The sequence below is a fragment of the Halomonas sp. GFAJ-1 genome, from assembly GCA_002966495.1.
Taxonomy (GTDB): Bacteria; Pseudomonadota; Gammaproteobacteria; order Pseudomonadales; family Halomonadaceae; genus Vreelandella.
On the sequence record CP016490.1, the window covers coordinates 1,150,699 to 1,266,041 of the forward strand.

Annotated in this window: 97 protein-coding genes, 1 pseudogene and 2 other annotated features (2 of these 100 only partly in view); of the genes and pseudogenes, 44 read left to right on the forward strand and 54 right to left on the reverse strand. The window is 54.5% G+C overall.

All coding sequences use genetic code 11. From position 1 onward, the window contains the following. The 8 genes from BB497_05290 to BB497_05325 form a co-directional block, all read right to left on the reverse strand. Window positions 1-38, reverse strand: partial view of a 1,2-phenylacetyl-CoA epoxidase subunit B gene (locus BB497_05290; GenBank protein ID AVI62163.1) — the start only. The gene continues 244 nt to the left of window position 1, outside the view; only the first 38 of its 282 coding nucleotides appear in the window; the start codon lies at window positions 36-38; the stop codon falls past the left edge of the window. Window positions 39-126: 88 nt separating this feature from the next. Then, window positions 127-1,113 (reverse strand): 1,2-phenylacetyl-CoA epoxidase subunit A, encoded by a 987-nt coding sequence (locus BB497_05295; protein ID AVI62164.1) that lies wholly within the window; start codon window positions 1,111-1,113, stop codon window positions 127-129. Between the two features lie 303 nt (window positions 1,114-1,416). Further along, the gene (locus tag BB497_05300; protein AVI62165.1) at window positions 1,417-2,730 is read right to left on the reverse strand and encodes a phenylacetate-CoA ligase; all 1,314 of its coding nucleotides are present in this window, start codon (window positions 2,728-2,730) and stop codon (window positions 1,417-1,419) included. 95 nt (window positions 2,731-2,825) lie between these two features. After that, a complete protein-coding gene (locus BB497_05305) occupies window positions 2,826-4,031 on the reverse strand; it encodes a 3-oxoadipyl-CoA thiolase (GenBank protein AVI62166.1) in 1,206 nt (401 codons plus the stop codon). Continuing rightward, on the reverse strand, window positions 4,028-4,510 hold the full coding sequence (locus tag BB497_05310; protein AVI62167.1) for a phenylacetic acid degradation protein PaaD: 483 nt from the start codon (window positions 4,508-4,510) through the stop codon (window positions 4,028-4,030). The genes BB497_05305 and BB497_05310 overlap by 4 nt, the downstream gene beginning before the upstream one ends. Continuing rightward, a complete protein-coding gene (locus BB497_05315) occupies window positions 4,503-6,038 on the reverse strand; it encodes a 3-hydroxyacyl-CoA dehydrogenase PaaC (GenBank protein AVI62168.1) in 1,536 nt (511 codons plus the stop codon). Before BB497_05315 ends, BB497_05310 begins: the two co-directional genes overlap by 8 nt. A 1-nt stretch (window position 6,039) precedes the next feature. After that, window positions 6,040-6,831: a 2-(1,2-epoxy-1,2-dihydrophenyl)acetyl-CoA isomerase gene (locus BB497_05320; GenBank protein AVI62169.1), complete on the reverse strand. Its 792-nt coding sequence runs from the start codon at window positions 6,829-6,831 to the stop codon at window positions 6,040-6,042. A 16-nt stretch (window positions 6,832-6,847) separates the two neighbouring features. Further along, entirely contained in the window at window positions 6,848-7,621 is a 774-nt protein-coding gene (locus BB497_05325) for a 2,3-dehydroadipyl-CoA hydratase (protein ID AVI62170.1), read from the reverse strand. Between the two features lie 367 nt (window positions 7,622-7,988). Between BB497_05325 and BB497_05330 the strand changes: the two genes are divergently transcribed. Next, a complete protein-coding gene (locus BB497_05330; protein AVI62171.1) occupies window positions 7,989-9,665 on the forward strand; it encodes a phenylacetic acid degradation protein PaaN in 1,677 nt (558 codons plus the stop codon). A gap of 11 nt (window positions 9,666-9,676) precedes the next feature. Further along, window positions 9,677-10,291, forward strand: a complete 615-nt coding sequence (locus BB497_05335; protein ID AVI62172.1) for a phenylacetic acid degradation protein PaaY — start codon at window positions 9,677-9,679, stop codon at window positions 10,289-10,291. 1 nt (window position 10,292) lies between these two features. Here the strand turns inward: BB497_05335 and BB497_05340 are convergent, their stop codons facing one another. From BB497_05340 to znuC, 7 genes are all read right to left on the reverse strand, one after another. Then, on the reverse strand, window positions 10,293-11,219 hold the full coding sequence (locus BB497_05340; protein AVI62173.1) for a phenylacetic acid degradation operon negative regulatory protein PaaX: 927 nt from the start codon (window positions 11,217-11,219) through the stop codon (window positions 10,293-10,295). An 86-nt stretch (window positions 11,220-11,305) separates the two neighbouring features. Further along, entirely contained in the window at window positions 11,306-11,527 is a 222-nt protein-coding gene (locus BB497_05345; GenBank protein AVI62174.1) for a hypothetical protein, read from the reverse strand. A 35-nt stretch (window positions 11,528-11,562) separates the two neighbouring features. Continuing rightward, entirely contained in the window at window positions 11,563-13,188 is a 1,626-nt protein-coding gene (locus BB497_05350; protein ID AVI64265.1) for a multidrug DMT transporter permease, read from the reverse strand. Between the two features lie 117 nt (window positions 13,189-13,305). After that, on the reverse strand, window positions 13,306-14,208 hold the full coding sequence (locus BB497_05355; protein ID AVI62175.1) for an esterase: 903 nt from the start codon (window positions 14,206-14,208) through the stop codon (window positions 13,306-13,308). Window positions 14,209-14,795: 587 nt separating this feature from the next. Further along, the gene (locus BB497_05360) at window positions 14,796-15,158 is read right to left on the reverse strand and encodes a hypothetical protein (protein AVI62176.1); all 363 of its coding nucleotides are present in this window, start codon (window positions 15,156-15,158) and stop codon (window positions 14,796-14,798) included. Window positions 15,159-15,226: 68 nt separating this feature from the next. Continuing rightward, window positions 15,227-16,030, reverse strand: a complete 804-nt coding sequence (locus tag BB497_05365) for a hypothetical protein (protein AVI62177.1) — start codon at window positions 16,028-16,030, stop codon at window positions 15,227-15,229. Beyond that, window positions 16,020-16,742 (reverse strand): zinc ABC transporter ATP-binding protein ZnuC, encoded by a 723-nt coding sequence (znuC, locus tag BB497_05370; protein AVI62178.1) that lies wholly within the window; start codon window positions 16,740-16,742, stop codon window positions 16,020-16,022. The genes BB497_05365 and znuC overlap by 11 nt, the downstream gene beginning before the upstream one ends. A gap of 154 nt (window positions 16,743-16,896) precedes the next feature. Between znuC and BB497_05375 the strand changes: the two genes are divergently transcribed. Then, window positions 16,897-17,856 carry a zinc transporter gene (locus BB497_05375; protein ID AVI62179.1) on the forward strand — a complete coding sequence of 320 codons (960 nt, stop codon included), beginning with the start codon at window positions 16,897-16,899 and terminating at the stop codon, window positions 17,854-17,856. Window positions 17,857-17,989: 133 nt separating this feature from the next. Here BB497_05375 and BB497_05380 read toward each other — a convergent pair whose 3' ends face one another. Together BB497_05380 and BB497_05385 are read right to left on the reverse strand one after the other, a co-directional pair. Then, entirely contained in the window at window positions 17,990-19,297 is a 1,308-nt protein-coding gene (locus BB497_05380; GenBank protein AVI62180.1) for a carboxylate--amine ligase, read from the reverse strand. Window positions 19,298-19,593: 296 nt separating this feature from the next. Then, window positions 19,594-20,070 (reverse strand): nuclease, encoded by a 477-nt coding sequence (locus BB497_05385; protein AVI62181.1) that lies wholly within the window; start codon window positions 20,068-20,070, stop codon window positions 19,594-19,596. Window positions 20,071-20,378: 308 nt separating this feature from the next. Here BB497_05385 and BB497_05390 point away from each other — a divergent pair, with 308 nt between their 5' ends. Continuing rightward, window positions 20,379-22,526 (forward strand): SAM-dependent methyltransferase, encoded by a 2,148-nt coding sequence (locus BB497_05390; GenBank protein ID AVI62182.1) that lies wholly within the window; start codon window positions 20,379-20,381, stop codon window positions 22,524-22,526. 16 nt (window positions 22,527-22,542) lie between these two features. Here the strand turns inward: BB497_05390 and BB497_05395 are convergent, their stop codons facing one another. Together BB497_05395 and BB497_05400 are read right to left on the reverse strand one after the other, a co-directional pair. Beyond that, window positions 22,543-23,622: a hypothetical protein gene (locus tag BB497_05395; protein ID AVI64266.1), complete on the reverse strand. Its 1,080-nt coding sequence runs from the start codon at window positions 23,620-23,622 to the stop codon at window positions 22,543-22,545. A gap of 11 nt (window positions 23,623-23,633) precedes the next feature. After that, a complete protein-coding gene (locus BB497_05400) occupies window positions 23,634-25,571 on the reverse strand; it encodes a hypothetical protein (GenBank protein ID AVI64267.1) in 1,938 nt (645 codons plus the stop codon). Window positions 25,572-25,803: 232 nt separating this feature from the next. Here BB497_05400 and BB497_05405 point away from each other — a divergent pair, with 232 nt between their 5' ends. After that, entirely contained in the window at window positions 25,804-26,163 is a 360-nt protein-coding gene (locus BB497_05405) for a glucose-inhibited division protein B (GenBank protein ID AVI62183.1), read from the forward strand. On the opposite strand, the gene BB497_05410 is transcribed toward BB497_05405, so the two are convergent. The 3 genes from BB497_05410 to BB497_05420 form a co-directional block, all read right to left on the reverse strand. After that, window positions 26,153-26,671, reverse strand: a complete 519-nt coding sequence (locus tag BB497_05410) for a transporter (GenBank protein ID AVI62184.1) — start codon at window positions 26,669-26,671, stop codon at window positions 26,153-26,155. The two genes, BB497_05405 and BB497_05410, sit on opposite strands and share 11 nt — an antisense overlap. A 103-nt stretch (window positions 26,672-26,774) precedes the next feature. Beyond that, the gene (locus BB497_05415; GenBank protein AVI62185.1) at window positions 26,775-28,385 is read right to left on the reverse strand and encodes a chemotaxis protein; all 1,611 of its coding nucleotides are present in this window, start codon (window positions 28,383-28,385) and stop codon (window positions 26,775-26,777) included. A gap of 166 nt (window positions 28,386-28,551) precedes the next feature. After that, complete coding sequence (locus tag BB497_05420; GenBank protein ID AVI62186.1) at window positions 28,552-30,021, reverse strand: uracil permease; 1,470 nt, start codon at window positions 30,019-30,021, stop codon at window positions 28,552-28,554. Window positions 30,022-30,482: 461 nt separating this feature from the next. On the opposite strand from BB497_05420, the gene BB497_05425 reads away from it, so the two are divergent. The 14 genes from BB497_05425 (at window position 30,483) to BB497_05490 (ending at window position 45,562) form a co-directional block, all read left to right on the forward strand. Then, window positions 30,483-30,836 (forward strand): hydroxyisourate hydrolase, encoded by a 354-nt coding sequence (locus tag BB497_05425; protein ID AVI62187.1) that lies wholly within the window; start codon window positions 30,483-30,485, stop codon window positions 30,834-30,836. A gap of 78 nt (window positions 30,837-30,914) precedes the next feature. Next, complete coding sequence (locus BB497_05430; protein ID AVI62188.1) at window positions 30,915-32,123, forward strand: hypothetical protein; 1,209 nt, start codon at window positions 30,915-30,917, stop codon at window positions 32,121-32,123. A gap of 203 nt (window positions 32,124-32,326) precedes the next feature. Next, window positions 32,327-33,043 (forward strand): GntR family transcriptional regulator, encoded by a 717-nt coding sequence (locus tag BB497_05435; protein AVI64268.1) that lies wholly within the window; start codon window positions 32,327-32,329, stop codon window positions 33,041-33,043. Window positions 33,044-33,204: 161 nt separating this feature from the next. After that, window positions 33,205-34,155 (forward strand): allantoinase, encoded by a 951-nt coding sequence (locus BB497_05440; GenBank protein ID AVI62189.1) that lies wholly within the window; start codon window positions 33,205-33,207, stop codon window positions 34,153-34,155. Window positions 34,156-34,158: 3 nt separating this feature from the next. Next, on the forward strand, window positions 34,159-34,935 hold the full coding sequence (locus tag BB497_05445) for an IclR family transcriptional regulator (GenBank protein AVI62190.1): 777 nt from the start codon (window positions 34,159-34,161) through the stop codon (window positions 34,933-34,935). A gap of 50 nt (window positions 34,936-34,985) precedes the next feature. Beyond that, entirely contained in the window at window positions 34,986-35,822 is an 837-nt protein-coding gene (locus BB497_05450; protein ID AVI62191.1) for a (S)-ureidoglycine aminohydrolase, read from the forward strand. Window positions 35,823-35,866: 44 nt separating this feature from the next. Continuing rightward, a complete protein-coding gene (locus tag BB497_05455; GenBank protein ID AVI62192.1) occupies window positions 35,867-36,355 on the forward strand; it encodes an ureidoglycolate hydrolase in 489 nt (162 codons plus the stop codon). Between the two features lie 343 nt (window positions 36,356-36,698). Beyond that, complete coding sequence (locus BB497_05460) at window positions 36,699-38,486, forward strand: glyoxylate carboligase (protein ID AVI62193.1); 1,788 nt, start codon at window positions 36,699-36,701, stop codon at window positions 38,484-38,486. Window positions 38,487-38,572: 86 nt separating this feature from the next. After that, window positions 38,573-39,349 (forward strand): hydroxypyruvate isomerase, encoded by a 777-nt coding sequence (locus tag BB497_05465; GenBank protein ID AVI62194.1) that lies wholly within the window; start codon window positions 38,573-38,575, stop codon window positions 39,347-39,349. A 106-nt stretch (window positions 39,350-39,455) separates the two neighbouring features. After that, window positions 39,456-40,340, forward strand: a complete 885-nt coding sequence (locus BB497_05470; GenBank protein AVI62195.1) for a 2-hydroxy-3-oxopropionate reductase — start codon at window positions 39,456-39,458, stop codon at window positions 40,338-40,340. Between the two features lie 177 nt (window positions 40,341-40,517). After that, window positions 40,518-41,846, forward strand: coding sequence for a hydroxypyruvate reductase (locus BB497_05475; GenBank protein AVI62196.1), 1,329 nt, complete (start codon window positions 40,518-40,520; stop codon window positions 41,844-41,846). Beyond that, window positions 41,843-43,318, forward strand: coding sequence for a pyruvate kinase (locus BB497_05480; protein ID AVI62197.1), 1,476 nt, complete (start codon window positions 41,843-41,845; stop codon window positions 43,316-43,318). Before BB497_05475 ends, BB497_05480 begins: the two co-directional genes overlap by 4 nt. Window positions 43,319-43,412: 94 nt before the next feature. Next, on the forward strand, window positions 43,413-44,141 hold the full coding sequence (locus tag BB497_05485) for a GntR family transcriptional regulator (GenBank protein AVI62198.1): 729 nt from the start codon (window positions 43,413-43,415) through the stop codon (window positions 44,139-44,141). 128 nt (window positions 44,142-44,269) lie between these two features. Continuing rightward, complete coding sequence (locus BB497_05490) at window positions 44,270-45,562, forward strand: phosphopyruvate hydratase (protein ID AVI62199.1); 1,293 nt, start codon at window positions 44,270-44,272, stop codon at window positions 45,560-45,562. A gap of 137 nt (window positions 45,563-45,699) precedes the next feature. Here the strand turns inward: BB497_05490 and BB497_05495 are convergent, their stop codons facing one another. From BB497_05495 to BB497_05505, 3 genes are all read right to left on the reverse strand, one after another. Then, window positions 45,700-47,403 (reverse strand): dihydrolipoyllysine-residue acetyltransferase, encoded by a 1,704-nt coding sequence (locus tag BB497_05495; GenBank protein AVI62200.1) that lies wholly within the window; start codon window positions 47,401-47,403, stop codon window positions 45,700-45,702. 57 nt (window positions 47,404-47,460) lie between these two features. Next, window positions 47,461-50,133 carry a pyruvate dehydrogenase (acetyl-transferring), homodimeric type gene (locus BB497_05500; protein ID AVI62201.1) on the reverse strand — a complete coding sequence of 891 codons (2,673 nt, stop codon included), beginning with the start codon at window positions 50,131-50,133 and terminating at the stop codon, window positions 47,461-47,463. 131 nt (window positions 50,134-50,264) lie between these two features. Next, window positions 50,265-50,798 (reverse strand): OHCU decarboxylase, encoded by a 534-nt coding sequence (locus tag BB497_05505; protein ID AVI62202.1) that lies wholly within the window; start codon window positions 50,796-50,798, stop codon window positions 50,265-50,267. 232 nt (window positions 50,799-51,030) lie between these two features. On the opposite strand from BB497_05505, the gene BB497_05510 reads away from it, so the two are divergent. Beyond that, window positions 51,031-51,837, forward strand: a complete 807-nt coding sequence (locus BB497_05510; protein ID AVI64269.1) for a hypothetical protein — start codon at window positions 51,031-51,033, stop codon at window positions 51,835-51,837. 75 nt (window positions 51,838-51,912) lie between these two features. Here the strand turns inward: BB497_05510 and BB497_05515 are convergent, their stop codons facing one another. Next, window positions 51,913-52,797 (reverse strand): LysR family transcriptional regulator, encoded by an 885-nt coding sequence (locus BB497_05515; GenBank protein ID AVI62203.1) that lies wholly within the window; start codon window positions 52,795-52,797, stop codon window positions 51,913-51,915. A 201-nt stretch (window positions 52,798-52,998) separates the two neighbouring features. On the opposite strand from BB497_05515, the gene BB497_05520 reads away from it, so the two are divergent. Together BB497_05520 and BB497_05525 are read left to right on the forward strand one after the other, a co-directional pair. After that, window positions 52,999-54,366 carry a DUF1338 domain-containing protein gene (locus BB497_05520; protein ID AVI62204.1) on the forward strand — a complete coding sequence of 456 codons (1,368 nt, stop codon included), beginning with the start codon at window positions 52,999-53,001 and terminating at the stop codon, window positions 54,364-54,366. 284 nt (window positions 54,367-54,650) lie between these two features. Next, entirely contained in the window at window positions 54,651-54,857 is a 207-nt protein-coding gene (locus BB497_05525) for a cold-shock protein (protein AVI62205.1), read from the forward strand. Window positions 54,858-55,042: 185 nt separating this feature from the next. Here the strand turns inward: BB497_05525 and BB497_05530 are convergent, their stop codons facing one another. Further along, a complete protein-coding gene (locus BB497_05530) occupies window positions 55,043-55,660 on the reverse strand; it encodes a chemotaxis protein (GenBank protein ID AVI62206.1) in 618 nt (205 codons plus the stop codon). Between the two features lie 265 nt (window positions 55,661-55,925). On the opposite strand from BB497_05530, the gene BB497_05535 reads away from it, so the two are divergent. Both BB497_05535 and BB497_05540 read left to right on the forward strand, forming a co-directional pair. Further along, window positions 55,926-57,248 (forward strand): MFS transporter, encoded by a 1,323-nt coding sequence (locus tag BB497_05535; GenBank protein AVI62207.1) that lies wholly within the window; start codon window positions 55,926-55,928, stop codon window positions 57,246-57,248. Between the two features lie 419 nt (window positions 57,249-57,667). Next, window positions 57,668-59,464, forward strand: coding sequence for an ABC transporter (locus BB497_05540; GenBank protein ID AVI62208.1), 1,797 nt, complete (start codon window positions 57,668-57,670; stop codon window positions 59,462-59,464). A gap of 71 nt (window positions 59,465-59,535) precedes the next feature. Here the strand turns inward: BB497_05540 and BB497_05545 are convergent, their stop codons facing one another. Further along, window positions 59,536-60,387 (reverse strand): diguanylate cyclase, encoded by an 852-nt coding sequence (locus BB497_05545; protein AVI62209.1) that lies wholly within the window; start codon window positions 60,385-60,387, stop codon window positions 59,536-59,538. A gap of 248 nt (window positions 60,388-60,635) precedes the next feature. Continuing rightward, the gene (locus tag BB497_05550; protein ID AVI62210.1) at window positions 60,636-62,045 is read right to left on the reverse strand and encodes a GntR family transcriptional regulator; all 1,410 of its coding nucleotides are present in this window, start codon (window positions 62,043-62,045) and stop codon (window positions 60,636-60,638) included. 283 nt (window positions 62,046-62,328) lie between these two features. Here BB497_05550 and BB497_05555 point away from each other — a divergent pair, with 283 nt between their 5' ends. The 5 genes from BB497_05555 (at window position 62,329) to BB497_05575 (ending at window position 68,543) form a co-directional block, all read left to right on the forward strand. Next, entirely contained in the window at window positions 62,329-63,792 is a 1,464-nt protein-coding gene (locus tag BB497_05555) for a cytochrome c oxidase accessory protein CcoG (protein AVI62211.1), read from the forward strand. A gap of 292 nt (window positions 63,793-64,084) precedes the next feature. Beyond that, window positions 64,085-65,827, forward strand: a complete 1,743-nt coding sequence (locus BB497_05560) for a diguanylate cyclase (GenBank protein AVI62212.1) — start codon at window positions 64,085-64,087, stop codon at window positions 65,825-65,827. Window positions 65,828-65,868: 41 nt separating this feature from the next. Next, window positions 65,869-66,657 carry a sigma factor SigB regulation protein RsbQ gene (locus BB497_05565; GenBank protein AVI62213.1) on the forward strand — a complete coding sequence of 263 codons (789 nt, stop codon included), beginning with the start codon at window positions 65,869-65,871 and terminating at the stop codon, window positions 66,655-66,657. A gap of 179 nt (window positions 66,658-66,836) precedes the next feature. Then, complete coding sequence (locus tag BB497_05570) at window positions 66,837-67,061, forward strand: hypothetical protein (GenBank protein ID AVI62214.1); 225 nt, start codon at window positions 66,837-66,839, stop codon at window positions 67,059-67,061. A 207-nt stretch (window positions 67,062-67,268) separates the two neighbouring features. Continuing rightward, window positions 67,269-68,543, forward strand: a complete 1,275-nt coding sequence (locus BB497_05575) for an O-acetylhomoserine aminocarboxypropyltransferase (GenBank protein AVI62215.1) — start codon at window positions 67,269-67,271, stop codon at window positions 68,541-68,543. 86 nt (window positions 68,544-68,629) lie between these two features. On the opposite strand, the gene BB497_05580 is transcribed toward BB497_05575, so the two are convergent. Beyond that, window positions 68,630-69,532, reverse strand: a complete 903-nt coding sequence (locus BB497_05580; protein ID AVI64270.1) for an agmatinase — start codon at window positions 69,530-69,532, stop codon at window positions 68,630-68,632. 183 nt (window positions 69,533-69,715) lie between these two features. On the opposite strand from BB497_05580, the gene BB497_05585 reads away from it, so the two are divergent. Further along, window positions 69,716-70,639 (forward strand): LysR family transcriptional regulator, encoded by a 924-nt coding sequence (locus BB497_05585; protein ID AVI62216.1) that lies wholly within the window; start codon window positions 69,716-69,718, stop codon window positions 70,637-70,639. Window positions 70,640-70,650: 11 nt separating this feature from the next. Here BB497_05585 and BB497_05590 read toward each other — a convergent pair whose 3' ends face one another. From BB497_05590 to BB497_05610, 5 genes are read right to left on the reverse strand one after another with little or no spacing between them, the layout of a single operon-like run. After that, on the reverse strand, window positions 70,651-74,130 hold the full coding sequence (locus tag BB497_05590) for a pilus assembly protein PilC (protein AVI62217.1): 3,480 nt from the start codon (window positions 74,128-74,130) through the stop codon (window positions 70,651-70,653). A gap of 7 nt (window positions 74,131-74,137) precedes the next feature. Continuing rightward, window positions 74,138-74,563, reverse strand: a complete 426-nt coding sequence (locus BB497_05595; GenBank protein AVI62218.1) for a hypothetical protein — start codon at window positions 74,561-74,563, stop codon at window positions 74,138-74,140. A 1-nt stretch (window position 74,564) separates the two neighbouring features. Then, window positions 74,565-75,599, reverse strand: a complete 1,035-nt coding sequence (locus BB497_05600) for a pilus assembly protein PilW (protein ID AVI62219.1) — start codon at window positions 75,597-75,599, stop codon at window positions 74,565-74,567. A gap of 1 nt (window position 75,600) precedes the next feature. After that, window positions 75,601-76,008 (reverse strand): type IV pilus modification protein PilV, encoded by a 408-nt coding sequence (locus tag BB497_05605; protein ID AVI62220.1) that lies wholly within the window; start codon window positions 76,006-76,008, stop codon window positions 75,601-75,603. A gap of 19 nt (window positions 76,009-76,027) precedes the next feature. Continuing rightward, on the reverse strand, window positions 76,028-76,498 hold the full coding sequence (locus BB497_05610; protein ID AVI62221.1) for a pilus assembly protein: 471 nt from the start codon (window positions 76,496-76,498) through the stop codon (window positions 76,028-76,030). 361 nt (window positions 76,499-76,859) lie between these two features. Here BB497_05610 and BB497_05615 point away from each other — a divergent pair, with 361 nt between their 5' ends. After that, window positions 76,860-79,013, forward strand: coding sequence for a catalase/peroxidase HPI (locus BB497_05615; protein AVI62222.1), 2,154 nt, complete (start codon window positions 76,860-76,862; stop codon window positions 79,011-79,013). 91 nt (window positions 79,014-79,104) lie between these two features. Here BB497_05615 and BB497_05620 read toward each other — a convergent pair whose 3' ends face one another. The 3 genes from BB497_05620 to BB497_05630 are packed head-to-tail and all read right to left on the reverse strand — an operon-like array spanning window position 79,105 to window position 81,484. Beyond that, window positions 79,105-80,034 carry an allophanate hydrolase gene (locus BB497_05620; protein ID AVI62223.1) on the reverse strand — a complete coding sequence of 310 codons (930 nt, stop codon included), beginning with the start codon at window positions 80,032-80,034 and terminating at the stop codon, window positions 79,105-79,107. Continuing rightward, window positions 80,031-80,735, reverse strand: coding sequence for an allophanate hydrolase (locus BB497_05625; GenBank protein AVI62224.1), 705 nt, complete (start codon window positions 80,733-80,735; stop codon window positions 80,031-80,033). Before BB497_05625 ends, BB497_05620 begins: the two co-directional genes overlap by 4 nt. Continuing rightward, window positions 80,732-81,484 carry a hypothetical protein gene (locus BB497_05630; protein AVI62225.1) on the reverse strand — a complete coding sequence of 251 codons (753 nt, stop codon included), beginning with the start codon at window positions 81,482-81,484 and terminating at the stop codon, window positions 80,732-80,734. Before BB497_05630 ends, BB497_05625 begins: the two co-directional genes overlap by 4 nt. 433 nt (window positions 81,485-81,917) lie before the next feature. Here BB497_05630 and BB497_05635 point away from each other — a divergent pair, with 433 nt between their 5' ends. From BB497_05635 to BB497_05650, 4 genes are all read left to right on the forward strand, one after another. Beyond that, complete coding sequence (locus tag BB497_05635; GenBank protein AVI62226.1) at window positions 81,918-82,907, forward strand: LysR family transcriptional regulator; 990 nt, start codon at window positions 81,918-81,920, stop codon at window positions 82,905-82,907. Window positions 82,908-82,924: 17 nt separating this feature from the next. Beyond that, the gene (locus BB497_05640; protein ID AVI62227.1) at window positions 82,925-83,908 is read left to right on the forward strand and encodes a C4-dicarboxylate ABC transporter substrate-binding protein; all 984 of its coding nucleotides are present in this window, start codon (window positions 82,925-82,927) and stop codon (window positions 83,906-83,908) included. A gap of 70 nt (window positions 83,909-83,978) precedes the next feature. Next, on the forward strand, window positions 83,979-84,542 hold the full coding sequence (locus BB497_05645) for a C4-dicarboxylate ABC transporter permease (GenBank protein AVI62228.1): 564 nt from the start codon (window positions 83,979-83,981) through the stop codon (window positions 84,540-84,542). Window positions 84,543-84,572: 30 nt separating this feature from the next. Further along, window positions 84,573-85,877, forward strand: a complete 1,305-nt coding sequence (locus tag BB497_05650; GenBank protein ID AVI62229.1) for a C4-dicarboxylate ABC transporter permease — start codon at window positions 84,573-84,575, stop codon at window positions 85,875-85,877. A 13-nt stretch (window positions 85,878-85,890) separates the two neighbouring features. Here BB497_05650 and BB497_05655 read toward each other — a convergent pair whose 3' ends face one another. Beyond that, a complete protein-coding gene (locus BB497_05655; protein ID AVI64271.1) occupies window positions 85,891-87,426 on the reverse strand; it encodes a diguanylate cyclase in 1,536 nt (511 codons plus the stop codon). 204 nt (window positions 87,427-87,630) lie between these two features. On the opposite strand from BB497_05655, the gene BB497_05660 reads away from it, so the two are divergent. Further along, window positions 87,631-90,330, forward strand: a complete 2,700-nt coding sequence (locus tag BB497_05660) for a diguanylate cyclase (protein ID AVI62230.1) — start codon at window positions 87,631-87,633, stop codon at window positions 90,328-90,330. Between the two features lie 353 nt (window positions 90,331-90,683). Here the strand turns inward: BB497_05660 and BB497_05665 are convergent, their stop codons facing one another. Continuing rightward, window positions 90,684-91,040, reverse strand: coding sequence for a hypothetical protein (locus BB497_05665; GenBank protein AVI62231.1), 357 nt, complete (start codon window positions 91,038-91,040; stop codon window positions 90,684-90,686). A 377-nt stretch (window positions 91,041-91,417) separates the two neighbouring features. On the opposite strand from BB497_05665, the gene BB497_05670 reads away from it, so the two are divergent. After that, complete coding sequence (locus BB497_05670) at window positions 91,418-92,320, forward strand: diguanylate cyclase (GenBank protein AVI64272.1); 903 nt, start codon at window positions 91,418-91,420, stop codon at window positions 92,318-92,320. 55 nt (window positions 92,321-92,375) lie between these two features. Here BB497_05670 and BB497_05675 read toward each other — a convergent pair whose 3' ends face one another. Continuing rightward, entirely contained in the window at window positions 92,376-93,614 is a 1,239-nt protein-coding gene (locus BB497_05675) for a D-amino acid dehydrogenase (protein AVI62232.1), read from the reverse strand. A 59-nt stretch (window positions 93,615-93,673) separates the two neighbouring features. Then, window positions 93,674-93,781: a binding site (glycine riboswitch), on the reverse strand. An 8-nt stretch (window positions 93,782-93,789) separates the two neighbouring features. Next, window positions 93,790-93,880 (reverse strand) — a binding site (glycine riboswitch). Between the two features lie 131 nt (window positions 93,881-94,011). On the opposite strand from BB497_05675, the gene BB497_05680 reads away from it, so the two are divergent. Further along, the gene (locus BB497_05680; protein AVI62233.1) at window positions 94,012-94,305 is read left to right on the forward strand and encodes a hypothetical protein; all 294 of its coding nucleotides are present in this window, start codon (window positions 94,012-94,014) and stop codon (window positions 94,303-94,305) included. On the opposite strand, the gene BB497_05685 is transcribed toward BB497_05680, so the two are convergent. Continuing rightward, complete coding sequence (locus tag BB497_05685; GenBank protein AVI62234.1) at window positions 94,280-95,203, reverse strand: multidrug DMT transporter permease; 924 nt, start codon at window positions 95,201-95,203, stop codon at window positions 94,280-94,282. The two genes, BB497_05680 and BB497_05685, sit on opposite strands and share 26 nt — an antisense overlap. Then, window positions 95,200-95,784 (reverse strand): gamma-glutamylcyclotransferase, encoded by a 585-nt coding sequence (locus tag BB497_05690; protein AVI62235.1) that lies wholly within the window; start codon window positions 95,782-95,784, stop codon window positions 95,200-95,202. The genes BB497_05685 and BB497_05690 overlap by 4 nt, the downstream gene beginning before the upstream one ends. A 38-nt stretch (window positions 95,785-95,822) precedes the next feature. On the opposite strand from BB497_05690, the gene BB497_05695 reads away from it, so the two are divergent. The 3 genes from BB497_05695 (at window position 95,823) to BB497_05705 (ending at window position 99,300) form a co-directional block, all read left to right on the forward strand. Next, window positions 95,823-96,737: a histone deacetylase gene (locus BB497_05695; protein AVI62236.1), complete on the forward strand. Its 915-nt coding sequence runs from the start codon at window positions 95,823-95,825 to the stop codon at window positions 96,735-96,737. 23 nt (window positions 96,738-96,760) lie between these two features. Further along, window positions 96,761-97,627 (forward strand): cobalamin biosynthesis protein CbiX, encoded by an 867-nt coding sequence (locus BB497_05700; GenBank protein AVI62237.1) that lies wholly within the window; start codon window positions 96,761-96,763, stop codon window positions 97,625-97,627. A gap of 83 nt (window positions 97,628-97,710) precedes the next feature. Next, on the forward strand, window positions 97,711-99,300 hold the full coding sequence (locus tag BB497_05705) for an ABC-F family ATPase (protein AVI62238.1): 1,590 nt from the start codon (window positions 97,711-97,713) through the stop codon (window positions 99,298-99,300). 4 nt (window positions 99,301-99,304) lie between these two features. Here BB497_05705 and BB497_05710 read toward each other — a convergent pair whose 3' ends face one another. Then, a complete protein-coding gene (locus BB497_05710) occupies window positions 99,305-99,901 on the reverse strand; it encodes a hypothetical protein (GenBank protein ID AVI62239.1) in 597 nt (198 codons plus the stop codon). Between the two features lie 26 nt (window positions 99,902-99,927). Then, the gene (locus tag BB497_05715) at window positions 99,928-100,395 is read right to left on the reverse strand and encodes a sensory protein TspO (GenBank protein ID AVI62240.1); all 468 of its coding nucleotides are present in this window, start codon (window positions 100,393-100,395) and stop codon (window positions 99,928-99,930) included. A 338-nt stretch (window positions 100,396-100,733) separates the two neighbouring features. Here BB497_05715 and BB497_05720 point away from each other — a divergent pair. Beyond that, window positions 100,734-101,489: pseudogene (locus BB497_05720) on the forward strand (chemotaxis protein). Between the two features lie 157 nt (window positions 101,490-101,646). On the opposite strand, the gene BB497_05725 reads toward BB497_05720, so the two are convergent. The 4 genes from BB497_05725 to BB497_05740 form a co-directional block, all read right to left on the reverse strand. Further along, a complete protein-coding gene (locus tag BB497_05725) occupies window positions 101,647-102,018 on the reverse strand; it encodes a hypothetical protein (GenBank protein AVI62241.1) in 372 nt (123 codons plus the stop codon). A gap of 119 nt (window positions 102,019-102,137) precedes the next feature. Further along, window positions 102,138-104,126, reverse strand: coding sequence for a chemotaxis protein (locus BB497_05730; GenBank protein ID AVI62242.1), 1,989 nt, complete (start codon window positions 104,124-104,126; stop codon window positions 102,138-102,140). 133 nt (window positions 104,127-104,259) lie between these two features. Further along, window positions 104,260-104,898 carry a lysozyme-like domain containing protein gene (locus BB497_05735; GenBank protein AVI64273.1) on the reverse strand — a complete coding sequence of 213 codons (639 nt, stop codon included), beginning with the start codon at window positions 104,896-104,898 and terminating at the stop codon, window positions 104,260-104,262. A 236-nt stretch (window positions 104,899-105,134) separates the two neighbouring features. Beyond that, window positions 105,135-106,553, reverse strand: coding sequence for a GntR family transcriptional regulator (locus tag BB497_05740; GenBank protein ID AVI62243.1), 1,419 nt, complete (start codon window positions 106,551-106,553; stop codon window positions 105,135-105,137). A 140-nt stretch (window positions 106,554-106,693) separates the two neighbouring features. On the opposite strand from BB497_05740, the gene gabD reads away from it, so the two are divergent. Beyond that, the gene (gene gabD, locus BB497_05745; GenBank protein ID AVI62244.1) at window positions 106,694-108,145 is read left to right on the forward strand and encodes a succinate-semialdehyde dehydrogenase (NADP(+)); all 1,452 of its coding nucleotides are present in this window, start codon (window positions 106,694-106,696) and stop codon (window positions 108,143-108,145) included. An 11-nt stretch (window positions 108,146-108,156) separates the two neighbouring features. Further along, window positions 108,157-109,428 carry a 4-aminobutyrate transaminase gene (locus BB497_05750; GenBank protein AVI62245.1) on the forward strand — a complete coding sequence of 424 codons (1,272 nt, stop codon included), beginning with the start codon at window positions 108,157-108,159 and terminating at the stop codon, window positions 109,426-109,428. Between the two features lie 67 nt (window positions 109,429-109,495). Here the strand turns inward: BB497_05750 and BB497_05755 are convergent, their stop codons facing one another. From BB497_05755 to BB497_05775, 5 genes are all read right to left on the reverse strand, one after another. Beyond that, entirely contained in the window at window positions 109,496-110,386 is an 891-nt protein-coding gene (locus BB497_05755) for a hypothetical protein (GenBank protein AVI62246.1), read from the reverse strand. A 364-nt stretch (window positions 110,387-110,750) separates the two neighbouring features. Further along, a complete protein-coding gene (locus BB497_05760; protein ID AVI62247.1) occupies window positions 110,751-111,239 on the reverse strand; it encodes a hypothetical protein in 489 nt (162 codons plus the stop codon). Beyond that, entirely contained in the window at window positions 111,236-112,750 is a 1,515-nt protein-coding gene (locus BB497_05765) for a hypothetical protein (GenBank protein ID AVI62248.1), read from the reverse strand. Before BB497_05765 ends, BB497_05760 begins: the two co-directional genes overlap by 4 nt. 75 nt (window positions 112,751-112,825) lie before the next feature. Continuing rightward, a complete protein-coding gene (locus BB497_05770; GenBank protein AVI62249.1) occupies window positions 112,826-113,800 on the reverse strand; it encodes a hypothetical protein in 975 nt (324 codons plus the stop codon). Between the two features lie 371 nt (window positions 113,801-114,171). Further along, on the reverse strand, window positions 114,172-115,343 hold the 3' portion of the coding sequence (locus tag BB497_05775; protein AVI62250.1) for a deoxyribodipyrimidine photolyase. It continues 409 nt past the right edge of the window; the window shows 1,172 of its 1,581 coding nt (coding positions 410-1,581); its start codon lies off the right edge, out of view; its stop codon occupies window positions 114,172-114,174.

Here is a 115,343-nt window from a genome sequence, read left to right on the forward strand (position 1 = left end):
CTGCGTATAAAAACTTCGAAGAGGGGCCAGTCAGCCATGAGAGAAGCCTCAGTGGTCAGAGGAGCCTCGGCTCGCGAGACTCCCTATTGTTGTAAGGATCACGTGTTTTAAGAGCAGGTTTTAAAATCAGGCCGCTCGTCGTTGACGTTTGGCGGCATAGGCCACGGCGGCTTCACGTACCCAGGCACCGTTATCGATGGCGCTGCGACGTGCCTCGACACGCTCGCGGTTGCAGGGGCCGTTGCCTTTCACTACGTCAAAAAACTCCTGCCAGTCGATTTCACCGAACTCATAGTGACCGGTCTCTTCGTTATATTTGAGATCCGGATCAGGGGCGGTGCAGCCCAGCAGCTCTAGCTGCGGTACGGTTTGGTCGAGGAAGCGCTGACGCAACTCATCGTTGCTGTGGCGTTTGATCTTCCAGGCCATCGATTGAGCGCTGTTGGGTGAGTTCTCATCGGATGGCCCGAACATCATTAGCGATGGCCACCAGAAACGGTTGATGGAGTCCTGCACCATGGCTTTCTGGTCGTCAGTGCCCTCCTGCATCATGGTCAACAGAATTTGATAACCCTGGCGCTGATGGAAGCTCTCTTCCTTGCACACGCGAATCATGGCGCGCGCGTAGGGGCCGTAAGAGGTGCGCTGTAGCGGTACCTGATTGACGATGGCAGCGCCGTCGACCAGCCAGCCGATCGTGCCCATGTCAGCCCAGTTGAGCGTGGGGTAGTTGAAGATGCTGGAGTACTTGGCGCGGCCATCGTGAAGCTTGTCGATCTCTTCGTCGCGGTCGGCACCTAGCGTTTCCATGGCGCTATAAAGGTACAGGCCGTGACCCGCCTCGTCCTGAATCTTGGCCATTAGCTGCAGTTTGCGCTTAAGGGTCGGTGCACGTGTCAGCCAGTTACCTTCCGGCAGCATACCGACGATCTCGGAGTGCGCGTGTTGAGAAATCTGACGGATCAACGTCTTACGGTAGGCATCCGGCATCCAATTCTTGGGTTCTATTTTAATTTCATCATTGATGCGCTCCTGGAACTGGCGTTCTTCAGGGCTCATCTCATCAAGCGTTTTAAGTTTGTTAGAACCGGTTTCAACGAGCTGCGCGTACATAGAGACCTCCGCGGCGTCGGACTATCAGGGAGTGTGGCTTATCTTGTTTAAAGTATAGTGACACAAAATATTTTATCAACAAGTATTTTTATGTATCGCTTTAAGACTTTGTGATTACGAATAAAGGAAAGATGTCTGTTTTATATAGTAAAAATGACCAAGGATAAGTGATTCTGAATGTGATATTTTTTCTGACGTTTACTGACTATTTGGGTGTAAAAAAGCCCCTGTAGGGGAGTTCCTAAAGGGGCTGTGTTGGCGCGGCGTTGCTTATCAGAGGCCGCTAAGCGTTAAGGAGCTGAATCAGCGAAGGTCCTTGACGCGTCTGGCCTTGCCCAGCGAACGCATAACGCTCTCTACCGGACACACTTCAACCTGGGTGCTAATACCGATATACGTCTTGATGGCATGCTGAAGCTGTTTCGCGGCGTCTTCACAAGCTACGGGGTCGCGGGCGATGTCATGATGATTCGCTTCTACACGAACAAGCACCATGTCCATATTGCCTTGGCGGCTGACTTCGATCTCGTAGTGGGGAGAAAGTGACGCGATCTTAAGTAGCTGCTCTTCGATCTGGGTGGGGAACACATTAACCCCGCGAATGATCAGCATGTCGTCGCTGCGGCCAGTGATCTTGTCGATGCGCCGCATAGGGCGCGCAGTGCCTGGCAGTAGGCGGGTCAGGTCGCGGGTGCGGTAACGAATCACCGGCAGGCCTTCTTTGGTTAGGGTGGTGAATACCAGCTCGCCGTACTCACCGTCTGGCAGGACGTCACCGCTGACTGGGTCGATGATTTCGGGATAGAAGTGATCTTCCCAGATGGTGGGGCCATCTTTGGTTTCGAGGCACTCCATGCCCACGCCCGGCCCCATTACCTCGGAGAGCCCGTAAATATCGAGGGCATCGATGCCCAGACGCTGCTCTAGGGCAGTGCGCATGCTGTCGGTCCAGGGTTCGGCACCGAAAATGCCGGTGCGCAGCGGCAGTGTATGTGGATCGATGCCTTGGCGCTCCATCTCGTCAGCAATGTTGAGCATGTACGAGGGCGTGACCATGATGATGTCCGGCTGGAAATCACGGATCAGCTGAACCTGTTTCTCCGTCTGGCCCCCCGACATGGGTATGACTGCGCAGCCCAGGCGCTCGGCACCGTAATGCGCGCCCAGCCCGCCGGTGAACAGGCCGTAGCCATACGCCACATGCACTTTGTCGCTGCGGCTGCCGCCAGCGGCGCGGATTGAGCGCGCCACCACATCGGACCACACATCAATATCTTTCTGGGTGTAGCCCACCACCGTGGGCTGCCCAGTAGTGCCGCTGGACGCGTGAATGCGCACGATCTCGCTCATTGGCGTGGCCAACATGCCAAACGGGTAGTTGTCGCGCAGATCGGCCTTGGTGGTGAACGGTAGTTTGGCGAGATCCGCTAGCGTCTGGATATCGTCGGGATGCACTCCTGCTCTGTCGAAAGACTGGCGATAGAACGGCACATTGTCGTAAGCGTGCTTCAGGCTCCACTTCAGGCGCTTGACCTGAGTGGCGCGCAGCTCGTCGATGCTGGCGGTTTCCAAGGGGTCGAGAGTCGCAGTGTCGATACGCGTAGCGGGCTGATTCATCAGGAGTCTCCGGTCAAGCAAGTTGTTATTGGGTCAACGTTTCATGAGCCATGGGCTGGGTAGTGATCCATGAAGTCGTGGCCTATGAAATCGTCTTATAAGCGCTCGATGATTAGAGCAATGCCCTGTCCGACACCAATACACATGGTGCATAGCGCAAAGCGTCCTTGCCGACGTTCGAGTTCATGCAAGGCAGTGGTCACAAGCCGAGCGCCGCTCATGCCCAGCGGGTGGCCGAGTGCAATAGCGCCCCCATTGGGATTGACGTGTTCGGCATCATCGCTCAGGCCCAGGTCGCGCATGACTGCCAACGCTTGAGCAGCAAAGGCTTCATTGAGTTCGATCACGTCCATCTGTTCGAGGGTAAGCCCGGTCTGGGCAAGTACCTTACGGGTGGCGGGAGAGGGGCCGAACCCCATGATGCGCGGCTCCACCCCAGCGGTGGCCATGCCTACCACGCGGGCGCGGGCTTTTAAGCCAAAACGCTCTGCTTGCTCGGGGGATGCCAGCAGCAGCGCACAGGCGCCATCGTTAACCCCAGAGGCATTACCCGCTGTCACACTGCCGCCTTCGCGGAAGGGAGTGGGTAGCTTGGCGAGCTGCTCGGCGGTCGTGGCGGCGCGCGGGTGCTCGTCGGTATCCACCACTAACGGGTCTTGTTTGCGGCGGGGGATTTCGACCGGAACGATCTCTTCAGCAAGGCGGCCAGCCTCCATAGCGGCGGCGGTACGCTGCTGGCTGCGCAGTGCAAAAGCGTCCTGGTCTTCTCGGGAAATGCCAAACTGCTCAGCCACGTTTTCAGCGGTTTCGGGCATGGAGTCCACGCCGAACTGAGCTTTCATTGCACGATTGATAAAGCGCCAGCCAATGGTCGTATCGAAAATATCGGCTTGGCGTGAGAAAGCTTGCTCCGCCTTGCCCATCACGAAGGGCGCCCGGGACATCGACTCCACCCCGCCAGCAATCATTAGCCCCGCTTCGCCGGTCTTGATGGTGCGGGCGGCATTGCCGATGGCGTCCATGCCAGAGCCGCAAAGGCGGTTGATGGTGGAGCCAGGCACCTCGACCGGAAGCCCGGCCAGCAGCGCGGACATGCGCGCCACGTTGCGGTTATCTTCCCCTGCTTGGTTGGCGCAGCCGTAAAAGATATCGTCAATCAGCGACCAGTCGACGTTCGGGTTGCGTTCCATCAGGGTGCGCATGGGTATGGCCCCCAGGTCATCGGCACGCATGCTCGAAAGTGCGCCGCCGTAGCGTCCTATTGGGGTACGAATGGCATCAATGATCAGCGCGTCTTTCATTGGTTATCTCCAGCGGCAGTATTTTCTGCGTCAGTGTCTTCCAAGCGGCGTACGCTGCCGCGAATTTTGTAGGAACGCCCGCGGAACAGGGCAACGGTATCGCCGTGCTGATTGCGCAGCGTGATGTCATAAATGCCGGTGCGTCCGCGTCGGCTGCGCTCTTCGGCAGTGGCGGTCAGTTCATCGCCTAGTTGGCCAGGGCCGAGGTAGTCGATGCTGCAGCCTGAGGCCACCGTGGCCTCATCGTAACTATTGCAGGCAAACGCAAAGGCGGAATCAGCCAGGGCAAACAGAAACCCGCCATGGCAGTTGCCGTGACCCTGCACCATATCCTGGCGTACGGTCATGGTCAGTTCTGCAAAGCCAGGGGCTACGCGGATAATCCGCATGCCCAGCCCTTGGCTGGCATGGTCACGGGCAAACATTGCCTCGGCACAGGCTTCCGCCAGCTGTTGTGGGGTCAGTTGGGCATCACTCATGGAAGCTTCCCCCGCCCAAGGCGTTGCGACGCAGCAGGAACGAGCTGCGATAGCGCTCTTCGCCGTAGCTCTGCTGCAGGTGTGTAAGGGTGCGGTGAACGAAGGGCAGGCCCAGTGAGTCTGCCCAGGCCAGAGGGCCTTGTGGGTAGTTAACGCCCGCCTGCATCGCTAGGTCGCCATCCTTAGCGCTGCACACGCCTTGCAGCACGGCATCGGCAGCTTCATTAGCGAGCATGGTCACGGTACGTAGCACTACCAGCCCCGGCGTGTCGGTTAGCCAGGCTACGTCCATACCCAGGCGCTGGAAGAAAGCGGTGGCCAGTTGGAGGGCCTCGGGTGATGTTGTGTGGCTAGCAGCAAGCGCAATGGCGCTGGCGCTGCGGTAGTCCAGGCATAAGTCGAACAGTACCAGAGTATCGAGCCCTTCATTGGCCGCACGTTCGGCGGCGCAGCGTCCGTCGCTAAGCGCCAGTACCAGATCGCCTAGGTATAGGCGAGGGGAGCCATCTTGCTGTAGCGATTCGCGATACACCACGTTGAGACCAGCTTCTTGAGCGCGTTCCAGCAGTGGCGCGAGAGTGCTGTTGGCACCCTGTACGACAAGTGCTGGTAGCTCCGTATTTGCTGGTTCGGCAAACGTAGGCTGCGGCTTCGCAGCGCCTTCAGCGTAGTCGAAGAAACCTTGACCGGACTTACGCCCCAGGCGTCCGGCTTCAACCAACGCTTGCTGTACTAAGGAAGGCTCGAAACGGGTGTCGCCGTAGTAAGCGTCAAACACCGAGCGGGTCACCGCGTAGTTCACGTCATGACCGATCAGGTCCATCAGTTCGAAAGGCCCCATGCGGAACCCGCCGGCTTGACGCAGCAAGGCATCGATAGTGGCGGCATCGCTGGCACCTTCCTGCAGCAGGCGTAGCCCTTCGGCATAAAATGGCCGCGCCACGCGGTTAACAATAAACCCAGGGGTAGAGCTTGCGTGTACCGCCACCTTGCCCCAGGCGCTAGCGGTATCGAAAAGGGTGTTCGCAACATCTGCGGTGGTCGCCAGACCTGACACCACTTCTACTAGCTTCATCACTGGGGCGGGGTTAAAGAAGTGAAGCCCCGCCATGCGTTCAGGGCGTTCAAGGTTCGCTGCAATGGAGGTGATCGATAGTGACGAGGTATTACTGGCGAGCAATGTATCCGGCGAGCATAGCGCTTCGAGCTGGGCGAACACCTGCCGTTTAACCTCAAGGTTTTCAACAATGGCTTCAATAATTAGGCGGCTGTCGGCCAGGGCGTCGATTGTGTCGGCGGGCTGTAGGCGAGCCATGATGTTATCCACATCGGCTTGGCTCACCTTGCCCTTGGCAACGCGCTTTTCCAGCTGGCGGCGAATGTTGTTGATACCTGCTTTGGCGGCACCCGGCTGATTGTCGTGCAAGATTACCGAGTGGCCAGCCTGGGCGGCTACCTGAGCGATACCGGCACCCATGGCGCCTGCGCCGATCACGCCAATAACGGCGGACGTGGGTAGGGCTGCCATATCACTCTCCCTTGAAGGTGGGGCGACGTTTTTCCATAAAGGCGCTGACACCTTCGCGGTAGTCGTCGGAGCGCCCGGCAAGGCGTTGCAGATCGCGCTCCAGATCGAGCTGTTCGTTGAAGCTGTTATCGCTGCTGGCATGCAGGGCGCGTTTGATAAGCGCCAAGCCGCGCGTCGGCTGTGTGGCCAAGTGGCGAGCCATGTTCATGGCTTCTTCCTGAAGCGCCTCATCGTCGACGCAGCGCCAAATCATGCCCCACTGTTCGGCAGTCTCGGCGGGCAGCTTGTCACCAAGCATCGCCAGGCCCTTGGCACGCGCCATGCCCACTAAGTGAGGCAGGGTCCAGGTGCCGCCGGAGTCGGGAATCAAGCCGATTTTACAGAAAGCCTGAATAAAGCTCGCCGAGCGTGCGGCCAATACGATGTCGCAGGCCAGGGCGATGTTGGCACCGGCACCTGCGGCCACGCCGTTCACCGCACAAATGGTCGGGAACGGCATATCTTTAAGAGCGCGCAGCATGGGGTTGTAGCGTTTCTCAAGTGACTCGCCGAGATCGGGGGCTTGCTCACCGGGGGCAACGCTGCGGTCGGAAAGATCTTGGCCAGCGCAGAAGCCGCGTCCGTTGCCGGTCAGCAACAAAGCGCGAACGCTTGGGTCCTGGCACACGTCCTTAAGCGCCTTGCGCATCTCGGCATGCATCTCAGTATTGAAGCTGTTCAAGCTGTCGGGGCGGTTTAGCGTAATGCAGGCAACGCCGTCTTCCACGGTGTAAAGCAGGGGCGCTTGGCTCATGGGGTATATCCTTGTGTCAGTGCCCTTGAAAAGTGGCAGGTCGTTTTTCTTGGAAGGCGCGAATGCCCTCTTCGCGGTCGGCGGTACCCGCCAGTAAGGTGAATGCATGGCGTTCAAAGCGCAGGCCGGTGGCTAGGTCGGTATCCATCGCCTTGTGCAGCGATTCCCGCGCTAAACGCACCGCCAGCGGTGCCTTGGCGGCGATGCGTGTTGCAATGGCCATGGCGTGTTCAAGGGTGAGTTCGGGTTGGGTAATCTCGCTAATCAGGCCAGCTTCGAGGGCACGGCGAGCAGAAATTGGCTCGCCGGTCAGCACCATTTGGGTAGCCAGAGATTTGCCTACCGCTCTAAGCAATCGTTGGGTGCCGCCAGCGCCGGGCATGATGCCCAGGTTGATTTCCGGCTGGCCAAACAGGGCGTTTTCACCGGCAATGATGATGTCGGCATGCATGGCCAGTTCGCAGCCACCGCCCAAGGCATAGCCATTGACGGCGGCAATGATCGGTTTGCGAAAGCGCGTAATGGTGGCCCAGTGGTGCTGGCGAGGATCTTCCAGCATGCCCACCAGATCGCGTTCGGCCATTTCGTTAATATCCGCACCGGCGGCGAACGCTTTCGCACTGCCGGTAATCACCACGGCGCGAACGTTGTCGTCACTATCAGCCTTGCTCAAGGTGTCGGCGAGCTCGCCGAGAAGCTGCGTATTAAGCGCATTCAGTGCGTCTGGGCGATTCAGCGTGATGCATAAAACGCCTTCCTGGGGTGGGGTTGTTTTTAGAGTAGTGGGCATTTTTACCTCAGTTCGGCCTGTGGCGCACAGGATGAATATCTGCCGAGTATAGGTTTATTTTGATACGCATCAATATTGTTTATATGTTTTTAGTGTGTCGCTTAACGTTATTTTTGATCATTTGTTTTTTATTAACAATGGCTTTAGTGCATTTTGGCGAACGAAATATGGTTGTTAGACCATGGTATGAAGCCTGGGTGCGTGGCTAAAAAAGCGACTTTTAACCCCTATATTTCGAGTTTTTAGATATCAGTTCACCCGTTCTTTAGTAAGTGGTGACAAGGAAAGCGTTTGATGTTTTGTTACGGGAAAGATAGTCTTAAAAAATATAGCGTATCAAAAAAATAAGTGAGTGCAGGAGCGCCCCATGACGCAATCAGCGCAGCAGATGTTCGACCTTCATCGTGAGATTCTTGACCAAGCTGTCGACGCCATTTCCAGCCGTAATTTCTGGACGCCCTATCCAGAAAGCATGCGGAAATACCCTGAGGATGCCGTTAAAGCGGCGCCGTCGACGTTCGAGTCACTACTCAATCAGCCATTTGCACTTAATGGTGTTGGCAGCACCCAGCAAGTGGGTGGCGAAGTGTCACCTTATGGCTTTGAACTCGGCATTACGTATGACCAGCCAAACCTCGACGAGCTGGTAGCGGCCATGCAAGTAGCAATGCGCGACTGGCGGGATGCCGGGGCGCAAGCGCGTGTTGGGGTGTGTCTGGAAGTCCTGTCACGCCTTAATGTCATGAGCCCAGAGATCGCCCAGGCGGTGATGCATACTAGCGGCCAGGGGCCGTTGATGGCGTTTCAAGCGGGTGGGCCGCATGCCCAGGATCGCGGCCTTGAAGCCGTGGCCTATGCTTGGCAGGCAATGGCTCAGATTCCCGCTACCGCGAAATGGGTCAAGGCCCAGGGCAAGCATGATCCCATTGTCATGGATAAGCGTTTTCACATCGTTCCGCGCGGTATCTCGTTGGTAGTGGCCTGTTCCACGTTTCCCACCTGGAATACGTATCCTGGCTTGTTTGCCAGTCTGGCGACGGGCAATCCGGTCATCCTTAAGCCACACCCTGGCGCTATTTTGCCTGTGGCAATGACTGCACGTGTTGTTCAGCAAGTATTGGAGGAAGCAGGCTTTGATCCTTGTCTGGTTAGCCTGGTACCCGACACTGTCGATGCGCCGCTTACCAAGACGCTGGCGCTTGACCCTGCGGTCAAACTAATCGATTTCACCGGCTCCAACGCGTTCGGAGACTGGCTAATACAGAACGCCACCCAAGCTCAGGTGTTTGCCGAGAAAGCCGGCATCAACACGGTTATTATCGACAGTGTGGATAACCTTAAAGCGGTCACGGCGAACCTGGCCTTCTCGCTGAGCCTCTATTCTGGGCAGATGTGCACGACCCCTCAGGCCATTTATGTACCGAAAAGCGGGATCGAAACAGCGGATGGCCATTTAAGCTTTGATGACGTGGCGGCCGCGCTTGCGAAAGCTGTCCAGGCGTTTCTGAGTGACAATGACCGCGCCTGCACGGTGTTAGGTGCCCTGCAGTCAGTAGACACGCGAGCACGAATTGATGAATGTCGTGGGCTGGGCGATATAGCGCTGGATAGCGAGTTACGCAAACACGCCCAATTCCCTGACGCCCGCATCCACACGCCGCTTATCCTCAAGGTAGATGCAGCGCAGAAAGCTGCCTACAGTGAGGAGCGCTTCGGCCCGATAAGCTTTGTCATCGCGACTGAGAACACCGCGCATAGCATTGAGCTGGCGCGGGAGGTGATTCGGGAAAAGGGCGCGATAACACTCGGTGCCTACACCACCGATGAGGCCGTGGCCGCACAGTTCGAGCAGCTGGCGATGGATGTGGCCGTTCCGCTGTCTCTGAACCTGGATGGGGGGATATTCGTCAACCAGTCGGCTGCTTTTAGTGACTTTCACGCCACGGGCGGTAATCCGGCAGCCAATGCTTCCTTATGTAACCAAGCCTTTGTCGCCAGCCGTTTCGTGGTGGTGCAAAGCCGTCGCCACAGCCCATCAAACTAACGGAGAACGTTATGCCTTACTATCGACTTGAAGGGGTGACGCCGGTGGTGCACCCGACGGCTTATGTTCACCCAACCGCAGTATTGATCGGGGATGTGATTGTTGGCCCCGGCTGTTATGTAGGTCCCGGCGCGGTGATGCGTGGCGATTTCGGCCGCCTGGTGCTGGAAGAGGGCGCGAACCTTCAGGATACCTGCGTGATGCACGGCTTTCCAGGTTGCGTCACTAAGGTCGAGAAGGATGGCCATATCGGCCATGGCGCGGTATTGCATGGCTGCGTGATTGGGCGTGATGCCATGGTCGGTATGAACGCCGTGGTGATGGACGGCGCTAACATTGCTGAGCGGTCTATCGTTGCCGCGGCGGCATTCGTCAAGGCAGGCTTCGAGTGTGAGCCGCAGTCGCTGGTGATGGGGGCGCCTGCAAAGGTTAAGCGGGCGCTGAGTGATGAGGAGTTTGCCTGGAAGCAGCAGGGTACCCAAGAGTATCAGCGCTTAGTAACCCGTTGCCGTGACAGCTTGGAGTCCTGTGAGCCGCTGGCAGAGCTCGATGCTGATCGGCCAACCTTACTGGCCGGTGATACACAACCTAAGCAGCAGACGCTGGATAAGTCGCCACAACCATGAACTATTCCAGCCCGCCGAAGCGCTGGTAGAAGCTGGGGCCGGGGGCTGGTAATGGGCCCTCGGCGGTTTCCAGATGTCGGTCTAGCCAGCGTTCTGCGCGTTCGTAGAGCAAGCGATAGAGGTTGCGGCAGAGCTGATGGGCGTAGCGACCTTCCCATGCCGTGGGGAGTAGTTCGTCAGGCAGGAGGGGGTCACGTAATTGAACCTTGCGATACTCGTGAATCAGCAAGGTGCGAGCAATGAAGCACTCTTCCTGCCCTAAATGGTTCTCTGCGCTGAGCGCATTCCAGAGTGGGCGAAACTTAACGAGAAAACGCTGGTAAAGTTCGGCGAGTTCATCGAGGTTCCAGCTATCTCTGACCTGCAGGCGCAGTGGCTTGCTGGTCATGGGCTCCATGGTCTGGGTTTGCATCACGATCGTGTCGTCTACCGCATCCAACTCTTGCAAAGTTACCATGGTCTCTGCGCATGACAGCGTAGGGTGAGCCAGCACGCCCTGAGCAAAACTACCAAAGCCGAGCCATTCAAGCTCATCACGAATTTGTTGGCGTCGGTCTGGGGGAAGCTGTGTCAGCAGCACCAATGTCCACTGGCCCGACCAGGGCGGCTGGGCGCCGTGATAGACGCGCTTGAAAGCTTGTTCAAAACGCCGCCGCCCTGGGCCACTCAATCGGTAATAGCTGCGACGGCCCACCTTCTCGCCCCGCAGCCAAGTTTCAGTGGTCAGCCTGTAAACAGAGGTGCGCACCAACCGCTCATTGATCCCGATGGACTCCACCAGTTTCGACAGACTGCCCAACCACACAGTACCGCCCCGCGGAACGATAGAGTCACCATAGACGGTAATAATCAGTGAACCAGCGCGAATTGGCCGACGCTTCTGGAAGCCATCAATAAGCGTAGCGACGCAGTCTTTAGCTGACGACATGGTGGATGTTGATTCCCTTTAAAATAAAGTGGCCGCAAAACGACATAAAATCTAAATAATATAAGCGATTATCGTATCACGTTTTTTTAGAGTTTGGCCTGAGTCGTTGCTTGCGCCCCTTGGTTGTTCGCGGGGGCTTGCTCCTCCTCCGTGCGACACATCACTATTCGGTCTCGGCCATCGCGTTTGCCGACGTATAGCATTTGATCTGCCTGATTGATCAGCGACTCAAGAGAGATTTCTTCGTTGTGCGCTACCGCGACACCGGTGGTTTTTTTTAACGACACGCAACGTGACCCATCTCGCATACGTGTCGTGTTCTTGAGAGAGTCACAAGCGCTATCTACTCATCTGGCCTTAGCGCCTCCCGCTTGGGTGGGCTGCCAACGCGTACTTCGCTGAGATCCTCATGAGCTAGGCCGCGGAACAATGAAAACATCATGGCAAACACCAGAATAAACATCGGTAGACCAACCACGGTAATCACTTCCTGCAATGCACTAAGCCCGGCATCGCCGGCAAGAACGATAAGCATAGCCGCCAGCATGCCTTCAGAAACGCCCCAGAATACTCGTTGGTGCCAGGGGCCAGGATCCGCGCTGCCTGTACACAGCATATCGACGACCAGAGAGGCGGAGTCTGATGACGTGGCAAAAAAGATGGCAACGATAACCACCGCTAAGCCCTGGATTAAGGTAGCAGCGGGGAAGTTCTCGAAAAATGCGAACATAGCGAGCGGGATACTTTCGCCCACGGCAGCGGATAATGCACCGGCCTGATCTCCCATAGCTGCCCTAGCCTCGGCGCCTATTCCATCGATCTCCATTGCCGACCAGCCAAAGATCGCAAACCAAACCAGCGTAAAGATGGAGGGGGCGAATAACACGCCCAGGACAAACTCTCGGATGGTTCGCCCGCGGGAGATACGCGCCACAAAAATCCCGATGAAGGGTGACCAAGTGACTGTCCAGGCCCAATAAAACACTGTCCAGCTGCCTTGCCACCCCCAGCCGCTGCCGTCGTTGCTGGTATAGCTTGCTAACGTATCATTCCAAAACGCCATGGGTAGCAGGTTGGTGATGTAAAGGCCAAAGGTCTCGACGATGGCACGCAACAGGAAAACGGTTGATCCGGTGAACAGCACAAACACCAATAGGCCGACGGCCATCCCGATATTGATATTGGAAAGCCGTTTAACGCCTGCATCCAGCCCCGCGACGATCGACCCCACGGCAACGGCTGTTAGTACCGTGATGATAATTACCTTTGTCATCACGGCGTCCGGAACACCAAACAGTTCCGTTAGCCCCGCATTGATTTGCTGGGTGCCCAGGCCAATAGAAACCGCCACACCAAAGAGAGTACCGAGAATGGCAAAGATATCGAGGGTTTTGCCGACAGGGCCGTAAATGCGTTCGCCGATCAGTGGATAGAATACTGAGCTAAAACGCATGGGGAGGTTGTAACGATAAATAAAGTACGCAAAAGCCAGCCCCGGCATAGCGAAGATCGCCCAGGTATGTAGGCCCAGATGATAGATCGAAAAGCTCATAGCGTCGTCGGCGGCTGCCACAGAGAAGGGCTCGACACCCGGTCTTGGGGGGGTTGTAAAGTGAGAAATAGGCTCGGCCACGCCCCAGAACATCAATACCGTGCCGATACCGCCAGCGAATAGCATGGTAAACCAGGAGATATTGCTATAGGCCGGCTTGGCATCGTTCCCTCCCAGCCGGATTGCCCCGAAACGGCTGAGCGCGACCCATAACAGGAACGCCACCCAACTCGTCACCCCTAAAATAAAGAACCAGCCAAGGTTAGTAACGATCCACTGGCGCCCCGCGCCAAAGGCTGCCCCTATAGGTTCAGGTGCAATGAGAAGCGCCACTAAAAAAAGGATCATGATCCCCGCAGACGTGAAAAAAATGGTGGGATCAGTCTTGAGGCCCAGCTTTCTCGCAAGAGCTTCCATCATTTTTTCTCCGTTGTCTTTTCAATAACGTAGGAGCTATTTGCCTATCACGCCAAGTTGTTAGCAAACTTTAATGGTTATCCAGCACACCTCCTCTGTTAAGTAAGCCCCCACAAATCAAGAAAGTCCCCAGAAATATGCTATGTGACGGATTGAGGAAATGCCGACTTCCAGCATGTACTTGTCTTCTTCCCCAAGCCCCTTCTCGCCACTGGCCATGATAGGCGTGCCGTGACCCATACCTCCGATGATGTACTCTTCGATGCCCTCCTGCCCCGCCTCGTTGCACCAGACCAGCCGAGGGAAGCCGACGACGTCTTCGACCCGTGTCGGTGGGCCTTCAACCTGGTGAATAGCCTGCCACTGCCGGACGATGGCGTCGGCATTAGCGTTGTCGACAGTTGAATCACTGCCGCCATGCCAAACCGAAATCGTTGGCCAGGGGCCTTCGAAGGTCGAGGCGCCGCGCACAAGGGAGTTGAGCCTACTGTCTGACGGACCACCAACCCCTTTCATGCGCACCATCGCTTCCATCAGGTTGTCCGCGCTTCGGTAGGGTAACCCGGCGATGATCGCGCCTCCCGCAAACACCTCTGGGTAGGTTGCCAGCATGACAGATGCCATGGCGCCTCCTGAGGACATCCCCGTGATAAATACGCGCAGCGGGTCGATGGCGTGATCCTCAACGACCTGCTCAATCATATGAAAGATAGAGAGTGGTTCGCCGCTGCCACGGCGGGTGTCGCCAGACTTGAACCAGTTGAAGCTACTAAGGGGGTTATTGGTTTTTCTTTGTCCGGGATACAGGAGCGCTATCCCGCATTCGTCGGCGAGTTCTGACCAGCCTGAACCGCGGTCATAGCCCTCTGCCGACTGAGTGCTGCCGTGTAGCACGACAACGAGCGGTCCGTTCTTGGAAAAGTTCTTGGGGATATAGATATCCGCGTGCAACGACCCGGGGTTATTGCCGAATTCATTCAAGTTGGTTAGACGGCTGTAGCTAACTGAAGATGACGCCATATGGTCTCCTTTGCCATGCAAAACCTTAGGATGCGCCTTAATGCACGCACGTACTGTGCGCTTGCGAACGTAATGGGGGTCTTTCAGAAGTTATTTTTAGTGGGTGTATGAGTAGTTAAATCTGCTAAATTTGCCTGTGCAATAGCTGTGCACAGTCATGGCCGGACGTTATGAAGTCTCTTATAATGGTTGGGCACAGATTGAAGCCCTTCTTTTTCACTTTCGCCTGAAGTTACCTGAAGAGGGCCTAATGGAGTTTGATTGGTGGGCGATTGCGCAAACATAGTCGCTTTATGGTGGCTTAGAAAGAATATGGCAGTGATGAATAGCGCAGCAAAATCCAAGTAATAGCCCTATTACCCTATATAAACCCTAGGTTAGTGCCGTCCCCCATGCGTTTCATTTGTGATTTTTACAGCTATTTAGCTATTTGCGTCGTTGATTAGCGCGCTTTAGGGCCGTCACTTTTTCAGGACGTTTCATGGATTTCCACTGACGTATCTCTTCAACGCTACGGCCACAGCTGGTGCATAGCCCGCCCTTGAGCTGACAGGTGGACAAACAGGGGCTTTCGATTTTCTTAGCCATCAATGCCTCGTCGTTGTGAGACGTAGCCGGCGTTTCCAATCACCGTTATGTGTGCGAAGGCACGCTTGCTCGCTGTCAAAATCGACGTGCTGAGCAATGTCGTCGATGACGATGTCCGACTCGTATAACACCGTAGCCGTTAGTTCCAGCATTAGCTGCTTGGCATTGCTATTGAGCGCTTTTGAAAGGTTTGCACTGGTGTCGAAGACCCAGGTTACTACTAAACTTTGAGGGAAATGTTGGTAGTCGACGCGATGGGTCAGCCATTCAAATCCGGGCAGTTGATACTTCGCTTTTTCACAGGCGTGTGTCAGGGTTGCAACAAGTTTTCGTTCTATCTTGCCGTGTTCTTTGGCAGTCATAACCGTTTCTCCATGTTAAGCACGGCTCGAGGAGATATCGGCAGTACGTCGATGTTCATCCCGGGTGGCTAACGCTGTCTTATGTATTGCCAACCTTGGTTGGCAATTGTTGATAATAGAAACAAGGCAGCGGCTAAGGTGACAATCGTTGGCCCGGTCGGGGTGTCAAAAAAATAAGCGGCCTTGAGGCCCGATGTTACCGACAGCGTTGCGATAGCGGCCGCCACCAGGGCCATTATTTCCGGCGTGCGGCAAAAAGGTCTGGCGGTAGCCGCTGGGATGATTAACAACGCAGCAATTAGCAGTGCGCCCACTACCTTGAGTGCCACGGCGACCACCACCGCGAGAGAGAGTGTAAGTGCCAACTGCTCTCTGCGTGGCTGAATGCCGCTAGCATGTGCCAATTCATCGCTGAGCGTGGCGGTTAATAGGGCTGACCAACGCCAAAATAGCAACCCTAGCACCAGTAAGGTGCCGCCCCCGATGATCCATAAATCATCTTTGCCCACGGCCAGTATATCGCCGAACAAATACGCATTGAGGTCCACGCGGATGCCTGAGATAAACGAAACGGCGACTAATCCAACTGCTAGGGCTGAGTGTGCCATCACGCCTAGCAGGGTATCCATCGCATAGCCGCGTCCGCTGAGCATCGTTACGCTGGCTGCCATGGTAAGGGAAACGATTAAAACGCCTGCAAAAATGGATAGATTAAACATTAATGCCATTGCAACGCCCAGAATAGCAGCGTGCGCTGTGGCATCGCCGAAATACGCCATGCGCCGCCACACCACAAAGCAGCCGAGCGGAGCTGCCGCAAGCCCCACAAACACACCGGCGAGCGCCGCGCGCCACATGAAATCATCCAGCATGAGCCGCTTCCTTATGTTGGTAGACGGCTAACGTCTGGGCTGTCTGGTCACCGAATAAGGCTTGATAGTCCGGGGAGGAGGCAACACGCTCGGGTTTGCCTTCACAACAAATGCGGCGGTTCAAACAGAGCACATGATCAGCGGTGCGCATGACCACATGCAAGTCATGGCTCACCATCAATACGGCACAACGATAAGTCTGGCGCACTTCTTCAATTTTTTTGTAGAAGTCAGCAGTGCCCCGATGATCCAAGCCTTGCGTTGCCTCGTCGAGTATCAAGATGTCGGGTTTTGAGATCAGTGCTCGGGCCAGTAGCACCCGTTGAAATTGCCCTCCAGATAACTGGCTCATAGCGGCTTTGCCCAGTGTTTCAACCCCAGCATTAGCTAATGCTTGCTGCACATCGATCCGTTGATGGTGGTGTGGGAGATTCATAAAACGAGACACAGTCATGGGCAACGTCGGATCCAGGTGGAGCCGTTGAGGTACATAGCCTATACGTCGTTTAGCATCGATGGAAACGCTGCCTGCCGTCGGCTTAATAGCGCCGATTAATGTTTTCACCAGTGTCGATTTGCCAGACCCATTAGGGCCAATAAGCGTCACGATTTCTTCACGGTGCAGCGCCAAATTGATGTCTTCAAGAATTTGCTGACCACCTATCTGGACGCTTAGCTGATTAGCGCGCAAGAGGGGAGTGCTAAGTTTCATCGATGGAGACATCGGGTTGGAACTCTCGCTTGATCGCAAATTGTTATGTTATAACATAATATAAAGTGCAAGGCATAGCATCTCCAGCGGCGATGTAAATGATCAGAAAAGCAGTAATTTTTTACTTAATTAATTGATAATTAGGAGATAATAGATGAAATATGGTTTGGTACTTTGCTCGTTGCCACTCTTAACAACTGTTTCCCTGGCCGCTTTAGCGGAGGCTCCAAGAGTGGCGGTGGATATACCCCCCGTGCATTCACTGGTGACTAAAGTAATGGGAGACCGTGGCACCGCTGAACTTTTTATCCAGCCCGGCGCATCACCGCACGGTTACTCGCTGCGGCCTTCAGAAGCCGCCGTGTTGGACGAGGCTGATTTAGTGGTGTGGGTGAGCAATGATTTAACCCCTTGGCTGTCGACGCCGATTACCAACTTAGCGGATGACGCCAAGCACCTAGAATTAATGCGTGTGCCTGGGATTAATCGGTTTGAATATCGTGAAGGTGCCACGTTTGATGTGGCTGACCACGACCACGACCACGACCACGACCACGACCACGACCACGACCACGACCACGACCATGCTCATGATGGTGAAGATCCCCATGGCTGGCTAGACCCTGCTAATGCACGTGTTTGGCTGGATGCCATCGCGCAGCAGCTGGGAGAACTGGACCCTGATAATGCAGATTACTACCTTGCAAATGCAGACCAAAGTAAACAGGAACTCGATACACTTGCACACGATATAAAACAACGCCTAGCGGACAGTGGAGATACGCGTTTCATTGTCTTTCATGACGCTTATCAGTACTTTGAAAATGCCTTTGATGTGAGAGCGGCCGTTGCTATTTCGATCGGCGATGCCTCCTCACCCAGCCCGGCACGCATTGAGGCGCTGCAGAAACTCGTCAGCCAACAGGGCATTCACTGTGTATTCAGTGAACCGCAATTCAATCCGCAAATCGTTAATAATATTTTTGGCGATACCGATGCCTATATTGGCGTAATGGACCCTATAGGCGCTGGTTTGACGACCGGTGCTGGGCTCTACGATGCATTGCTTAGCCAGATGGCGGATGAAATCCAGGTATGCACAGACGCCATGTAAAGGCCTTCGCTTACCCGTTGAAAATAGTGTGCTGACTGGCACAAGTAAGGGCGCGTCTACCAGTATCAAAAGCTAAAATGCCCCTGATAAAGATAGACGCGCCCAACGTGCAGCGTATTACGTAAGCGAATTGCTAAACGTAGAAGTCCAAGTCCTCTTGGGCTTTGAGCAGATCCCGCATGACGATGGGATCGTCGCCAAAAAAGAAGACTAAGCCCCAATGTGTGCCGAAGGCTGAGCGGTCAGGCACCGTCTCCTCGGTTGGTGCGACCAGTTCGTGCGACTCGAAATAGGGGTGATCTACACACTCTGGGGGCATTACCAGTTGGCTGACGACGCGACGGCGTGGGTACACACCAAAGCAACCGGCGTAGCCTTTCGCATCCACCACTTCTTTGGGGAAGAAGGCAGCGACTTCTTCTTTGGTACTTTTCGGGTCGAATACCAGCATGGATGCCTGGTAAGCGTTGAAACCATAGGCTTTCTCAATCAGTTCGAAGGCTTTGAAACCGGGTGGGCGGTAGGCGACCTCGCCAAAGTACATCTCACCGTCAGCGGTCACGAAGTACTCGGGGTGAATCAGGCCAAACTGAATGTCGAACGTTTTGATCAGTAGCTCGATCTGCTTGGTAATTGCGTTACGCCAGCTTTCGAGTTCCGCAGTAGCAGGTACGAATACTGAATAGCCCAGCGTTACGTATTCCGAAATGTTCAGGAACTGGATTTTGCCATCGTGTATCCAGGCTTCAACGGCAAATTCCCAGCCGCTTAGATGACTTTCCATCAACAGCGGATACTCTTCGTCCGGAATGTTGTCGATTTCTTCCAGCGTGCGGATCATTCGGTGGCCAAGGCAACCAGCTTTATCGAAGGCTTTGACGTGAATCGGGTCGTCTGGATCACCGTCTAGCTTGAGCAGAGTCTGGTTGACGCGCTTCATAAAACGGACGATATCTTCTTTCTCGTGCGCTTCTTCAAAGATCCCAACGCGGATGCCGCCAAGCTGAGCACGGCGTTTCATCAACGCCTTATCGCGGAACAGAATAGACTGCCCGTACATGCGAGGACTATCCATAAGGACAGAGTTGATCGCGCCAGACCATTCCACGGTTTCTTCAAATAGCGGGATGGCAACGTCAACGCCTTCGGCTTTCAGCCGCTCGGCGATCTCCATGGAACGATCATTCAGTCGCACAAAATTCCAGGAAATATAGGGAATATTGTTAGCGGTACAGAAATCTTCGGCCCACTCTGGGGCTACAACGACATAGCGGCGGTCAAATTTTTGCGCCGCTTTAATCGCATTCACGCTCCAGCCAAGCAGGGCAATATAGCCTTTGTTGGGGTCTTTAGGGGTTTCGGTGCCTTTCACCGAGTCCATTTCAGGGTCGCGCCACGCCGCGACGGCTTCGGGTAATTGCTTTTCTGATGTTATCGACATTCGGTGTTCTCCTATGCTGGTTAACCCAGACTGACTGCACCAACATTGGGCGCATCAGGTGAACTAAGCCGCAGTCAGTATTGTTTCGAAAAAGAGACTTAGAGATGAGCGAGAAAGCCAGTGCTGGGCAGGATGTAATCAGGCATTTCTCAGTACCAACCTCGTTATAGTACTAACATAGACGAGCGCGTTACAGTTGGCAATTAAACGGTAAAGCCCTGTGGAAAGTTGGCACGGTTGTTGCGTCGAAAAATCGGCCTATGTTTTACAGCTAATACAGCTAATACATTGTTTATTTAATTTAATAAAAATGTTTTATCTATGGCGATAAACTGACTGGCCTCATGCGTTAGTGTGGCAGCGGTAAACTGAGGAACGCCATACACCTCGACTCTCTTACCATATTTGGTACGAATTTTGTTGACTAAAAGGTCAAAGTCACCGTCGCCTGATACCAGCACAATAACATCGGCCTGTTCGGCGTATTCCATGGCGTCTAGCGCAATGCCTACATCCCAATCCCCTTTGGCGGAACCGTCTGAGCGCTGTATAAAAGGCTTCAGTTTTACATTAAAGCCGATCGCTCTGAGTATGTTTTGAAACTCCCGCTGTTTTTGATCACCTCTATCAATGGCATAGCAAAAAGCGTTTACAACGCTTCTATTAGCGGTGGCCTTGGCCCAAAACATGTTGTAATCAAAGTTTTTGCCGTACGCTTCTCGGACGGTGTAATAAACATTTTGAATATCAACAAATATAGCAACTTTTATCATCAGCTAGCCTTTTTTAAAGATATTAAGGTAATTATACATTAGGGCTAAACGTTCGCCTGGATAATGATTAGTCTACTCCTTTACCTGTTAATCTCCCTACTACAAGATTCTGCTATGAAAACCTAGCAAGTCCGTGCTTTTTTTGAAAAAAATTGTTGACCAACGAGGTTTGTCGATTAAATGCAAATTTCCGCATATTCATATTTGTACAACTAATGGTAGATTTTGTACTAGTTTTTGGTTTTTAATGCTTTTATATGTTTACCTATGCTAACCCTCGTCGTTCAAGCTAAAAGGCGCCAACAACTATGACTTCCACTAATTCCCCCGCTGGGCTACAGGAATCGGCATCGTCTGCTCTCTTCCCCCGCTCTGTGATGCTTGCGGGTAAAGACCCTGAAGCCACACGCCGAGAGATTGAAGCCTGTTTTACCGCGACGTTTGACCGCTACGAGTCGCTTTTTAGCACGCTGGTGAATGAGGAGGCGTACGTTCGTAAGTCCATCCCGCTTAGGCACCCGCTAATTTTCTATATTGGGCATACCGCGACGTTTTTCATCAACAAGCTGGTGCTGGCGAAACTTCTGCCGGCGCGCATCGACCCGAATATGGAGTCTATTTTCGCGGTTGGCGTCGATGAGATGAGCTGGGACGACCTGAATGATGATCACTATGAGTGGCCGTCGGTCAGTGAGGTGATGGCGTATCGCGCCAAGGTTCGTGCGGCGGTACTCACCTTGATCCGCGAGTTACCGCTGTCGCTACCCGTCGATTGGCAAAGCCCGTTCTGGCCCATCGTCATGGGTATTGAGCACGAGCGGATTCATTTGGAAACTTCGTCGGTGTTGATTCGCCAGCAGCTGCTTGAGCTAGTGACACCGCAACCTGAGTGGGCACCTATCCGTACGACCGGTGAGCCGCCGGAAAATAGCCTAATCACGGTACCGAAAGGGGAGGTGACGTTAGGTAAATCCTTCGATGATCCTTTCTACGGCTGGGACAACGAGTACGGCCATCACCACAGCGACGTTGAAGAGTTCAAGGCGAGCCAGTTTCTGGTCAGCAACAGTGAGTTTCTTGAGTTTGTTGAGGCCGGTGGCTACCTCACCGACACGTTCTGGTCGGAAGAGGGGTTGGGCTGGCGAAACTTTGCCAAGGCAACGCATCCGACGTTTTGGGTGTGGAAAAACGAGTGGTTTTTGCGCTTGATGACCGAAGAGGTCGAAATGCCTTGGGACTGGCCGGTGGAGGTCAACTTCCACGAGGCCAAAGCGTTCTGTAACTGGAAAAGCGCGCAGACCGGCCAGTCGGTACGTATGCCAACAGAAGATGAATGGCATCGCCTGGTGGAGGCGGCGGGTGTTTCTGAGCTTGCAAGCGATATGCCTGCCAACGCCAACCTGCATTTAGATCACGGCGCGTCTTCATGCCCAGTGACCCGCTTCCAGCACGGCCAATGGTTTGATGTGGTGGGCAACGTTTGGCAGTGGGTGGAAACGCCCACCTATCCGTTCCCAGGCTTTGACGTGCATCCGCTGTACGATGATTTCACCACGCCGACGTTCGATAACCAGCATAACCTGATCAAGGGCGGCTCCTGGATCTCCTGTGGTAACGAAACGCGGCTCAGCGCCCGCTATGCGTTTCGCCGTCACTTCTTCCAGCATGCGGGCTTCCGCTATGTGGTGTCGGATGCTGAAGTCAAAATGCCCAGCGCCTATTACGAAAGCGATGCCCGCATGGCTGAGTACGCGGAATTCCATTACGGCGATGAGTGGTTTGGCGTTGCCAACTTCCCGCAGGCATTAGCCAACCGGGCACTGGCGAGCGTAGCGGGCAAGCAGAAAAAGCGTGCCCTGGATCTGGGCTGTGCCAGCGGGCGTTCCAGCTTTGAGCTGGCCCGTGAGTTTGAGCATGTTGACGGGGTGGATTTTTCGGCCAACTTTATTCGCCAAGGCGTGGAAATGGCTGAGCAGAAAGTGCTGCGCTATACCCGGGTTGAAGAGGGCGAGCTGGTTAGCTATCAGGAGCGCACCTTGGCGAGCCTGGGGCTGGAAGAGGCGGCGAGCCGGGTTAGCTTCCACCAGGGCGATGCCTGCAACCTCAAACCGCAGTTTAGCCATTACGACTTAGTGCTGGCGGCCAACCTGATCGACCGGCTTTATAAGCCGGCGCAGTTTTTGCGAACCATTCACGAGCGCATCAACGCGGGCGGTATTTTGATGATCGCCTCGCCCTATACCTGGCTGGAAGAGTACACGCCGAAGGAGGAGTGGATTGGTGGCTTCAAGCGAGACGGGGAGAATGTCACTACCCTGGATGGCTTAAAGGCGCTGTTGGAACCTCACTTCCAGATGATCAGCGAGCCTGAAAAGGTGCCCTTTGTGATCCGCGAGACCATGCATAAATATCAGCACAGCCTCTCGGAAGTCACCTTGTGGGAGCGGCGCTCCTAAAGCACCTGATGGGCTTCTAGCCCACCAGACCCGCAATAGCCCGGTTAATCGACGCGTGTTCGGTTAACCGGGCAAACAAGCCTTCGTCCGCCTCGCCGTTAATCAACCCCAGCAACACCCCTAACACCGCCCCCCGGTGAACGTTGTCACCGCCTACTTCGGCGTTGACCTGTAAGGCTTTTAACGGGTTTTTGTGATGTTTGCAGGCCAAGTAGAGCACGGCAGGCCAGGCGTCGGTGATGTAACAGGCGGTGGATAACACACTGCCTACCACCTCACGTTCGGTGTATTGGCTTTCCACCAGCTTTGTCAGCTCAAGCTTTGATAGTCCTCGGGTTGCCTTGAGCAGAGTGTCTTCTACCGCATCGACATCGCCTCTAAACAACAGGCTGTCGATCAGTTCTACATAGGCGTCACACACGTCCGCTAGAAAAGCGTCCGGGTGGGTCAGGGCCAGGTGCTGGCGGCACAGCTTGCGGGTGTCTGCCAGTGACGTACCCTTCAGGCGTTCGCTAATCGCCAGCGGCGCAATGGTCACCAAGCCACCAATCGAAGGCGTATCGTGGGTCACGGCGCCACACTGCTTGGGAGGCAGCCCCTTTTCCAGATTGGCGAAAAAACCACGATGGTAGGATTCGGCGTAGGTGTCCGGGTGGGCGGGGGGCTCCGCCGTCATGAGCTGGATATAAGCCTTCAAGAAGGCGTCGCTATCATAATGTTGATCTGGCCCTGCCAGGGTGCGCATTAGGGTTAGCGCGCAGTGGGCGTTGAGCGTGTTATCACCGGGCTGCATGCCCTGGTGGTAGTGCACATTGGGTCGATTCCAGTAGGCCTGCTTGCTTTTCAAAATAACATCGCCGACAACCTCTGGCTGTTGGTTGCCTGCACGCTTGCGGCCGCCGCCGCTGGTGGAGTGCATCGACATAATCGATGACGGGTGAAACGCAGGCGGCGCCTCAAACGTGTTGATCCCCTCAGGAAACGCGCGGTCGATGTCGTGCACGTTGTAGAACCAGTGCACGGGCATGGCCAGTGCATCGCCGATAAACAGGTTTTTAAGCGCGGCGGTCGCTCTTGCGTGCGCGGTGTGGGTCATAGTCGTCATCTCTACTCTTGGAAATCGTTTGCGGTGAACGTCACGTTGAGCGGGGAGTCTTCCGTTGGCCAGCGTCCTGCCTGAACGGTCTCACCGTTTTGTTCTTGGACTACATAGCTTTGCTGGCCGTGGTGACGAAGCGAGGCGGCAAGCTGGCGGATGGCCTCGGCATCGTTGCCGCTTAGCAAGCCGATTTGTGTGCCTGGCGCCATCCAAAAGCGGGCTTCTCCTGCGCTTGCTAATGGCTGTGACAGCGCGGGCAGTGAGTTACGCTGATACCAGTCATTCACTGCTTCTGTAATACCCATCACTAACAGCGGTGGCTGCGTCTCATCCTGCAGGTTAACCGGCGTGGTAAGCGCTTCGGCGTCTCGCCCCAGCACCTGTCGTGCCAAGGGGAAAAGAGCGTCATCCAGAGCGAGCACCCGTGTCGTTGGGTCAAGCATCAGCTGGCGCAGAATGGCCGGCGTTGGGCCAGGGTGGCGCAGTAGGTCGGCGCCTGGATCTACCTCAAGCGATAGGGGGCGAGATGCCAGGTGTAGTTCGAAGGTTTGCTGTGCGTCTTGCATCGGTTGGCGCATGTTAACGGGCCCCTCTTCGGTGGTGACCAGCAACGGCACCTCCAGCGGCCAAGGCGCGTGTTGGCCGCGCTGGATCAGCGTGCCGCTGATCCGGTAGCCGTCTTCGTGGGCTTGGGTTTTTATGGACGCTACGTGCAGCGTGGGGCGGCCTGGCTGGTAGATCCACGGCATGATAAAGGCGTCTTGTGATTCGCCAGAGGCCATGCTGAAAGCATCAATGAGCGCCTGCCAGTCAGCGGTACGGTGCATCCACTGATCGGCAAAATGACGGAGACCGAGGTCAAACGCCTCGTCACCAATGCGCTGGCGCAGCATGTGGAAGAGCATCGCGCCGTGCTGGTAGCCGATCAGGCGACCTGCGGGGTCGGGGCCTCCGCGAAAATCCAATAAGGCGGTTTCCTGGCGGCTGGGGAGGGCGGCTAGGTCGGCCAGCCAGAGGCGGCGTATGTCGTCATCGTCACCACGCTGCTCCGCCAAGGCGTAATCGGCAAGGTACGTGGTCAGCGCCTCGGCCCAGTTGCCGCTCGGGTAGTCGACATTGACCCCCGCTCCCCACCAAGCGTGCATTAATTCGTGAGGCAACGAAGTGTGAGGAATAAAGGGCAAGGGGATAACGCGCTCGCCCAGCAGCGTAAAACCAGGAAAGGCGAGACCTATAGGCGCGGGAGACGCGGCGATGGAAAAGCTTGTATAGGGCAGCGGCCCCAGGCGTGCTTGAAAGAGCGCCAACTGTTCGGCGGCGTGTTGCAAATACGTCTCGCCAAAGGCGGCATCCAGCGCCTCAGGAAAGAGCGTGCGCAGCTGCACGCCTTCACTCTCATGCTGGCGAAGCCGCCAGGGGCCGGACGCAATCTCTACCTCACGGGTGTTCGGGTGATAGAAGCGTGCCACATAGGGGGCGCTGTCGGCGTGCTGTTCCTCTACCAGCGAGCCGGTGGCAACGGCGAGCTGCCCGTCTGGCACGCTAACGGTTAACCATAGGGGCATGGCGTAGTCGTTAAGGTGTGGGTACCAGTCCGCGCGGGTGGGTAGCAAACTGCCTTCGGCTGATACTTGGTGACGGCTGCCGCTATCGGCCTGTGGCAGCGTACCCTCCCAGCGAAGCGTCACAGGCGTAGTGCTGTCTGCCGCACCGGCATCCAGCGGTAGATGCCAGCGCCCATCTGCCTCTTGGGTCACCGCCAGCTCGTTATCGCCATGCGTTGCCGAGGTGATCGTTAGGCCTTCTAGCAAGCGAAAACGGCGTTCTGTTGCGAGAGGTTGGCTTAGCTCGCCTTGCAGCGAGCGCGTGGAAGGGTCGAACTGGATGATCAGGGTGCGGTCAGCAGGGTGCTCTGACGGCGACCCCCAGGCAAAACCCGTTGCCAACAGCCATAACAAAGTGCTCACGCTTACTCGACGCAGTAAGCCGCAGTGATGAACAGACAACATCAGGCACCCCAAGGCAGAAGTTGAATGGATACATTACCGCGAGCATCAAGGTATATAAAGGATGTATAAGAAATGTTCGGAATGGCGGGTGCTATGCACGCATGCGAAACTGCCCATGACAAACGCCATAGAGGCCAAATAACAGTCGATACTCAAAGGGAGCAACGCAATGAGGTCACGCCAAAAATACATAGGCTTTGCGGCAATCGCGCTGCTAATAGCAGCGCTTGTGAGCGGGTGCCGCGGGCAAGAGCCCGTGGAAGTGCCACTGACTATCCTGGTGAATAACCCTGCTGCCTTCGACGACAAACACATCGTTACCCAGGGCGTAGTGCGGCACTTTGATGATCCCCTTCATTACTGGATTGAGGACGAAGACCTTAATCGCGTTGAGGTCTTTCCACATGAGCAAATAGCGCCGCATTTAGGTGGCGCTGTGACGGTAGAAGGCCAGTTTCACTTCTCACCAAAGGAAGGGCGGCGGCTAATCCTTACGCGAGTAGACGTTGATGACTGCCTCACGTGCTAATAACCCCGAGTAAAATCATTACGCCTGGAATCCAGCCAGTAAAGATGGCGCAAAAGATGGTATAGGTCGCGACAGGACGTTGAATGGGCTTCGCCAGTGCCAGCAGATAAAAGAAGCTGAGCCATAAAAGCGACCATGCAAACCAGTTCACCGTATTCCACAGTTTGAAACTGGTTGCGAAGCTGGAGATGGAGTGCACGCCAATCACTGCGGCGGTAATGCTGACAAAAAGGCAGAACCAGCCTAGCCCTCTGCCGTCAGATTTTAGCCACTGGTTGGCACCTACCCACAGATACGTGATTGAAAATAAGAGCGTAAAAGCCCCTGCGCTAACCTCAATCGTGTTGCTGGGGTCTTTGAAGATTAAGTGCGTGGCGATAATAAAGCTGAGCAACCCAACCAGTACGTTGATGATGGATACTTCGTGGTTACTGATTTTTCCCAGGAGCCAGATACCATTTATAAACAAAACAGCGCCCACATATAGCAATGTAAGACCCAGGATCATGCTGACTTGCTCCAGATGTTTAGTTTTAATGAAGCCACGTGATCGCTCACGTGACTTTTTCTTTAGTGGTGTTGTGCTTTTGGCACGTCGTTAATAAATAGCGTTAGTGGGCGTGGCTAGCGTGCGATGTTAGCAGCGGTAACTCTTCATTGAGCTTAAACCGAGCGACAATAGACGTTAGGCGCTCAGCTTCGTGCTGAAGCTCAATGGCGGCCGAACTGGCTTGTTCGACCATCGCTGCATTTTGCTGATTGGTTTGATCCATATCGTTAGCGGCGACATTAACTTCTCTAATTCCCGCGCGTTGCTCTTCGGTGGCGACCGATATCTCATCCATTAACGTGGTGACTTGAGTGACGGAAGCCATAATTTTGGCCATGGTTTCGCCTGCTTTATCCGCTTGTTGCGTGCCGGCTTCTACCATATCCACCGATGTTTCAATCAGTTTACGAATATCCGTTGAGGCGCTCGCACTGCGGGTCGCTAGCTGACGTACTTCGCTGGCGACGACGGCAAAACCGCGACCATGCTCCCCGGCGCGAGCCGCCTCAACGGACGCATTGAGCGCCAGAATATTGGTCTGGAAAGCAATCGAGTCAATCAGCTTGATGATGTCGGTGATTTTCTGCGAGCTTTCGCGGATGTTGTGCATGTGGCTGATGACCTCATTGACCACGCTGCCGCCTTGTTCTGCGCTATGGGCGGCATCACGAGCCACTTGTCGTGCTTGGGTGGTGTTTTCGCTATTGCGCTCCATCGTCGAGGTCATCTCTTCGATGCTGGAAGCGGTTTCGGTTAACGACGCAGACTGCCGTTCAGTGCGTGCGGCAAGGTCTTGGTTACTTTTGGCGATTTCCTGGGCACTGGTAAAGACTTCGCTACTGCTTTCCCGAACGGTCGTCACGGTACCGAGCAAGCTTTGCTGCATGTGACGTAGAGCAGCGAAAAGAACGCCGATCTCATTACGACCGCGCGTTTCCACGTCTCTGGAAAGGTCGCCTTCCGCCATGCTTTGAAAATGGTCGGTAATACGGTGCATCGGTCGTATCAGATTAGCGCCTACACCCCAGTAAACCACCACGGTAACCATCAGCGCGATGATGAAGACGGTGATGATAGTCATAGTGGAAAGACTGATAACCGAGTCAAAATTCGCCAGCCGTTCGTTACCTTCTTCTTCTACCCGATGAAAAAAGCCGATGGCATCTTGATAGAAAGCGCTATAAGCCTGGTAAGCGGCATCACGCTGTTCGCGGTAAGCCGTCGCATCGCCTTGCTGCAGTGCAGTGACTTGCCGTAAAAGGTGCTCTTCCAGCAGCGCATCGAAGCTTACGGCGATAGGCGCAATGACCGTCTCGTGGGCAGGGTTGGCGGGGAGCTTAAGGAAGTTTGAAAACACTTCTTGGGCCGTATTGAGCGAGCTACGCAGCTCAGCAGCGCGCTGTTGCCTCTCTTCAGCGCCCAGTGCTGTTTGCGGCTCAACTAACTCTTCATAGAGGCGTGCCATGCCCAGGCGTGCGCTTTGTAGCGTAGAGTTAGTTCGGTTGAGGCTAGACTGCTGGTTAACATTGACATTAGTGAGCTGCTCAAGGCTTTGTTGGCTGTGGTTGACGGCATAAAGCCCTGTGCCGCTAAGCACAAGCAGCATAAGCAAGAAAGAGAGTAGCACCAGCGTCCAGCTCATTCTTAACGTCATATTATCTAGTAAACGCATCGGTATTCCTAAGTTGAGCCGTAGGAGGATGACCATAAACGCAAAATAGAACTGCCGACGAGTGCAGCAGTTCTATTGCATAAGTTTTGTTGCGCACTTATGGGCGATTACAGGCAGTGATTAAGTCGTCATAACCTTTTGTTACCCAGGATTTGTGTCACGTTACTTAATCGGCGCTGCTGTTATTTGGGGAGAGCTTTTGGCTCAGTTTGGTGCTTTCCGCTTTAGCCGCTTCTGCTTCTGCTTCTGCATCCGCTTTGGCAATGGCTTCTCGCTCCTTGGCTTCGTCTGAAAGAGACTTCTTGGGCAGTACGATATTGAGTGTGAAGGCCGTGATGGCTGCTACCACAATAGGGGCGCCGCCAATCAGGTCTCTTACTACTTCCGGGAACTGCTCAATAGCGGCGGGAACAGCAGAGATCCCTAGGCTTAGTGCCAGAGAGAGGCCCACGATGGTCATGTTGCGCGCGGACATTTCATCTTTGACCAGTAGCTGAATGCCGGTCATGGTGATCATGCCGAAGACGGTAATCGTTGCACCACCCAGCACAGGGAAGGGAATGGTGGTGATGATAGCGCCAAACTTCGGGCTAAGGCCGGCCACAATCATGAAGATGCCGGTGAGTGCCAAAACGTAACGGCTAATCACCTTGGTCATCGCAACAATACCCACGTTTTGGCTAAACGTAGAGGTGGGTAACGCGCCAAAGAAAGCGCTGACGGTGGTGGTTAGACCATTACCCAATAAGCCGCCGGTTAACTCTTTGGTTTTAAGCTCGCGGTTCATGCCCGCGACAGACGTTGCTGACAGGTCGCCGATGGTTTGGACGGAGTTAATGATGCAGATGACAACCATGGAGGCGATAGCAGCGGTGTGAAACTCTATCTCGAAAGGCATCACTTTGGGTACCGCGCCCCAGGAAGCGTTCCTAACATTCTCAAAGCTGACCATGCCCATAGAGAGCGAGAGTAAATAGCCCACCACGATACCCACGATGATGGCAGAAAGCTTCACCACGCCTTTACCGAACTGAGCAGCAATCAATACGGTAAGTAACGTGACTATCGCTACGAACCAGTTGGAAAGGTCGCCAAAATTGGGAGCGTTCACGTTACCGCTGCCCGCCATGTAGCGGATGGCAATATCGTAAAGCGAAAGGCCGATAACTAATACCACGGTTCCAGCAACAACGGGCGGAAAGAGGTGGCGAATGTACTGGATGAAATAACCCACTACGACCATGGTCATGCCGCCAATCAGCTGCGCGCCAAGAATCCCTTCAATACCGTACTGAGCGCCTACGGCGACTAACGTTGGTACGTAGGCAAACCCCACGCCGAAAATTGCTGGCAAGCGGGCACCAAATTTCCACACACCGAAAAGGTGAAAAACGGTACAGACCCCAGAAGCCAGTACGGCAATCTGAATAAGTAGCAGCCGTTCATCTATGCTTGCACCCACGACACCCGCAACAATGATAGGAGGCGTGATTACACCGGCAACCATCGCCAGAAGATGCTGAAGCGATAGGGGAAGGGCCTTCAGAAATGGCGGTTTTCCATAGAAATCAAAGAGCGAGGTGTTGCGCTTGGGCGGTTGATGCTGCTGTCCGGAAGAGGATGAGGCTTCATTCATAGCGGCTTCTCCTTTGTTTTTGTATTCAATAGTGATGAGCTACTGTGCTTATTATTGGACAGTACTGTACACAAAAAACTATTCATCAATAAACACTTTTTGATAAATATATGCGTGCTTTTTGCTAGCCAAATGATGTCGACAATAATTCTCAGGGGTCATTAATTTTAGCGCTGGATCGGCCCGGGCGGCTCAAAGGGACGCGATTTACGCAGATCACCATCGACCGATTTAACTGTTGAGAAATAGTTGCGCGCCGCCGGATGAGGTGCAGAAGCGCTATAACGACCCGATTTGGTAGGGAAAAATAAAATGTATACAAAAAATCTTTGAAATGTTGCGATTTATTATATAAAAATGTTGTCAGTATGTTCTGGGGTACTAAGCTTCTTTTATCCCCACTCTGCTTTAGACACTCTGCCGCCCACAGCGGCTTCGTTAGACAGCCTCAGGAGAAACTGATGGGACGCCTTACGACACACGTACTAGATACCGCTCAGGGACAGCCTGGAGAAGGTATCAAAATCGAGGTTTACCGTTTAGGAGGCGGGCTTCGCCAGCTTCTTAAGACCGTTGAGACGAATGATGATGGCCGTTGTGATTCGCCGATACTGGAAGGCAGTGAGCTGGTTACAGGTGAGTATGAGCTGGTGTTTCATGCTGGCGACTATTTAAAGCGTCAGGGAATAGAGCTGCAAGCACCCAGCTTTCTCGACGTTATCCCGCTGCGTTTCGGGGTGAACGACCCGTCGCAGCACTATCATGTGCCGCTACTGCTTTCACCCTATGCTTACTCGACTTACCGCGGCAGCTGAACACCGTTCGTTTAGAAAATCCCCTAACAATGCTTATATAGCCGCCCTAAAACAATCATACGAGGCGAGGAAACCCCGATGCAGGCCTACCTAGTTGAATTTGCAAACTTTATGCTGCGCTGGCTGCACGTCATCGCTGCAATCGCCTGGATAGGCGAGTCTATCTACTTTGTAATGCTGGATAACGGTCTGAGGAAGCCCAAGGCTGCCGAAGATCGTGAGAAAGGCGTGTTTGGTGAGATGTGGGCCGTACATGGTGGTGGCTTCTACCATAACCAAAAGTACGCCACGGCGCCGGCCAAACTGCCGGATGACTTGCACTGGTCGTTCTGGAAAGCTTACACCACCTGGCTCTCCGGCTTTGCCCTGTTCATTATCTTGTATATGGCGAACCCAAGCTTCTACCTGGTCAACCCCAACGCTAACTGGGAGTGGGCCGCCAATTTGGCTGGCTGGGAAGCAAACCTACTGGCACTAGCATTTTTGTTAGGGGGCTGGGTAGTTTATAACGAGATGTGTAAGCGCATCAGCCCGAACATGGAGCGTGATGGTCTGTTAAGTGTCGGTGTGGCGGTCATGATGGTCGTGGTCGCCTACTTGAGTACCCAGATGTTCTCAGGCCGCGCGGCTTTCCTGCTGACCGGTGCGGTCATGGCCACCGCGATGTCGGCGAACGTCTTCTTTTGGATCATCCCTGGCCAGCGCCGCATGGTAAAAGCGATGAAGGCTGGCGAAGCACCGAACCCACTTGACGGTAAGCGCGGTAAGCAGCGTTCCGTTCATAATACGTACTTTACCCTGCCCGTGGTGCTGCTGATGATCAGCAACCACTACTCGTTTGCTTACACCCATGAGTATGCTTGGGTGCTGATGGTGCTGTTTATCTTTGCGGGTGCGTTGATTCGTCAATACTTCGTCCTCATGCATCAGGGTAAGATACAGCCTGCTTATCCGGCGGTAGGTGTTGCACTGATTGCCGTTGCCTTTTGGGTGGCGATGCCGTCTCAAACAGCCTCTTCTAGCGCGCAACAAATAGAGGGTGATGGTCCAGATATCACCGAGGTAACGGCGCTGATTAACCAGCACTGTGTAGCCTGCCATGCGCAGTCACCCACGCAGCCTGGCTTCTCAGCCCCACCTGCCGGAGTAATGTATGACAGTGTGGAGCAAATCCTGCTGCAGAAAGAGCGCACGCAGCAAGTGGTGCAGAGTGGCTACATGCCGCTGGGCAACATGACCAATATGACGGACGAAGAGCGGGCGGTGATTCAAGCCTGGTCGGAGTAGTCATCTGATGTAATGTGTTGCTGTAGCGACGCCCACAGCCTGCCGTATGGCGGACTGTGGGCTTTTTTATGGGCTGTTTTTACGAGCTGCTTTTACGATTATGCTTCGTGCGATGAAAGTCATTCCTGAATACGTATACAATAGTGGTTAGATTAGGCATACAAGGTGTATCTATCGTGGAGCAAGAAGTGAGTTTCAGTGGCATAAAGAAGCCGAATTCCAAACGCTTAGGTAAAAACGGAGATGGCGCCGAGCGCCACGAGGTTATCTATCAGGCGATTAGCGATGCGATTATCAAGCAGCAGCTCCACCCGGGCGCCAGGTTGCGCGAAGACGCTTTAACGGAAGTGTTTAATGTCAGCCGAACGGGGATACGCAAAATTTTGCAGCGTTTGGCGATGGAGCAGCTGGTGACGATTACTCCGAGACGCGGGGCTAGCGTGACGCGGCCCACGGCCGCAGAAGCGCGCGATGTATTTGCAGCCCGCAAGATGGTGGAGTGCGGTTTGATGCCTGAGACAGCGCTGCATATTACGCCACAAGATGTACTTGAACTGCGCGACATGGCCAAGCGAGAGCATAAAGCACTGAGAGCCGGTGAGCAGAGTACCGCGATCAAACTGTCAGCCGCCTTTCATGAGCGCTTGGCGCAACTGTCGGGTAATGCCACCTTGGCCGCCTTCGTTAGCCAGCTCTGTTCGCGCTCCTCCTTAATTCTTGCGGTGTACGGAAGTAAAGGGCACCTGGGCTGTGAATCGCATGACCATGATGACCTGATTGACTATTTAGCCGCAGGCGAGGGTGAAAAAGCCAAAGCGTTTATGCTGCATCATTTGAATGAAATCGAGTCATCGCTCTCTTTTCTAGAGGAGGAGGCGTTTGCCCCCGACCTACACCAAATATTTGGCATAACGTCTTAATAAAATGAGCGTAGCAGTGGTGAATAATAGCGGCGGTGAAGGAGGTTCAGCTAAGCACTTGCGCTAAATATGAGTACAGTTTATCTTGTTGTTGTATACAAAAATATTGGTAATGTTCGGGTTTCTTACCGGCATGCTGTCTTCAACAAGGGACTTACATCATGTATTCGCCTGATTACCCTCGTGATCTGGTCGGCTACGGCCGCAATCCTCCTCATGCTAACTGGCCCGGCAAGGCGAAAATTGCCGTTCAATTTGTGCTGAATTATGAAGAGGGTGGAGAGAATTCAGTACTGCACGGTGATGCTGGCTCCGAGCAGTTCCTTTCTGAAATACTGGGCGCTCCTGCCTTCCCAGATCGTCACCTTAGCATGGAGTCGATCTATGAGTACGGTTCGCGCAGCGGTGTGTGGCGCATCTTGCGTGAGTTTGAACGTCGCAATCTGCCCCTGACGGTTTTCGGTGTAGCCATGGCGCTGGAGCGTCACCCCGAGGTTGCCCATGCGTTCAAAGAGCTGGGCCACGAGATCGCCTGCCATGGCTACCGCTGGATTAACTATCAAGAAGTGCCAGAAGCGGTAGAGCGCGAGCATATGCAGCGCGCTATTGAAGTGTTCCAGAACCTTTACGGTGAAAAACCGCTGGGTTGGTATACCGGCCGTGATAGCCCCAATACGCGTCGCTTAGTACTCGATCAAGGCGGCTTCCTGTATGACAGCGACTATTACGGTGATGATCTACCTTTCTGGACGCGGGAGCAGGATAGTCAGGGTGATACCCACACTCATTTAGTGGTGCCTTATACGTTGGACTCCAACGATATGCGCTTCGCCTCTCCACAAGGTTTTAATACCGCAGACCACTTCTTTACGTATCTGCGTGACGCCTTTGATGTCTTATATGCCGAAGGTGATGACGCGCCAAAAATGCTCTCTATTGGCCTGCACTGCCGTTTGATTGGCCGCCCCGGGCGTTTTCGCGCGTTGCAGCGTTTTCTTGACCACATTGAAGCCCATGACCGTGTCTGGGTGACTCGGCGCGTGGATATTGCGCGCCATTGGGCCGAGCACCATCCTGCCCGTTTTGCAGCTCGTTCTGAAGAGAGCAGGTGAGCCATGAGGGTCAAGGACGAGCAGCAGCGGCTGATTCCCGCGCTTGAGCGGGGGCTGATGATTTTGATGGAGTTAAACCGTCATCATCGTGAGATGAGTTTTGGCGAAATCGTTAAGCGCGTCGGTTTTCCCCAGTCAACCACCTACCGAACGGTACAAACGCTAGAGCACATGGGCTTTTTGCGCCATCACCCGGTCACGGGGCTGTACTCATTAGGCGTCAACGTGCTGCGTTTAGGCTTTGAGTACGTGGCGTCGCTGGATGTCGTTCAAGTGGGGCAGCCGGTGATAGAGGCGCTGTGCGAAGTCACCGGTTGCTCAAGTCATATCGCGATTCGCGATGGCCGCGACGCTGTCTATGTCGCGCGGGTGGGGGCAACAAACGCTACCGTCCGCCGCGTGAGTGTTGGCACGCGTTTACCTCTACACCGTACAGGGTTGGGGCGGATGTTATTGGCCGAACTCTCCTATGAAGAGTTTGAGACGCTTTATCCCTCCGGTGAGTTGCTAGACAACAAGCCAGGCACGCCAGCGAATCGTGATGCGTTGTGGGAGCTAGTGCAAGAAGACCGCCGCCGAGGCTATGTCATCGCTGACTCTTATTTTCATTTTGGTATCTCTTCGATTGTCTATCCGCTCTATAACCAAGACGGGGCGATGGAGGGCGTTGTCAGCATTATGGTGCCGGTGCACGAGATTCCCGAAGATGCCCACGGTCAGCTGCAGGAGCGGGTGGCTGAGGCCGCAGCGAATATTTCAAGCATGCTAGGCCACGGTTAAGCCGACTGAGTGGATGCCATAGCAATATATTAATGACAAAAGGAAAGACAATGACCAAGCGCAACTACTACGCTCCGCAAGGGGGGCATCCGGCACAAACACAATTGCTGTCGGACCGCGCCGTATTTACTGAAGCCTACGCAGTGATACCCAAAGGGGTCATGCGCGACATCGTGACCAGCAACCTCCCTTTTTGGGATAAAACGCGCCTGTGGGTGTTGTCACGGCCACTGTCGGGGTTTGCCGAAACGTTCTCCCAATACATTATGGAAGTCTCCCCCGGTGGCGGCAGTGAAAAGCCAGAGCCCGACCCCGCAGCGGAGGGCGTGCTGTTCATCGTTGAAGGGGAGTTAACGCTTACCTTGAAAGGCGAGAAGCACGTGATGCAGCCCGGTGGTTATGCCTTTTTACCCCCGGGTACCCGCTGGGAAGCGCATAACACGTCTGACGCGCCGGTGCGCTTTCACTGGGTGCGCAAAGCCTACGAGCAGGTTGAAGGCATCGAGGTGCCAGCGCCTTTCGTCACCAATGAGAACGATATCGAGCCAACGGCGATGCCGGGCACTGATGAAAAGTGGGTCACCACGCGCTTTGTCGACCCCGCAGACATTCGCCATGACATGCACGTCAATATCGTGACCTTCCAGCCCGGCGCAGTGATTCCCTTCGATGAAACACACGTCATGGAGCATGGGCTTTACGTGCTAGAAGGGAAGGCGGTCTATCACCTGAACCAGAACTGGGTAGAGGTTGAGGCCGGCGACTTTATGTGGCTGCGTGCCTTCTGCCCCCAGGCGTGCTACGCCGGTGGCCCAGGGCCGTTCCGCTATTTACTTTATAAAGACGTTAATCGCCACATGAAATTAGGCGGCGTTGGCCCGCGCTAAGGCGTTAAATAACAGTGCGGTTGATACACACTTAGGAGCCAGCAATGCTGGAATTAAAAGCACAGCCTTTAACACCCGAAGCCTTTGCGCCCTTTGGTGACGTGATTGATACGCGTACGGCGGATTACTTTCCTATCAATGCCGGGCGCACGCGGCGTTATCACGACCTAGCGCGGGTAGAAACCTTGGGTGAAGACGCCCGAGCGCTGATCAATATCTTTGTGAGTCAGCCGGTTGAGATACCCCTGGCGCTAGACTTTCTCGAATGCCACCCGCTCGGCAGCCAAGCCTTTATGCCGCTGTATGAAGAGCGCTTTATCGTGGTGGTGGCGCCCAAGGGCGAAAAGATTGATAGCCAAGATGTTCGCGCGTTTGTGACCGATGGCCATCAAGGCGTTAACTACCACGCCGGTACGTGGCATGCGATTCAATCGGTACTCGAGCGAGAAGGGCGCTTTCTGGTGGTAGACCGCGGCGGGGAAGGGAACAACTGCCTGGAATATCCGCTGGCCATCAAGGTAGAGATCGAATAAGCCCTTGATTTCTTAAACCGCGTTTGTAAACCGCGTATGTAGCGGCACTTATCAATGCAAATTGTATACGGACTGGTAGCGACGCTGCCGGTCCTTTCGGCGTGCCTGACGGTCCCGGCTGGCCGATTTCCTCTTCTTTATTTCTATTTCCCTACTAACGAACCCCTCTAAATTTTTGATTTAGTGTCGGTTTAATCCGGAGTCGATAATTATATGGAAATATTTTCCATGAATTATTGACAGTGATTCGTTGGGCGCATACTTTGGATACAAGAATAAATACTAAAATGAATACAAAAAAATGTTTACAAAAACAGTATTCAATTGTTGAGGAGAAGTTGTAATGGCTAAAATGACAGCTGCAGAAGCCGCCATTCATGTCCTGAAAAAAGAAGGCGTTGATGTCGCCTTTGGTGTTCCGGGCGCCGCGATCAATCCCTTTTACGCAGCAATGCGTAAAGTAGGTGGCGTTGACCACGTGCTGGCTCGGCACGTAGAAGGCGCGTCGCACATGGCTGAAGGGTATACCCGCACCATCGCAGGCAATATTGGGGTATGTATCGGTACGTCAGGTCCTGCGGGCACCGACATGATTACCGGTCTCTATTCCGCCAGCGCCGACTCCATCCCTATTTTATGCATCACGGGTCAAGCACCCCGTGCCAAGATGCATAAAGAAGATTTCCAGGCCGTCGACATTCAGGCAATTGCCGGTCCCGTGACCAAATGGGCCGTGACGGTGATGGAACCTGCCCAAGTGCCGCGGGCGTTCCAGAAAGCCTTCCAGCTGATGCGTTCCAGCCGCCCGGGCCCGGTGCTTATTGATCTGCCGATTGACGTTCAGATGAGTGAAATCGAGTTCGATCCGGACACCTACGAATCGCTTCCGGCCTACAAGCCGTCAGCGTCGCGTGCCCAGATTGAAAAAGCGCTGACGATGCTCAACGAAGCCGAAAAACCGCTGTTGGTAGCGGGTGGCGGCATCATCAATGCGGATGCCTCCGAGCAGCTGGTGGCGTTTGCTGAGCTGACTGGCGTGCCGGTTATTCCGACGCTGATGGGCTGGGGCACGATTCCCGATGACCATCCGTTGATGGCGGGTATGGTGGGCCTACAGACCTCTCATCGCTATGGCAACGCCACCATGCTCGCCTCTGATTTCGTGATGGGTATTGGTAACCGCTGGGCTAACCGCCACACTGGCAATGTTGAAACGTATACCAAAGACAGAAAGTTTGTACACGTTGATGTTGAGCCGACCCAGATAGGGCGTATCTTTGGGCCTGATTACGGCATTGTTTCTGATGCCAAGCTGGCGCTTGAGCTGTTCCTGGAAGTCGCTCGCGAAATGAAGGCTGCCGGTAAGCTTAAGAACCGCAGCGCTTGGGCCGAAGAGTGCCAGGAGCGTAAGCGTACGCTGCTGCGTAAAACCCACTTCGATAACGTGCCGGTGAAGCCCCAGCGTGTTTACGAAGAGATGAACAAAGTATTCGGCAAAAACGCACGCTACATCAGCACGATCGGGTTGTCGCAAATTGCCGGTGCTCAGTTCCTGCACGTCTACAAGCCGCGCCACTGGATCAACTGCGGTCAGGCCGGCCCGTTAGGCTGGACAGTACCCGCCGCGCTAGGGGTTTGCCGCGCAGACCCTACGGCTGAAGTGGTGGGTCTTTCTGGTGATTATGACTTCCAGTTCATGATCGAAGAGCTGGCGGTAGGCGCACAGTTTAATCTGCCCTATATCCATGTGCTGGTGAATAACTCCTACCTTGGCTTGATTCGCCAAGCCCAGCGCGGTTTTGACATGGATTACTGCGTTCAGCTGTCGTTTAAGAATATCAACTACACCGATGAAGAAGCGGCACTCGCTGAGTACGGCGTCGACCATGTGTCGGTTGTTGAAGGGCTGGGCTGTAAAGCACTGCGTGTGTTCAAGCCTGAGGATATTGCCCCCACGCTTGAGAAAGCCCGTGAGCTGATGCGTGAACACCGCGTGCCAGTAGTTGTAGAGATCATCCTTGAGCGTGTGACCAACATCTCAATGGGTACCGATCTTGATGGGGTTAATGAGTTTGAAGAGCTGGCTGAAAACGTTGCCGATGCACCGAGCTCTATTGCTAGCTTGACCTAAAGGATGCCCTGGCCGCGACGTAGTCAACGCCAGGGTTTATCGCCCCTCCCGTTCGCTAGTCCTGCATAACAAGTAAGGAGACCTGCATGTCCAAGTTTGCTGCAAATCTCAGCATGTTGTTCACCGAAGTGGATTTCCTCGATCGTTTTAAAGCCGCTGCCGACGCTGGCTTCAAAGGTGTCGAATACCTTTTTCCCTATGATTACCCGGCAGCGGACATCAAACAGCGCCTGGGCGCCAATGGCCTGAGCCAAGTGCTGTTCAACCTACCTGCCGGTGACTGGGGTGCCGGGGAGCGGGGTATTGCCTGCCACCCAAACCGCGTTGAGGAGTTTCGCGCCGGTGTAGATAAGGCCATTGAGTACGCGAAGGTGCTGGGTAACACCCAAGTCAACTGTTTGGTGGGTATTAAGCCGGACGGCGTCAGTGACGACGAAGCCCACAAAACGGTAGTTGAGAACCTGCGCTTTGCGGCTGAAAAGCTTAAAGCGGCGGGCATCCTGCTGATCGCAGAGCCGATTAACACCCGCGATATTCCGGGGTTTTTCCTCAATCGCACAGAGCAGGCCCTGGCCCTGTTTGATGAAGTGGGCAGCGACAACCTGAAACTGCAATACGACATCTACCACATGCAAATCATGGAAGGGGATCTAGCCCCCACCATCGAAAAGCATCTGGCGCGTATTGCCCACGTGCAGTTGGCGGATAACCCAGGGCGTCATGAGCCGGGTACCGGCGAAATCAATTATCCCTTCCTTTTTGCGCACCTTGAGCGCCTGGGTTACGACGGCTGGATTGGCTGCGAATACAAGCCCAAAGCGGGAACGACGCAAGGGCTGGGCTGGTTGGATAGTGCACGTTAAGGCCAACCGCATCTATAGGTTCCAAGCGGGCTAACGGCAAACGGGTGAGTACTGCCGCGTGTGTGCTGAACCCACGTTTGGTGAATTAATTGGAAGGAGCAACATCATGAGCAAGATCGGTTTTATTGGTTTAGGCATTATGGGTCGCCCGATGGCTGGCCACCTGCTTGACGCGGGCCTCTCCTTGGTGACCGTGAAGCGCGGTACGCTGGATGCAGGCCTTGCGGAAAAAGGCATGCAAGAAGTAGCCAGCCCCAAAGAGGTTGCCCAGGCTGCTGATGTGATTATCACCATGGTGCCAGACACCTCTGACGTTGAAACCGTGCTGTTCGGTGAAGGCGGCGTTATTGAAGGTCTCAAGCCGGGCACGTTGGTGATCGACATGAGCTCCATCGCGCCGATGCAAACTCAGGCGTTTGCCAAGCGTATTACCGACGCGGGCGGTGAGTATGTAGATGCCCCGGTATCTGGTGGTGAAGGTGGGGCTATCAATGCTGCACTCACTATTATGGTCGGCGCGACTGATGAAGGCTTTAAGCGTGCGACACCGCTGCTTGAAGTGGTTGGCAAGACGATTACCCACATTGGCGGTCACGGTGCAGGTCAGACCTGTAAAGTCGCCAACCAGATCGTGGTGGCACTGACCATCGAAGCCGTTGCTGAAGGGCTGCTATTTGCCTCTAAAGCCGGTGCTGATGTGGTTAAAGTGCGTGAATCGCTGCTGGGCGGCCTTGCTCAGTCGAAGATTCTTGATGTCCATGGCGAGCGCATGATCAAGCGTACCTTTGATCCGGGCTTCCGTATTCGCCTGCATCAGAAAGACCTTAACCTCGCACTGGAAGGCGCTCGTAGCCTGAACCTTTCTCTGCCAGGTACCGCCAATGCGCAGCAGCTATTCCAAGCGTGCGCTGCTAACGGCGGCGCGGACTGGGATCACGCGGGCATTCTACGTGCGCTGGAAAAATTGGCAGATCACGAGGTGGGCGAGTAACTCTTAATCGGCATTAGTGAGTAACGGTGGGCTTTGGTTCATGGCCCACCGCTGTAATTGCATGTGAGACATTGGTTTTTATCCGGTGGCAGTTCCCCCTTTTTGCCATTTCGCTGCCACCGGCTTTTTCCCCTTATTTTTCTTCTTTGCCCTGGCTCTTGCCTGAGGAGTCTGCCGATGAATGCCCCTTTTCGCTTAGCCCCTTTTACCAGTGAAGAAGACTCACGCCAGTGGCTGATGCGTTTAGCCGAAAAGGCGATCGCTGCGGTTCATCCCGACAGCCTGCTACCCGACCAACTACCTGAAAAGCCTGCTGGCCGCACCGTTGTTGTGGGTGCTGGTAAGGCCGCCGCAGCGATGGCGCGTGCGTTGGAGCTGGCATGGGCGTCGCAGTCCTCTGGTGAGTCAACTGACTTGGAAGGCTTGGTGGTTACCCGCTATCAGCACGGTGCCGCTTGCCAACACATTGAAGTACTGGAAGCGTCTCACCCCATGCCCGATGCACTGGGTGAGCAGGCCGCAAAACGTATGTTGGAAGCGGTCAAAGACCTGGGTGAAGATGACCTGGTCATTGCGTTAATTTCCGGTGGTGGTTCTGCGCTTATGTCGCTGCCTGCTGAGGGGATTAGCCTGAAAGATAAGCAAGCCCTGAACAAAACGCTGCTGCGCTGCGGTGCGACGATTCGTGAAATTAATACGGTGCGTCGTCATCTATCCGCGATTAAAGGCGGCCGTTTAGCGGCCTGTGCACACCCCGCTCGCGTAGTGACGTACCTGATTTCCGATGTGCCGGGCGATGAAGCGTCGTTAATTGCCTCTGGCCCTACGCTGCCTGATAACTCTACGCCACGTGATGCGCTAACAATTCTTGAGCGCCACCAGATCGACGTGCCCGCTAACGTGCGCGAGCACCTGCTGGCTGACCACGACGCGCCACAACCCGATAGCCCTGAGTTTGCCCGCGACCAACACATCATCCTCGCCCGCGCCTATGATGCGCTTGATGCTGCCCGGCGCAGCGCGGAAGTGGGCGCCGGAGAAGACGGCATAGATGTTCGTGTATTGGGCGATGATTTAGAGGGCGAGGCGCGCGATTTAGGCACCGCTCAAGCGCGCATGGCGTTCAAGCTGCAAGATGAAATTACCCGCCCCTTGTTGGTGCTCTCCGGTGGCGAGACCAGCGTTACCGTAAAAGGCGACGGACGTGGTGGGCGTAACGTCGAGTATCTACTGGGGCTGTTCGATAGCCTCAAAGGCGCAGAGGGCATTTACGCTCTGGCCATCGACACCGATGGCATTGACGGGTCGGAGGATAACGCCGGTGCGTTAATCGGCCCTGAGTGCTGGAAACGCGCCGAGTCTTTACAGCTGTCAGCGCGGGACTACCTGGCTCGCAATGATGCCTACAGCTTTTTCGATGCGCTTGACGACCTGATCGTGACTGGGCCAACCCGCACGAACGTCAATGATTTTCGAGCCATTCTTATTCTCCCGAGGCAGCCATGAAACCTACCGCGTATACCCCCATTCGCCGCACAAAAATTGTGGCTACGTTAGGCCCCGCTAGCGACCGTCAAGGCGTATTGGAAGCGATGTTGCGGGCAGGCGTGGATGTTGTTCGGCTCAATTTCTCTCATGGGTCGGCGGATGACCATCGTCGTCGCCTAAGTGAAGTACGTGAGATTGCCCAGCGCTTAGGCAAAAGCGTCGCTGCGCTTGCCGATTTGCAAGGCCCCAAAATTCGTATCGCGCGCTTCAAAGATGGTGCCGTGATACTTGAAGAAGGACAAACCTTCGTACTCGACATGCTACTGGATGGCGAGGCAGGGGATGCCACCCGGGTTGGCTGTGACTATAAGACGCTGGCGGATGATGTCAGTGTCGGTGATCGCCTGCTGCTAGACGATGGCCGTCTGGTGCTTGAGGTTAGCGCCATTCGGGGTAAAGAAGTCCACACCCGCGTGATTGTCGGCGGCAAGCTCTCCAACAATAAAGGCATTAACAAGCAAGGCGGCGGATTATCGGCAGCTGCCCTCACCGACAAGGATAAAGAAGATCTCAAGACCGCCATTGAGATTGGCGTGGACTATTTAGCAGTCTCTTTCCCACGCAGTGCCGCAGATATGCAGGAAGCGCGTGAGCTGCTGGGCGAGGCAGGCAAGGAAATTGGCCTGATCGCCAAGGTCGAGCGTGCTGAAGCGGTGGCTGATGATGCCACTTTAGACGGTATTATCAGCGCGTCTGAAGCTGTGATGGTGGCCCGGGGCGACCTAGGGGTAGAGATTGGCGATGCACAGCTGATTGGCGTACAAAAACGCTTAATCAAGCGCGCACGCAGCCTTAACCGTGCCGTGATTACCGCTACCCAGATGATGGAGACGATGATCAGTTCACCGCTGCCCACTAGGGCCGAGGTGTTTGATGTGGCGAATGCGGTGCTGGACGGCACCGACGCGGTGATGCTCTCGGCTGAAACGGCCGCGGGTGACTTCCCTGTCGAAACCATTGAAGCCATGAACCGAGTATGTTTGGGAGCCGAGCGCGAGCGTAGTGCTCAAGAGTCAGGTCATCGCATTCACCAGGGGTTCTCAAAAATCGACGAAACCGTGGCGCTCTCTGCCATGTATGCCGCCAACCATCTGGAAGGCGTGGCTGCCATTGCCTGTATGACGTCGAGTGGTTTCACGGCACTGATTGCCTCGCGCATCCACTCTGGGCTGCCCATCGTAGGCCTGGCGCATAGCGAGATTGCCCAGCGGCGTATGGCGCTATACCGTGGCGTTGTCTCGCTAGCGTTTGATACCAGCGAGATGAAGGCGGAAGAGCTTAACGACCGGGCGCTGGAGGTACTGGTGGCCCACGGCATAGCGGCCCCGGATGACCACGTTATTCTTACCCGTGGTGACCACATGAATGCCCATGGCGGCACAAATACCCTGAAGATTTTGGATGTAAAAGCTAAGCACCAGCGCGGCTAAGAAACGCGTTTTTAGGAAGCTAAAACAGTGTGCTGGTATAGTGGCCGAGGTAACAATGCGAACGTTGAATGAGGATCACCTGGAGATAGGCAACATGAGCCTCGGCTGGCACAAACAACCTTTGAACACTTCCAAACGAGGTGGGTATAACGATCAAACGATCGTTGAGCATATCCGTAACGCGGTACTGATGCAGCGCCTGCCGCCGAATACTAAATTGCCAGAAATCACCCTGGGCGAAGTGTTCGGCGTCAGCCGCTCGGTCGTGCGCAAGGCGCTCACACGGCTGGCGGCAGAGCACGTCATCAATCAACGCCCTAATCAAGTGGCGCGTGTGCGTGCGCCCACTGTTGAAGAGACGCGGGAGACGTTTTCAGCGCGTCGGTTAATTGAGGGTGAGATAGTGGCCCTGCTGGCTGGGAAGCTTGGCACCGACACTTTGGCGACACTGAACGCGCAAGTGGAGGATGAACAGCAGGCCTATGCCAGACAAGACGAGCCAGCGCGCATTGAACATTCGCTAACCATTCACCATCTGCTGGCTGAGCACGCTTCCAATCGCATTCTCGGCACTATGCTCACCGACCTGATTTTACGCACGTCTATTGTGATCGCTTTATACAAGCGGCCAACGTTGGCTTCGTGCTACTTAGAAGGCGACCATGCAACGCTAATGGTGCATTTGGCTAAGGGTGATGCTGAAGGGGCCAGGCAGTGCGTGCATGACCACTTGCACAGTTTAGAAGCCCTGTTGGACCTCTCCCCACGAGGAGCAGAGACCGACTTAAAGGCTATTTTGGGTGGCAAATTAGTGCAGGCTTAACCCCTACCTTGTCGCCACTTTATTAGCGACCTATGATTAACGACTCTCCAGGTTTGACGTTAGGCTTATTGACGCCATGCGTTAATAACGCACTGTATTTAATGAAATAACAACAAGTAAGGCACGTAATGCTCAACATTGTTAACGTATCAGCACTGGAAGTATTGGATTCTCGCGGTAACCCCACTGTCATGGCGCAAGTCAGCTTGGAAAACGGCATCGTCGGCGAGGCCTTTGCGCCTAGCGGCGCGTCGACCGGTTCAGGTGAGGCTTTGGAGTTGCGCGACGGCGACAAGGCACGCTACCTGGGAAAGGGGGTGCTCAAAGCCGTCGAGGCGATTAACGGCCCGATTCGTGACTGCCTGCTAGGCGCAGATGCAGGCGATCAGCGCAGCCTTGATAACGCCATGGTGGCGCTGGATGGTACGACGAATAAAGCGAAGCTGGGCGCTAACGCGATCCTGGCGGTCTCACTGGCCGCGGCTAAAGCGGCCGCGCAAGCGAAGCAAATGCCGCTGTATGCGCATATCGCTGAGCTCTATGGTCAGCCCGGGCAGTTCCTGATGCCTGTGCCGATGATGAATATCTTGAATGGCGGCGAACATGCCGACAACAATGTGGATATTCAGGAGTTCATGGTGCAGCCAGTAGGTGCGACAAGTTTCCGTGAAGGGCTGCGTATGGGGGCGGAAATCTTCCATACTTTGAAGCACGTGCTTTCTACTCGCGGTTTCTCCACTTCGGTGGGCGACGAAGGTGGCTTTGCCCCTAATCTTGCATCCAACGCCGAGGCCCTGGCAGTCATCAAGCAAGCGGTAGAAGACGCTGGCTACACCCTGGGGCGCGATGTGACCCTGGCGCTGGACTGCGCTTCTAGCGAATTCTACAAAGATGGCCAGTACGTGTTGGCTGGGGAAGGAGCGTCGTACGATGCCGCTGGTTTCATCGACTATCTTGCTCGCCTATGCGATGACTACCCCATCGTTTCGATTGAGGATGGGATGCACGAGTCTGACTGGCCGGCTTGGAAAGCACTGACGGATAAGCTGGGCGATCGTGTTCAATTAGTCGGCGATGATCTGTTCGTGACGAACACCAAGCTGCTCAAACACGGTATTGATGAGCAAATTGGCAATTCGATCTTGATCAAGTTCAACCAGATCGGCTCGCTGAGTGAAACGCTGGATGCTATTCGCATGGCGCAGGAGGCTGGTTTTACCGCCGTGATTTCACACCGCTCCGGGGAAACCGAAGACACCACTATTGCTGACCTGGCCGTAGGCACCTGTGCCGGGCAAATTAAAACCGGCTCGCTTTGCCGTTCCGACCGAGTGGCTAAGTACAACCGCTTGCTGGTGATTGAAGCTGAGCTTGAAGGGCAGGTTACGTACCCTGGAATAAAAGCGATCAAACGCCAGTAACGTGACGTTGAGTTGTTTAAACCCTTACGTTTGAATACTAATGTTAAAACACTAACGGCGCCTATAGGCGCCGTTAGTGTTTTTGTGCGTTATGAACGCTGTTACAGCATCTGTTACAACAACTGTTACAGCAGCTGTTATAACAACAACCGCCGAATGTCGGTTAACACATCCGCTAGGAAGGCGGTAAAGCGCGCCGCATCCGCACCGTTAATGGCCCGGTGATCGTAGGAGAGCGACAGCGGCATCATTAAACGCGGCTGGAAGGTGCTGCCATCCCAGACCGGTTTCATCTGCGCTTTCGACACGCCTAAGATGGCTACTTCCGGCGCATTAACAATCGGTGTAAATGCCGTGCCACCAATCGAGCCTAGGCTCGAAATAGTGAAGCAGCCACCGGTCATATCGTCACGCTTGAGCTTCTTGGTTTGCGCCTTCTTGCCTAGCTCCGCCATCTTCTTAGCAATCTCAACCAAGGATTTTTTATCGGCGTTGCGTACTACGGGCACCATCAGGCCGTCCGGCGTATCCACCGCGATGCCGATATGCACGTAGTTTTTCCACACCAGGGTTTCACCGTCACCCTTCAAGCTGACGTTAAACTGGGGGAACTTACGCAGTGCAAAAGCACAGGCTTTGACCATAAACGGCAGCGGCGTTAGCTTGGCACCTTCGGCTTCTACTTCCGCCTTCATGGCTTTGCGGAAGGCTTCAAGCTCTGTAATGTCGGCTTCATCAAACTGGGTGACGTGGGGCACATTGAGCCAGCTGCGGTGCAGGTTGGTAGCGCCCGCTTTCAGCAAGCGACCCATCGGCTTCTCTTCCACGTCGCCAAACTGGCTGAAGTCGACCTCTGGAACGGCGGGAATGCCCGCGCCGCCGGTGGCTGCTGGAGCTGCTGCCGACGCGTTGCCTTGGTTAGCAATCGCTTGCTTCACGTAGGCCTGCACGTCCTCTTTGAGTACGCGCCCTCTTGGGCCAGTAGGTGTAACAAAACCAAGGTCAACGCTTAGCTCGCGGGCCAGCATACGCACCGCAGGGCCAGCATGAATCAGCTTGCCATCGCGAGGCTTGTGAGACGCCATTTGCGCTTCAGGGCTGGGCGTTCCAGCGGGTGACGCTGCTCGGGTTTCTGTCACAGGCGGCGTTGCGCGCGGTGCCGTGGCCGCTTCTTCCGCAGGCTCGCTGGCCGCAGCAGGTGTGTCTGCTTGGGCGGGCGCGTTGTCGTCGGCATCGTCTTCACCGGCAATTTCCATTTGGCCGATGACGTCGCCTTCAGATACCGTGTCGCCCTCTTTGACGGTGAAGGTCACGATCTTGCCGCTGTAAGGACTCGGCACGTCCATAGAGGCTTTGTCGGACTCTAGCGTAATCAGCGTGTCTTCGGCTTCGACCGCATCGCCTTCGCCCACGGCGACTTCGATGATCTCGACGCTGTCCGAGCCGCCCAAGTCCGGTACTTTAATATCCACTGTCTGCTTGCCGCCGCTGGCTTTCTTGGCTGCGGGTGCAGGCGCTGGTGCTTGCGGTGTCTCGTTAGAGGCTTCTTTCGGCGCCTCTTCTTTCGCTGGCGTGTCTTCTTCACCGGCGTCGCCGCTGCTGCTTTCGGCTTCCAGCTCAACGATGTCGTCGCCTTCGGAGACGGTATCGCCTTCTTTGACCAGCACTTTAAGCACCTTGCCGCCTTTCGGGGCCGGTACATCCATACTGGCTTTGTCGGATTCCAGAGTGATCAGGGTGTCTTCCGCTTCAATGACGTCGCCTTCTGACACCGCAATCTCGATGATTTCGACATCGGTATCCCCACCGATATCGGGAACTTTGATGATTTCGCTACTCAAGGTCGCGCTCCTTCCAAATCGGTCGAGCCGACGGGCGTCTGCCCGCCGGGCTGCGGTTTAGCTGGTCAGTGGGTTGGGCTTTTTGGCATCGATGCCGTACTTCTTCAGCGCCTTGCCGACGTGCTTGCGGTCTAGCTCGCCCCGATCGGCCAGCGCCTTCAGTGCGGCCACGGTGACGAAGTAGCGGTCAACTTCGAAGAAGTAACGCAGCTTCTCGCGGGTATCCGAACGACCAAAGCCATCGGTTCCCAGTACGGTGTAGTCGTTGGGTACCCAAGCGCGCACTTGATCCGCATACAGCTTCATGTAGTCGGTGGAGGCAATCACCGGGCTATCGCGGCCTTCCAGGCACTTCGTGACGTGGGGCTTGGCGGCCTCGTCATCGGGGTTCAAGAAGGCTTCGCGCTCCAGCAGCAGCGCTTCGCGGCGCAGCTCGTTAAAGCTGGTGACGCTCCAAATGTCCGCACCAATGCCCCAGTCGTTGGCCAGAAGCTCCGCGGCGGCTTCGACTTCGCGCAGGATGGTGCCGGAGCCCATCAGCTGCACGCGGCCTTTTTTGCCCTGGGTTTCTTTGAGCAGGTACATGCCTTTGACGATGTCGTCCGCGGGGACGCTCTCTAGGGCAGGCTGCTCGTAGTTTTCGTTCATCACCGTCAGGTAGTAGAAGCAGTTCTCTTTATCGGTGAACATGCGCTTCAGACCGTCTTGAACGATAACCGCCACTTCATGAGCATAGGTCGGGTCGTAGCTGCGGCAGTTGGGGATGGTGGACGCCTGAATCAGGCTGTGGCCATCCTGGTGCTGCAGGCCTTCGCCGTTGAGCGTGGTACGCCCGGCGGTGCCGCCGACCATAAAGCCGCGGGCTTGTAGATCACCGGCGGCCCAGGCCAAATCACCAATGCGCTGGAAGCCGAACATCGAGTAGTAGATGTAGAACGGCAGCAGGGTGACGTTGTTGTTGCTGTAGGAGGTTGCGGCGGCAATCCATGCGGACATCGCACCAGCTTCACTAATCCCTTCTTCGAGAACCTGACCTTTCTGGTCCTCGCGGTAGTACATGATCTGGCCTTTATCGACCGGCTCGTACTTTTGCCCTTCCGAGGTGTAGATCCCGAGCTGACGGAACATGCCTTCCATACCGAAGGTACGCGCTTCGTCCGGGATAATCGGCACCACGTGCTTGCCTAGCTGCTTGTCCTTCACCAGGCCATTCAGAATACGCACGAAGGCCATGGTGGTGGAGATTTCACGGCCCTTGGAGCCGACCATTTGCGAGGCAAACGTTTTATCTTCAAGGGCCGGTATTTCCAGCGCGTCAAAATCACTACGGCGGCTTGGCAGGTAGCCATTCAAGCGCTCACGCTGCAGGTGCATGTACTTAAGCTCGGGGGAGTCCTCTTCCGGCTTGTAGTAGGGCACGTCTTTAAGCTGTTCATCGGTGAGCGGAATGCCAAAGCGATCGCGGAATTTACGCAGCGCCTCGTACTCCATACTTTTAACCTGGTGCGCTTCGTTGGCTGCTTCGCCATCGCCGCTGCCCATACCGTAGCCTTTAACGGTGTGCGCCAGAATGACCGTGGGTTTGCCGTTGGTCTGGTTAACCGCTTCATGGTAGGCCGCGTAGACCTTGAACGGGTCGTGGCCACCACGGTTGAGCTTCCAGATATCCTCATCGGAGAGGTCTTTGACCATTTCTTCGGTTTCGGGGTACTTGCCGAAGAAGTGTTCACGGGTGTAGGAGCCGCCGTTGGCCTTGTAGTTCTGGTACTCGCCGTCGACCGCTTCGTCCATGCGTTTTTGCAGGACGCCCTTTTTGTCCTTCTCGAACAGCGGGTCCCAGTGACGGCCCCAGACCACCTTGATCACGTTCCAACCGGCGCCGCGGAACACGCCTTCGAACTCGTCCATCACGCGGGAGTTACCGCGGACCGGGCCGTCCAGGCGCTGCAGGTTACAGTTGATCACGAAGATCAGGTTGTCGAGGTTCTCACGGCCGGCCAGGGAAATCGCGCCTAGAGATTCCGGCTCGTCGCACTCGCCGTCGCCCATGAAGCACCAGATCTTGCGGTCGTGCATGTCTTTCAGCTCACGGTGATGCAGGTACTTCATCACGTGGGCTTGGTAGATCGCCTGAATGGGGCCAAGGCCCATGGAGACGGTGGGGAACTGCCAGTAGTCCGGCATTAGCCACGGGTGCGGGTACGAGGAGAGGCCATCGCCGTCAACTTCGCGGCGGAACTTGTCCATCTGCTCTTCCGACAGGCGCCCTTCCAGGTAGGAGCGCGCATAGATGCCCGGCGCCACGTGCCCCTGGATGTAAATCAGGTCGCCCGCAAAGTCATCCTTAGCGGCGCGGAAAAAGTGGTTAAAGCCAACGTCATAAAGCGTTGCTGATGACATGAAGCTGGCAATGTGGCCACCCAGACCCGGGTTAGCGCGGTTGTTACGAATCACCTGGGCGATGGCGTTGTAGCGAATCAAAGAGCGGATACGACGCTCCATGAACAAATCGCCAGGCATGGGCGCTTCGCGGTGAACCGGAATCGTGTTGCGGTGCGGGGTCGTCACCGAGAAGGGTACCTTCATCCCATCCCGGCGCAGGCGATCCGCCAGGCGGGTCATCAGGTAACGGGCACGATCTTCGCCCTCACGATCCAGTACCGATTCCAGGGAGTCCAGCCACTCCGTGGTTTCGACTGTATCGAGATCTTCTCTTGTCTCCAGACTCATAGAGGTCTCTCCGAATGACGATAAAGGGTAAGCCTCACAGCCTGAAGGGTGGTCTCCGTTCAGGCTGTGGGAAAAGCAGTCATGCTAAGCGTGCGAGTAGTAAGTATTTGAAAAATTGAGTGTATGAAAACTTACTCTGCCATCTCAGCACGCACGTGCAGGCGAAAGCGCGCTATTTGAATGATTTGGTCAATGGCGGTTTGACGTTCAGTCGCTGCGTCGTTTTCAAGACGCGTTTCGAACGCAGCGAGAATGGCGTGGCGATCAAGCCCTTTAACGGCAATGACGAAGGGAAAGCCAAACTTATCTTGGTAAGCCTGATTCATCCGTTGGAAGCGCTCAAACTCTTCAGCCGAACACTGGTCTAGCCCGGCACCTGCTTGCTCACGGGTGGAGTCCTGAGTTAACTCGCCGGCCAAGGCGGCTTTTCCTGCGAGGTCAGGGTGAGCGCGGATAACGGCAATTTGTTCATCGATAGCTGCGTTGCGAAGCACTGCTCCCATGGTGTCTGCCAATACGTCGGCATCATCATGCTGGGTGGTAAGGCCCTGTTTCCAGGCAGTTTCTGCTACCCATGGCGAGTGTTCAAAGATATCACCGTAGTGGGCAAGAAAGGCTTCTAAACCGAGGCTGCTAGGACGGGCGGCGTTTAAAGTGTGCGGCATCGTATGCTCCAGTTGTATGTTTTTGTCTTTCTTATTGTATACAAGAAATATAGCTAAATGTACTCTAAGTAATGCCGTTATCGCAAAAAAAAACGGTTGTTCACGCCAGCAGAAGCATTCGCGGCGTTGAAAAATGCGTCTAAAAACAAAATCAAACAAACGAGGTTTTCGCATGTTGAAGAGAAACCGTGCAGTGGCTAAGTATGTATCAGTGGTCACGCTTCTTGGCGGTATGTCGGCAGGTGCCCATGCGGCGACATGGAGCGATACGTTTGTGGGGTATCGCTATGGAACACAGTTTACGGAGCCTAATAACCCCGAGAATGTGGAGAAGCATATTCTCCAGTTCACCCATGTAAGTGGTTATTCACTAGGCCAAAACTTTTTCAATTTAGATGTTCTTCAATCCAGCAGTGACGACCCTGCCAATAACAGTGATTCAGGGGCAACAGAAGCGTACCTGGCCTACCGTCATCAACTTCATGCTGGGGAGGTATTTGATGAACCGCTCGCGTTCGGGCCAGTGAGGGATATGGCGCTGACCTCTGGGTTTGACCTAAACACCAAAAACACCGGCTTTGCGCCGCGTAAGCGCCAACTGCTGGTTGGGCCAACGTTTAAGTTTGACGTACCGCGTGGCTTTGTCGACCTAAGCCTGTTCTATAGCCGTGAGTGGAACCATTGCGGCCTACCGCCCTGTGGGCTACCGGAAAACCAAAACAGCATCTCCTTTGATCCTTATTACCAAATCAATTTGGCTTGGGGGCTACCGTTTGAAGCCGCTGCGTTACCGCTAAAATTTCAAGGCTTCTATAGCTACAACGGTGCGAAAGGTGACGACTACTTTGGTGACTCGACCAAACCTGAGCAGTTAATGCGCACCTCACTAATGCTGGATGTAGGGCAGGTTGCATGGGGGGCGGAAAACTCTCTATGGGCAGGTGTTGGCTATGAGTATTGGCGTAATAAATGTGGCAACCACGACAAGCCCGGTGTAGATACTGATGCCATGACGTTTAATCTAGAGTGGCATTTCTGATTATTCAGCAAAACGCTGAACGTTAGGGGTATCACATCGCTGGGGGCCTAGGCCCCCAGCGTTACGTTTAAACGATCAACACGCCTGCATTATATGGTCTACAAAACGCCTTACCTTTGCTAGTTCTCCTAGGTGTTCTGGGTACACCAGGTAATAAGCGCTCTCACTGAGCCTTTTATGCGGCCAAGCAAGCGTTAGCCGTTCGGCGGTGAGCTCTTCATCGACTATAAAGCGGGGCACTAATGCAACGCCGCCGCCCGCCATGGAGGTTCGCACCAGCATGGTAAACGTCTCAAAGCGTGTACCGTGATAGCTGCGATCCGTAGTAATTTTTTGGCCTGCAAACCAGTGATGCCAAGCATCCGGGCGGGTGGAGAGGTGGAGTAACGGTAGTTGTGCTAAGTCATCCACCGTGTGAACGGGGTGTTGAGCCAACAGCGCAGGGGCGGCAACCGCCACCATTTCTTCATCGAATAATTTATGGCAGGCAAGGCTAGGCCAACTGCCATGACCGTAAAAAAAGGCGATGTCGATATTTTGCTGCTCAAGATCAAAGTCTTTTACCCGGTCATGAAACTCCAAGCTAATGCCGGGGTTAGTGGCTAAAAAAGCGGGCAATTTATCGGCTAACCAGCGGCTGCCAAAACTTGGCAGCGTCGCAATTTTCAGCACCTCACTATTCCCGCTAAAGGTCATAATGGTGTGGGCCGACATCTCAATTTGAGTGAGCACTTTGCGAACATCGCTAAGAAAGATGGCGCCTTCAGGCGTCAGCAGCAAGCTTCGCCTTACGCGACGAAAAAGCTTGTGCTGCAGCAGTGTTTCAAGATGAGCGACCTGCTTGCTTACCGCGCTTTGTGTGAGGCTCAGTTCATCGGCTGCACGAGTGAAACTCATATGCCGTGCCGCGGCTTCAAAGCACTGCATTGCCGCCGTTGAGGGAAGGTTACGAGATGCCAAACAAAATGCTCCTGCTGATTTATGCACTGTCTTGATGTTTCACCACCCCGGCGAGGAGTGGAGCAGTAACGAGCAGTGCTTATATCTCAAATGTTGAGTATACATTCCTGTTAGGCATGCATTCGGCTATTTTTTTCGTTTGTGATCCGTCACGTGTACTTGTTTTGATAAGTGTATTAAACGGACATTGAGAGCCATAACATGACCCAAACAGACCTTCTTTCAACCAATGATGTTCGCGACCGTTTCTCTAAAGCTATGTCGGCCATGTATCAAGCCGAAGTGCCGCAGTACGGTACGCTTCTTGAACTTGTCGAGCGGGTTAACCAAGAAACCCTTAGCCAACAGCCTGAGCTGCAACGCCGCCTGGAAGCGCAGGGTGAGTTGGCTCGTTTGAGCGTAGAACGCCATGGGGCCATTCGCGTGGGAACCGCCGAGGAGCTTTCCATGCTGCGCCGCCTGTTTGCCGTGATGGGCATGTATCCGGTGGGCTATTACGATCTTTCTGAAGCGGGGGTGCCGGTTCATTCAACCGCTTTCCGGCCTATCGAAGATGACGCTTTGGCGCGGAATCCTTTCCGTGTTTTTACCTCGCTACTGCGTTTAGAGCTTATCGAAAGCGAAGCACTGCGCCAGCGCGCAGCAGCCATTTTGGCGAAGCGGGATATTTTTACCCCTACGGTGCGCGAGCTAATTGAGCGCCATGAAAGCCAGGGCGGGTTAACCAGTGAAGAGGCGGATCAGTTCGTTAAGGAAGCGCTTGAAACTTTCCGTTGGCACCAAGATGCCACGGTAGATCTAGACACGTACCAAGCACTACACGATGAGCACCGCCTGATTGCCGATGTGGTGTGCTTTAAGGGGCCGCATATTAATCATCTCACGCCGCGCACCTTAGACATTGATGAAGTTCAGCGCCGTATGCCGGAAATGGGTATGAATCCTAAAGCGGTGATTGAGGGGCCTCCGCGTCGTGAGAGCTCAATTCTGCTCCGCCAAACTAGTTTTAAAGCGCTTGAGGAGTCTATCCGCTTTGCTGGCGATACGCAGGGGACTCACACAGCACGCTTTGGTGAAATTGAGCAGCGTGGTATGGCGCTAACACCGAAGGGTCGTGCCCTTTATGACCGTCTACTTAATGAAGGACGAAAACAAACCGCAGGCCTGGGTAACGACGACCACCAGGCGGTAATGAATAAGGTGTTTGCTGAATTTCCTGATAATGACGAGGCGATTCGGCACCAGCAGCTGGCCTATTTTCACTATCACCTGACCGATACTGGCCGAGCCTTTAACGGCAGCGTTGAGAAAAATATGGATGCGCTGGTAGAACAAGGTTTGGTGGAAGCACAGCCCATCACCTATGAGGACTTTCTACCGGTGAGCGCCGCCGGCATTTTCCAGTCTAACTTGGGCGGTGCACAAAATGACGCCTACGCAGCCAACGCTAACCGCGAAGCCTTTGAAGAAGCATTGGGCGCCCAGGTGACCGATGAATTGGCACTCTATGCTGAACGTGAAAATATGTCTAAAGAGAACGTATTGGCACGTTTAAAAGCTAATACGTAGTTTGTGATTAACGTACAGCATAAGGATGTGCTGTATTTATTGTTTTAATTCATGGGTTAATGCCTGGAAATTAATATAATTATCTAGCGTATAAAAACATTTATGTATTTGCTGTTGACGCGAGTGATATAGAAGCGCAGACTGCCTGTAGTTGGTTAGCAAGTCGAACGTTGTCAGCAGTATCGAAGCATTTTAGCGTTGAGCCTGGTGAAAGTTTCTTGTTCTACCCTCTGTAACTCGGGTATTTCCCCGGCATTAATTTCGCTAAATCGAGGATTTCGATCATGGCAACTGGTACCGTAAAGTGGTTTAACGACACTAAAGGCTTCGGCTTTATTTCTCCTGAAGTTAGCGGCGACGATCTGTTCGCACACTTCTCCGAAATTCAAGCAGACGGCTTTAAATCCCTGCAAGACGGTCAAAAGGTCTCTTTTGACGTCACCCAGGGCCAAAAAGGCCTTCAAGCTTCTAATATCAAGGTTATGGAATAAACCCCATATCACGATATTAGCTACCGACTAGATCGGTAAGCTTAAAACCCCGCCAAGTGCGGGGTTTTTGCGTTATTGCCTTTTGGTTAGACTTTCAATCTCGGTTATTAAGTGTGTTTTTATTATTTAATAAACCAATGGCTTTAAATAGTGATAGGCGCTGTAAGAGAGGCATTTCGCTCTACCTACCTGTTATCTAATTCATTCATCAGCTTAGATATGTTTTTGGCGGAGCTGCCCGTGTCGTCAGCAAGTTTTCGTACGTTATCAGCTACTACAGCAAACCCTTTACCAGCCTCGCCAGCACGCGCAGCCTCTATGCCGGCGTTGATGCTCAATAAGCGCAGCATTTTTAACGTATGTACAATTTGTTCGGTTTCTGAGGCGATTCCACGGCTAATTGTCGCAAGCCGTTCCTCGTTTTGACGCCGTGCCTGGATATCGGTGACCACACCTTCCAAATAGATAACGGTGCCGTTTTCATCTGTAACTGCGCCGCCATACTCACTTACCCAGCGCAGGCTGCCGTCTTTATTTTTTAATCGGTAGTCGGCTTGCCAGTTTTGCTTGGCATCAATGGCTTTTTCGATAGCCTGGTCAAGCGCCGCAGCGTCATCAGGATAAATCAGCTCTACATAGGATTGGTGGCGATTGTTTAGCAAATCCTCAACCGTATACCCAGTCAGGTCTTTTACCCGGCCCGTCAGATTCAGCATCGTGTAGTGTTCGTCGTTTCGACAGCGATATAAGAAGCCGTTCATACGCGTAGCGATACTTTCATATACATTGTCGTGCTCAGACATTCGACGGTGACCTTTTCTCTTGTGTGGGGCGTAACTATTGCACTGTGCCGCCGTTGGGGGTTGTAGTCCAGCGTAGTGTGAAGCTGTCTAGATTTTAACCGATTGATCAAATGGGTTAACCGACTCGTTGTGGGCTTGAACTATTAATGCTTAGGTACTTCTTTTTAGCAGTTTGAAGGGGGAATAATTTAGCGAATTTCCTGCATTGCTTGTGAAGGGTGTCATTGAGAAAATGGCGCTAGCACACGGCCGTTGAGGACCCAGTATGAAGACTATGTCTAATATGGGGTTTGCTCTTTTTGGGGCAGCCCTGGTCGCGATTAGCTATGGGCTTGCGCGCTTTGCGTTTGGTTTGTTTGTGCCTTCCATTAGCGCTGAACTGAACCTGACCGCGTACTTGGTGGGCATTATTGGGGCACTGCCGTTCATTAGTTTTGTGCTGGCCACGCTGGTTGCCCCACTGGCTGCAGACCGGTTTGGTGCGCGTAACTTGGCGGTACTTTCTGGTGGCATTGGGGTGGCAGGGCTTGTTGTCATAAGCCAGTCAACCAGTGCGTTGTCGCTCGGTGTGGGTGTGTTCATCTGCGGCATCTGCACGGGGTTGATGATGCCCGCACTGACCGCTGCTATGCAGGCGTTGGTGAGTCGAACGATGCATGGCCGTGTCAGCTCAATCATGAATGCAGGCACCAGTGTTGGCATTATCGTCGCAGTGCCTACCGTCGTCTTCCTGGCGGATGCCTGGCGTTTTACCTACTCAAGCTTTGCCGTGTTAGCGGGCTTTGGGGTTGTTGCCGCATGGTACTTTATTCCCTCGGTCTCTCGAATTGTGCCAGCGAATGCTGCACCACCACCGCCGATTACGCGACTGCAGTGGTCGCGCCTTATCCGGCTTTCACTATTTGCCTTTGCTATGGGCTTTGTGGCGGCACCATACTGGCTTTTTGCCCCCGATTTGGTCGTTACTCTTGGCGCTTTGCCGCCAAACCAAACGGGTTGGCTCTGGTTTGCCGTGGGGCTTGCTGGGCTTGGGGGTGCCGTCGTGAGTGATTTGGCTGACCGCAATAACCCACCTATTACGCAAGCATTAATGCTGATGATGCTCTCTTCAAGCTTAGTGTTGCTGGCGGCTAGCCCAAGTTATTTAGCGTTGGCGATGTTTTCGGCCATGGTGTTTGGCCTTGCTTATATGAGCTTAACCGGGCTTTATCTGATGACGGGCATTCGGCTATTGCCGGGGCGGCTTGCCATGGGGCCGGTGTTGCCTTTTATGGCCTGTGCGCTGGGGCAAGCGGCAGGTTCCCCTGTGGTCGGCTTACTGGTAGATGGCTTTGGTTACGCTTATGCGTTCTCAGTATTCGCGGTAGTGGGTATCGTGATAGCGATTATATCGCCCGCTTACCCAGGCCATATTGATTACTGGGCGGACTTGGTAGAAGAAGCTGCGGAAGAAGAATCACCCCACGAGCAAGAGGAGCAGCCGGTTGCTGAAGAGACGGGCCTCCAGGCTGCGTACGATCAACAACTGCTGGATGAAAATGGCGAACCCCTTGAGGAACCCGTTGACCAAGAGGCCAGCGCGTCCTAAGGCGCTTCTGATTCACGTTGTGCGGTCGAAGGAACTATTGAAGCCAAATCGGCAGCTCTGGTGACGTCAGGGTTTTATCGCCGTTTTCCGCCATGGCTTGCCTTCACAGGTCGCATAATTTGCACAGTCGGCTAAGCAGCCACGGCAGGGCAGCCGCAGGGGCGTGGGTGAAGGAGGCGTTGGTTTTATGGGGGCTGTCATAATTTTGGCCTTTATAGCGGGCGGGTTTAAAGGGGGTTGCACGGTCACAAGTTGGTGCGATTGTTTACCTTGATAGAAGCACTTTCATTCACTTTAGCACCCCTTGGTCTCGTAACCCAGCAGTGACAAAAGCGCGCTCCAGCGCAATCGTCGGCTGCATGCCACCCTGTTGCCTGCTATGGTCAAAAGCCGCTTCTTATTACCGAGCCTTTGCCCTTATGAGCCAGTACCCCAACCGCCGTGTGTTGCTTCGGTTATTAGGACTCCTGCGCCCTTATCGCTTGCGTCTTGCCTTGGCAGGCATGGCGTTACTGTTCGCCTCGGGCAGCGTACTGTTGTTAGGCAATGGGCTGCGCTTGGTGATTGACAATGGCTTTATGGCAGCAGACTCACGCGCACTGGCCAAAACGCTGGGGCTAATGTTAGGCGTGGTGGCGCTATTGGCGATGGCATCAGCGCTGCGCTACTACCAAGTGACCTGGATTGGGGAGCGCTTGGCCGCAGATCTTCGCCAGCGTGTTTTTGATCATTTGCTTAGCCTGGAGCCGAGCTTTTTCGAGAGTGCCAGTGATGGCCGTGCAGCGGGGGAAATTGCGTCGCGGCTTACCGCTGACACCAGCGTGTTGCAAAGCTTGTTTGGTTCATCCATTTCGCTGGCGTTGCGTAATCTGGTCATGCTGGTGGGTGCGGTGGCGCTCATGCTGATGACCCAGCCGTGGCTTTCGGCAATGGTGCTTGTGGGTATTCCCGCCACGCTACTGCCTATTGTGTGGTATGGCCGCCGCGTGCGACGGCTTTCGCGCACTAGCCAAGACCGCGTGGCGGAGCTTGGTCGCTATGCTGAAGAGGCACTCAGTGGCCTCCAAACACTCCAGGCGTTTAACCATGAAGCCGTTGATAAAGTTCGCTATGGTCAGCGTGTTGAGCAGGCATTTAGTAGCGCGGTGGCACGCACTCAACAGCGCGCCTGGCTCACCGGCGTTGCAATGTTGGTGGTGTTCAGCGGCGTTGGCTTAATGCTTTGGCAGGGTGGGCAGGCGGTATTGGCCGGAACAATGAGTGCTGGTGAGCTATCGGCCTTTATATTTTACGCGCTGCTGGCGGCGGGGGCGGTAGCTACCTTGGCTGAGGTGGCGGGTGATGTGGAGCGCGCTGCGGGGGCGGCAGAGCGGCTGCTGGAACTGCTGGACACCCAGCCCACCATACGGTCCCCAGCCAACGCAGTGGCACTGCCACCCCCCACGCGCGGTGAGATCGCCTTAGAAAATATTCACTTCACGTACCCCGGGCGGGAAACACCGGCCCTTAGCGGCTTTGACCTGGACATTCAGGCCGGAGAGCGCGTGGCCGTTGTCGGGCCCTCCGGCGCGGGAAAAAGTACTCTGCTGGGGCTACTGCTTCGCTTTTACGACCCTGACCAGGGGCGCGTCACGTTGGATGGCGTTGATATTCGTAGGTTAGATACTGCCATCTTGCGCAGCGCCTTGGGGTTAGTGGCTCAAGAACCCGTGCTGTTTAGTGGCTCGGTGGCGGAGAACCTCCGCTACGGTTGCCCTGAGGCAAGTGATGAAAGGCTACGTGCGGCGGTGGAGGATGCCAGCGCCATCGACTTCATCAACGCGCTTCCCCAAGGGTTTAATACGCCCCTTGGCCCGGGCGGCGTGCAGCTTTCCGGCGGCCAGCGCCAGCGGCTCGCGATTGCCCGCGCGCTGCTTAAAAACCCGGCCGTGCTGCTGCTTGATGAAGCGACCAGTGCGTTGGATGCGGAGAGCGAGCGCCTTGTCCAGCAGGCGCTAGATCGATTAATGCAGGGGCGCACCAGTATTGTGATTGCCCACCGGCTAGCCACGGTGATTAACGCGGATCGCCTGCTGGTACTGAAAGAGGGGCGGCTTGTAGCATCAGGCACCCATGCAGAGCTGATCAATACGAGCCCGCTGTATCGTCATTTGGCGGCGCTGCAGTTTGGCGCAGAAACGCCGCCAGGAACCGAGTCGGTTTCATCCCCTGCGTAGCAGATGGCCTGGGGCGAACGCCCTTTTGTTGCTGGTTATCAGCGGGATGCCCCACTAGCACGATGGGCGTTTTACCGGCGCTTTTTGGCAGTGTACATCGCGCTATCTGAATGCCTGAGCAGCGTGTCCGCATCGTCCCCATCGGCGGGGTAGCACGCCACACCGATACTGCAAGATGGCATGCTGATCTCACCGAATTCTGCGCCCAGCGGCTCGGCCAAGACGGTGAGAATCTGCTCTATCTTGTGTGTCACGGCTTCCATCGAGGGGATATCCGTCAGCAGTACCGTGAATTCATCGCCGCCCATCCGCGCGACGCTATCCGTTTCACGTAGGCAACTTTCTAGTCGTTGCGCCACCGCACAGAGCACCCCATCCCCTATGGCATGTCCATAGGTATCGTTTATCGTTTTGAAGTCATTCACATCCAGGAAAAGTACCGCGAGGCTATTCTGGTGACGCCGGGCTGTGCTCAAGCCGGAGACTAATCGATCATAAAAGAGCGATCGATTGATTAGCTTCGTTAATGGGTCGTGATGCGCGAGAAAACGTAATTCATCTTCAGCTTGTACGAGGGCCGTGACGTCCCGGGCTACGCCGATACGCACTTCCTTGTCTTCATACCAGCGAGCAGACCATAAAATGTGCACCGTACTGCCATCCTTGCGGAGGTAGCGGTTGCGGAAATCAACGTGAGGCTGGCCGCTCATGACGCGCACAATGGACGCTTTGGTGAGCGCGAGATCCTCAGGGTGCATGTAACGGGTGATTAAGGTGCTGACCAGCTCATCCGCACGGTAGCCAAGCAGCGACTCGCAAGCGTCACTCACAAAGAGAATCTGATTGTCTCCGTCAACCACGAAGACCGTGTCCAGCATCAAGTGAACTAGCTTGGGGTAGAGTGCTTGCAGGTCAACGGGCATAGGCTAATCCGGTGAACATTGTTCGATGGCGGCTAGTCGTAAAGTAGCGCTAAGCATCTTGAGAAAACTGATCATAACCCATGGTTCAAACCCTAATACGTTGACCAGACAACGTAAGACTATTGGCGGGTTCAGCTCACTAGCTCCATCATGAACTTAGAACGGTATGAAAGTCGTCATAGAGCACAAATACATGAAAACCGTATCAGTTGAGAAGCACGCTTGAAATAGCCACATAACAGCAGGGCTTAGAACAGGGTTAATAGCCGCCCTAGCGTTTCCATGCCATGTTCGCTGCGTGTGTTCCACGGGTGGCCATAGCTTAATCGTACGCAGTGCCGGAACTGCTGTGTTGCTGAAAAAATCGGGCCGGGCGCTAAGCTAACGCCATGATCGAGCGCCATGTTAAATAAGCGCAGTGAATCTACTGTCTCAGGAAGCTCTACCCACAAAAAGTAGCCGCCATCAGGGCGAGTGATACGCGTTTGGGTGGGGAAGTAACGATCTGCGGCTGCCAGCATGCTGCCTTGTTGGGCTTCTAAAGCGTGGCGAAGCTTACGTAAATGGCGATCATAACCGCCGTGCTGCAAATAATCGGCAATGGCTGCCTGGGCGGGCACGGAAGGCGAGATGGTTGTCATTAGCTTCAGCCGAGCAACGGCCTTGGCGTAGCGGCCACCGGCTACCCAGCCAACGCGGTAGCCGGGTGCCAAGCACTTCGAGAACGAGTTGCAGTGAATAACCAGCCCCTCATCATCATAGGCTTTTACTGGGGTAGGGGGCTTGCTTCCAAAATAAAGCTCGGCATACACATCATCCTCTAACATGGGGACTTGGTGCTGTTTTAACAGCTGGCAAAGGGTCTGTTTTCGCTCATTACTTAGGCTGGCACCGAGCGGGTTTTGTAGATGGCTCATAAACCAACAGGCTTTGATAGGTAGCGACGCCATTCGCTCTGCTAACACCTCAAGGTCGATGCCCTCCCGCGGATGAACCGGAATTTCCACCGCACGCAATTTCAGCCGCTCTAGGACTTGCAGGCTGGCATAAAAAGCCGGGGACTCAACCGCTACTAAATCGCCTGGTTGGGTTACGCACTGTAGAGCTAGATTGAGCGCTTCCATTGCACCGTTGGTAATAACCAACTCCTCCATAGGCAGAGTAATACCGCCCAGCATGTAGCGCAGCGCAATTTGTCGACAGAGGTCGATATGCCCCGTTGTCATATTGGCCACCACCTGCTGGGGCGAAAGAGCACGTAGCCCCCGGGACATACTAGTGCTCAATCGAGAGAGCGGAAACAGCTCAGGGCTGGGGAATGCGGACCCAAAAGGCACTGTTTGGTCGTCTTGCAGCGAATCGAGTACTGAGAATACTAGCTCACTTACTTTTACGTCCGCTGGGGCGGTGGGCTGCAACGTCACACGTGGTTCGCCCAGCAGGCGCCGAGCATGCTCACGAACAAAATAGCCTGAGCGTGCCCGCGCGGTGATGAGGCCGCGGTTTTCAAGTAAGTAGTAAGCCTGAAACACCGTGGATGGACTAATGCCATGATGGAGGCTGGCCTGACGAACGGAAGGAATGCGCTCCCCAGGGCCCAGGACACCCTGGCGAATTAGCGCGGCTATCTCATCGGCAAATTGTTCGTAGCGTTTCATGGGATAAACCGTCTGTTTAGCACAGTGTTAGGTAGCACGGCGTAACGCTTTGCGGTAGGGAAGTACCACTGTGACGCAGTTGAAAAATTTAAAACAGGCTCAACTCAGGCAATAAAAAGCATATCAGATGGAGGTTTATAGGCGGGAATGCCTCAACTGATCCGCAATATTTCTCTAAAACTGCGCCTGTTTGTCATCCGGCTTAGTGGAGATAGTAGTGGCTAATCATCGGTGACGCCCCTCGACCGTCTAGACCTCCACTCCTTTTTTTCTGGATATCGGTATGACGCAACGCATTCCACTGCACAACCTAACCGCTGAGGCAGCGGTTGAGCATCACTCACCTTCGTCTGATGCTTCCCGTCACTACGCTTCTAGCAACCCTCCTTCCCCTAATAAGTCCCCCACGCTTGGGCATATTTATGTACGAGAAATAGGTGGTTTTTTTCAGCGCATCCGGCGCCGCTCAAATTGGTTGTTAATGGCCCTCTATTTTGGTTTGCCATGGTTTAATTGGGGGGATAGGCCGCTGGTATGGTTTGACCTGTCTGCCCAAGAGTTCCATCTGTTTGCGGCGACGTTTTACCCACAGGACTTTATCTTGCTGACCTGGATATTAGTGCTGTGCGCGTTCGGCCTGTTTTTGATCACCGTGGTGGCTGGGCGTGTGTGGTGTGGCTATAGCTGCCCGCAAAGCGTTTGGACGTTTCTATTCATCTGGTTTGAGCACCGCTTGGAGGGGCCGCGGCATCGTCGCAAACGCCGGGATAAAGCGCCGCGGCGTTTGGTGACGCTATGGCGCAAGAGCCTTAAACATACGGCTTGGCTGCTCATTGCCTTGGCAACGGGGATTGCTTTCGTCGGTTACTTTACGCCGATTAGAGAATTGGTAGTGGATGTTGTCAGCCTGACGGCGCACCCCTGGGCGCTATTTTGGGTCGGCTTCTTCACGGTTTTTACGTACCTTAACGCGGGCTGGCTGCGCCATCAGGTATGCCTGCATATGTGCCCTTATGCGCGTTTTCAGTCGGCAATGTTTGATGCCAATACACTGATCGTTTCTTATGATGCCGTCCGCGGTGAGCCGCGCCGCAAACACCCCCAGACGGGCACAGAGACATCCCGCGCTGGCGACTGCATCGACTGTGAGCTGTGTGTTCAGGTCTGTCCGACAGGTATCGATATTCGTGATGGCCTGCAGTACGAATGTATTAGCTGTGCCGCGTGTATCGATGCGTGCGACAGTGTGATGACGCGCATTGACAAACCGCTTGGGCTTATCCGATATACCACAGAACGTGCGCTGGAGGGTCAACTGACACGCTTCTGGCGCCCTCAGCTGCTTGTGTATGCCGTAGCGCTGCTCTCCATGGTGGTGCTGCTCGTCGACTTTTTGAATACCCGTGTACCCATTGATGTTGACGTAGTTCGGGACCGTCAAACGCTGTTTGAAAGCACGGCGGAGGGGCGCATTATCAATTACTACAATTTGACATTGCGTAATCAAGATAGCCAGACACATCGCTATGCGTTATCAGTATCGGGGTTGCCGGGGCTGCGCTTGCAGGGGATGGACACCATAGAGGTAGGCGCTAACGAGACACGCAGCTTAAGGGTCGCCTTAACGGCAGATGCAGCTGACCTGACACAGCCTAGCCACCCTGTCGAGTTGCGCTTCATCGCGCTAGGTGACCCTTCGATAATAAGTGCTAACGAAACCCGATTTTTAGGGCCTATGGTGAAGTAGTCGCTGGCGATTAAGCATCCATCTAAGCATCTAACGACTTACACTACTGTGACAACGGCGCCTATCAAAAGGCGCCGTTGTCACTCTATTACTCTCTCGAAATGTTCACCCTTTGAGAGAATCGCGATACCACTAATACACTAAGCTACGTTTAGCTACTTAGGTTAGATATCTTTTTTAGGCAGTACCAATTGGTTACGCCATAAAAATAGCAACCTAGCTAATTATCAGGGACTATATGGAACTATAGAGAGTTTACTATGAATCATCGTGACATTGTCCAAGGTCGATCATGTACACATCCAACCAATTTTCGCTCGATACGTTCCCAGTGGGATGCATGATTACCGACAGTAAGCGACGCATTCTTTACTGCAACCGCTATCTTGAGGAGTATCACGGCTATTCAACCGATGAGCTGTTGGGCGCCGATTTGTTTACCTTGCTGAGTAAAGCGTCACAGATTATGTATGACACTTATTTAGTGCCTATTTTGGTGCGAGAAAAAAAGTGCCATGAAATCCGGCTGTGTATGGTGAGCCACTGCAACACTGCTTTGCCGATAGTGGTTAGTATTTTGTGCGATGATAGCGCTAACGGAAAATTTTTCTGGAGTATTAGCAGTGCCCGCCGCTCTGATCGATTATTTGAAGAGCTGACGGAAACCAAGCAGCTGCTTGAGCAGAAGGTGTCTTTACTGCGTAGGATCTCTGATACGGATCAGTTGACGGGCCTGCCTAACCGTACTGCTATGGCGAAGCATCTTGATCAGAAAATTATCGAACAAAAAAAAGATGATATGGCATTTGCGCTTGCGTTTGTGGACCTTGATGGCTTCAAAGAGGTCAATGACCGCTATGGGCATCATGCGGGTGACAAGGTTATTCAGCTCGTCGCCACGCGTTTAGCCAGTAATCTAAGAAGTGATGACGTAATCGCCCGCTTTGGCGGTGATGAGTTCGTTATTTTTTTAAATGGTCGCTTTAGTGCGCGCTTAGTAGAGGAGTCGCTTTCGCGGCTGATTAACAAGCTTGCTGAGCCCTTTGAGATAGACTCCGTATTGTTAACGCTTTCAGCCAGTATCGGCGTTACGTTATACCCGCAGTCGAAAGAGGTTGAGCCGGATCACTTGATTCGACAAGCTGACCAAGCGATGTATCAAGCTAAGCTGTCAGGCAAGAATCAAATCTGCTTATTTAATGTGGACAATGAACACGTTCAACAAAGTAAACAGTCAGAACTAGCTGCTATTAAAGCGGCCATGGAGGCTAACGAGTTCGAGCTTTACTACCAACCTAAGATCAACATGCTGACCGGGAGAGTGCTGGGGGTTGAAGCTCTCATACGCTGGAACCACCCCAGTGAAGGGTTAAAGGCACCGGTAACTTTTTTGCCCGTGCTCACTAACACTTCTACGGGCATAGCGTTAGGGCGCTGGGTTATTACCAGTGCACTTCGCCAGCTGCAAACCTGGCTCCAACAGGGCCTAGATGTACACGTCAGCGTTAATATCGACGGGTATCATTTGCAGAACTCCCACTTTCTTCATGATTTAAGCAACATACTTGCGGATTTTCCAAGCCTACCTAAGCATCGGCTTGAGCTTGAAGTGCTTGAAACAAGCACTATCGAAGACGTGGGGCATGTCTACTCCGTGCTGAATGCTTGCAGAGTGATGGGAATCCGAATCTCGCTAGATGATTTTGGCACAGGCTATTCTTCTTTAAGCCATCTCAGAGACCTCTCGGTTGATACGCTCAAAATTGACCGTAGCTTTGTGCAGAACATGCTGACCAGTACCGGTGACCGAGCCATCCTAAAAGGAGTGATTGGTTTTGCGCGAGCATTCGAGTGTGATGTGGTTGCCGAAGGTGTTGAGACGCTAGCACATGGCCAACAGCTTATTGAGTTTGGTTGTGAGTGTGGGCAGGGGTATTTTATTGCTCACCCTATGCCTGCTCAAGACTTGCCAGGCTGGATGGATAAGTGGCATCAGCAAGGATTCAAAAAGAAATTTAACCGTGATGTTATTTGACGTAAGGGAGTGATGTTAGCGTGTTATCGAAAGAGCAAGTGATGCTTCGCAATAATGTAACGATTATAGGGACTGGCGAGAAAACACTAATGCTAGCCCATGGTTTTGGCTGTGATCAAAATATGTGGAAATATATCGCTCCCCAGTTAAAAGAGCGCTACACGCTAGTGTTATTTGACTATGTAGGGTCAGGTCATTCGCAAGCATCCGCTTTTAGTGAATCACGCTATAGTACGCTGGAAGGCTATGCCCTCGATGTAAACGAGATATGTGAAGCGCTAGACCTTAACGACGTGCATTTCGTAGGTCACTCGGTTAGTACCAGTATTGGTTTGCTTGCCGCTAATGCTAGCCCCGAGCGTTTTGCCAGTCACGTCATGATTTGCCCATCGCCCTGTTTTTTAAATATGCCGCCGGACTATTACGGTGGTTTTGAAAAACACGACCTTGAAGAGCTGATTGATCTTATGGGGCGCAATTATATAGGGTGGGCTAATTACCTAGCACCCCTTGTAGTGGGCAGCGAAAACGCATCGGTATTCATTGATGAGCTTTCAAGCAGTTTTTGCTCTACCGATCCGGTGCTGGCGCAGACATTCGCGAAGGCTACGTTCTTTTCAGACTATCGCCATTTACTGCCACAAGCACAGCACGCTGCGCTTGTGCTTCAAAGCCAAGATGATGCGCTTGCCAACCCGGAAGTCGGTCGTTACATTCATGCGCAGATGCCTCAGAGCACGCTGCGCATAATGGAAAGCGAAGGGCACTGTATCCACATGACACACCCAGCGCTTGTTTTGCGAGAAATTCAGGCCTGGTTAGATGACTAATCGCTTCATGTGAATTAGTAACAAGAATGGCAGGTTGTTTTTGTAGAAGGCGCTGTTAATCAGCTTAGCTGATAGGTGGGTTCTGGCAGCGGACAAGTTGAGCTGTAGGATAATTGGTGGCTGTTTTAGCGGGGCGCGCACGGTCTACCTGAAACGACTGCATTAATGAGGAGATAGTTATGCAACCCAGTTGGCGCGAATGGATTCAAGGTCATCTAGAAGAAATTTTAACAGCAGTGCTGGCCGCCTTTTTCACGGCACTGATGTTTCGTGTAGGGATGGGCATGCTATTTTCGATTATCGCTGGCTTGGTAGTCGCCTATCTGATCCGTTTAGTGGCGGTGCCTAAGGCGGCCCAAGCCATAAAGCGGCGCATACCCATGTTTAACGACACCACCCTGTAACAAGCTTCCTTGGAAAGGCGCATTGATAATTATAAGTTAAAGCATCAAGTATTATAATTTACTGCTGTGTTGGCTTATTCCCTAGGGGTATATCAGTTCATAATACAAGCAGGTGCTAGCAATGAGTAGATTAAATGACATTAGCCTTGACGTCTGGGCTTGTTTAGGATGCATTGATGACTTCTCATCAACCAGCGAGCCGATCTTATGAAGCCTGAAACCATTGCTCTCCACCATGGCTATGCGCCTGATTCACAAAACGCCGTTGCTGTGCCGATCCACCAGACCACGTCGTTTTCATTTGATAGCGCCCAGCACGCGGCGGATCTGTTTGATCTGAAAGTGGAAGGGAATATTTACTCGCGGATTATGAACCCAACCTGCGCCGTGCTGGAGCAGCGGGTGGCTGCGCTGGAAGGAGGCATTGCGGGTTTGGCGGTGGCCTCTGGCATGGCAGCCATTACCTACGCGATCCAAACCATCGCTGAAGCGGGCGATAATATCGTCTCGATTAGCGAGCTGTATGGCGGCACTTACAACTTGTTTGCCCACACTTTGCCACGCCAAGGCATCCAAGTGCGGTTTGCCGATAAAGACGATATCGACGGCATTGAAGCGCTGATTGATGAGCGTACCAAAGCGGTTTTTTGCGAGAGCATCGGCAATCCATCCGGTGGCGTGGTAGACCTGCAAAAGCTGGCTGACGCAGCGCATCGCCATGGTGTGCCGGTGATTGTGGATAACACCACTGCCACGCCGTTTTTATGTCGGCCGATCGAGCACGGGGCGGATATCGTCGTTCACTCGGCTACTAAGTATATTGGCGGCCATGGCACTACTGTCGGCGGTGTGATTGTTGATTCAGGCAAGTTCCCCTGGGCGGAAAATGCGAAACGTTTTGCGCTGCTGAACGAGCCGGATATCTCCTACCATGGGGTGAGCTATACCCGTGATGTCGGCGAGGCAGCGTTTATCGCCCGTGCCCGAGTAGTACCGCTGCGTAATATGGGCGCAGCGCTCTCTGCCCAGGCGGCCTGGAACCTGCTGCAGGGGTTGGAAACGCTGTCACTGCGCATTGAACGCATTTGTGCTAACGCGTTAGCCGTTGCCAAGCACTTGGAAAGCCATCCGCTGGTGAAGTGGGTGCACTACGCGGGCTTGGAAAACCACCCTGACCATGCGCTGGCCCAGCGTTATATGCATGGCCATGCGTCGGGAATTCTTAGTTTTGGCATTGCGGGCGGCCAAGCGGCGGGTGAGCGCTTCTACGATGCGCTATCACTGATTTTGCGTTTGGTGAATATCGGCGATGCCAAGAGCTGCTCTTCCATTCCGGCATCTACCACCCACCGCCAGTTAAACGAGCAGGAGTTAAAGGCCGCGGGCGTTTCTCCTGATATGGTTCGTCTGTCGATTGGCATTGAGCATATTGATGACCTATTAGCAGATATCGACCAGGCACTAGCCGCCTCCCAAGGGTAGTGCGAAGGCTTTCTTAAGCCGTTAATTGGCCGCCGCGCTTTAGCTCAAAACGCTAAGGCACGGCGGCCTTTGTGAAACAAACTTCGTTAAGCGCTTTTAGACGCGGCCAGCGTGTATAAAAACTCAAGCCCCAGCGTGGCCGCGGCAAGCGATGTGATATCACCGTGGTCGTAAGCAGGGTTTACTTCCACTACGTCCATTCCTACCAAGTCCATCCCTACCATGCCGCGTATCACTTTCAGCATTAAATCAGTGGTCATACCACCGCAGACGGGTGTGCCAGTGCCGGGGGCATAGGCGGGGTCTAAGCCGTCGATGTCCAAGCTCACATAGGCCGGATGATGACCCACGCGGGCTCGGATGCGCTCCAACACCGCAGCGGCGCCGTGGTCGTTCACCCAGTCGGCATCCAGCACTTCGTAAGGGTGATTGTGACGGTCGTAGCTGGTGCGAATGCCAATTTGTAGTGAGTGCTCAGGCACCACCAGCCCCTCTTTTAAGGCGTGGTGGAAAATGGTGCCGTGGTCAAAGCGTGTGCCTTGCTCATAGGTGTCGGTATGGGCATCAAAATGGATCAGTGCCAGCGGGCCATGTTCCCGAGCATGGGCACGCAGCAGCGGGAGGCTGATGTAGTGGTCGCCGCCCAGGGTGAGCATTTTTTTACCCGCTTTTAGCCAACGCATCGCATGGGTTTCAAGGTTATCTACCAAGCTTTCCGGCTCGCCGTAGGCATAGTCCAGATTGCCCGCATCGCACACCCGCAGACGATCTTCCAGGGCAAAATCCCAAGGCCAGCGTTTGCCTTCCCAAATTAAATTGGCGGTACTTTGACGAATGGCGTTGGGCCCCATGCGGGTGCCCGACCGGCCAGAGCACGCCAAGTCAAAGGGTACACCGCTTACCACTACCTCAGCATCGGTCGCTTTGGGATCAATAGCTTTGGGTACGCCCATAAAGGTTGAGATAACATCGCCATATAAGCTGGGCATGGTGGGTGCAGAGAGAGTGTGCGAAAGGGTCACTGCAGGGCGTCTCCTGACGTACTTAAAAAGGAGGTGACATCGCCTATAGAGGTGGAAGAGGCGAAAGAGGCGTGACGATAAGGCGTTTTTGGTAATGAATGAAATGAATGTTTAGAATGAAACCATTCGCACTGCAAATAGTGAGTCACCATGCGTTCGCTTCGCCACTTTGATTTAAATTTACTCTTGGTATTTGAGGCGTTGATGCGCGAGCGCCATGTGACGCGGGCGGCAGAAAAGCTGCATCTAAGTCAGCCAGCGCTTAGTCACGCCTTAAAGCGGCTGCGGGAAGCGCTAGACGACCCGCTGTTAGTGCGAACGGGCAATGGCTTGCAGCCAACCCCAAGGGCGCTGGCGCTGCTGCCGGTGGTGCAGCAAGCATTGGCACTGCTGCAAGCAGGCTTGGCCCCGCCAGAATCGTTCACCCCGGCGAGCAGCACGCGTCGCTTTACCCTGGCCACCACCGATTACTTTGAAGAGGTGATGTATCCGGCTTTTCTTAGTCAACTGCTGACTTACGCGCCGGAGATCAGCTTTTCGATAGAGCTAATTACGCCTGACGTGCTTAGCGATGCGTTAGAGCAGCGCCAGGTAGATATGGTGGTGGGGTTAGATAGCCAGAGCGCATTGCCCACAGGTGTCATCCAAACACCGTGGATGGATGAAGCGTTGGTCTGCTTAGCTGCAGCGGATAATGACGGCGTGGGAGAGGCGCTGACCATCGAGCAGTTTGCCCGTCAGCCCCATGTTGAGTTGGCCGATATCAGCGGTTTATTGCCCAGTAGTATCGAAAACTGCTTAGCGCAGCATAAGCTAAGCCGCCGCGTTATTTCTAAAAATCTAAATTACATCGCGGCGGCTAGAGTTGTGTCATTAACCGATGCCATTATGACCCTGCCGAGGCAAATGGCTGAGCGGTTCATCACGATGCTGCCAGTGCGCATCGTTGTGCCACCCCAAGAGCTCCCTGCACTTAACATGACGCTGATCCAGCACGGGCTGTATGCCAATGATCCTGCGATAGCTTGGCTAACGAATGAGCTTACCGCGTTTGCTAAGCGCTTTGGCCGATAAGGTGTGAGCAATTATATATCGGCCTCTTCTTCATCAAACAGCTGACGCCATGAGCGACGGCCTATGTGTTCATCGCTAAAGCCAATAGCTATTGACCCATCCCCATTAGGTGAAGCGTTGGGGTCATCGGGGTTGCCGATAAACAAGCGCTCTACTTGCCCATCGTTAACGCCTACTAAGCGCTCACCTGTGCCAGCTTGAAGACCCGTGATAGCATCGCCGTTGATAGTGGCATCAATGTCCGGCTTTCCGTCGCCACTGAGGTCAAAGGTAGTGGAACCGCCGCTGCCACCTGTGTCAGCCAGCAGCGACATGAAGAAACCGCTACGCCCGCCGCCGCAGGGGTCGGACTCATCGGGGAGTAGTGTAGAGAAGCGGACGCGGCGTGGCAGGCTGCTGGATATCGATGGCGCGGCAATCACGCGTTCGCCCGGGGGCAGCTCTATGCGCCACCCACGCTGGTTGCTGGAAGGTGCAAGATTGGTGCTCGCTCTCAGGTTGAAGCCATCCCGAGACGCATTGCCGGTAATGTGCTGGGTCACCAGATCTGACGTGCCGTAGGTCGCGGTGCGCCCTACACGATCCTGAATACCCAAGAATTGCTGAGGTGCGCTATCACCGACATCACTGTTACGGAAATAGCTGCCGGTGCCAAATAGCACCATCAGCGTGTCAGTAGAGCCACTGCTCATTGTCACCGCCGGGGCGGAAGTGATTGGCTGGTCGGCGCTACCCTGGTAGAGACGATTGACGCTGCCGCCTTCCGTGAGCGGAAAGCGCCACATATTGCCTGCCAGGTCGCCTGCGTAAGCAAAGCGGGCACCGTTTGCGCTGTTATCGTTGCGCCATGGCCAGGCCGTGACGGTGGGCGTTGCCAAACCGTTGGGGGCCGCTTCGCTACCGGTGTTGGTTTTGAGGTGTAAAAAGGTCGGGCCTCGCGCGTTGGCGGCTTTTTTTATGTCGACAACAAATAGCGATGCCTGATAGCTGGTGCTGTTGTAACCATTCCCAAAAATGGCAACCCACCTGCCATCGGTAAGTTGGGTAATCGTGGGTTGACTAACCCCTGTCCCTAATTCCGGATGGCGAAACTCCCAGAGCAACTCAGCATTGCCGGGGTTACTGACATCTAGCGCGAATACCGTTCGCCCGCCAGCGCCCATGGTGCCGACCACCACGGCAGAGGGGCCATTCTCAATATTAACCTCCCGTACTGCTGGGGTGCCGTCCATAAAGTAGCGGTGGGTGTAATCTGGCCGAGTCAGCTCGCGCAGCGGAGGATTCTCGCCCTGTGTTAGCTCGGCGGGTAAATAGGCAAATAGCTCACGTCCGGTGTTTGCATTGAAACCATGCAGCATGCCGTCGTTGGCGGCCACCATTAGCAGCGGCGGGCGGTTACCAGACCCTTGCAGAAGCACCGGATTGGCGTTGATGATATCACCCAGCAGCGACTGACGCTGTCTTAGACCCGGCACAGGGTTGCCCTTTAGCCAACTCACCTCATCATTACTTAATCCGCTGGTGTTGGCGGCTAGCTCTACACCCACTCTACTACCACCTTCAGGACGTTGGGATGTTAGTAATCGACGACTACCAATTTGCTGGGACAGCACTGTCTCGGCATTCCAGCGCTGACTACGGCTGCCATCCGTTTGAATTTCTGAGGCGGCTAAGCGCCCTGACCAATCCTCACTTCTAAATCCGGCGGTATAGAGCAGATTGCCATCTTCCACACCGAACTCATCGCTGTTCACCGCTGCCGAGGTGTTGGATTGGGAGGCAGCGATGATATTGCCCAGCACCTGCTGCATCACCTGGTTCAACGAAGCTTCGTCGTTGGCAAAGTAGGCGCGCTCGGTGCCACCAGCGCGGGCCAGGTCGCCCAACGGGTCGTCCGAGACATTGGGGAGGTTGGCGATGTCCGGCGGCATGTTGAAGCCGACCACATAGGTGCGCACAGGGTTCGCGAGCCGAGCCCCGGTATCGTCATAAAGCCGTTTGAGGGCCGCTTCGGCGCTGGCCAGAGCGCCACTGACGTTATTGCCTAGCGAGTTGCCGGAGCGATCTACCGAGGGTAAGCCATCGGTCAGCCAAATATTGGCATTCACTAAACACTGCTGCGCCTCGGGGTTATTGAGGTTGGGAATCGAGATGTCCGTACGGTACCCCTGTTCGCGTCGGAAGGAGTTGCCGCTGCCACCGTTGTTCAAGAAGTAATCACGCGCGGTGTACATGGTGCCTTCGATAGGGGTCAAGCCCGCAGAGATAAGGGGCCATTCTGGATCTGTCAGGGGATTTCCGTGGCCGCTCCAATCGTGACGTTGGGTGCCCAGCTTGGTCTCGATCGCCTCCCAATGGGCACTGTTCACCGTGCCATCGTCATTGAGTCCACCAATGGGTACATGTAAATAACCGAGTCCAGGTGACGATGTGGTACGCCACTCCCGCTGATTCAGTTGGAGGGATAATACGTGAGCCCCCCAATTGGGGATGCCGCGCTGGCGCAGGCTGTCTACGAGTGGAAGACCAGCTGAAGCAACGTAGTCTGCGTAATAAACACCATGGGGCGCGTCAGGACGAGTGCAAGACCGGCCGCAACTACTGGATTGTGTGAGTTCGCGGTATCGATCTACGGTTTGATCCTGCCTGGAAGTGGGGTAAGTATCAGTACGCCAATACTCTGTTCTGTCGTCTGAAGGCCCTGGAAGGCTTGTTGATGTACGATTAACAGTAAAATAACCAGGAACACCAACATTAAAAAAGGCGTAGAAATCGCTGTTGGGTAAACGAGTGCGATAGCGTTTAATGGTGGAGTTCCATGCGCCCTCAAAAGCAGGGTTGTACCAGTCTGGGTTGCTCCGCGTTGAGTAGCGAACGTCAACAGCACGTTCTGTCAGGCGCCACACTACGGTGTTGCCAGAATTGAAACTATTTCTGTCGGTAGAGGCGGGGTTCTGTTGATAGGCCATTAATCCCAGATTGATGCTATTACGATAGTCTTCGATTATTTGTAACCCAACACGCTTCATGGTGCTCGATTTGCTCAGCGGCGAGCGTGCGCCCGCCGGGCATGCGGAGGCATTGAACGTATTGGGCTGGCAGGCCGTCAGATTTTCTCGGTCACCGTCTTCCTCACCAATGGCCACTCGGCCATCCAGCCCCTCTTGGCCACTTTCCGAGTTGTCCAGGATCAGCAGTACATTGGGGGGCACTCGGCTGACGACGTTCAAAGGCGCTGGGGAAATACCGACACGGTCACTGGGAATATCGAACTCTTCGTCGATAGGGGCATCGTCACCTCCGCCAATGGGGGGCTCTGGCTCTGGTGGCGGATCAGGCGTTGGTTCTGGTTCGGGGTCATCCAGATCCAGGTCTTCGTCTGGATCATAATCTGGGGGTGGGGGAGGAGCAAATCCATAAGCTGGTTCATTAACCATACTTAGCATAAAGGTGGCGGCCAGAATTAATGGTAAAAAACGGATGTGCTTCACGGGGTCACTACCTCTGCTGGCGAACGAACAAGGATTCAAGTCTCACGCGGGTATCTTCACCATGGCCAAATCCTTGGGCTTCAATGCGATACAGGATATCGCGGACTTCACCGCCTTCATTATCGGAGCGCGAACCGATAGTCTCAATTTCATGTGATCGGTAGCGCGGGTTGCGATTGAGTTGAGCCATGTTCATGGTATGTGTTGACCAGCCTCCCGAAGGGGCCGCGCCGTTCTGCAAGCGTGTCTCGGCTTCCCGCAAGGCGGCTTCGGCTGCCTGAAAAGCAATGCTATGGTCGCGTTGGCTGGAGGCCATGCGGTCCTGTGTTATGGCCCCTTGCATGGAAGAGAGGCTCAGAATCGTCACGATAGCCAGAAAAATCAGGCTCAGTACCAGTGCCATGCCTTGCTGTGGGTGGCCTCGCATCGACATGTCAGCGGTTCCTCAAGGCGATGGTGGTGGTGAACGCCTGATACAGCCGCCCTTCACTGCCGGTAAAGGCGTTGTCACCCTGAAAGTTGCCCACGGCAAGCGTGGTGTCGGCGTTACGCAGGTTGGGTCGGTCGCTTTGCACGATTAGCGTAATGCGCACCGCACGCACGCTAGGCCACTGGGCATCGTCGATGTCGTCCGCCGCAAGATAGTCATCGTCCACCAGAAACGCTGTCCGCATGGCCACCACATGGCTAGCTACGATTTCATTGCGTGGTGTGGTTGTGCTGAGGTCCAGCCGCATCAGTGCCGGATTGCCATTATTATTCGGGTCGATGCCCAGGTAGTAGATAGCGCTACCCAATGCACTCAGCGAGACATTTTGCTCAGGTTGATAGCCCAGCCCGCTGGCGGCGCCCCAAAGGCTGGTGTTGGGTGCCACATTACTCTGCCAGCCGGTCGTGCTGGCTTTTTGCAGTACGCGGGCGCCGTTGGAGGTGTTATAGAAAATATCGCAGTTCAACAGGCCCTGCAGCAGTAACAGCTGTTGATTGAACACGGCGCCTACATCACGATTTAGCGTGAGCTGTTGGTTGCTGTCGAGGCTGGCTATTTCCAGTGACTCATCGGCAAAGCCAGTGCGTGCAATGAGGCCTCCCCGAAACGCCAGCACGTCCTGGTTGTCCAGCGGGCTATTCAAACTGGCGGCAAAATCGGCGCTGGAGGCATCCACCCATGCCTGTAAAGGCAGGGGCGCGCTGCTGGCATCGGCAATATTGCGCACGTGCACGGTGGTCTGTGGCGAGGCACAGCCGCCGCTGTAGTCGGCCTGGCGTAACTCTCGTGACAGCGTATCCAGAGCAAATCGGCCTGTGTCCTGCATATCCGCCAATGCTGTCTGAAAGCGAAAGCTCTGCTGCGACGAAATGAATAGCTGAGTCGCTCCCGCCATGACCAGAAGGCCGATGACCATGGCCACCAGCAACTCGACCAGCGTGAAACCCGCTTGTGCTTGAGAAGGAGAAATATGGCTCACGCTAGAGCTCCGATACCAGTTGGATTTGCCGAACGTCGTCGGGGGCGGACGTGTCGTCCCAGCGTACCGTGACGCTGACGCGCCGATTGGCAACTTCGATGCCGCCTTCGCCGCCGGGCAGAGCAGTCGCCAAGTCTTCGACCCACTGTGTTTGATCACGGCCGGGAAGGCCACTACCTTCGGGAGTGTTGCCTAGTACCAGCGTGTAAGAGGAGGCTTGTTCGCGATTGGCACGCACCCTGTCCAGCATGTCCTGTGCCATGTTGGTGGCCTGCGTTTCGAAATAAGCGGCACGGTTATGTACCAGGGATTGGGTTTGTAGTCCCAGCACGCCCAGCAGGCCGATCGACAGCACCAGCAGGGCAATCAACGACTCCAGCAAAGAAATACCGCCTTGGGCCTTGGGCATCAGTTCGTACTCACTTTTATTAGTCACAGGCTCGCCGCTGGGCCAGTACCCGGGAAATACCGCTGGGCTCCACGCGCACACAGCGGCCAATATCACCCAGCGTGAGCGAGACACTCTGTGAGGTAAAGTTCGCGCTCTCCAACCGTCCTAGGCTGTTGAAGGTAAAATCTTCGGGAGCGTTCTCGATCGCGAGGTCAGCAGACGACTGCTCCCAGCGCCGCACGATGTCGCCGTTGGCCTCCACTTCCCAGCCTGTGCTCCACCCTCCGGCGGCAGGCTTCAGGAGAGCTCTCTGATTACGTCGTACGGCCTCGCTGCGCGCAAAGCTCAGCGCTATCTTGTAATCATTGGTCGTCGTGATCACCCTGTTCTCTTGAATGATTCTGGCAAAGTTGGGTACGGCGATGGTCGCCAGCGTGGCAAACAGGGCAAGCGTGACCAGCAATTCCAGCAGGGTAAAACCGGCGGAGAGACGTTTTGTCGTCAGCATGAAGTGCTACTCTGATAGTCGAAAGGCCGAGTACCGTCTGACCGGGGTCATCATATCGTTATTTGAATTTACGTTATGGAAGTATAGCGTTAATGAAGGTGTGGGATGAACCCCGCGCCCAGGTGTCGATTGGATTGCACCATCGTCATACATCAGGTATCGGCGTAAAGGCCAAAATATTCAATAGTCTAAAGCTATTGGTTTGGTTGTAAAATGCAAATTGTGACTATCGTTAAGGTGCTTTAAAACTGTGACACATCGATAATGCATCCGAGGCGCCAGCAATCATCGTCTTTAGCGTGGATGCACTGCACTTGTTCCCTTGGTCATTCCAAGGCATAGAGCAATAAGGGAGAAAGCTATGAGCGGTAAATGTCCTGTCATGCATGGTGGCAACACATCGACTGGTACGTCCAACAAGGACTGGTGGCCGGAAGGACTGAATCTGGATATCTTGCATCAGCAAGACCGTAAATCGAACCCGATGGACGCAGACTTCAACTACCGTGAAGAAGTGCGCAAGCTCGATTTCGACGCACTCAAAAAAGACGTTCATGCGCTGATGACTGATAGCCAGGAGTGGTGGCCCGCTGATTGGGGGCACTACGGTGGCTTGATGATTCGTATGGCGTGGCACTCCGCAGGAACCTACCGCATCGCGGATGGCCGTGGGGGCGGTGGCACTGGCAGCCAGCGCTTTGCGCCGCTCAACTCCTGGCCAGACAACGTGAGCCTGGACAAGGCACGCCGCCTGCTGTGGCCAATCAAGAGGAAGTACGGCAACAAGATCAGCTGGGCCGACCTGATGATCCTGGCGGGCACTGTGGCCTATGAATCCATGGGGTTGCCCTCCTACGGCTTCTCGTTTGGCCGTGCGGATATCTGGGAGCCGGAAAAAGACATCTATTGGGGCGATGAAAAAGAGTGGCTGGCGCCCTCTGACGAGCGCTACGGCGATGTCGAAAAGCCCGATACCATGGAAAACCCGCTGGCTGCGGTTCAGATGGGGCTTATCTATGTAAACCCGGAAGGCGTGAACGGCCAGCCTGACCCGTTGAAAACTGCCCAGCAAGTGCGCGAAACCTTCGCCCGCATGGCGATGAACGACGAAGAGACGGCCGCTCTGACGGCGGGCGGTCACACCGTCGGCAAATGTCATGGTAATGGCGATGCCGGTGCCTTGGGCGCCGAGCCGGAAGCCTCTGACGTTGAGAACCAGGGCTTTGGTTGGAACAATCCGCACATGGATGGTCAAGCGAACAAAGCGGTGACCTCCGGTATTGAAGGTGCTTGGACCACCAACCCTACCCAATTTGATATGGGCTACTTTGACTTGCTGTTCGGCTACGAGTGGGAGTTAAGGAAGAGTCCTGCCGGTGCGCACCAGTGGGAACCGATTGATATCAAAGAAGAAGATAAGCCAGTCGATGCTACTGATCCTTCGGTTCGCCACAATCCGATTATGACGGATGCGGACATGGCGATGAAGATGGACCCGACTTATCGCGCCATCTGCGAAAAATTCATGGCAGATCCAGAGTACTTCAAGCTGACCTTTGCCAAGGCATGGTTCAAATTGACGCACCGCGATCTTGGCCCGAAATCCCGTTATATCGGTCCGGAAGTCCCCGCTGAAGATTTGATCTGGCAGGACCCGATCCCGGCAGGCAGCACCGACTATTGCGAAGAAGTGGTTAAGCAGAAAATCGTAGAAAGCGGCCTAAGTATCAGCGAGATGGTATCAACCGCTTGGGATAGTGCCCGTACCTACCGTGGCTCCGACATGCGTGGTGGTGCTAACGGTGCCCGTATTCGTTTGGCACCGCAGAAAGATTGGCAAGGTAACGAGCCAGAGCGTCTGGCAAAGGTACTGAGCGTGTATGAGCAGATCTCTGCCGACACCGGCGCCAGCGTTGCTGATGTCATCGTATTGGCAGGTAGCGTGGGTGTTGAGAAAGCCGCCAAAGCGGCGGGCTACGACGTCCGCGTACCGTTCCTGAAAGGGCGCGGTGATGCCACTGCCGAAATGACCGATGTTGACTCTTTCGAGCCGCTTGAGCCACTGGCAGATGGCTTCCGTAACTGGCAGAAGAAAGAGTACATCGTGAAGCCGGAAGAGATGTTGCTGGACCGCGCCCAGCTAATGGGGCTGACAGGACCGGAATTGACCGTGCTGCTGGGTGGTATGCGAGTGCTAGACACTAACTATGCGGGTACTAAGCATGGTGTCTTCACTGACCGTGCAGGCCAGTTGACCAACGACTTCTTCGTCAACCTGACCGATATGGGCAATACGTGGCACCCGGTAAGCAATAGCGCTTATGAAATCCGCGATCGCGCCACTGGCGCTGTTAAGTGGACCGCGTCTCGCGTTGATCTCGTGTTCGGCTCCAACTCACTGCTGCGTTCTTACGCAGAAGTGTACGCCCAGGATGATAATGGCGAGAAGTTCGTAAAAGACTTTGTGGCCGCCTGGACGAAAGTGATGAACGCGGATCGCTTCGATATCGCCTAATCATCACACGTTTATGTGTCTTAAATAGAGTGATCAGCCCGCATCGAAAGATGCGGGCTTTTTCGTGCGAACAACATACCAAAAGATGTGGTCATGCCCACACGCTCAGCTGTTGCCGATAAGCCTCCTGCGCTTGGCTGGCGCTGACCGGCGTTAGCCATACCTCGGTACCGGGCAAACACTGGGCAAGGGTGGCGCAGGCCATCGGGGTGAGGGCACCTAGACGAGGGTAGCCGCCGATGGTCTGACGGTCATTCATCAGCACAATAGGTTGCCCATCGGGGGGGATTTGTACCGCGCCAAGGGGAATGCCTTCAGAGATGATACCGCCCTGTGTACTCAATAGCGGTTGGCCGGTTAGGCGGATGCCCATGCGGTCAGCGCGGTTATCCACTTTCCAAGGCTGATTAAACGCTCGAAAAAGCCCCCGGCCACTGAAAGAGGCGATTTGTGAGCCGAGTACGATGGGTAAGCGGCAGCCTGAGTTGGGCATCGACAGGTCATGATGTTCAGGGATACGGCGTACCGCCGGTGCAGTGCCTTTCCAGGTTAAGCAGTCGCCTACTTGCAGTGGTTTACCATCTTCGTGCAGGCCGCCAACCTGCTCCCGTGCGGTGCAGGCACGGCTGCCGAGCACTTCAGATGCATGTAAGCCGCCGGGAAAGGCTAAATAGGCGCGTAAGCCTTTGCGTGGCTGGCGAAACACTAAAGACTGCCCTGGCTGGAGCTTAAAGCTTAGGTTAGGCGCCAGCGGCTTGCCGTCGAGGGTAGCGGCCAAATCAGCACCGGTCAGCGCCAAGCGAACCTCGCTGTTGGTTTCTAGCGTTAGGTTACCGCCCATGACGATTTCCAGCGCGGCGCTATCTGGTGCATTGCCAAGCAGCCAGTTGGCCCAGCGAAACGCTATCCAATCGGCGGCACCACCTTGAGTAAATCCCAGGTGGCCCACGCCAAAGCGCCCAAGGTCTTGAACGAGTGCGAGCGGTCCTGCTTGTTTGACGGTTAGCATTGCTTGGCTCATGGACGCTCCTCCATCGGCGAGGTATCACCACCCGATGCTTCGAACTCAGCCTTGGTAATTGCTTTAAAGCGCACTTTATCGCCTGGCCGCAATAAAGGTTCGCCCCGTTTGGCGTAGTCAAACAGCGGCACGGGGGTACGCCCTAAAATATTCCACCCTCCTGGGGAGGGCAGTGGGTAAATAGCCGTTTGGCGCTCGGCAATCCCAACACTACCTGCCGTCACCCGGCGGCGTGGTGTTTTCAGCCTGGGTGTGGCTAAGCGTTCATCCACTAAGCCCATAAAGCCGTAGCCGGGCGCGAAGCCAAGCGCGAAGACACAGTAATCGTGGTTACAGTGACGCTCAATGAGAGCACCAACACTCAGCCCTGCGCGTTCAGCGACCAGCGGTAGCTCTGGGCCGACGCTTTCGTCATACCAAACGGGGATTTCGTGTAGTTGGCCGTGCTGGTTCTCAGCAGGCGTTAAATGGCGTAAGGCGTCGCGGATCAGCGTGGTGGCCTGGGCAAAAGGGAGCTGTTGACAGTCGTAGTGCACCAGCAACGAGGTGTAGGAGGGAATCAGGTCTATAAGGGCATTGCCAAAGGCCTCGCGTAAAGCGTGATCGGCGGCAATAATCCATGCCATATTGGTTTCGTCGATCTCATCGAAGAGGCGCACGGTAAGTGCGTCCATTGCCGCTGTTTCTAAGCGCAGTTTCACGCGGACTCCAGTGCTGTAAAGGCCTCTCGGATAGCGCGAACGGCGGCAACGGATTCCGGGTTATCGCCGTGAACACATAACGTGTCACAGGGAAGATTGAGCGCTGTGCCATCGCGGGCCGTCAACGCTTCCCCTTTTGCGAGCGCCACGGCCTGAGCGACGATGGTCGCTTGATCGTGGTGAACGGCGCCTGGTAGGCGGCGTGAGGCAAGGTGACCGCTGGCTTCATAGGCGCGATCGGCAAAGGTTTCAAACCAAAGGGTTATACCCATCTTGGCGGCTAGTTCACGGTGAGGTTCAGGATCAGCCGTGGCCATGACCATCAGTGGAAGGTGGGCATCGTAAGCCCGAACAGCGCGCATGACGCCTTCCAAAAGTTCAAGGTTTGCCGCCATATCGTTATACATTGCCCCGTGGGGTTTTATATAGCGAAGCGAAGCACCTTCTGCTTGGCAAATACCCGCCAGCGCGCCCACTTGGTAAAGCACCATATCTTCCACTTCAGCGGGTGAGCAGGCCATAGAGCGGCGGCCAAAGCCCATCAAGTCAGGATAACCAGGGTGTGCGCCGATGCGCACGTTATGTTTGGCAGCGAGAGCAACGGTACGACGCATAACGTGGGGATCAGAGGCGTGGTAGCCGCAGGCAATGTTGGCACAGTCAACGTGGGGCATTACCTCAGCATCCAGACCAATCGACCAATTGCCGAAGCTTTCGCCCATATCGCAGTTAAGCAGCGGGATTGCCATAACGTCTCCTGGGTGGGGGTTATTAGCTCTTAAGAGCTTTTATTAATTAAAAGTAGTTAAAAAACAGCGTTATTAGTTGTTGTTTGTAAATGGCTAATATAGTGATCGCAGTTATTTAATTATCAGTGTAAAGCCAATATATGGAGCTGACTCGCTAAGTTCCAATCGTTTTTAGCGATATTAAGTATCGGCACTTTCTATCATGCTGTTATTTAGTGGAAAAATAGTTGACGCTGAGGTTCTATACGATTATCAACTAAATAAAGCGTTTCAATAAAAAGACAAAAAAGAAGCGCATACGCCAGCCAGACACCGCAGAGCCAACGCCTGAATAGGCGAGGTGATGCATCATGGAACGGTAAGGTAAGCCAGTGCATCGGCGCCTGTGCAGGATCCTAGAAAATGTATGTAAAAATGCTGGTTAGGCAAGATTATGCTCGATTTTAAAGAACTCGAAGCGTTTGTGTGGGCAGTCCGGTTCGGCTCCTTTCGTAAGGCGGCAGTGCGCTTACATATTACTCAGCCCTCTGTATCTGAGCGTATATCACGCTTGGAAACGACGGTGGGAGAGCTGCTGCTTGAGCGCTCGGCCCGGCCAATTCAGCCTACTATGCGCGGTCGGGAGTTCTTCTTGCACGCAGAGCGCATGTTGGAACAGCGCGATGAAGCGCTGAAGCTATTTGATAGTGAAGAAGCGTTTTCAGCACCGCTAAGGCTCGGCACAATTGAAACTATTGTTCACAGCTGGTTTCCGGTATTTATGCAGCGCCTTACCGAGCGCTACCCCAAGCTGATGATTGAACTCACCGTTGACTACTCGCCTGCGCTGAATGATCGGCTGATGAGTAACGAGCTGGATATTTTATTAGCGATGAATGGCTACTTATCGCCAGAGCATATTGAGTACGACACGCTAAGCCCTTATGAGATGGGTATGTTTGTAGCTCCTCGTCACGCCGAGATGCTCAGTGAACGTCCTCATGCGTGGTGCCGCACGCTACCCTTTATCTCCTTTGGTAAATTAGCCAGGCCTTATGAAGAGCTTGTCCGCTATTTGGCCGACCAAGGCCTGAAGCAGCCGCGTATTCATAGCGTTAGTACGTTAATGACGATAGTACGGTTAACCATCGAAGGGTTGGGTATAGGTGCACTACCCGTGGCCACGGTGCTGGATGAGTGGCGACGAGGGGAGTTATACCGCATCGCGCTGCCCAAGCCTTTGCCGCCAATGAACTATGATGTGATATGGCGCAGCGCCAGCCATCCACGCTTTTGCCGCAGCGTAGGACGCCTAGCCCAGGAGTGTGCCACCCAGTATGCAAGCGCTAGGCACGCGGAAATGGCAACGTCGCATTTTACTGGGCTCTGGGTGCCGCCCAACGCCTCCGTTTTTACCCCCGAAGCAACACCTCCATTAATATGAATAAGAGGACTTATCCCATGCGTACACGCATTTTTACTCCGCTACTTCTCGCCACTGCCTGTAGTCTCGCTGCCACGGCACATGCCGCCCAGTGGACAATGGCGACTCCCTACGGCGATGCCAGCTTCCATACCCAAAACACCAAGCAGTTTGCAGAGGATGTGGCGGAAGCGACCAATGGTGAGCTGACCATTACGGTTCACAGCGGTGGTTCGCTAGTCTCCCATGGTGAAATTAAGCCATCGGTACGCCGGGGCACGATTGATGCGGGAGAGGTGTTCCTTTCGGTGCTCTCTAACGATGATCCGATTTTTGAAGTTGACACGTTGCCGGGCGTGGCGGGTAGTTACGAAGAGGCCTACGCCTTATGGGAAGCCACTAAGCCAATGATTACCGAGCTATTCGCTTATGAAGGATTGGTTCCTTTATACGCCGTTGCTTGGCCTGCCCAGGGCATTTACACCGCTAAGCCGCTAACAGACCCCGCGCAGTTTGAAGGCTTACGCGTTCGAGCGCCGAACATCAATACCCAGCGCTTCGTGAATAACCTGGGCGGCAGCCCAACTGAAACCGAAGAGTCTGACATCCCCACGGCATTTAGCACTGGCCGCGTAGACGCCATGATTACGTCAAGCGCGACCGGCAACGCCATGGCTGCCTGGGATTATGTATCCGACTACACCGACGCCAACCTGTGGCTGCCCAAAAATATTGTGTTCATGAGTCAGCGTAGCTTTGACCGTTTAGATGAAGCTGCACAAGACGCTTTGCTGGAAGCAGCCGCACGGGCAGAAGAGCGTGGCTGGCAGATGAGCCGGGACAACAATGACACCAGTATAGCGGCGCTCATTGACAATGGCGTCACGGTTTCTGAACCGAATGAAACCGTTGCCGATGCGTTACGAGCCGCTGGCGAAGAGCTGTTCGCCGACTGGGAAGCGCGTGCTGATGACGAGGCCAAGCAAGCGTTAGAAGCCTACCGCGAGCAGCTTTCGAACTAAGCCGTTAGTGACGTTAAAGAGGCGGCGTTTTGCCGTCTCTTCCATCTACGCGCTCTAAGAGGCTACGAACATGACGTTTAAATTCGACAAACTCTACCGCCTTGGTGCTTGGGGTGCTGCGGCATGTATGGTCGCTATCTGTGCGCTAATTGCACTTCAAGTCACCTTTCGCCTGATTGACGCGCTGCTGATTTTGGTAGGGCTAGGCCGCTTGGGCCTTAGCATCACGGGTGTGTCAGAAATGGCTGCCTACTTACTGGTCGGTGCTACCTTTCTTGGGCTTGCCTACACTTTCGTACATCACGCGCACATTCGCGTGACGCTGTTGATTTCGCGGTTGCCATCGGCCATTCGTGTGTGGTTTGAAGTATTTGGCTTGATTGTGGCCCTAACCATCGGCCTGCTGCTCGGTTACGGCTTGATTGAGCTGGCGCGAGAGAGCATTCAGTACAACGATGTCTCATCGGGCTTTTTATCGATTCCACTATGGATTCCCCAAACTGTTCTGGCGACCAGCGTAGGGCTACTGTGCTTGGCGCTTGCTGAAGCCCTGTTTATGGCGCTGCGTATCGCCGCTCGTGACCCCTCTAGCTTTCGTGAGGCTACAGCAATTGATGACAGCGAGACGCACTAAGCCTGAGGCTTCTACCCTGGAGAATCTGCCGTGTTACTACTAAGTTTAGCGACTGTTTTTACCCTGGTACTGCTTCTGGGCAGTGGGGTGTGGATCGCCATCGCACTGATGGGGACTGCCTGGATTGCGCTGGAGTTTTTTAGCCCCTTTTCACCGGGTCCAATTTTAGCCTCCGATTTTTGGGGCGCAAGCTACGGCTGGGATCTAACCGCGCTGCCGATGTTCATCTGGATGGGTGAGATACTGTTTCGTTCTGGGCTTGCTGACAATATGTTCCGGGGGCTCTCCCCTTGGCTGAACCGGTTGCCGGGGCGCTTGCTACATACCAATATTATCGGCAGCGGTATGTTTGCAGCCGTGTGTGGTTCGTCAGCGGCAACCTGCGCTACGGTGGGCAAAATGACCTTGCCAGAGCTTGAGCGCAGAGGTTACGACAGCAATATGGCGATTGGTACGTTAGCCAGTGCCTCTACCCTGGGGCTGTTGATTCCCCCCTCTATCGTGTTGATTGTTTACGGCGTGGTCACTGAGCAGTCTATTTCGCGCTTGTTCATGGCAGGTATCGGGCCGGGTCTGATGATCCTTGCCATGTTTATGACGTACCTGGTTCTCTGGGCATTATTGAAGGGTAACCGAAACGGCTTAACCGGCGCTGATGAATCAAGCATGAGCTTTGCTGAAAAGCTGCGCAATACTTGGGCGTTGTTACCTATTTTGCTGCTAATTGGCGGGATCATCGTATCGATTTATGGGGGGCTTGCGTCACCTACGGAAGCGGCGGCGGTGGGCGTTGTGCTATCCATGGTGATTGCCCGGTTTAACGGTCACTTTAACCGCGAGATCTTTACCAGCTCGCTATTTGCCGCCGTGCGCACCGCCTGCATGATTGGATTTATTATTGCCGGGGCCTCGTTTCTCACCTCCGCCATGGGCTTTACCCAGGTGCCCATGCAGCTGGCGCGCACCATCGGTGAGATGGGGCTTTCGCCGACCATGCTGCTGATAGCGTTAACGCTGTTACTGCTAATCATGGGCTGCTTTCTTGACGGTATTTCTCTGATCTTGCTGGTTACCGCGATTATTATGCCAGTGGTGAGTGCGGCTGGGTTTGATCTGATCTGGTTCGGTATTTACCTGGTGATCGTCGTGGAAATGTCGCAGATAACGCCCCCCGTAGGGTTTAATCTGTTTGTTATCCAGGGGTTAACGGGTAAAGATATTTTTACGATTACCAAAGCGACGCTGCCTTTCTTCCTGCTCATGGCGCTGGCGATTGCGCTAATGCACGTCTTTCCGGAGATTGCGCTCTATCTACCCCAGGCAATGAACCGTTAGCCGTTAGGGATGCTCACTCCCCACCATAGGTAGCAATGCCGCCCCGGCCAGAGCGTTTGATGAAGTACATGCTCTGGTCGGCGGCATCTATTAGTTCGCGTTCATTACCAAAGTCGCCATCACATAAGCAGGCCACGCCGATGGAGGCCGACACATAAATCGGTTGTTGGTCAACGTTGGTCATTGGATGCTCTTGGAGGTGCTGGGTAATGCGTTGTGAAAAAAGCTTGGCCGAGTGGGCCGTCTCGTCGGGCAGGATAATTAAAAACTCCTCACCGCCGTATCGCCCGGCTAAATCACCCGTGCGAATCAGTGATGCCAGTGTGTGGCCGAAGTGCTCAAGTACTTGGTCGCCGATGCGGTGGCCATATCGGTCGTTGAGCGTTTTAAAGTGATCAAGGTCGATAAATACCACTGACATGGTTCGATTATTTTCTTGGCAAAATACAAAGCGCTCCCGTAATTGCTCCTCTAGCCAAGCGCGATTGGCTAGCTGGGTTAATGGGTCGAGACGGCTCTGTTTTTCAAGCGTTGCGTAGTGATGGTGCAAGCTTTCTAAGCGCTGGGTCTGTTCATCAAGCCGGGCGCTAAGGGTAAGCGTGTGCTGAAAAAGCAGTTGCTGAGCTTCAATGAGCAGTGCATGACTATCCATGTCAATGGGCTGAGCAAGCTGTAGCGTCTCAGCGGCTATCGCTAAGTCTTCCTGCAAGCGGTGCAACAAGTTGTCGAGCGTCAGCAGGGGGGCGCTTTCCATCACTGAGAGCTTGCGTAGCAGGGTGGCAAATGCACTGACCGGCTCTTCTGACAGCCAGGCATCGGCAATTGGCCCAGACAAACGTACACATAGCGTTTCCAACTGATCCGTTAAAAAGCCATCGTGGCTTTGGTAAATCGCATCCACGAGGGAGGTGGGCATGCCCCATTTAGCCGCTAGCCAAGCGCCTACCAAAGTGTGGTCGCAACCAAACTGTTGCCGTTCAGCGCGAGCTATTTGCTGGTGGGGCAACTCACTATTAGCGTAGAGCTTTTCCACTTTCTGAGGATAAGCTGCCTGCAGCGCTAAGATGCCAATATCCTGCAACAAGGCTGCAGTAAATGCACTGCCCCTATGTTCAGGGCAAAGCTGGTGGGCTAAGCGACTTGCCACAATGGCTGAAGTGATGGTGCGCTGCCAAATGCGAACTTGGGTTTTGTTCCCTTGGACGTGGCGCAGCAGGCTAAAGCTCAAAACAGTGGCTAGGGTGGCATCAAGCCCCAGGCGTTGGGTGGCTTCAAAGCTGGTATCGACAGGTTGTTGGCTGGAGCGAATAAACTGCGCGCTATTCGCCACCGCTATGAGTCGTGCGGTTAACGCCGGATCGTACTCAATTGCCTGCGCATAATCATGCAGAGTGGCATCCTGTGTGCGGGCAATCTCTAATATTTTTAACGCCACTGCTGGTAACGTTGGCAGGCTTGAGCACTTTAAAAGTGCCTGACTGACTAAACAGGGAAGCTCGTCAGTAAGCGCTGTGTAGCGTGTTTTATCCACTGCTGAAAGGCTTGTCATGTTTTCTCCCGTTGCACTCATCAGCGTGGCGGCGAGCACCAAGGTATGTTCTTTGCCTTTAATCATATACCCATGATGAGTCATCGTCCTCATTTGTGAGCATTGCAAAGTCGTAAAGTTGCTGTTTATCCTTAGTAATTCGTTGTGCTCTATCGATACAGCGTATATTGCTTAGCGGCTTCAAAATAATAAGGCGAGTGCGATATGCACAAACGTAATGATGCGGCGGACACCTTCCGCCAGCTAGCGGAAGGGTTATCGCTAAGCGGTACGCCTGAATTTTTTAAGGCGCTGGTGGGGCTGCTGGCCCATCTGTTGCGCGTCGATCACGTCCTGATTGCGGCTGTCACTGAAGAGCGTATAGCAGACACCTTGGCTGTTTGGTCGGCGGGGGAGCTGCAAGCCAACTTTACCTACCCGCTGCTGGGTACGCCCTGCGAAACGGTGGTGGGGCGCGAGACCTGCCTATATCCTTGCGACGTCCAGTCGCGCTTTCCTAAAGATGAACTGCTGGGTCAGCTAGGGGCCGAGAGCTATTTGGGAGTGCCGCTATTTGCATCAGACGGCTCTGCCATCGGCTTGCTCGCCATCTTGCATAATCGACCAATGCAAGTTGAAGCCGTTGAAAACGACATTATTCGTATTGCGGCAGCCCAAGCGGGGACAGAGCTGGGGCGCCGCCAAGCAGAGGATGCTTTGCGGGGCAGTGAGTTAATGTCTCGGGAGAGCGAAAGGCGCTTAAATACGCTGCTTAATCATCTGCCAGGTATGGCTTACCGCTGTTTAAATGATAGTGATTGGACCATTCAGCTGGCAAGCCAGGGAGCCGAGGCGTTGATTGGCTACCGGCCAGATGAACTGGAGGACAGCCGTTTAGTGAGTTTCGCCTCCCTTGTTCACCCAGAGGATAAGCCGCGCCTTAAGCAAGAAGTAGAAGCGTCAATTCGTCAGCGGCGCCCTTATCAAATTGTGTATCGCAATCGCCACCGTAACGGCGATTACCGCTGGGTGTGGGAGCAGGGGCAAGCGGTATTTGATGATCTGGGTGAGGTTGCCTGCTTAGAAGGCTTTATTACGGATGTTACCGACCAGCAAGAGGCCCAGCGCGTGCAGAGCGCCGTGGTTCAGGTGGCCTCTACGGTCACGTCTCGGGCGGGCGATGGTTACTTTCAGCAGTTGATTGCCACGCTGGTGGAGCTGTTAGAAGCAGATGCAGGGTTTATCGGGCAGCTCAACCATCCTATTGATGTGGGGGGTAACGATACAGCGGCCATAGAAGCGCAGCTCAGGCAGGCAACCATGAGTACCGTTAGTCTGACAGCGTCGCATACAGCGCTAGATAATTTGACGTTTATGCTGTCAGGAACGCCAGCCGCACGAGTTGTCGCAGAGCAAGAAAGCGTGGTGCATCACGTTGATACCTTCAACTTCCCCGGCGTACCGTTACACGCTAAAGCCTGGATAGGGCGTCGACTTGATAACGCCCGTGGAGAGGCGATTGGGGTCATGATGGTGTTCTACCGGAAGCCCTTAACGACGAATGCATTTGCGCGGTCGGTGCTGCAGATTCTCTCCACAGGTGCCGCCGCTGAATTAGAGCGTCGTCGCGACCACCGACACATGCATCGCCTTGCTTATACCGATGGCATCACGGGGTTGCCCAACCGCATCCGCTTTATGGAGCTGCTCGCGAGCATGAGCGAAGAGGCGCTGGCGTTAGGGCACTCCCTTTCACTGCTGTTGGTGGATATTCGCCGCTTCAAAGAGATCAACGACCTGCATGGGCATTACGTAGGGGACCAGCTGTTAGCCACGGTGGCTGGGCGTATACAGAACTACGAACTCCCCCAGCGAGCGGTTGCACGGCTATCGGGAGACGAGTTTGCCTTACTGCTACCGCTGGCCGATGAGGCGCGGGTATTGGAAACCGTCAAGGAGTTAGGCGTTGTCATTAAGCAGCCTATTCAGCTAGATCATCGCGTGTTTAATCTCGATGTGAGTATCGGGTTTGCCCGCTACCCGAATAATGTGCCGGACGTGGGAGAATTGTTTAACGCCGCCAGCATCGCCCTGCATCATGCCAAAAGGGGCGAATCCACTCACTGCCCCTATACCCACGCCATGCGCCATGCCTTAGAACGCCGGCAATGGATGACTGAGCGGCTCCATCTCGCCATCCTAGAGGGGCGGTTAGAACTCTATTTTCAGCCTCAGGTTGACCTCGCCAGCCACACGTTAACAGGTGCCGAGGCACTCTGCCGTTGGCACGATGCTGAGTGGGGGTGGGTAAGCCCAGGAGAGTTTATTCCGTTGGCAGAAGAGCGAGGGTTAATTTGCATGCTGGGCGACTGGGTGCTGGAAGAGGCCGCCCGCCAGCTCTCTCATTGGCAAGCTTGCGATACGCCACTACCGGGCAGGTTGTCGATCAATATGTCGGCTCAGCAGTTTGCTGACCCCCAATTGACGACGCATGTGGGCGAGCTAACCGCCAGCGTAGCGCCAAGTGCCATTGCTCTCGAACTCACTGAAAGCGATTTTATGCGTGACCCCGATCAAGCGGTCATCATTACCCAAGCCATGCGTCAGGCGGGCTACGCGCTGTTTATTGATGATTTTGGCACCGGCTACTCATCGCTTGCCTATTTACGCCGGTTTGCCGCTGATGCGCTAAAAATCGACATCTCCTTCGTTCGTGACATGCTTGATAACCATCACGACCGAGCCATCGTACAAACCATCATTGCTATGGCCGATAACCTGGAAATGAAAACCTTGGCCGAAGGAGTAGAAAGCGCCGCCCAAGCCGAGCTGTTAGCGAAGATGGGCTGCAACCAAGCCCAGGGTTACTGGTTTGGCCACCCGCTTTCTGCCGATGAGTTTGCCGCGAAGTGGTTAGCTTCTTAAGCCGTTTGAACAGCAACAAGGGCAGCAACACTCCTTTCCAGTACTGGCGTCATCGTCCTGTCATCATCCTTGGCATACCCTACGCGCCGCCGAACTCGCGAAAAAGGAGTGCCTTATGCGCCTTGCTCTGTTTGATCTTGATGACACCCTCCTGGATGGAGACTGCAGCGACCGCTGGAATTTATGGATGATAGAGCAAGGTTGGATTAGCGATGCAGAGACCTTTATGGCGGCGCTTAGACTGGCGAGCGGCCGAGTTCGCCTTGACTGACGGCGCATGCTGAATGGCCTGCCAAATTAAGTTTTATGCCCACCAATATGGCGGCTCGGATACTAAGCGGTAAAGCAGCGCTTCAGTGCCGCGTCTCGAACGCCACGCGAACGCCGTAAGCCATGCGTTGTTGAGCGGTAACGGGCGGGGTTTCGTTGCCAACCATCTCATCAGTGGCATCTGCCCAGGTGAGTACACCGTGGGTAAAGCCGAGCGGCGCCAGTGCGCGGCTGACCCATTGTGTGCCGCTAAAACGCTTGGTTTCACCCTGCGCATCGACCAGTAAACCAACCGAGTCACTGTAATGCAGCCGTACGATATACCAGCCCATATCAAGACCATGCAGCTCTACGTCGGGAAGCGGCGCAGAAGATTGTAGGCTTTTTGAAAGCTGAGAGAGTTCTTCAAGGGTCAGATGTGGGGGCAGCGTTGACGACATGACTTAGCCTCAATAACGGGAAGTATTGTACGTTTAAGTATAAGTTCTGGTTTGTTTTTGTACAGCTATTTTTGGAACCTTTGACTCGTGCCTTTTCTTCGTTGGCATCAGTAATTCGGTGGATACGAGAGCCTCTCAAGTGCGATGCCGCCTTTGTGCTAATCTTTGAAGAGCGAAACCAACTGTCTAATTAGCGACTGCGTAACGTGAGCTATTTGTAAGTAACGTAAAAGCGAGTACTTTTCGTAAGTGGTATAGCGTTGCAACGCTAAACGCTGTACTAGTCAGCCGGTAGGCAAAGGCGTGCCTCCGTTTATCCATTATTGTTGCGGAACAACGAAGCGCAGCATGAAGGTGATTCATTGGACGAAAACACTATGCTGAAACCATTACACCACTCAACCGCCTCAAATGAGTCAAGCAACCAAGCGATTGCTGTGTTGAGCGGTAAGCCCACTAAACGCGGCATTCGTATATTGGATGTTAGCGCGGAGTACGCCCACTTCTGGGGCGGTGAACGCGACGAATGGCTTGGCGCGTTACCTAAAATTGTTCGCCGTGAAGTGAAGAATCAGCAGTTACTGGACCAGCTTGGCGGTGCCTTAATGAAAGGCGAGCTGCGTACGGGAGACTCTCTTTCAGGCGTCGATCAGAGTGAGGGTAATTTCTCTTCTGGTGTGGCGTCTGCTTTTATTGAATGGCGTATCACAGCGATGGAAATGCCCGGTTATGCTGAAAAAGTCTTGGTTTTGACACAGCGCGATATCTCTAAGCGGGTTGAAAAAGAAGCCGAGCTAAAGCGTTTAGCGACCACGGATATGCTCACGGGGCTAATTAATCGAGCGCACTTTGATTATTTGATGAAGCACGAAATTGGCCGCTTGAACCGCTATATACGTCCTTTTTCACTGATTATGTTGGATGTTGACTATTTTAAGTCGGTTAACGACAGCCTAGGACACGATGTGGGTGACCAAGTGTTGGCAACGCTTTCCAAGCTGTTAGAAGAGAACCTACGTGAGTCGGACTACTGTGCCCGCTGGGGAGGCGAGGAGTTTATGATTCTCGCCCCTGAAACTGCGCTAGCCCAGGCCGTAAAATTGGCCGATAAAGTTCGTCAGCGTATCCGTTGTAGCCATTTTCCTGGCGCTGGCAGTGTGACGGTCAGTATGGGTGTTGTTGAAGTGACTCCCCATGAGACGCAACAAAGCGTGATGAAACGCGTTGATAACGCTCTGTATCGCGCCAAAGAGAAAGGGCGGGATCGTGTGGAGTTTTAATCTTAGTACTCAGCCAGCAAAGATAAAGGGGCCCGCAGGCCCCTTTCTAAATCGCTTAGCGCAACGCGACGGACGCCGCCTGAGACGTATCCACCGCATCCGCTAGCATTTCGGCGGTGATGGCAGAAAGCGTCCAGCCTAGATGGCCGTGGCCGGTGTTGTAGAACACTGTAGGTAGTTTGCCGGGGCCAACTTTAGGCAGCATGTTGGGCATCATCGGGCGCAAGCCCGCCCAAGGTACTACCCGCTGGGTGCTCACACCCGGGAAGCACTCTTCTACCCAGCGAATGAGCGGCTGAATACGGTCGTTGCGAATGTCGCGGTTTGCGCCGTTAAATTCAGCGGTACCGGCGATGCGGAAGCGGTCGTCACCCAGGCGGCTGGTGACCAGTTTGGTTTCGTCATCCAGCAGGCTGACGGTGGGAGCGGCCTGTTGTGAGGCTTCATCATCCAGCTGTACGGTGATGGAGTAGCCTTTAACCGGGTAAATGTTCACTCGGTCGCCCAGCTTCGCGGCAATGGCGCGGCTGCCTACGCCGGCGCATACCACAACGCTGTCAAAGCTTTGGCGGATGGTTTCGTCATCCACAGCCGCCGTTACCCAGGCACCGTTTTCATCCGCGCCGATATCCGTGATCTGGTGGCCGTAATTAAGCGTTACGCCGCGCTTTGCCGCCGCTTGGGCGAGACCGTTGGTGTACTTGTGGATGTCGCCCGTGGCGTCGCTCTCAGTAAAAAAGCCGCCGTAGTAGCTGCCCGCAAGCGTAGGTTCAATGGCCCGCATCTCATCGGGGGTGACTGCCCGGCGTTCTAGCCCGCCTTTGCTCAGCAGTTGCGATACCTTGGCGGCGTGGTCGTAGCCCGCTTTATCGCGGTAAATATGCAGAATGCCTTTCTGCTTTACATCAAAGTCGATCTGCTCGTCTTTCGCCCACTGAAATAGGTGCTCTCGGGCAGCAATGGCTAACCGGGTGGTTTCCGTGGTGTTGTCGGCATAGCGGGGAATGGCGGCGATAAATTCTGCAAACCAGCTTAGTTTATGCCAGCTAGGGCGAGGGTTGACCAGCAGTGGCGCGTCGTTTTTCAACATCCAACGCATACCTTTAATCACTGTTGGCCAGTGGTTCCACACTTCCGCGTTCGAGGCCGATAGCTGCCCGCCGTTAGCAAAAGAGGTTTCCATCGCCGCGTAGCGGTGTTTTTCAAAGACGGTGACATCAAAGCCACGTTTAGCGAGGGCATAGGCGCTGGTAATACCGGTAATGCCACCGCCGATAATTGCAATGCGTTGCATGAAGTTCTCCACAGATTGTATGAGCGTCGGGCGATACCCCCAGCAGCGTGTTTGCTAGGCGTACCCCTTCCGTCATGGAACCTGAGAGATTCACGCATCAAGTGAGGCGCTTGCTCCTTCGGTGGGCTGAGTGACGCAGTCATCAACCGCTCTTCGGAACGTACTGGTAATGATGTTTGCCGTCGCGGTCCGTTGGCCTGAGAGTTTCCGGGGTCGTTGCTCCTTCGGCGCTGGTGTCGGACACCAGTCTCTCCCGCGATAGCAGAGTAAGACGTTTTAACGCGTTAAAGGTTGCATGGGAATAAGGCTAACGTCGTAGAGGGCGGGCAGCATTGCTTTGCCAGGGGGGATATTTTGGTCGAAAATGCCCCACACCTTAGAGCAATGGACGAGACGCATGCAGGTAAACGGATTTTTTAGTGAAGCGGGACAAATCATTGGCGATATCATTCGCGCGGTCGTCGAGTTTTTACTGGCAATATTTACCAATTTCTTCGGCGCGCTTGAAGACTTTGTCGATGGGCTGAGCCGATCACTGGGTATCAACGCCTCATTTTTCAGTCTTCTTGTGCTAGTGATCGGCCTTTGGCTGTTGTGGCGCGGGGTTCGTGCGCTGCTGCGAGGCGCCTTGCTAGGCGCCATTGTGTGTATTGTGCTGGGCTTGGTTATCCTGTCGTGGTTGATGGTGTAGCTGCCCGACCGCCTAGCCATGCTTGGGCAATACCGCTGGCAAGCACCAGCGAGCACCCGGCCAATTGAAGCGGCGTGAGTGCTTCACCAAACAGGCTCCAGCCAAAGATCACCACGGCCACCGGCTCACAGTAGGCTAACGTACCGTAAAGGGCGGTAGGCAGCCGGTTAATGGCCATAACCGCGCACAACAGCGCTAAAAAGCCCGGTACGAAGCCCGCCGCCAATAGCCACGGCCACTGCCAGGTAGCGGCGGTTAGCCCGTCGGGCTGCCATAGGGCAAACGGAAGAATCGCCAGCGCTCCAACCAACAGTTGCCAAAAGGCGCAGGTGCGGTCATCTAAGTGACGGGGTAAACGGCGGTTGGTGAGGATAAAGCCGCTGTAGGCCAGCATAGCCGCAAGGCCAAACCCCATCCCAATCACGTCTTGGCGGTCTTCTAGGTTAAGGCGGAACTCCTGCATCATGGCAAACCCAAACAGTGCCAAACCGATGAAGCTCACCTGTTGAGGCGTCAGGCGTTCGGCAAACAGCGTATGCGCGACCACGGCGGCAAAAATCGGTGCGAGATACACCATCAAAATAGCGTTAGCCATTTGGGTGTAGTTCATGGCCTGCACGTAAAACAGAATAAATGCCGCTAAGAACAGCCCGCTAAGCACCACGTGACGCCCCGGCAGCGCTTTAAGCGATACGTGGCGCTTTGTCAGGACCAAGTAAATAAGTAAAAACGCAGCCCCTAGGCCCAGGCGATAAAAGGTAATGCTTTCGGCACTTAGTTCGGTAATACGTGAAATAACGCCAATGGTCGCCATGCCCACGGCAGCGACGACGGCAAGCACTAAACTCGAAGGAGCGATGCTGGGTGTGCTAGGGGAGAGTACGGCATGACGGGTCATCGCTTATGTATCCTGTCGGCAAGGCTAAAGACGTGCTCATCGTCGATGCACAAGTCGCGCAGCGCCTGCGCTAAGTTCAACAAGTAGGCTTTATTCGAGCCGCTCGGGCCGTGGGCGTGGGCAATTTGGTGGGCGATATCTTCCAGCGGCGCATCGCCTAAAAAAGCAGGGTTATCTTCAGTGGCTAAGTAAATTAACCCCTCGGTTTGCGTTTTACTCTTCTGCGCTTCTCCACGCTCCCCTAGAAACGTGAGCGGCACTTTTTCACGCAGGTAGCCGTTTTTCTCCCGCACATCCAGCGGTGCCAGTACGTCGGGGGTAATGCGGTATGCCATGCCATGACACAGGGCGCCTTGAGCGCGGATTAGCGTAGCAACCCGCCCTGGTGCTTCCGGCGTGCCACGGTGGTCGTGGGAGCCTTGCCAAAAGCGCCGCGCCCAGCCGGCGATATAGGCGGGTCTGCGCTCCAAGTACTCGAAATCAGCTTTCCAGATCAGCGAGCCGTAACCAAAAAGCCATATATCCTCATGGCCATCGAAGAAGTTTCTTTGCTGGTTTAAAACAGTGGTATCAAGCAACATAAGCTATTTACATTTATGACCAAAGTGGCTGCACGCGCATGGCGTTAACGGTTGTTCATCATCCGGGTTATACGATTGATTTACCAGCCAACCATCCTTTCCCCATGGAGAAATTCAGGTTGCTGCGCCAGCTGCTGGGCGAACAGTCGCTGGCGTGCCCCATTGAGTGGCTAACACCTGAGCCTGCACCCATTAATACCCTTGCCCGGGTGCATACCCGTGACTATCTGAATGCTTTTTTACAGGGCCGTTTGGCGCGTGCTGCCGAGCGGCGCAGTGGGTTTGCATGGTCGGAGGCGCTAGTGGAGCGTGTGCGTCTAGAAACCGGCGGTACCCTGCTAACGTTAGAAGCGGCACTTACCTCCGGGCTCGCCTGTAATTCAGCAGGGGGAACGCATCACGCCCATGCCGATGCCGCCAGCGGTTATTGCCTGATTAATGACCTGGCTGTGGCCGCCGCTCATGCCTTGGCGCTAGGCTGGGTCGAGCGGGTGCTTATCGTTGACTGCGATGTTCATCAAGGGGATGGCACCGCTCGGCTATTTGCTAATGTGCCCGGCGTGTTTACCTTTTCCATGCACGCCGCGCGTAATTTCCCAGCGCGCAAAGCCACCAGCGATTTGGACGTTGCGCTGCCTACTGGAATGGGCGATGACGCCTACCTCGCCGAGCTTGCGTCATGGTTGCCGGGAATCCTGGCAGCTTATCAGCCTGATGCAGTGCTGTATGACGCGGGGGTTGATGTCCATCAAGATGATCGCCTGGGCTATCTAGCATTAAGCAACCAGGGGCTGTATGCCCGCGACCACTATGTGCTTAGCTGCTGCCATGACGCGGATATTCCCGTGGCGGCGGTGATCGGCGGCGGCTATGACCGGGATATTCTCGCGCTGGCAGGGCGCCACGCCCAGTTGCACCGTGCGGCAGCGGATGTGCTGACGTTTAACGCCTAAATTCAGAATTTATAGGAAACCTAATGCGCGCTATTTTTCTGGTTGATAACGGCTCTTTACGGCCCCAGGCAACCCATAACCTACGCCGCGTGGCCCTGGAGCTCAGCCACCAGCTGGGCGAAACCGTGCAGGCGGCCTCACTGCTGCACTCCAATAAGATTCCTCCTGAAGAGGTCGACGGCATCCCTGCGATTACCCTTGGCCCAGCCGCCGAACGCAGCGCTGAGCAGGGGGCGACAGAGATTATTGTGCTGCCGTTCTTCTTTGGGCCAAGCAAAGCGCTGACCGGCTACCTGCCAGAGCGCATGGCCGCGCTACAGGCGCGTTTTCCCGAGGTGAGCGTTCGCGTAGCCCAGCCGCTGGTAGATGAGCGAGGTAATAACGACCTGCGTTTAGCCAAGCTATTGGCCGATAACGTGCGCGAAAAACTGCAGGCGGGCACAACGCCACAGGTGGCGCTGGTGGATCACGGCAGCCCGATTCCAGAAGTCACCGCCGTGCGCAATCGTTTGGCTGGGCAGTTAAGCGTGCTACTGGCAGATGAAGTGAGCTGTGTCGCGGCAGCATCCATGGAGCGCCGTGAAGGTGACGAATACCGCTTTAACGAGCCGTTGTTGGAGCATTTGCTGGATACGCCGGAATTCCAATCTGACCCGGTCATCTTAGCGATGCTGTTTCTATCGCCTGGGCGTCATGCGGGTGAAGGCGGCGACATCGCTGAGATTTGCGCCGCCGCTGAACAGCGCCATCCAGGGTTGACTGTAACCACGACCGCGCTGGTTGGCGAGCATCCTGACATTGTTGAGATACTGCACACACGGCTGTGCCAAGCGCTTGATGGTGAACGCTTTCTGCTTGAACTGCCGGCTACGCGAGACAATGCACGCTAGGGGGGAGGTGTAACACTGCTCAAAGGCGCGTAGAATCGCGAGCCTTTGAATGCGCAATTACACTGTTAACCAGGGCCCACATCTTGATCGCAACCGCCAATATCACTATGCAGTTTGGGGCCAAGCCCCTGTTTGAAAATGTCTCCGTCAAATTTAATAACGGCAATCGCTACGGTTTGATTGGCGCCAATGGTTGCGGTAAGTCCACCTTTATGAAGATTTTGGGTGGGGAGCTTGAGCCTTCTTCCGGGCAGGTCATGCTGGATAGCAGCACGCGCTTGGGTAAGCTGCGCCAGGATCAGTTCGCCTATGAGAACGAGCGGGTGATTGATACCGTGATTATGGGCAACACTGAGCTGTGGAAAGTGGCTGCTGAACGCGAGCGCATTTACTCCCTGGCAGAAATGAGCGAAGCCGACGGAATGGCAGTGGCTGACCTGGAAGTGCGCTTTGCCGAGCTTGACGGCTACACCGCCGAGTCCCGCGCGGGGGAACTGCTGCTGGGGCTTGGGATTCCCATCGAACAGCATACCGGCCCGATGAGCGAAGTCTCTCCCGGCTGGAAGCTGCGCGTGCTGCTGGCCCAGGCGCTATTTTCCGACCCAGATGTACTGCTGCTTGACGAGCCCACCAACCACCTGGATATCAACACGATTCGCTGGCTGGAAGACATTCTCAAAGCGCGTAGCAGCACCATGGTGATCATCTCCCACGACCGCCACTTCCTGAACAGCGTGTGCACGCACATGGCGGATCTGGATTACGGGGAAATTACCCTGTTCCCAGGCAACTACGACGACTACATGACCGCGGCCACCGCTGCCCGCGAGCGCCAACACTCGGATAATGCCAAGAAAAAAGCCCAAATTGCCGAGCTTCAACAGTTTGTTAGCCGCTTCTCGGCCAACGCCTCCAAAGCCAAACAGGCCACTTCACGGGCGCGCCAGATCGACAAAATCAAGCTGGAAGATATCAAGCCGTCCAGCCGAGTTAGTCCGTTTATCCGCTTTGAACAGAATAAAAAGATTCACCGCAATGCAGTGAATGTTGATGCGATTACCAAAGGCTACGACGATGAGAAGCCGCTTTTCGAGCGTTTCTCGATGACCGTCGAAGCGGGCGAGCGCATTGCGATTATCGGCCCCAACGGCATAGGTAAAACCACCCTGCTGAAAACCCTGGCGGGTGATTTACACCCTGATGCTGGTGAAGTGAAGTGGACCGACGCCGCTGAGGTTGGCATGTTTGGTCAAGACCACACCGACGACTTTCCTGTCGATGCCACGCTTTTTGAGTGGATGAGCCAGTGGACCAAAGGCGGCGAGCAGGTGGTGCGCGGTGCGTTGGGCCGGATGCTGTTCTCCAGCGATGACATTGGTAAATCTGTGAAGGTGATTTCCGGTGGCGAGCAGGGGCGGATGCTGTTTGGCAAGCTAACGCTCACTAACCCCAACGTGCTGTTAATGGATGAGCCAACCAACCACCTGGATATGGAATCTATCGAAGCGCTGAACCTAGCGCTGGAAAACTACCCAGGCACGCTGATATTTGTCAGCCACGACCGGGAGTTTGTCTCAAGCCTCGCAACCCGGATTATTGATATGCAGCCTGAGGGGCTTGTCGACTTCAGCGGTAGCTATGACGACTACCTGCGTAGCCAGGGTGTGGTTTAAAGCATTAGCCAATGATCTGTGTATAGGTAGACTCGGTGGCCGGCTCTCGGTCGGCATCGAGCATGTCGCCACTGAAGGTTTCGTTCATCTCTTTAGCCAGCGCTACATAAACGTGCATCTGCTGATTGCGGCGTTTATGCAGCGGCGGCTTCACCAGTAAGCTAACGCCGCGAATCGGCTCGTGGGTCTCGCCACCGAGTAAGTCGGGCATATCCCCGGGGGGAAAGGCGTTGGCTACGGTAACAGGGTTAGAGGGCTGCTGGCCGTCGATTAAAAACACCTTTTTGATGGCGTCAAAGCGAGCGTTCTTACTCCGCAGCCACTCGGTTAAGCGCGCATCGGTGGTGGAATCGGGCTGGGAAAAAATGACGAACAACGAGTGCTGCTTTACCTTTTTTGCCTGTTTTGGCGCTGGGGGCGCTTCGGGCTCCTGCGCTGGCTCTGCAGGGGGCGGCGTTGGCGCCACAGGTGTTGCCGCCGCTGCTTTCTCTTTGGCGCGGCGGCGTCTTGGTACCACGATATACACGAAAATAGCGGCTGCCAACATGCCTAATATCAGCGAGGCAAACGCGAGCAAAACAGGCAGGGAAGTATCGTCCATTCGCTTGAACCCTTATTGTTTGGCACTTAGGCCTTATTTAATCTCAAGATGGATGTGTTAAGTGCTAATGCAAGCGCCACCCATAACCAGTAAGGCACCATCAGCCAAGCGGCTAATGCACTTACATTAATGAATAACCCAATCGTTAGCGTAATTAAACCCAGCAGTAGAGCAATATCCACTAATGCTGCACCCATCTGCTTACGGCCAAAAAATAGCCACGACCACGCCGCATTAGCCACTAGCTGCAGGCCATATACCACAAGGCCTGCCGTGCGTAGTGGCGACGCATCGGCCATATAAACACGCCAAACGGCTATCGCCATTAATAAATACAGGATGCCCCACGCAATAGGGAAAACGATGTCAGGCGGTGTCCAGCTGGGTTTACGTAGCTCGCGGTACCAGCCATCAGGACGAAAGCGTGCGCCGGTGGTGGCCGTGGCGCCTACCAGCAGCAGCGATACCAATAATGCGAACAGCGAACCTAACATGCTTTACCCTACTGTAAAATTCAAGAATCAATAGCCTAGCAGCGTTTTAAAGCGTTTTGGCATAAAAGTGTTGAGATAAAAAAAGCACCACCGAAGTGATGCTTATTTTGCTAAATACTTAGCCTTTTAACGTTAACTTACCTTTTAACGTTAGCTTAGCTGATGCGGTCGTAGCCGTTATCCATAAAAGGGTAGTCGGTGTAACCTTTTTCGTTGCCACCATAGAAGGTTTCATGGTTTGGCTTGGTAAGCGGCGCGTTAACCCGAAAGCGTTCAGCTAAATCCGGGTTGGCAATATAGGGGCGGCCAAAGGCCACGGCATCCGTGGTGTTATGGGGCTTATCGGCAGTATTCAGGCCTCGGCGGTCGCCATCTCCAGCGCCTCAAGCCAAATCTCATCAGGCAACATTGACCTTTCCCAGCGTACTGAGCAGCAGGCTTCAAGCCTTCAAGAAACTGCCGCCAGTATGGAGCAGGTGGCCGCGACGGTAAAAAATAATACCCAGCACACCGGCGAAGCGAACCAGCTAGCGCATACGGCCAGCCGTTCGGCGAGCTACGGCGGCGAAAAAGTCAAAGAAGCCGTTAATAAAATGGATGAACTCAACCACAGTTCGGAAAAAATTAGCGGTATCGTCTCGCTAATCGACGGGATTGCGTTCCAAACCAACATTCTTGCTCTCAATGCGTCAGTCGAAGCTGCCCGTGCGGGGGAGCAAGGGCGTGGCTTTGCTGTCGTGGCCCAAGAAGTCAGGAGCCTGGCACAGCGCAGCGCCGATGCGGCCAAGCAAATTCAAGGCCTGATTGCCGAGAATAACAGTGTGGTTGAGCAGGGCAGTGACCTAGTGAAAGCCGTTGGTGATTCAATGGCACAGATAGTGACGAACATCGGCAAGGTGTCGGATCTTATGGAGGACGTTAGCCGGGCATCCGACGAGCAGACCTCCGCCATTGATCAAATGAGCATTGCGATTAACCAGATGGACGATGTTACTCAGCAGAACGCGTCGCTGGTAGAGCAGACCGCTACCGCATCGGCCTCCCTGGGAGACCAAGCCCGGGATCTTGCAAGCGCGGTTGCCTTCTTCAAAGTGGTTGACGGCCAGCAGCTTCTCTCTACACCGCAGAGCCTCTCATCTCCGCAAGAAGAGCGCGCGCTATTCGCCGCCGAGCATACGCATTCCCAGAAGAAGCCCGTAAAAAGGGCCGAGGCAGCAGTGGATGAGTGGGAGATGTTCTAGCGTTTTGCCATTAGCGCCGCAGCCAAGGCCAGCGGCGCTTGGCGGGCGTGTTGGTTTGCTCGATAGCGTTGGTCAGCGGAAGCATAATAGCGCCCAGTTGGCGATAACAAACGGTGCTGCTGAGTACACCTGGGCACTGTTTGAGAAGTAAATCGCACTGTTGCGAGGCGATATAAAGCTGCTCGGTAACGGAGGGCGTAAACAGCGGGTTGGCGTGCTCGCAGCAGCGGGTCAACTCCCGAGACAGCATCGAAAGCATACTGGTATCCAGCCAGCAGGGCAGCGGGTCATCTAGACGCCCCGCAATCGAATGCTGAATGGCTTCGAAAGAGGTTCGCAAAAAAAGCAGTGTTTGACGAAGCTGGCGCTGCTCACTGGTCATGTAATTTCCCTTTACCTCAACGACTCTTTATCTACCAAGGTGCGGGTTATAGAGAGTGTTTCTCATTTTCATTTATAGTAACGATAGCGCCACTCCATGGCACTGTCAATTGCGGGCCGTTATACCTGTGTGTGCCGGTGCTTTGATGCAGTTGTCAACGATGCTTGAGTCGCGTTACTCACACTCTCTTCAAGGTGGAAGCGTTCCAGTAGGGCTGTTAATTCAGCGGCTTGCGCATTTAACGATTGGCTGGCCGCTGAGGCCTGTTCTACGAGCGCAGCATTTTGCTGGGTCACTTCTTCGAGTTGATTAACGGCTTGATTAATCTGATCGATGCCACTGGACTGCTCGCTTGCGGCCGTGGAGATTTCACCAACAAACTCTGTGACGCGTTTAACACTTTGCGCAATGCTTAATAAGTGTTGCCCCGCGTCAGCAACCAAGCTTTCACCCTCGTCCACTTTCACGGCGCTATTGTTGACCACTTCGCGAATTTGGCTTGCCTCATCAGCGCAGCGCTTAGCCAGCTTTCTCACTTCATCGGCAACGACCGCAAATCCACGCCCATGTTCACCTGCACGGGCCGCTTCGACGGATGCATTTAAGGCCAGCAGGTTGGTTTGAAATGCAATGGCGTCAATAGACTCCACTATCGTCACAACCTGTAGATTGGCTTGTTTAATCGCCTGCATCGCATGGCTGGCTTGTTCGCCCACTTGGTTAGCCGTGAGTGTTTGTTCATCCAGGGCAAGCGTTAGTTCGTTTGCCTGGTGTGCATAGTCAGCCGTTTGGCGAACGGCTGCGCTCATTTGCTCGATACTGGATGCGGTTTCAACAAGTGAAGAGGACTGCTCTTCAGTACGGCTGGCAAGGTCATCATTGCCTTGGGCAATCTCGTTACTGGCCGTGTTGACTGAGTCCGCCGTGCCTTTTATATCCGCCATCATTTGGCGCAGATTACGCTGCATTTCAGCGATGTGGGCGAGCAGGCTAGTGGTGTCGCCCGTTTTGACGGGCACCGCTGTCGTTAGGTCTCCCGCTACAACGCGCTTAACAATATTGGTGGCGATTTGTGGGTCACCGCCCAGTGTGTTCACTACTGAGCGTACTACCCATAAACTAAACAGCAAGGCACACACGACAATAGCACTGGTGGTAGCGACGAGAAGCCAAAACACCCTATTTACGTTAGCCAATGCTTGTTGCTCAGAGATTTCCACAACCAGCCCCCAATCTAGCCTTGGCAGGTAGGTATAGCTGCCAATAACGGCACTGTCTGTGGCATCGTTATATTGGCCAACACCAGATTCCCCATTCGCAATAGCATTAGCAGCCTGTGTGTCGAGGGTAATATCTTGCCCATTCAAACCGGCAATGGGGGTCACTGGAGTGCCGTCGCTGGCGAGTAGGTAAGTATTGGCATTATTCCCTTGCGACATGCGGGTCATGCGCTCAAACAGTACATCTAGCCTTACGGCAGCCCTTACCACGCCAACAACATTATCATTGATATCAAATACGGGTGCGACAACGTTGCTAACCTGGTTGCCTGTAGCGCGTGATACCAATGGCTGAGAAAACACCATTTCACCTTGGATGGCCTGCCGAAACCATGCGCGGTCTGCTACGTCGAATTGAGCTGCTTGCTCAGGCGTAAGAACCTGAGCGCCATTGTCATAACTCACGCCAGAAACACCTATTCCGTCTACGCCCACAAAAAATATTGTGTCATAGAATCCATCTTGTGCCGCCATCTGCGCGATGAGGTGGTCAATCTGCGTTACGTCTACGGAGCGCACAGCATCAAGGCTAGCGATATAGCGCATATCATCTTGCCGAGCATTAAGCCACTGAGTGAAAGATTCACTCATCATTTGCCCAGTGCCTTGGAGCCGCTCTACGGTAGCTTGAGTGTACGCGTGGCGATACTGCAAATAGACGAGGCTTGCCACAACGGTGACAGATAGCAGTACCAGCCCAATGATCAAGCTGGTTAACCGGGTGCGAAAGCTGATGCGGCGGTTAGGTTGCTGCGTTGTCGTGTTAGAAAATCCGTTTTCTGAGTTCGCTGTATTGCCTTCGGCAAAGTCAGTTGAGCGTGTTGTCATTATAGGTGCTCCTACTCAGTCAGTAGACCGCTATTAGCGAAATAGCGCTTGGTATATTTCTAGCTCCCTGTGCGTATGTGGTAGATATCGGCGCATCGTGATGACAACTTTACCTGAGATCAGCCAGTCTGTTTCAACGCCTGCAAAACGGACCCACTTGATAAAAGCGTCGACACTGAAACTCTGCTTCACAGCTATTGAGCTGCGTTTGATAACGGTTTGCCCGTGCGGCCACTTGGCTGCCTGAGCGTAAAACGTGGGATTTATTGCGATAGGTGCCCCGCTGGTAGCCGCCTGCTCCCTCATGATAGGCGTAGTAAAGGTGCTCAGGATTACTCAGTGAAATGCCCGTTTGGGCGCGGGTGCGGGAGTTGTACCAGCCGATAAAGTCGGTGGCATGTTTCATATGGGTGCGCCGTGCAAAGGTGCTGCCTGCTTGGTCACGGTATTCGCCCCAAACAGGATCTTGCGCTTGGGCATAGCCTCTGGCGGAAGACGGCCGAGGGCCAGGAATGAAGCCTAGGTAGCGCTTTCGGTCTGGGCGCACGTGGCTTCGAAACGATGATTCTTGCTGAATAAACGAAATTTGCGTTGCAATGGGTGTGCCCCACTTCTCTTGGGAGTCTCGGGCGTAGTCGTACCAACTAGGCTGCTCGCGGAATATCTCGCAGATATTGCTTTGATCCTGCGGCGGGTTAGGTGCAAGCGTGGCGCAGCCTGAAAGAAACATCACAAGGCCTAGGATTACCCATAGTCGCCACGTTGTGGGCATAGACGGGGAGCGCGTATCAAAACGATCAACAGGGCAGTACATGGAAAATCCTTGTGGATAAGTATTTCAGAAAAATTTATATAAGCACATTCTTATTAGAAGGTTATTCTGGGCAAGTAATTATGCCAAGTTCTTATAAATAAGTTCTTATGAATAAGCTTTTATGAATAAATTTACATCAATACGCTTATCAATATGGTAATCGAGTCAATGACATCTCTCTTCTAACACCTCGACTAGCGAAGTAGCTTCTCTAAACAGCGGCGAATCCGCTGGGCTTCGCGTGCCAAGGTTTCCCCTGACAACATGCCTACGCCCATAACCAGCCCTACCCTCTGGTCTGTTTTAGCACATACGGGGCTAAGTGGACGCACAATCAAATGTTCTTTCATCAGTGCCTGGGCAAGCGCAACATCGTTCACGCCGGGTTCAAATTCGATGCACAAGCTTATTGCGCTACTGGGTGGTGATACGTGGCGCACCTTAGGCAGTAAACGTAGCTGATCATGTAGCACTTGCTGGCGACCCAAATATTCCGGTTGGATACGACGACACCAAGTGTCTAAATCGCCGTCAAAAATAAACTGCGCCAGTACCGCTTGTTCAAGCATACGGCCTTCACGGAATAGCTCGCTGCGCAGACGGTTCATAGGGGCGGCCAAATGCCGTGGCACCACTAAGTAGCCAAGCCGTAAGCCTGGAAACATCATTTTGGAGAATGAACCCACCAATAAATGGCGTTCCGAATGTGGGTCAAACAGCAGATTAGTATGATCGTCGCGGGTGAATTCGTAGTCATCTTCCACCACATAGGTGGGCGATAACGCATCACAGAACTGCTGCTTATGAGCCGCGCGGGTGGGCACGCTGAGTGGGTAATGATGAGAGCCGGTCAAATAAGCGAGGGAAATGTTGCCAGCCACCTTCGGAAAAGCATGCCCCTTGTCAGGAAACCAGGGCACCATCTCAACCGTTAAGCCCGCAGCGGTAAACACATTGCGTGCCCCCCAGTAGCAGGGCGACTCCATCGCCACGGTGCCACCCACATCGGCCAATGCCATGGCGCACAGCTCAATGCCGTTATGGGTGCCGTCGGTGATGATGATCTGTTCCGTATCACAATGAATGTTGCGCCAATGCGCCAGAAATTCACGAATAGCGCGCTTAAGCGGCCCATAACCACCGGTGGAATAAGACAGCAACAAAGCATTTTGCGGCACCGTAACGCTGGCATAAAGTTGGCGCCACTTGCGCATAGGAAACTGGGCGATATCCGGTATGCCAGGTACAAAGGCACCGCTTTGCACCGTGCTCGCCCCTGGCCAGCGCAACACTTGTTGAGCGCGTGTTGAAAGTTGAACGGTGGTTGATGTGGGCGCAACAGACGCCTCTTTCTTACAGCTCCAAGTGCCCTTGCCATGAAACGTCGTCAACAGGCCTTCTTCGATAAGCGACGCAATGGCACGGGACAGCGTGTGTCGAGCAACGCCTAGCGTTACTGCTAGCTGCCGGTGTGACGGCAGGCGAGTTTGGTTCGGCCACGCCTGGGTGACCGCCTGCCTCAAGGCTTGCTCTAACCGCACCTGTTTACTCAAGCGCTCAGGTTGCTGCGCATAGTGCTTTACGAGCTGCTGTAACACGTCCTGGCAAACCATCCGTATCCTCTTACCGTCACGATGCTCCCCGTTTAGTTAGTAAAACAGAAAAGTGGTCTGGTTGAACGAAAAAGTGGTGCATTCGCCTGCTGGCACATTACTGCTAGTGTGCAGGACATGTTGTAAACCAGGAGAAAGTCATGAGCTTTATCGAACAGTGGTTGCACAATGCCGTCCCCGCCCTGGTGGGCGACGAGTGGCGCAAAGGCCAGCAGACCTTTGCCGTCGATAACCCCGCCACCGGCGAGACCATTGCCCACGTGGCGGATTTAAGCGCCGACGACACCCGCGACGCCGTGGCCGCCGCTTATGAAGCCGGTGCCGCGTGGCGCGCCACTCCGGTGAAACAGCGCTCGGCCCTGCTGCGCCGCTGGTTTGAGCTGGTCAATGAGCACGCCGACGACCTAGCCCGCCTGATGACCCTGGAGCAGGGCAAGCCGCTGGCGGAAGCCAAAGGCGAAGTGACCTACGGCGCATCGTTCATCGAGTTCTTCGCCGAAGAAGCCAAGCGCATGGCGGGGGAAACCCTGCCCAGCCACGGCGCGGATAAACGCCTGCTGGTACTGCGCGAGCCGGTGGGCGTGGTGGCGGCGATTACTCCGTGGAACTTCCCGCTGGCGATGATTACCCGCAAGTGCGCCCCGGCCCTGGCCGCTGGCTGCACCGTGGTGATTAAACCCGCTGAAGCCACGCCGCTCACCGCGCTGGCCGCTGCCTATTTAGCGCTGGAAGCGGGCCTGCCCGCAGGCACCATTAACGTGGTGACCGCATCAAAACCGGCAGCGGTAGGTGAAGTGCTCACCACCGACCCCCGAGTGCGCAAAGTGTCGTTTACTGGCTCCACCCCTGTTGGCAAACACCTGCTCGCCCAGTGCGCCAGCACGGTGAAGAAAACCGCCATGGAATTGGGCGGCAATGCGCCCTTTATCGTGTTTGATGACGCCGATGTGGACGCCGCCGTGAACGGGGCCATCGCCTCCAAATTCCGCAACGCCGGGCAAACCTGCGTGTGCACCAACCGCTTCCTGGTGCAGGACGGCATTTACGATGCCTTCGTCGCCAAGCTCACCGAACGTGTGAATGCATTGAAGGTAGGCGACGGCCTGGCCGACGGCAGCATCATCGGTCCGCTGATCAACCAAGCCGCCGTGGATAAAGTGCAGCGCCACGTCGATGACGCGGTGAATAAAGGCGCGCGCCTGCTGTGCGGTGGCCAGCCCCACGCGGCGGGGGAGCGCTTCTTTACCCCCACGGTGCTGGCGGATGTGACCACCGAAATGACCGTGGCTGATGAAGAGACCTTCGGCCCGGTCGCGCCGGTGTTCCGCTTCCAGCGCGATGAAGAAGCCATCGCCATGGCCAACGACACCCCGTTTGGCCTAGCCGCTTACTTCTACGCCACGGATTATCGCCGCATCTGGCGCACCATGGAGCAGTTGGAGTACGGCATGGTGGGCGTGAACGAAGGCTTGATCTCTACCGAGCTTGCGCCGTTTGGCGGTGTGAAAGAGTCCGGGCTGGGCCGCGAAGGCTCCCACCACGGGTTGGATGAATTTACTGAACTGAAATACGTCTGCGTTGGCGGTTTATAAAGAGAACGATGATGACTAACCAAGAATTGAACGACCTGAAAAACCGCTTCGTGGCCAACGGTGCCGCCACGCCGACCACCCAGTTTGCCGAGCGCGCCGAAAACGCCGAACTGTGGGACGCCGACGGCAAACGCTGGATCGACTTCGCGGGCGGCATTGGCGTGCTCAACCTGGGCCACCGCCACCCGAAAATCGTTGCCGCCGTGGAAGCGCAGCTCAAGAAAGTCATGCACACCAGCGCGGCGGTGATCTCCTACGCGCCCTACGTGCAGCTATGCCAAAAGCTCTGCGAACTGACGCCGGTGCGCGGCCCCGAGCGCAAGGCGATGCTGGTGAACACCGGTGCCGAAGCGCTGGAAAACGCCGTGAAGATTGCCCGCGCCGCCACTGGCCGCACCGGCATCATCACCTTTGATGGTGCCTTCCACGGCCGCACCATGATGACCCTGGCGATGACCGGCAAGGTGCTGCCCTACAAGAACGACTTCGGCCCCATGCCGGGCGACGTGTTCCGCGCCCCGTTCCCCAACCCGCTGCACGGCATCAGTGAAGAAGCCTCGCTGAGCGCCATTCGCACGCTGTTCAAGACCGATATCGCCCCGCACCGCACGGCGGCCATCGTGATCGAGCCGGTACAGGGTGAAGGCGGCTTCTACATCGCCTCGCCGGATTACCTGAAAGCCCTGCGCGCCCTGTGCGACGAACACGGCATTCTGCTGATCGCCGACGAAGTGCAGTCCGGCTTTGCCCGTACCGGCAAGCTGTTTGCGCTGGAACACAGCGGCATTGAAGCGGACATTCTCACCACCGCCAAGAGCCTCGCCAACGGCATGCCGCTCTCTGCGGTAGTCGGCACCGCCAAGGTGATGGACGCCTCTGGCCCCAACTCCCTGGGCGGCACCTACAGCGGCAACCCGCTCTCCTGCGCGGCGGCCCTGGCGGTAATCGAGGCCATCGAAGAAGAGAACATCCTGGCCCGCAGCGAGCAGATGGGCAACATGCTCGCCGAGCGCTTCGCGGTATGGGGAGAACGCTTCCCCGCCGTCGCCCACGGCCGCCAACTCGGTGCCATGGCCGCGTTCGAACTGCTCAACGTTGAAGGCAAGCCCGACCCGCAGATGACCGGAGCGCTGTGCGCCAAAGCCCGCGAGAAAGGCCTGATCCTGCTTTCGTGTGGCTTCTACGGCAACAGCATCCGCATTCTGGTGCCGCTGACGGTGTCGTCTGCGGTGTTGGAAGAGGGGTTGAGTATTATTGAGGAGTCGTTGGAAGCGTTGAGCTAATAGCGTTGAGGTAGGACTGAGCCCGCCCATCGTCAGGTAGCGTAAGCTGTTTGGCGGTGGGTGGAGTTTAAGACGTACTGGAATGCCGGTGCAAATGGGCAAGCCAAAGAAAGCCTATGCTTGCAAGAGCCAATCCAGACAATAGACCAAAAACGCTGGGATAGTTGCCGAGCCAAGCGTGCAATGACGCGAAGATAGGTAAGCCGAATAGTACACCGCTATAGGTAAATACTAGGCAGCCCCCCGCTGCATCTGCTACGCGGTTTGTTGGCGAGAGTTGCGCGACTTCCGCCATAAATACGCCATTCCAGCCTAAGCTGGCAAAGCCGGTTAAGCACAGAATGACAACCACCAAGACATTCGGCCAAGACGCAGACATGGAGGCAATAAGCATACATCCTAGGGTCGTCGTAGCTGCAATGATAAGCAGGGTCAGAAAACGGTTTCCCAGACGGTCACCCAACCACCCCCAGGCGATACGTCCGAGCACGCCGCTCACTTGTAGCGTTGACATTACCAGCCCCGCATCCACTAAACTGAACGCGACATCCTCTACCAGCAAAGCGACGGTAAAGGCGGATATTGAAAGTTGGATCGTTGCGAAACAGAGGCTTAATAAAGCCACATAGCGTAATGAAGGCTGCTGCCACACTAGCGCGACCCCAGCAAATGGTCGTGAAAGCCAAGGCGATCCGGGCGTTCGCTGATCGTCCCAGTAGGAAATATTGGGCTGTAGTAACAAAATGCCGACAACAGCCAGCGCTCCGTAGAGCCACAAACCTGTCTGCCAACCTAGCGTGACAGCGATTAGCGGTGCCGTCGCGCCTGCTATCACCCCCCCTAAAGGCACGCCTGTTTGCTTGATAGAAAAAATAAGTCCACGATGCTGGCTAGGTGTGAAGCGCACAAGCAGCAATGAGGCAGCTGGGTTAGTTAGCCCATAGCCAAGGCCAGCCACCAACGAAGCGATAGCAAAGGAAGGTAGTGTGGGTACAGAAAGGAAGAGTGCGCCGCTGCCTAATAACGCGAGTGATAGTTGGCTTGTTCGGCAGGGCCCCAAACGTCTTGTGAGGGGTCCCCCGATCAGAGACGACAATATAGCGCCGCCGAAAATAAGGCTAAGCTGAAGTCCGACTGCCGAAGAGGATACTCCCAGAGATTGAGCCAGCTCGGGAGCGATGGCAGCCGGATAAAGCGCTATTAACGAGGCGTAAGCGAGCACCAAGGTAGTGGAAAACATCACCGCAAACGGGTGGTGTGCTATTTCTCCAGAGGTCTTCACATTGCTAACACCTCGTTCAGGTTGCGCTTGTTTCCGTTGGCTAAAATAGCAAGGGCGTTGGTAAGGTCATGCCGATTAACTTCATAAAGAGCAGCCACACAACAAGGCCAACCAGTAGAGGAACAATCAGCACTGTTTTTAATGATGCATTAGGTGCCAATACGGCTACCAATATTGCATTAAACACCACGGTTGAAACTACTAGTCCAATGTTAAGCACTGCCAGAAAGTAAAACACCGCGCCGATTATCATAACGAATACGGACACGCCCACCGCTACTAGGTCATGCTGCTCTGCGTTGGGTGGCGCGAGGTTAGCCAAGCGCTTGCGAACGGCGAACAAGCCGATGCCGCCTAATATCCACACGCCCGACGCAATCAAAAAGTAATAAGCGGTCTGCGGCATGATGTAAGAGGGCACCAGGGGCGCGGGTCTCCAAGCGCCTAGCTGTATATGGATCAGGCCAGCTATCCCCAGCGATAAAACAACGGCCGCGGCCAGTAGCTCTTTAATAAGAGTATGGTTCATTTTTTAGCCCTCAATGCCAGCGTGAAGAGCAGAATCAAAACGAAAGCAGCTATATAAAAGCCAATCGCAATGGGGCTTTTCACTAATACCCACCAATCGCCACCACCCATAATCATTGACTGGCGAAGCGCACGCTCAGCTCCTGGGCCAATAATAAAGCCAAGTACCAACGGTGCTAACGGGAAGCTCAGTAGCTTCAAGGTAATACCCAGCAGACCGGCAAAGAGTAATACCCAAACATCCATCGTTGAATTATTGGCGGCGTAGGTACCTACAATCGCTAAAATAAACACGGCGGGGATCATATAGCCCGGCTGAATCATGGCAATGCGCGAATAGTAGGGCAGTAGCAGTTTGCCGAGAACCAAGTTGACCAAGTTAGCAAAAATCAGCGTGAAGAATAACGCGTAAATAATCTCGGTATTATCACTTAGCAGGCTTGGCCCTGGGGTCATGCCCATCAGAATGAAAGCGGCACCAAAGAGAGCTGCAGTCGCACTACCGGGAATCCCGAAGGCAAAAAGAGGAATAAACGTAGAACCTGCGGTGGCACTGTTACCCGATTCCGCGCTGGCGATGCCTTCTAAGGACCCCTTACCAAACTCTTCCGGGCGCTTGGAAAAACGTTGTGCCAAGCCGTAACTCATAAAGGCCGCTAGTGATTGGCCAGCGCCTGGGAGTGCGCCAATAAAGGTACCTACCGCTGCGCCAATGTAGGTTGCTTTAAGAGTTGATTTAAACTCAGCCCAGGTCAATTTGTCTTTGCTAATGTCATAGCCTTGCAGCAAGCTAGCCTGTTCGGCGACATCGTCCATAAGCTTGTCGACTTTACGCCGCCATAGCTTAGCGCCTTGGAAAACCACTTCCGAAATCGCAAAGATACCAATCAGTACAGGTATAAGACTCAACCCGCCAGCCAGCCCAGGAATGCCAAAGGTCAAACGAACCGCACCTGTGATAGGGTCGCGTCCGATCATCGCTAATAAAATGCCGATAGCAGCAACAGCGAGCCCCTTAGCCACCATGCCTTGGCTAAGCGCAGCAATGAGAATTAACGAAAACGCATAAAGAGCAAAAAACTCAATCGGGCCAAATGTAAGAGCAATAGCAGCCAGCGGAACCGCAATAAAAATTAACACTAAGTCACTGGTGGTATCGCCAATAACCGAGGAGTAAAGCGCTGTATGTAATGCTTTACTGGGCTTCCCTTTAAGTTTTGCTTGATAACCATCGATGCTTGTTGCAGCTGCTCCTGGTGTACCCGGTACACCAAAGGAAATAGCGGAAATTGAGCCACCAAATAAACCGCCTTTATAAATACCTACCAGCAGACCCATTGCCATCGCAGGCTCTAAGAAAAACACAAAAGGCAGCAATAGAGCGATGGCCATATCGCCTGAAAGGCCAGGTATTGCGCCTAAGGTAATACCAAGCAAAACGCCTAGAAAAACATACATCAATACGTAGGGGTGAAAGGCCAAATGACTGGCCTGAATAATAAGATCAAGCATCAGCGCTCTCCGGCGAAGCTCTAATATAATGAAATAGCCCCGGTAAATTACCGGGGCGGGGCCTGGGGGGAGGCGTTATTCTTCGTTAATAGCTGCCAGTACTTCGCTAACGCGCACAGTCGTGTCGCGATAAATAGCTTGAGCGCTTTCGATTCCTTGCACGTTATTCAAGCCAGCCGATGCTTGAGTACTCATGGTTTGTGCGGTGTCCGATTCAAGACCTTTAATGATGCATTCGGACAGTTCTTGTTGAATTGACTCAGGGACAGAAGAGAAGGTGTAAACCAACAGGGGGGCCTCGAACGATACGTCGTAACCCGCTTCTTTAAATGTCGGAACGTCAGGTAGTACATCGGAACGCTCGTCTGCAAACACACCTATTGCGGTAACTTCTCCAGAATTTACATTCGAAACAATAGAAGGCGGAAGCGTCATGCCTAAATCAATGTGACCACCAAGGATCATTGTGCGTGTCTCACCACCACCAGTGGTTGGTAAGTGAACATTTTGAATGCCGGTTTCCATTTCAAGCAGTACGAGCGGCAAATGAACCAAGCTAAGCGGGTCGGCATGGCCAAACACTAACGAATTCGGCTCCGCTTCAGCCAGCGCTACCCAATCTTCTATGCTTTGAATCTCGTGGTCGGCTTTTACGTAAACCGTTGGTTTCCAGTCGGTGAGGTGTACGATCGGTGCCCAGTCTTCAACATCCCAGTCGGTTTCTTCTGTTAGCGTTTGGGTAATGGTTGCTGAGTAATCGGCCATCAAGATGGTGTGACCATTAGGCTCTGCGTCGGCGACAAACTGTAAGCCTTCCATGCCTCCGGCTCCAGGCATGCTCACCACGTCAATTCGTGTGCCGCAGTGCTCAGCCGCATTAGCCGCAATAATACGGGCAGTGATATCGGTGCTACCGCCGGCCCCATAGGGCATTACGATGCGAATAGGGTCATTTCCAAGGCTTGGGCTATCTGCGGTAGCAAAACCAGCGGCGCATGTTATGAAGGCAGCGCTGACAGCAGTAGCAATTTTAGCTCTTTTAATATGCATGTTAGTTTCCCTGCTTTGTTAGATTTATCATTGTGTTGCGGTTACTACATTCGTTGAGTTGTCGTTGAATAGGCAACACGTACCTAACAACCATATAAGCTCGGTAAGCCATTTTTTTGTCAATTCCTACTGTTTTTATGTCAATAGCAATGCTTTTAGGCACGATGCTTTTATGTTGTGTCAGGTTTAAATCAGATATAGACGAATTTTAAACTATATTAACTACATTTTTTTGATGATTTTACTGTGGTCTTGATTTTTTTTGGTGTTATTCAATGTTTTTTTAAAGACAATAACGACACCAATTAATCGGCTATATTTATCTGTTTTTTATTTAACCAGATAACTAGCTGGCTAATAGCCCCTTATGCTCAATTATTGATGCTGCCATCATCATCAAAGAGCGAAAGCTGCTGACGATTGGCGGGTTGCGCTTTTTTGCCACGCCGAACAGCTGGTCGCCGCTGACTCGCCAACTTATCCACAATGACCTTGCTGGCACCCCTCGCTTCCGGCGTGCGGCGCAGTTCATACAACATCTGCTTCCAGTGGCGCGCTTCGGCTTCGAAATCGTTGGGGATGGGATAGTCGATGCCGGGCTGAAAGCCGAAACGTTTCTGCAGGCTTTCCGGCAGCGTCCAAGGCTTGGCGCGCCACTCCTGGGGAAGGGGCGCAAGCTCTGGCACCCAGCGGGCGATGAATTCGCCGGTGGGGTCGTTATCTTCTGCTTGCTTGATGGGGTTGTAAACCCGCAGGGCGTTGGTGCCGGTGGCGCCTGCCTGCATCTGCACTTGGGGGTAGTGAATACCGGGTTCGAAGTCGGTAAACAGCTGCGCCAAGTGTAATGCTGGCTCGTACCAGTGCAGCCCCAGGCCAAAGGTGGCGTGGGAGAGCAGCATGGCGCGCATGCGAAAGTTGATCCAGCCGGTGGCGGTCAGGCTGCGCATGCAGGCATCCACCAGCGGCACGCCGGTTTGGCCGCGCTTCCAGGCGATCAGGTGGGGGTGTTCTGGGTCGCGCTCCCGCAGGCCGCGCAGCGCCGGGTGCAGCGTTTGATGCTCGATGCTGGGTTCGCTTTCCAGCTTCTGGATAAAGTGGCAGTGCCAGTAGAGCCGCGAGGTAAAGGCGCGCAGCGAGCGAGCCCAGTCGGTGTCGTCGGCGTGCTTTTGCCGCTGGCGGCGCAGGGATTGCACCACTTCCCGCATGGAGAGCGTGCCCCAGGCCAAGTGCGGGGAGAGCCGTGAACCAAACTCCCAAGCCAGTAACGGTTTAGAGAGCGAGCCGCGATAGCGCCGCCCGCGCTGGGTAATAAAGCTCAGCCACAGCGCGCGCCCTTCACTGCGCCCGCCCCGCTGGCGCTGGGGGCAGGGCGTGGTATCGAATCCCAAGGTGAGCGAGGGCAGTTGGGCTACATCCACGTGATGAAAAGCTTCCCAACCGGGAGCCGCCACCGCTGTTGGCGGGGCGGGGCAGGTAGGGGCGGCCATCAGCGTTTCCCAGTGGCTTTCCCAGCGGGATTGATGCTCCGTGCGGCTGCTCAGCC

Coding starts and splice junctions, on each gene's coding strand:
- BB497_05295 (AVI62164.1), bottom strand. CDS start 1,113: ATGTACGCGCAGCTCGTTGAAACCGGTTCTAACAAACTTAAAACGCTT.
- BB497_05300 (AVI62165.1), bottom strand. CDS start 2,730: ATGAATCAGCCCGCTACGCGTATCGACACTGCGACTCTCGACCCCTTG.
- BB497_05305 (AVI62166.1), bottom strand. CDS start 4,031: ATGAAAGACGCGCTGATCATTGATGCCATTCGTACCCCAATAGGACGC.
- BB497_05310 (AVI62167.1), bottom strand. CDS start 4,510: ATGAGTGATGCCCAACTGACCCCACAACAGCTGGCGGAAGCCTGTGCC.
- BB497_05315 (AVI62168.1), bottom strand. CDS start 6,038: ATGGCAGCCCTACCCACGTCCGCCGTTATTGGCGTGATCGGCGCAGGC.
- BB497_05320 (AVI62169.1), bottom strand. CDS start 6,831: ATGAGCCAAGCGCCCCTGCTTTACACCGTGGAAGACGGCGTTGCCTGC.
- BB497_05325 (AVI62170.1), bottom strand. CDS start 7,621: ATGCCCACTACTCTAAAAACAACCCCACCCCAGGAAGGCGTTTTATGC.
- BB497_05330 (AVI62171.1), top strand. CDS start 7,989: ATGACGCAATCAGCGCAGCAGATGTTCGACCTTCATCGTGAGATTCTT.
- BB497_05335 (AVI62172.1), top strand. CDS start 9,677: ATGCCTTACTATCGACTTGAAGGGGTGACGCCGGTGGTGCACCCGACG.
- BB497_05340 (AVI62173.1), bottom strand. CDS start 11,219: ATGTCGTCAGCTAAAGACTGCGTCGCTACGCTTATTGATGGCTTCCAG.
- BB497_05345 (AVI62174.1), bottom strand. CDS start 11,527: ATGCGAGATGGGTCACGTTGCGTGTCGTTAAAAAAAACCACCGGTGTC.
- BB497_05350 (AVI64265.1), bottom strand. CDS start 13,188: ATGGAAGCTCTTGCGAGAAAGCTGGGCCTCAAGACTGATCCCACCATT.
- BB497_05355 (AVI62175.1), bottom strand. CDS start 14,208: ATGGCGTCATCTTCAGTTAGCTACAGCCGTCTAACCAACTTGAATGAA.
- BB497_05360 (AVI62176.1), bottom strand. CDS start 15,158: ATGACTGCCAAAGAACACGGCAAGATAGAACGAAAACTTGTTGCAACC.
- BB497_05365 (AVI62177.1), bottom strand. CDS start 16,030: ATGCTGGATGATTTCATGTGGCGCGCGGCGCTCGCCGGTGTGTTTGTG.
- znuC (AVI62178.1), bottom strand. CDS start 16,742: ATGAAACTTAGCACTCCCCTCTTGCGCGCTAATCAGCTAAGCGTCCAG.
- BB497_05375 (AVI62179.1), top strand. CDS start 16,897: ATGAAATATGGTTTGGTACTTTGCTCGTTGCCACTCTTAACAACTGTT.
- BB497_05380 (AVI62180.1), bottom strand. CDS start 19,297: ATGTCGATAACATCAGAAAAGCAATTACCCGAAGCCGTCGCGGCGTGG.
- BB497_05385 (AVI62181.1), bottom strand. CDS start 20,070: ATGATAAAAGTTGCTATATTTGTTGATATTCAAAATGTTTATTACACC.
- BB497_05390 (AVI62182.1), top strand. CDS start 20,379: ATGACTTCCACTAATTCCCCCGCTGGGCTACAGGAATCGGCATCGTCT.
- BB497_05395 (AVI64266.1), bottom strand. CDS start 23,622: ATGACCCACACCGCGCACGCAAGAGCGACCGCCGCGCTTAAAAACCTG.
- BB497_05405 (AVI62183.1), top strand. CDS start 25,804: ATGAGGTCACGCCAAAAATACATAGGCTTTGCGGCAATCGCGCTGCTA.
- BB497_05410 (AVI62184.1), bottom strand. CDS start 26,671: ATGATCCTGGGTCTTACATTGCTATATGTGGGCGCTGTTTTGTTTATA.
- BB497_05415 (AVI62185.1), bottom strand. CDS start 28,385: ATGCGTTTACTAGATAATATGACGTTAAGAATGAGCTGGACGCTGGTG.
- BB497_05420 (AVI62186.1), bottom strand. CDS start 30,021: ATGAATGAAGCCTCATCCTCTTCCGGACAGCAGCATCAACCGCCCAAG.
- BB497_05425 (AVI62187.1), top strand. CDS start 30,483: ATGGGACGCCTTACGACACACGTACTAGATACCGCTCAGGGACAGCCT.
- BB497_05430 (AVI62188.1), top strand. CDS start 30,915: ATGCAGGCCTACCTAGTTGAATTTGCAAACTTTATGCTGCGCTGGCTG.
- BB497_05440 (AVI62189.1), top strand. CDS start 33,205: ATGTATTCGCCTGATTACCCTCGTGATCTGGTCGGCTACGGCCGCAAT.
- BB497_05445 (AVI62190.1), top strand. CDS start 34,159: ATGAGGGTCAAGGACGAGCAGCAGCGGCTGATTCCCGCGCTTGAGCGG.
- BB497_05450 (AVI62191.1), top strand. CDS start 34,986: ATGACCAAGCGCAACTACTACGCTCCGCAAGGGGGGCATCCGGCACAA.
- BB497_05455 (AVI62192.1), top strand. CDS start 35,867: ATGCTGGAATTAAAAGCACAGCCTTTAACACCCGAAGCCTTTGCGCCC.
- BB497_05460 (AVI62193.1), top strand. CDS start 36,699: ATGGCTAAAATGACAGCTGCAGAAGCCGCCATTCATGTCCTGAAAAAA.
- BB497_05465 (AVI62194.1), top strand. CDS start 38,573: ATGTCCAAGTTTGCTGCAAATCTCAGCATGTTGTTCACCGAAGTGGAT.
- BB497_05470 (AVI62195.1), top strand. CDS start 39,456: ATGAGCAAGATCGGTTTTATTGGTTTAGGCATTATGGGTCGCCCGATG.
- BB497_05475 (AVI62196.1), top strand. CDS start 40,518: ATGAATGCCCCTTTTCGCTTAGCCCCTTTTACCAGTGAAGAAGACTCA.
- BB497_05480 (AVI62197.1), top strand. CDS start 41,843: ATGAAACCTACCGCGTATACCCCCATTCGCCGCACAAAAATTGTGGCT.
- BB497_05485 (AVI62198.1), top strand. CDS start 43,413: ATGAGCCTCGGCTGGCACAAACAACCTTTGAACACTTCCAAACGAGGT.
- BB497_05490 (AVI62199.1), top strand. CDS start 44,270: ATGCTCAACATTGTTAACGTATCAGCACTGGAAGTATTGGATTCTCGC.
- BB497_05500 (AVI62201.1), bottom strand. CDS start 50,133: ATGAGTCTGGAGACAAGAGAAGATCTCGATACAGTCGAAACCACGGAG.
- BB497_05505 (AVI62202.1), bottom strand. CDS start 50,798: ATGCCGCACACTTTAAACGCCGCCCGTCCTAGCAGCCTCGGTTTAGAA.
- BB497_05510 (AVI64269.1), top strand. CDS start 51,031: ATGTCGGCAGGTGCCCATGCGGCGACATGGAGCGATACGTTTGTGGGG.
- BB497_05520 (AVI62204.1), top strand. CDS start 52,999: ATGACCCAAACAGACCTTCTTTCAACCAATGATGTTCGCGACCGTTTC.
- BB497_05525 (AVI62205.1), top strand. CDS start 54,651: ATGGCAACTGGTACCGTAAAGTGGTTTAACGACACTAAAGGCTTCGGC.
- BB497_05530 (AVI62206.1), bottom strand. CDS start 55,660: ATGTCTGAGCACGACAATGTATATGAAAGTATCGCTACGCGTATGAAC.
- BB497_05535 (AVI62207.1), top strand. CDS start 55,926: ATGAAGACTATGTCTAATATGGGGTTTGCTCTTTTTGGGGCAGCCCTG.
- BB497_05540 (AVI62208.1), top strand. CDS start 57,668: ATGAGCCAGTACCCCAACCGCCGTGTGTTGCTTCGGTTATTAGGACTC.
- BB497_05545 (AVI62209.1), bottom strand. CDS start 60,387: ATGCCCGTTGACCTGCAAGCACTCTACCCCAAGCTAGTTCACTTGATG.
- BB497_05550 (AVI62210.1), bottom strand. CDS start 62,045: ATGAAACGCTACGAACAATTTGCCGATGAGATAGCCGCGCTAATTCGC.
- BB497_05555 (AVI62211.1), top strand. CDS start 62,329: ATGACGCAACGCATTCCACTGCACAACCTAACCGCTGAGGCAGCGGTT.
- BB497_05560 (AVI62212.1), top strand. CDS start 64,085: ATGTACACATCCAACCAATTTTCGCTCGATACGTTCCCAGTGGGATGC.
- BB497_05565 (AVI62213.1), top strand. CDS start 65,869: ATGCTTCGCAATAATGTAACGATTATAGGGACTGGCGAGAAAACACTA.
- BB497_05570 (AVI62214.1), top strand. CDS start 66,837: ATGCAACCCAGTTGGCGCGAATGGATTCAAGGTCATCTAGAAGAAATT.
- BB497_05575 (AVI62215.1), top strand. CDS start 67,269: ATGAAGCCTGAAACCATTGCTCTCCACCATGGCTATGCGCCTGATTCA.
- BB497_05580 (AVI64270.1), bottom strand. CDS start 69,532: ATGCCCAGCTTATATGGCGATGTTATCTCAACCTTTATGGGCGTACCC.
- BB497_05585 (AVI62216.1), top strand. CDS start 69,716: ATGCGTTCGCTTCGCCACTTTGATTTAAATTTACTCTTGGTATTTGAG.
- BB497_05595 (AVI62218.1), bottom strand. CDS start 74,563: ATGTCGATGCGAGGCCACCCACAGCAAGGCATGGCACTGGTACTGAGC.
- BB497_05605 (AVI62220.1), bottom strand. CDS start 76,008: ATGCCCAAGGCCCAAGGCGGTATTTCTTTGCTGGAGTCGTTGATTGCC.
- BB497_05610 (AVI62221.1), bottom strand. CDS start 76,498: ATGCTGACGACAAAACGTCTCTCCGCCGGTTTTACCCTGCTGGAATTG.
- BB497_05615 (AVI62222.1), top strand. CDS start 76,860: ATGAGCGGTAAATGTCCTGTCATGCATGGTGGCAACACATCGACTGGT.
- BB497_05620 (AVI62223.1), bottom strand. CDS start 80,034: ATGAGCCAAGCAATGCTAACCGTCAAACAAGCAGGACCGCTCGCACTC.
- BB497_05630 (AVI62225.1), bottom strand. CDS start 81,484: ATGGCAATCCCGCTGCTTAACTGCGATATGGGCGAAAGCTTCGGCAAT.
- BB497_05635 (AVI62226.1), top strand. CDS start 81,918: ATGCTCGATTTTAAAGAACTCGAAGCGTTTGTGTGGGCAGTCCGGTTC.
- BB497_05640 (AVI62227.1), top strand. CDS start 82,925: ATGCGTACACGCATTTTTACTCCGCTACTTCTCGCCACTGCCTGTAGT.
- BB497_05645 (AVI62228.1), top strand. CDS start 83,979: ATGACGTTTAAATTCGACAAACTCTACCGCCTTGGTGCTTGGGGTGCT.
- BB497_05655 (AVI64271.1), bottom strand. CDS start 87,426: ATGACAAGCCTTTCAGCAGTGGATAAAACACGCTACACAGCGCTTACT.
- BB497_05660 (AVI62230.1), top strand. CDS start 87,631: ATGCACAAACGTAATGATGCGGCGGACACCTTCCGCCAGCTAGCGGAA.
- BB497_05665 (AVI62231.1), bottom strand. CDS start 91,040: ATGTCGTCAACGCTGCCCCCACATCTGACCCTTGAAGAACTCTCTCAG.
- BB497_05670 (AVI64272.1), top strand. CDS start 91,418: ATGCTGAAACCATTACACCACTCAACCGCCTCAAATGAGTCAAGCAAC.
- BB497_05675 (AVI62232.1), bottom strand. CDS start 93,614: ATGCAACGCATTGCAATTATCGGCGGTGGCATTACCGGTATTACCAGC.
- BB497_05680 (AVI62233.1), top strand. CDS start 94,012: ATGCAGGTAAACGGATTTTTTAGTGAAGCGGGACAAATCATTGGCGAT.
- BB497_05685 (AVI62234.1), bottom strand. CDS start 95,203: ATGACCCGTCATGCCGTACTCTCCCCTAGCACACCCAGCATCGCTCCT.
- BB497_05690 (AVI62235.1), bottom strand. CDS start 95,784: ATGTTGCTTGATACCACTGTTTTAAACCAGCAAAGAAACTTCTTCGAT.
- BB497_05695 (AVI62236.1), top strand. CDS start 95,823: ATGGCGTTAACGGTTGTTCATCATCCGGGTTATACGATTGATTTACCA.
- BB497_05700 (AVI62237.1), top strand. CDS start 96,761: ATGCGCGCTATTTTTCTGGTTGATAACGGCTCTTTACGGCCCCAGGCA.
- BB497_05710 (AVI62239.1), bottom strand. CDS start 99,901: ATGGACGATACTTCCCTGCCTGTTTTGCTCGCGTTTGCCTCGCTGATA.
- BB497_05715 (AVI62240.1), bottom strand. CDS start 100,395: ATGTTAGGTTCGCTGTTCGCATTATTGGTATCGCTGCTGCTGGTAGGC.
- BB497_05725 (AVI62241.1), bottom strand. CDS start 102,018: ATGACCAGTGAGCAGCGCCAGCTTCGTCAAACACTGCTTTTTTTGCGA.
- BB497_05730 (AVI62242.1), bottom strand. CDS start 104,126: ATGACAACACGCTCAACTGACTTTGCCGAAGGCAATACAGCGAACTCA.
- BB497_05735 (AVI64273.1), bottom strand. CDS start 104,898: ATGCCCACAACGTGGCGACTATGGGTAATCCTAGGCCTTGTGATGTTT.
- BB497_05740 (AVI62243.1), bottom strand. CDS start 106,553: ATGGTTTGCCAGGACGTGTTACAGCAGCTCGTAAAGCACTATGCGCAG.
- gabD (AVI62244.1), top strand. CDS start 106,694: ATGAGCTTTATCGAACAGTGGTTGCACAATGCCGTCCCCGCCCTGGTG.
- BB497_05750 (AVI62245.1), top strand. CDS start 108,157: ATGACTAACCAAGAATTGAACGACCTGAAAAACCGCTTCGTGGCCAAC.
- BB497_05760 (AVI62247.1), bottom strand. CDS start 111,239: ATGAACCATACTCTTATTAAAGAGCTACTGGCCGCGGCCGTTGTTTTA.
- BB497_05765 (AVI62248.1), bottom strand. CDS start 112,750: ATGCTTGATCTTATTATTCAGGCCAGTCATTTGGCCTTTCACCCCTAC.
- BB497_05770 (AVI62249.1), bottom strand. CDS start 113,800: ATGCATATTAAAAGAGCTAAAATTGCTACTGCTGTCAGCGCTGCCTTC.